The 113303-nt window shown below is 70.1% G+C and carries 111 protein-coding genes, 1 tRNA gene and 1 pseudogene; 79 read left to right on the top strand and 34 right to left on the bottom strand.

Annotation, left to right across the window (positions count from 1 at the left end):
• Positions 1-116 precede the first annotated feature (116 nt).
• Positions 117-317, top strand: a complete 201-nt coding sequence (locus tag EAH86_RS14655; protein WP_056915613.1) for a helix-turn-helix domain-containing protein — start codon at positions 117-119, stop codon at positions 315-317.
• A gap of 152 nt (positions 318-469) precedes the next feature.
• Here EAH86_RS14655 and EAH86_RS14650 read toward each other — a convergent pair whose 3' ends face one another.
• Complete coding sequence (locus EAH86_RS14650) at positions 470-3706, bottom strand: M36 family metallopeptidase (RefSeq protein WP_140742062.1); 3237 nt, start codon at positions 3704-3706, stop codon at positions 470-472.
• Positions 3707-3949: 243 nt separating this feature from the next.
• Here EAH86_RS14650 and EAH86_RS14645 point away from each other — a divergent pair, with 243 nt between their 5' ends.
• From EAH86_RS14645 to EAH86_RS14635, 3 genes are all read left to right on the top strand, one after another.
• Positions 3950-4048 (top strand): 30S ribosomal protein bS22, encoded by a 99-nt coding sequence (locus tag EAH86_RS14645; RefSeq protein WP_003792170.1) that lies wholly within the window; start codon positions 3950-3952, stop codon positions 4046-4048.
• A 202-nt stretch (positions 4049-4250) separates the two neighbouring features.
• Positions 4251-5300, top strand: a complete 1050-nt coding sequence (locus EAH86_RS14640) for an SDR family oxidoreductase (protein ID WP_140742060.1) — start codon at positions 4251-4253, stop codon at positions 5298-5300.
• Positions 5300-6784 (top strand): lysophospholipid acyltransferase family protein, encoded by a 1485-nt coding sequence (locus EAH86_RS14635; RefSeq protein WP_140742058.1) that lies wholly within the window; start codon positions 5300-5302, stop codon positions 6782-6784. Before EAH86_RS14640 ends, EAH86_RS14635 begins: the two co-directional genes overlap by 1 nt.
• Before the next feature lie 50 nt (positions 6785-6834).
• Here the strand turns inward: EAH86_RS14635 and EAH86_RS14630 are convergent, their stop codons facing one another.
• The 3 genes from EAH86_RS14630 to EAH86_RS14620 form a co-directional block, all read right to left on the bottom strand.
• A complete protein-coding gene (locus EAH86_RS14630; RefSeq protein WP_140742056.1) occupies positions 6835-8004 on the bottom strand; it encodes a hypothetical protein in 1170 nt (389 codons plus the stop codon).
• Between the two features lie 147 nt (positions 8005-8151).
• Positions 8152-8892 carry a sigma-70 family RNA polymerase sigma factor gene (locus EAH86_RS14625; RefSeq protein WP_241668385.1) on the bottom strand — a complete coding sequence of 247 codons (741 nt, stop codon included), beginning with the start codon at positions 8890-8892 and terminating at the stop codon, positions 8152-8154.
• Between the two features lie 287 nt (positions 8893-9179).
• Positions 9180-9989, bottom strand: coding sequence for an HAD family hydrolase (locus tag EAH86_RS14620; protein ID WP_140742054.1), 810 nt, complete (start codon positions 9987-9989; stop codon positions 9180-9182).
• Positions 9990-10117: 128 nt separating this feature from the next.
• Between EAH86_RS14620 and EAH86_RS14615 the strand changes: the two genes are divergently transcribed.
• The 6 genes from EAH86_RS14615 to hemB all read left to right on the top strand — a co-directional run bounded on the left by EAH86_RS14615 (position 10118) and on the right by hemB (position 16338).
• Positions 10118-10375 (top strand): glutaredoxin family protein, encoded by a 258-nt coding sequence (locus EAH86_RS14615; protein ID WP_140742052.1) that lies wholly within the window; start codon positions 10118-10120, stop codon positions 10373-10375.
• Positions 10376-10548: 173 nt separating this feature from the next.
• Positions 10549-11253, top strand: coding sequence for a redox-sensing transcriptional repressor Rex (locus EAH86_RS14610; protein ID WP_140742050.1), 705 nt, complete (start codon positions 10549-10551; stop codon positions 11251-11253).
• Positions 11250-12560 (top strand): glutamyl-tRNA reductase, encoded by a 1311-nt coding sequence (locus tag EAH86_RS14605; protein WP_140742048.1) that lies wholly within the window; start codon positions 11250-11252, stop codon positions 12558-12560. Before EAH86_RS14610 ends, EAH86_RS14605 begins: the two co-directional genes overlap by 4 nt.
• A complete protein-coding gene (hemC, locus tag EAH86_RS14600; RefSeq protein ID WP_140742046.1) occupies positions 12557-13663 on the top strand; it encodes a hydroxymethylbilane synthase in 1107 nt (368 codons plus the stop codon). The genes EAH86_RS14605 and hemC overlap by 4 nt, the downstream gene beginning before the upstream one ends.
• Entirely contained in the window at positions 13660-15312 is a 1653-nt protein-coding gene (locus tag EAH86_RS14595; protein ID WP_140742044.1) for a uroporphyrinogen-III synthase, read from the top strand. Before hemC ends, EAH86_RS14595 begins: the two co-directional genes overlap by 4 nt.
• Before the next feature lie 9 nt (positions 15313-15321).
• Positions 15322-16338, top strand: coding sequence for a porphobilinogen synthase (gene hemB / locus EAH86_RS14590; RefSeq protein WP_140742042.1), 1017 nt, complete (start codon positions 15322-15324; stop codon positions 16336-16338).
• 176 nt (positions 16339-16514) lie between these two features.
• On the opposite strand, the gene EAH86_RS14585 is transcribed toward hemB, so the two are convergent.
• Positions 16515-17051, bottom strand: a complete 537-nt coding sequence (locus EAH86_RS14585; protein WP_140742040.1) for a YceI family protein — start codon at positions 17049-17051, stop codon at positions 16515-16517.
• A 116-nt stretch (positions 17052-17167) separates the two neighbouring features.
• On the opposite strand from EAH86_RS14585, the gene EAH86_RS14580 reads away from it, so the two are divergent.
• From EAH86_RS14580 to EAH86_RS14545, 8 genes are all read left to right on the top strand, one after another.
• On the top strand, positions 17168-17722 hold the full coding sequence (locus EAH86_RS14580) for a MarR family winged helix-turn-helix transcriptional regulator (protein ID WP_140742038.1): 555 nt from the start codon (positions 17168-17170) through the stop codon (positions 17720-17722).
• A 114-nt stretch (positions 17723-17836) separates the two neighbouring features.
• Positions 17837-19180, top strand: coding sequence for a glutamate-1-semialdehyde 2,1-aminomutase (gene hemL, locus EAH86_RS14575; RefSeq protein WP_140742036.1), 1344 nt, complete (start codon positions 17837-17839; stop codon positions 19178-19180).
• A 32-nt stretch (positions 19181-19212) separates the two neighbouring features.
• Positions 19213-19827: a histidine phosphatase family protein gene (locus EAH86_RS14570; RefSeq protein ID WP_140742674.1), complete on the top strand. Its 615-nt coding sequence runs from the start codon at positions 19213-19215 to the stop codon at positions 19825-19827.
• The gene (locus tag EAH86_RS14565) at positions 19824-20426 is read left to right on the top strand and encodes a TlpA family protein disulfide reductase (protein ID WP_140742034.1); all 603 of its coding nucleotides are present in this window, start codon (positions 19824-19826) and stop codon (positions 20424-20426) included. The genes EAH86_RS14570 and EAH86_RS14565 overlap by 4 nt, the downstream gene beginning before the upstream one ends.
• A 12-nt stretch (positions 20427-20438) precedes the next feature.
• Entirely contained in the window at positions 20439-21191 is a 753-nt protein-coding gene (locus EAH86_RS14560) for a cytochrome c biogenesis CcdA family protein (protein WP_140742032.1), read from the top strand.
• A gap of 1 nt (position 21192) precedes the next feature.
• Entirely contained in the window at positions 21193-22848 is a 1656-nt protein-coding gene (gene resB, locus EAH86_RS14555) for a cytochrome c biogenesis protein ResB (protein WP_338325252.1), read from the top strand.
• Entirely contained in the window at positions 22845-23828 is a 984-nt protein-coding gene (ccsB, locus tag EAH86_RS14550) for a c-type cytochrome biogenesis protein CcsB (RefSeq protein ID WP_140742030.1), read from the top strand. The genes resB and ccsB overlap by 4 nt, the downstream gene beginning before the upstream one ends.
• A 14-nt stretch (positions 23829-23842) precedes the next feature.
• Complete coding sequence (locus tag EAH86_RS14545) at positions 23843-24139, top strand: DUF4229 domain-containing protein (RefSeq protein WP_140742028.1); 297 nt, start codon at positions 23843-23845, stop codon at positions 24137-24139.
• A 9-nt stretch (positions 24140-24148) separates the two neighbouring features.
• Here EAH86_RS14545 and EAH86_RS14540 read toward each other — a convergent pair whose 3' ends face one another.
• The 3 genes from EAH86_RS14540 to menE are packed head-to-tail and all read right to left on the bottom strand — an operon-like array spanning position 24149 to position 26647.
• Entirely contained in the window at positions 24149-25036 is an 888-nt protein-coding gene (locus EAH86_RS14540) for a 1,4-dihydroxy-2-naphthoate polyprenyltransferase (protein ID WP_140742026.1), read from the bottom strand.
• A gap of 60 nt (positions 25037-25096) precedes the next feature.
• The gene (locus EAH86_RS14535) at positions 25097-25375 is read right to left on the bottom strand and encodes a PLDc N-terminal domain-containing protein (protein WP_140742024.1); all 279 of its coding nucleotides are present in this window, start codon (positions 25373-25375) and stop codon (positions 25097-25099) included.
• Positions 25376-25387: 12 nt separating this feature from the next.
• Positions 25388-26647: an o-succinylbenzoate--CoA ligase gene (gene menE / locus EAH86_RS14530; protein WP_140742022.1), complete on the bottom strand. Its 1260-nt coding sequence runs from the start codon at positions 26645-26647 to the stop codon at positions 25388-25390.
• A 68-nt stretch (positions 26648-26715) separates the two neighbouring features.
• Here menE and EAH86_RS14525 point away from each other — a divergent pair, with 68 nt between their 5' ends.
• Both EAH86_RS14525 and EAH86_RS14520 read left to right on the top strand, forming a co-directional pair.
• A complete protein-coding gene (locus EAH86_RS14525) occupies positions 26716-27168 on the top strand; it encodes a hemerythrin domain-containing protein (protein ID WP_140742020.1) in 453 nt (150 codons plus the stop codon).
• Positions 27169-27207: 39 nt separating this feature from the next.
• Positions 27208-28140: an aminoglycoside phosphotransferase family protein gene (locus tag EAH86_RS14520; RefSeq protein WP_140742018.1), complete on the top strand. Its 933-nt coding sequence runs from the start codon at positions 27208-27210 to the stop codon at positions 28138-28140.
• 22 nt (positions 28141-28162) lie between these two features.
• Here EAH86_RS14520 and EAH86_RS14515 read toward each other — a convergent pair whose 3' ends face one another.
• Complete coding sequence (locus tag EAH86_RS14515) at positions 28163-29101, bottom strand: 1,4-dihydroxy-2-naphthoyl-CoA synthase (protein ID WP_140742671.1); 939 nt, start codon at positions 29099-29101, stop codon at positions 28163-28165.
• A 127-nt stretch (positions 29102-29228) separates the two neighbouring features.
• Between EAH86_RS14515 and EAH86_RS14510 the strand changes: the two genes are divergently transcribed.
• Entirely contained in the window at positions 29229-29633 is a 405-nt protein-coding gene (locus tag EAH86_RS14510; RefSeq protein ID WP_140742016.1) for a VOC family protein, read from the top strand.
• Here the strand turns inward: EAH86_RS14510 and EAH86_RS14505 are convergent.
• Positions 29630-30112: a glutathione peroxidase gene (locus EAH86_RS14505; RefSeq protein WP_241668384.1), complete on the bottom strand. Its 483-nt coding sequence runs from the start codon at positions 30110-30112 to the stop codon at positions 29630-29632. The genes EAH86_RS14510 and EAH86_RS14505 overlap by 4 nt on opposite strands.
• Positions 30113-30350: 238 nt before the next feature.
• Between EAH86_RS14505 and EAH86_RS14500 the strand changes: the two genes are divergently transcribed.
• The 18 genes from EAH86_RS14500 to mmsB all read left to right on the top strand — a co-directional run bounded on the left by EAH86_RS14500 (position 30351) and on the right by mmsB (position 51309).
• On the top strand, positions 30351-30911 hold the full coding sequence (locus EAH86_RS14500) for a CHRD domain-containing protein (RefSeq protein WP_161988664.1): 561 nt from the start codon (positions 30351-30353) through the stop codon (positions 30909-30911).
• Between the two features lie 62 nt (positions 30912-30973).
• Positions 30974-32014, top strand: a complete 1041-nt coding sequence (locus tag EAH86_RS14495) for an o-succinylbenzoate synthase (protein ID WP_140742010.1) — start codon at positions 30974-30976, stop codon at positions 32012-32014.
• Between the two features lie 10 nt (positions 32015-32024).
• Positions 32025-33248: an ATP-grasp domain-containing protein gene (locus tag EAH86_RS14490; RefSeq protein WP_140742008.1), complete on the top strand. Its 1224-nt coding sequence runs from the start codon at positions 32025-32027 to the stop codon at positions 33246-33248.
• 12 nt (positions 33249-33260) lie between these two features.
• Complete coding sequence (locus tag EAH86_RS14485; protein ID WP_140742006.1) at positions 33261-34271, top strand: Type 1 glutamine amidotransferase-like domain-containing protein; 1011 nt, start codon at positions 33261-33263, stop codon at positions 34269-34271.
• Positions 34268-35416 carry an alpha/beta hydrolase-fold protein gene (locus tag EAH86_RS14480; protein WP_140742004.1) on the top strand — a complete coding sequence of 383 codons (1149 nt, stop codon included), beginning with the start codon at positions 34268-34270 and terminating at the stop codon, positions 35414-35416. The genes EAH86_RS14485 and EAH86_RS14480 overlap by 4 nt, the downstream gene beginning before the upstream one ends.
• A 51-nt stretch (positions 35417-35467) precedes the next feature.
• Positions 35468-36190, top strand: a complete 723-nt coding sequence (locus EAH86_RS14475) for an esterase family protein (protein ID WP_140742002.1) — start codon at positions 35468-35470, stop codon at positions 36188-36190.
• Positions 36187-37602 (top strand): M20/M25/M40 family metallo-hydrolase, encoded by a 1416-nt coding sequence (locus tag EAH86_RS14470; protein WP_241668383.1) that lies wholly within the window; start codon positions 36187-36189, stop codon positions 37600-37602. The genes EAH86_RS14475 and EAH86_RS14470 overlap by 4 nt, the downstream gene beginning before the upstream one ends.
• Complete coding sequence (locus EAH86_RS14465; RefSeq protein ID WP_140742000.1) at positions 37599-38360, top strand: VOC family protein; 762 nt, start codon at positions 37599-37601, stop codon at positions 38358-38360. Before EAH86_RS14470 ends, EAH86_RS14465 begins: the two co-directional genes overlap by 4 nt.
• Before the next feature lie 91 nt (positions 38361-38451).
• A complete protein-coding gene (locus EAH86_RS14460; protein WP_140741998.1) occupies positions 38452-38781 on the top strand; it encodes a hypothetical protein in 330 nt (109 codons plus the stop codon).
• Positions 38778-40283, top strand: coding sequence for a hypothetical protein (locus EAH86_RS14455; protein WP_140741996.1), 1506 nt, complete (start codon positions 38778-38780; stop codon positions 40281-40283). The genes EAH86_RS14460 and EAH86_RS14455 overlap by 4 nt, the downstream gene beginning before the upstream one ends.
• A 42-nt stretch (positions 40284-40325) precedes the next feature.
• The gene (menD, locus tag EAH86_RS14450) at positions 40326-42023 is read left to right on the top strand and encodes a 2-succinyl-5-enolpyruvyl-6-hydroxy-3-cyclohexene-1-carboxylic-acid synthase (RefSeq protein WP_140741994.1); all 1698 of its coding nucleotides are present in this window, start codon (positions 40326-40328) and stop codon (positions 42021-42023) included.
• Positions 42020-43033, top strand: coding sequence for a LacI family DNA-binding transcriptional regulator (locus EAH86_RS14445; protein WP_206665842.1), 1014 nt, complete (start codon positions 42020-42022; stop codon positions 43031-43033). Before menD ends, EAH86_RS14445 begins: the two co-directional genes overlap by 4 nt.
• A 144-nt stretch (positions 43034-43177) precedes the next feature.
• On the top strand, positions 43178-44848 hold the full coding sequence (araB, locus tag EAH86_RS14440) for a ribulokinase (RefSeq protein WP_140741992.1): 1671 nt from the start codon (positions 43178-43180) through the stop codon (positions 44846-44848).
• On the top strand, positions 44845-45543 hold the full coding sequence (locus EAH86_RS14435) for an L-ribulose-5-phosphate 4-epimerase (RefSeq protein ID WP_140741990.1): 699 nt from the start codon (positions 44845-44847) through the stop codon (positions 45541-45543). The genes araB and EAH86_RS14435 overlap by 4 nt, the downstream gene beginning before the upstream one ends.
• Positions 45540-47039, top strand: a complete 1500-nt coding sequence (gene araA / locus EAH86_RS14430; RefSeq protein ID WP_140741988.1) for an L-arabinose isomerase — start codon at positions 45540-45542, stop codon at positions 47037-47039. The genes EAH86_RS14435 and araA overlap by 4 nt, the downstream gene beginning before the upstream one ends.
• Positions 47040-47136: 97 nt before the next feature.
• A complete protein-coding gene (chvE, locus tag EAH86_RS14425; RefSeq protein WP_241668382.1) occupies positions 47137-48231 on the top strand; it encodes a multiple monosaccharide ABC transporter substrate-binding protein in 1095 nt (364 codons plus the stop codon).
• 125 nt (positions 48232-48356) lie between these two features.
• Positions 48357-49889: a multiple monosaccharide ABC transporter ATP-binding protein gene (gene mmsA, locus EAH86_RS14420; RefSeq protein ID WP_140741984.1), complete on the top strand. Its 1533-nt coding sequence runs from the start codon at positions 48357-48359 to the stop codon at positions 49887-49889.
• A 1-nt stretch (position 49890) separates the two neighbouring features.
• Positions 49891-51309, top strand: a complete 1419-nt coding sequence (gene mmsB / locus EAH86_RS14415; protein WP_170212811.1) for a multiple monosaccharide ABC transporter permease — start codon at positions 49891-49893, stop codon at positions 51307-51309.
• Between the two features lie 21 nt (positions 51310-51330).
• Here the strand turns inward: mmsB and EAH86_RS14410 are convergent, their stop codons facing one another.
• Together EAH86_RS14410 and EAH86_RS14405 are read right to left on the bottom strand one after the other, a co-directional pair.
• The gene (locus tag EAH86_RS14410) at positions 51331-52011 is read right to left on the bottom strand and encodes an HAD family hydrolase (RefSeq protein ID WP_140741982.1); all 681 of its coding nucleotides are present in this window, start codon (positions 52009-52011) and stop codon (positions 51331-51333) included.
• Between the two features lie 5 nt (positions 52012-52016).
• Positions 52017-53324 (bottom strand): isochorismate synthase, encoded by a 1308-nt coding sequence (locus EAH86_RS14405; protein ID WP_140741980.1) that lies wholly within the window; start codon positions 53322-53324, stop codon positions 52017-52019.
• Positions 53325-53460: 136 nt separating this feature from the next.
• Here EAH86_RS14405 and EAH86_RS14400 point away from each other — a divergent pair, with 136 nt between their 5' ends.
• The 20 genes from EAH86_RS14400 (at position 53461) to EAH86_RS14305 (ending at position 76020) form a co-directional block, all read left to right on the top strand.
• Positions 53461-54159: a demethylmenaquinone methyltransferase gene (locus EAH86_RS14400; RefSeq protein ID WP_140741978.1), complete on the top strand. Its 699-nt coding sequence runs from the start codon at positions 53461-53463 to the stop codon at positions 54157-54159.
• A 106-nt stretch (positions 54160-54265) separates the two neighbouring features.
• On the top strand, positions 54266-55597 hold the full coding sequence (locus tag EAH86_RS14395) for a geranylgeranyl reductase family protein (RefSeq protein WP_241668381.1): 1332 nt from the start codon (positions 54266-54268) through the stop codon (positions 55595-55597).
• 130 nt (positions 55598-55727) lie between these two features.
• Complete coding sequence (locus EAH86_RS14390) at positions 55728-56090, top strand: NADH-quinone oxidoreductase subunit A (protein WP_140741976.1); 363 nt, start codon at positions 55728-55730, stop codon at positions 56088-56090.
• 19 nt (positions 56091-56109) lie between these two features.
• The gene (locus EAH86_RS14385) at positions 56110-56739 is read left to right on the top strand and encodes a NuoB/complex I 20 kDa subunit family protein (RefSeq protein ID WP_241668380.1); all 630 of its coding nucleotides are present in this window, start codon (positions 56110-56112) and stop codon (positions 56737-56739) included.
• Positions 56736-57623, top strand: a complete 888-nt coding sequence (locus EAH86_RS14380; RefSeq protein WP_140741974.1) for an NADH-quinone oxidoreductase subunit C — start codon at positions 56736-56738, stop codon at positions 57621-57623. The genes EAH86_RS14385 and EAH86_RS14380 overlap by 4 nt, the downstream gene beginning before the upstream one ends.
• Entirely contained in the window at positions 57623-58978 is a 1356-nt protein-coding gene (locus EAH86_RS14375; protein WP_140741972.1) for an NADH-quinone oxidoreductase subunit D, read from the top strand. Before EAH86_RS14380 ends, EAH86_RS14375 begins: the two co-directional genes overlap by 1 nt.
• Entirely contained in the window at positions 58978-59874 is an 897-nt protein-coding gene (nuoE, locus tag EAH86_RS14370; RefSeq protein ID WP_140741970.1) for an NADH-quinone oxidoreductase subunit NuoE, read from the top strand. Before EAH86_RS14375 ends, nuoE begins: the two co-directional genes overlap by 1 nt.
• Positions 59871-61184: an NADH-quinone oxidoreductase subunit NuoF gene (nuoF, locus tag EAH86_RS14365; protein ID WP_140741968.1), complete on the top strand. Its 1314-nt coding sequence runs from the start codon at positions 59871-59873 to the stop codon at positions 61182-61184. Before nuoE ends, nuoF begins: the two co-directional genes overlap by 4 nt.
• Before the next feature lie 61 nt (positions 61185-61245).
• On the top strand, positions 61246-63741 hold the full coding sequence (locus tag EAH86_RS14360; RefSeq protein ID WP_140741966.1) for an NADH-quinone oxidoreductase subunit G: 2496 nt from the start codon (positions 61246-61248) through the stop codon (positions 63739-63741).
• Positions 63738-65153: an NADH-quinone oxidoreductase subunit NuoH gene (gene nuoH, locus EAH86_RS14355; RefSeq protein WP_140741964.1), complete on the top strand. Its 1416-nt coding sequence runs from the start codon at positions 63738-63740 to the stop codon at positions 65151-65153. Before EAH86_RS14360 ends, nuoH (EAH86_RS14355) begins: the two co-directional genes overlap by 4 nt.
• Complete coding sequence (nuoI, locus tag EAH86_RS14350) at positions 65146-65838, top strand: NADH-quinone oxidoreductase subunit NuoI (protein ID WP_140741961.1); 693 nt, start codon at positions 65146-65148, stop codon at positions 65836-65838. The genes nuoH (EAH86_RS14355) and nuoI overlap by 8 nt, the downstream gene beginning before the upstream one ends.
• A complete protein-coding gene (locus tag EAH86_RS14345; RefSeq protein ID WP_140741959.1) occupies positions 65835-66605 on the top strand; it encodes an NADH-quinone oxidoreductase subunit J in 771 nt (256 codons plus the stop codon). The genes nuoI and EAH86_RS14345 overlap by 4 nt, the downstream gene beginning before the upstream one ends.
• A complete protein-coding gene (nuoK, locus tag EAH86_RS14340; RefSeq protein WP_140741957.1) occupies positions 66602-66901 on the top strand; it encodes an NADH-quinone oxidoreductase subunit NuoK in 300 nt (99 codons plus the stop codon). The genes EAH86_RS14345 and nuoK (EAH86_RS14340) overlap by 4 nt, the downstream gene beginning before the upstream one ends.
• Before the next feature lie 13 nt (positions 66902-66914).
• Positions 66915-68855 (top strand): NADH-quinone oxidoreductase subunit L, encoded by a 1941-nt coding sequence (gene nuoL / locus EAH86_RS14335; protein WP_140741955.1) that lies wholly within the window; start codon positions 66915-66917, stop codon positions 68853-68855.
• The gene (locus EAH86_RS14330) at positions 68855-70384 is read left to right on the top strand and encodes an NADH-quinone oxidoreductase subunit M (RefSeq protein WP_140741953.1); all 1530 of its coding nucleotides are present in this window, start codon (positions 68855-68857) and stop codon (positions 70382-70384) included. The genes nuoL and EAH86_RS14330 overlap by 1 nt, the downstream gene beginning before the upstream one ends.
• An 8-nt stretch (positions 70385-70392) precedes the next feature.
• On the top strand, positions 70393-71982 hold the full coding sequence (gene nuoN, locus EAH86_RS14325) for an NADH-quinone oxidoreductase subunit NuoN (protein WP_140741951.1): 1590 nt from the start codon (positions 70393-70395) through the stop codon (positions 71980-71982).
• Between the two features lie 10 nt (positions 71983-71992).
• A complete protein-coding gene (locus EAH86_RS14320; RefSeq protein ID WP_140741949.1) occupies positions 71993-72994 on the top strand; it encodes a polyprenyl synthetase family protein in 1002 nt (333 codons plus the stop codon).
• Positions 72995-73056: 62 nt separating this feature from the next.
• Positions 73057-74202, top strand: a complete 1146-nt coding sequence (locus EAH86_RS14315) for an amino acid deaminase/aldolase (protein ID WP_140741947.1) — start codon at positions 73057-73059, stop codon at positions 74200-74202.
• The gene (locus tag EAH86_RS14310; RefSeq protein ID WP_140741945.1) at positions 74199-75497 is read left to right on the top strand and encodes a D-arabinono-1,4-lactone oxidase; all 1299 of its coding nucleotides are present in this window, start codon (positions 74199-74201) and stop codon (positions 75495-75497) included. Before EAH86_RS14315 ends, EAH86_RS14310 begins: the two co-directional genes overlap by 4 nt.
• 25 nt (positions 75498-75522) lie before the next feature.
• On the top strand, positions 75523-76020 hold the full coding sequence (locus EAH86_RS14305; protein WP_140741943.1) for a DinB family protein: 498 nt from the start codon (positions 75523-75525) through the stop codon (positions 76018-76020).
• Positions 76021-76048: 28 nt separating this feature from the next.
• On the opposite strand, the gene rarD is transcribed toward EAH86_RS14305, so the two are convergent.
• The 10 genes from rarD to EAH86_RS14255 all read right to left on the bottom strand — a co-directional run bounded on the left by rarD (position 76049) and on the right by EAH86_RS14255 (position 85185).
• Positions 76049-76969, bottom strand: a complete 921-nt coding sequence (rarD, locus tag EAH86_RS14300) for an EamA family transporter RarD (RefSeq protein ID WP_140741941.1) — start codon at positions 76967-76969, stop codon at positions 76049-76051.
• A gap of 98 nt (positions 76970-77067) precedes the next feature.
• Positions 77068-78165 (bottom strand): 2-oxoacid:ferredoxin oxidoreductase subunit beta, encoded by a 1098-nt coding sequence (locus EAH86_RS14295; protein WP_140741939.1) that lies wholly within the window; start codon positions 78163-78165, stop codon positions 77068-77070.
• Positions 78162-80093: a 2-oxoacid:acceptor oxidoreductase subunit alpha gene (locus tag EAH86_RS14290; protein WP_140741937.1), complete on the bottom strand. Its 1932-nt coding sequence runs from the start codon at positions 80091-80093 to the stop codon at positions 78162-78164. Before EAH86_RS14290 ends, EAH86_RS14295 begins: the two co-directional genes overlap by 4 nt.
• Positions 80094-80358: 265 nt before the next feature.
• Positions 80359-80607 (bottom strand): SCO4226 family nickel-binding protein, encoded by a 249-nt coding sequence (locus tag EAH86_RS14285; RefSeq protein ID WP_140741935.1) that lies wholly within the window; start codon positions 80605-80607, stop codon positions 80359-80361.
• A gap of 65 nt (positions 80608-80672) precedes the next feature.
• Positions 80673-81392: an urease accessory protein UreD gene (locus EAH86_RS14280; protein WP_161988663.1), complete on the bottom strand. Its 720-nt coding sequence runs from the start codon at positions 81390-81392 to the stop codon at positions 80673-80675.
• Positions 81376-82119 carry an urease accessory protein UreG gene (ureG, locus tag EAH86_RS14275; protein WP_140741931.1) on the bottom strand — a complete coding sequence of 248 codons (744 nt, stop codon included), beginning with the start codon at positions 82117-82119 and terminating at the stop codon, positions 81376-81378. The genes EAH86_RS14280 and ureG overlap by 17 nt, the downstream gene beginning before the upstream one ends.
• Positions 82112-82780 (bottom strand): urease accessory protein UreF, encoded by a 669-nt coding sequence (locus EAH86_RS14270; RefSeq protein ID WP_206665841.1) that lies wholly within the window; start codon positions 82778-82780, stop codon positions 82112-82114. The genes ureG and EAH86_RS14270 overlap by 8 nt, the downstream gene beginning before the upstream one ends.
• A gap of 15 nt (positions 82781-82795) precedes the next feature.
• Positions 82796-84505 carry an urease subunit alpha gene (locus tag EAH86_RS14265; RefSeq protein WP_140741929.1) on the bottom strand — a complete coding sequence of 570 codons (1710 nt, stop codon included), beginning with the start codon at positions 84503-84505 and terminating at the stop codon, positions 82796-82798.
• On the bottom strand, positions 84498-84869 hold the full coding sequence (gene ureB / locus EAH86_RS14260; RefSeq protein ID WP_140741927.1) for an urease subunit beta: 372 nt from the start codon (positions 84867-84869) through the stop codon (positions 84498-84500). Before ureB ends, EAH86_RS14265 begins: the two co-directional genes overlap by 8 nt.
• A 13-nt stretch (positions 84870-84882) precedes the next feature.
• Positions 84883-85185, bottom strand: coding sequence for an urease subunit gamma (locus tag EAH86_RS14255; protein ID WP_140741925.1), 303 nt, complete (start codon positions 85183-85185; stop codon positions 84883-84885).
• Positions 85186-85327: 142 nt separating this feature from the next.
• Between EAH86_RS14255 and EAH86_RS14250 the strand changes: the two genes are divergently transcribed.
• The gene (locus EAH86_RS14250) at positions 85328-86011 is read left to right on the top strand and encodes an alpha/beta hydrolase (RefSeq protein WP_161988662.1); all 684 of its coding nucleotides are present in this window, start codon (positions 85328-85330) and stop codon (positions 86009-86011) included.
• A gap of 318 nt (positions 86012-86329) precedes the next feature.
• On the opposite strand, the gene EAH86_RS14245 is transcribed toward EAH86_RS14250, so the two are convergent.
• Both EAH86_RS14245 and EAH86_RS14240 read right to left on the bottom strand, forming a co-directional pair.
• A complete protein-coding gene (locus EAH86_RS14245; RefSeq protein WP_140741921.1) occupies positions 86330-86851 on the bottom strand; it encodes an HNH endonuclease signature motif containing protein in 522 nt (173 codons plus the stop codon).
• A 69-nt stretch (positions 86852-86920) separates the two neighbouring features.
• Positions 86921-87172 (bottom strand): hypothetical protein, encoded by a 252-nt coding sequence (locus EAH86_RS14240; RefSeq protein WP_140741919.1) that lies wholly within the window; start codon positions 87170-87172, stop codon positions 86921-86923.
• A 132-nt stretch (positions 87173-87304) separates the two neighbouring features.
• On the opposite strand from EAH86_RS14240, the gene EAH86_RS14235 reads away from it, so the two are divergent.
• Positions 87305-87613 (top strand): DUF2087 domain-containing protein, encoded by a 309-nt coding sequence (locus EAH86_RS14235; protein ID WP_140741917.1) that lies wholly within the window; start codon positions 87305-87307, stop codon positions 87611-87613.
• On the opposite strand, the gene EAH86_RS14230 is transcribed toward EAH86_RS14235, so the two are convergent.
• Positions 87610-88026: a cupin domain-containing protein gene (locus EAH86_RS14230; protein WP_140741915.1), complete on the bottom strand. Its 417-nt coding sequence runs from the start codon at positions 88024-88026 to the stop codon at positions 87610-87612. The genes EAH86_RS14235 and EAH86_RS14230 overlap by 4 nt on opposite strands.
• 106 nt (positions 88027-88132) lie before the next feature.
• Between EAH86_RS14230 and EAH86_RS14225 the strand changes: the two genes are divergently transcribed.
• Together EAH86_RS14225 and EAH86_RS14220 are read left to right on the top strand one after the other, a co-directional pair.
• Positions 88133-89116, top strand: coding sequence for a glycoside hydrolase family 68 protein (locus tag EAH86_RS14225; RefSeq protein WP_140741913.1), 984 nt, complete (start codon positions 88133-88135; stop codon positions 89114-89116).
• Between the two features lie 120 nt (positions 89117-89236).
• Positions 89237-89776, top strand: coding sequence for a GNAT family N-acetyltransferase (locus EAH86_RS14220; protein ID WP_140741911.1), 540 nt, complete (start codon positions 89237-89239; stop codon positions 89774-89776).
• On the opposite strand, the gene EAH86_RS14215 is transcribed toward EAH86_RS14220, so the two are convergent.
• The 3 genes from EAH86_RS14215 to EAH86_RS14205 all read right to left on the bottom strand — a co-directional run bounded on the left by EAH86_RS14215 (position 89743) and on the right by EAH86_RS14205 (position 91972).
• Positions 89743-90648, bottom strand: a complete 906-nt coding sequence (locus tag EAH86_RS14215) for an NAD(P)-dependent oxidoreductase (RefSeq protein ID WP_206665840.1) — start codon at positions 90646-90648, stop codon at positions 89743-89745. The two genes, EAH86_RS14220 and EAH86_RS14215, sit on opposite strands and share 34 nt — an antisense overlap.
• A 95-nt stretch (positions 90649-90743) precedes the next feature.
• Positions 90744-91247, bottom strand: a complete 504-nt coding sequence (locus EAH86_RS14210; RefSeq protein WP_140741909.1) for a DinB family protein — start codon at positions 91245-91247, stop codon at positions 90744-90746.
• 77 nt (positions 91248-91324) lie between these two features.
• Complete coding sequence (locus tag EAH86_RS14205) at positions 91325-91972, bottom strand: LON peptidase substrate-binding domain-containing protein (protein ID WP_140741907.1); 648 nt, start codon at positions 91970-91972, stop codon at positions 91325-91327.
• Between the two features lie 70 nt (positions 91973-92042).
• On the opposite strand from EAH86_RS14205, the gene EAH86_RS14200 reads away from it, so the two are divergent.
• The 14 genes from EAH86_RS14200 to EAH86_RS14135 all read left to right on the top strand — a co-directional run bounded on the left by EAH86_RS14200 (position 92043) and on the right by EAH86_RS14135 (position 106176).
• Positions 92043-92399 carry an NADH-quinone oxidoreductase subunit A gene (locus EAH86_RS14200; protein WP_140741905.1) on the top strand — a complete coding sequence of 119 codons (357 nt, stop codon included), beginning with the start codon at positions 92043-92045 and terminating at the stop codon, positions 92397-92399.
• Complete coding sequence (locus tag EAH86_RS14195; protein WP_140741903.1) at positions 92399-92986, top strand: NADH-quinone oxidoreductase subunit B; 588 nt, start codon at positions 92399-92401, stop codon at positions 92984-92986. The genes EAH86_RS14200 and EAH86_RS14195 overlap by 1 nt, the downstream gene beginning before the upstream one ends.
• A complete protein-coding gene (locus tag EAH86_RS14190; RefSeq protein WP_140741901.1) occupies positions 92983-93516 on the top strand; it encodes an NADH-quinone oxidoreductase subunit C in 534 nt (177 codons plus the stop codon). The genes EAH86_RS14195 and EAH86_RS14190 overlap by 4 nt, the downstream gene beginning before the upstream one ends.
• Positions 93513-94472, top strand: a complete 960-nt coding sequence (gene nuoH, locus EAH86_RS14185) for an NADH-quinone oxidoreductase subunit NuoH (protein WP_170212809.1) — start codon at positions 93513-93515, stop codon at positions 94470-94472. The genes EAH86_RS14190 and nuoH (EAH86_RS14185) overlap by 4 nt, the downstream gene beginning before the upstream one ends.
• Complete coding sequence (locus EAH86_RS14180; protein ID WP_140741897.1) at positions 94469-95167, top strand: NuoI/complex I 23 kDa subunit family protein; 699 nt, start codon at positions 94469-94471, stop codon at positions 95165-95167. Before nuoH (EAH86_RS14185) ends, EAH86_RS14180 begins: the two co-directional genes overlap by 4 nt.
• Positions 95168-95243: 76 nt before the next feature.
• Positions 95244-95807, top strand: coding sequence for an NADH-quinone oxidoreductase subunit J family protein (locus EAH86_RS14175; protein WP_140741895.1), 564 nt, complete (start codon positions 95244-95246; stop codon positions 95805-95807).
• A complete protein-coding gene (gene nuoK, locus EAH86_RS14170) occupies positions 95804-96133 on the top strand; it encodes an NADH-quinone oxidoreductase subunit NuoK (protein WP_194150783.1) in 330 nt (109 codons plus the stop codon). Before EAH86_RS14175 ends, nuoK (EAH86_RS14170) begins: the two co-directional genes overlap by 4 nt.
• Positions 96130-98004 (top strand): NADH-quinone oxidoreductase subunit L, encoded by a 1875-nt coding sequence (locus EAH86_RS14165; RefSeq protein WP_140741893.1) that lies wholly within the window; start codon positions 96130-96132, stop codon positions 98002-98004. The genes nuoK (EAH86_RS14170) and EAH86_RS14165 overlap by 4 nt, the downstream gene beginning before the upstream one ends.
• 28 nt (positions 98005-98032) lie before the next feature.
• Positions 98033-99508 (top strand): complex I subunit 4 family protein, encoded by a 1476-nt coding sequence (locus EAH86_RS14160; protein ID WP_140741891.1) that lies wholly within the window; start codon positions 98033-98035, stop codon positions 99506-99508.
• Complete coding sequence (locus EAH86_RS14155) at positions 99505-101034, top strand: NADH-quinone oxidoreductase subunit N (protein ID WP_140741889.1); 1530 nt, start codon at positions 99505-99507, stop codon at positions 101032-101034. The genes EAH86_RS14160 and EAH86_RS14155 overlap by 4 nt, the downstream gene beginning before the upstream one ends.
• A 95-nt stretch (positions 101035-101129) precedes the next feature.
• On the top strand, positions 101130-102020 hold the full coding sequence (gene htpX / locus EAH86_RS14150; RefSeq protein WP_140741887.1) for a zinc metalloprotease HtpX: 891 nt from the start codon (positions 101130-101132) through the stop codon (positions 102018-102020).
• Positions 102021-102276: 256 nt separating this feature from the next.
• Entirely contained in the window at positions 102277-102480 is a 204-nt protein-coding gene (locus EAH86_RS14145; RefSeq protein ID WP_056924211.1) for a cold-shock protein, read from the top strand.
• Between the two features lie 91 nt (positions 102481-102571).
• Positions 102572-105043 carry an aminopeptidase N gene (gene pepN / locus EAH86_RS14140; protein ID WP_140741885.1) on the top strand — a complete coding sequence of 824 codons (2472 nt, stop codon included), beginning with the start codon at positions 102572-102574 and terminating at the stop codon, positions 105041-105043.
• A gap of 170 nt (positions 105044-105213) precedes the next feature.
• Positions 105214-106176, top strand: coding sequence for a serine/threonine-protein kinase (locus EAH86_RS14135; protein WP_140741883.1), 963 nt, complete (start codon positions 105214-105216; stop codon positions 106174-106176).
• Between the two features lie 91 nt (positions 106177-106267).
• Here EAH86_RS14135 and EAH86_RS14130 read toward each other — a convergent pair whose 3' ends face one another.
• Complete coding sequence (locus EAH86_RS14130; protein WP_140741881.1) at positions 106268-106768, bottom strand: YajQ family cyclic di-GMP-binding protein; 501 nt, start codon at positions 106766-106768, stop codon at positions 106268-106270.
• A gap of 102 nt (positions 106769-106870) precedes the next feature.
• Here EAH86_RS14130 and EAH86_RS14125 point away from each other — a divergent pair.
• Positions 106871-106951 (top strand) — tRNA-Tyr (locus EAH86_RS14125).
• A gap of 764 nt (positions 106952-107715) precedes the next feature.
• Here EAH86_RS14125 and EAH86_RS14120 read toward each other — a convergent pair.
• Together EAH86_RS14120 and EAH86_RS14115 are read right to left on the bottom strand one after the other, a co-directional pair.
• The gene (locus EAH86_RS14120; protein ID WP_140741879.1) at positions 107716-109437 is read right to left on the bottom strand and encodes a thiamine pyrophosphate-dependent enzyme; all 1722 of its coding nucleotides are present in this window, start codon (positions 109435-109437) and stop codon (positions 107716-107718) included.
• Between the two features lie 8 nt (positions 109438-109445).
• Positions 109446-111050, bottom strand: a complete 1605-nt coding sequence (locus tag EAH86_RS14115; protein ID WP_140741877.1) for an FMN-binding glutamate synthase family protein — start codon at positions 111048-111050, stop codon at positions 109446-109448.
• A gap of 191 nt (positions 111051-111241) precedes the next feature.
• Between EAH86_RS14115 and EAH86_RS21045 the strand changes: the two genes are divergently transcribed.
• Positions 111242-111529 carry a VOC family protein gene (locus EAH86_RS21045; RefSeq protein ID WP_206665857.1) on the top strand — a complete coding sequence of 96 codons (288 nt, stop codon included), beginning with the start codon at positions 111242-111244 and terminating at the stop codon, positions 111527-111529.
• A gap of 229 nt (positions 111530-111758) precedes the next feature.
• On the opposite strand, the gene EAH86_RS14105 is transcribed toward EAH86_RS21045, so the two are convergent.
• From EAH86_RS14105 to EAH86_RS20290, 3 genes and pseudogenes are all read right to left on the bottom strand, one after another.
• Positions 111759-112337, bottom strand: a complete 579-nt coding sequence (locus tag EAH86_RS14105) for a DUF3618 domain-containing protein (RefSeq protein WP_140741875.1) — start codon at positions 112335-112337, stop codon at positions 111759-111761.
• Entirely contained in the window at positions 112334-112756 is a 423-nt protein-coding gene (locus EAH86_RS14100; RefSeq protein WP_140741873.1) for a phage holin family protein, read from the bottom strand. The genes EAH86_RS14105 and EAH86_RS14100 overlap by 4 nt, the downstream gene beginning before the upstream one ends.
• Positions 112753-113303: pseudogene (locus tag EAH86_RS20290) on the bottom strand (hypothetical protein); the annotation flags it as partial. The gene EAH86_RS14100 and the pseudogene EAH86_RS20290, both read right to left, overlap by 4 nt.

The raw sequence follows: 113303 nt of genomic DNA, 5'->3' as shown, positions 1-113303 counted from the left end.
TTTCCCCGTTGGCTTCCCCACGAGTCACATCAGCCCCTACAGTTCCTTCCACACGAGCGTAGAGGTCCGCCGGACGGGAAGCCGGCGATGCGCGCGTGTAGAAGATCGAGGTAAACATGTCCAACGAGCGACAGCTCGCCGAGGTGCGGTTCCTGACCGTTGCCGAGGTGGCCTCGATCATGCGCGTGTCGAAGATGACGGTGTACCGCATGGTGCACGCAGGAGAGCTTCCCGCCATTCGCGTGGGACGGTCCTTCCGGGTTCCGGAGGACGCCGTGCACAAGTACCTGCGCACGTCCTACGTCGACACCGCCTGATTGGTGCTGACCGCACGACGACAGGGTGGGCCGGGACGACAGTCCCGGCCCACCCTGTCCGTTGTCGGGGCGGTGTTCGAGGTGGCGGAGGTATGCCGGCGGGCTGGGCTGGGCTGGGCCCTGCGTGTGCACCCGACCCACCGGCATGCCGGTCAGCGGTTGTCGACCGCCGTCACGGCGACGGCGACGTTCGCGCCCGTGTAGAGGTGCGTCAGCAGGTAGACCGAGCCGGGCGGGATGACCGCTGACTCGTCGGCGGCCGCGGTGGCCACCGAACCCGTGAGCTGACAGGTGCTGTCGAGGAAGTACAGGTCCAGGTCGTGACCGACCGTGGCGTCGGCGTCGCTGGTGCCCTTGACGCTGACCGAGTGCAGCCCGTCAGAGAAGCCGAGCGGGAACTTGGTCACCCAGCCGTCGGCACCCTGGCTGGCCGGCGGGAACGTGCACGCGGTGTTCATCTCGGTGCCGGTGACACCGAAGACGTTCTGCAAACCGGTCGGGTCACCCGCAGCAGGGTTGGGAGCGGTGATCGTGCCCGAGTCGGTGAACGCCGGGTCCGGCGTGACCGTGCCGTTGGCGACGGTCGCCCCGGCGCCGAAGACCTCGATGTCCGCGACCTGGGCGGAGGTCGTCGTGTCGCCCTGCACCGAGTCGATGAAGAACCGGACGTAGCCCGCCTTGACCGGCTTGGCGAGCGAGAACGTCGCGAAGTTGAGGTCCGGTGCGGTGGGCCGCGGTGCGGCGTAGGCGAACCCGCCCGTCCGAGCAGTCGTCCAGCTGACCCCGTCGGTCGACGTCTGGACCGTGAAGTCCTTGAGCGCGACGAACCGTGAGGCGTTGGTGGCCTTGAACGCGCTGACGCGCAGGCTGCTCACCGTGGCGGCAGCCGCCAGCTTGACGGTGACGCGCTGGTCCGGACCGGCGTTGTATGCCGTGGTGCCGGGCTTCGTCGACCACACCGACGCTGCGGTGTCGTCGAAGGCGAACTTCGCGGGCGCACCGTCGTCCTCGCTGGACACGTCGACCACCTTGGCGCCGTCGGCCGTGGAGGCCAGGTTGGGCGCGAGCGTGATCGTCTTGGCCGTGTTGCGACCGGCAGTGACGGCGAAGGCGTCGATCGTCTGCACGCCGAACCCGGGCGCCTGGATGGTCAGCGAGTAAGTCCCGGCAACCGCCTTGACGCTGGCGCCACCGGCGGAGCCGGTGCGAGCCAGGGGAGTGACCCGAGCCTCGAACCGTCCGAGGATGACCTTGGCGTTGTTGATCGGCTGGCCGGTGGTCGCGTTGACCAGGGTGAGCGAGACGGTGCCGTTCTTCGCCGCCACGGGATGGTCGAAGCCGGGTGTGGGGTCGGTGTCGTCGCCCGTGTCGGAGTGGGCACTGGCGCCCGCGCCGCGCTTGGCGAAGACCGACCAGATGAGGTCGGTATTGTCGCCGTGGTAGCGGTCGAGGTCGGCCGACAGGATGCCGTCTCGCGCGTCGAGGAAGCTCGGGTCTGGCGCCGTCAGCGGCATGCCGTCGGTGATGAGGCGGGCGGCGACCTCGGCACCCTGGGTGGCGCCGTAGCGGGCCACCAGGGCCTTGCGCAGGTCCCACAGGGTGGCGGTCCAGATCTCGCCGTCGGCGTGCACCTCGGGACCGGTCAGGTCGTAGCCGATGTCGCCGAAGGTGGTCGGGTTCTGGTCGTAGTTCCAGTTGCGGATGCCGCGGGTCGGGTTGCCGGTGACGTAGTCGCCGACGATCGGCTTGGTGAGCAGCCCGGCGTTGAAGCCGTGGTTGAGGGCGTACCAGTCGGACCACCCCTCGCCCATCGAGCCCGCCTGCTGCGAGCCGAGGGCGCTGCCGCCCGCGACGTAGCGCGTCGAGAGGCCGTGGGTGTACTCGTGCTGGATGACGCTCATGTCGAACGAGCCGTCGCGGTAGGGGCCCTCGAAGGCGTCGTTGATCGGCTCCCAGAGGAACATGCCGCTCCACGGCGGGATGCCGTCGTCGAGGGTGAGCATGTAGGCGTTGTCGCGACCCGTGTAGGTCGGGTCGCCACCGGATGCGGCGCCGGCCTGGACCAGACCCCGGATCGGGTCACCGCCCATGCCACCGTTGCTGCCGTTGTCCAGCTGGAAGTTGCCGGCCGTCTCGGTGAACCCGAGCGCGTAGTACTCGTCGTGGATCCTGTTGTGCTGGAAGAACAAGTTGGTCGCCGCGGGGTTGAGGTCGGCGGCGTAGGACGGGGGAACGGTCTGGCCCCTGGTGGCCGCCCACTGGTTCGCGTAGGCATAGCTGAAGTTGCCGGTCGGGGCGACCGGGCGCGGGGCGTTGTCGACCGGCCCGATGTAGTTGGACCAGTTGGCGTAGGTGTCCGCGTTGTTGCCGTAGGTCGTGACGCCGGTGCCGACCAGGCCGGTGGGGTCGACCCAGCCCTTGGGCGACTGGGCGGTGACGCCGAACGACTGCTGACGAGGCTGGCCGCCCTTGGCTGCGCCCGGGTAGTTGTCGTAGACGGTGCCCTGCGGGTCACCCTCGAAGTCGACGACGGAGGTCCGGTAGAGGGTGCGCCCGGTGCTGCCGTCGACGACGATCTCCCAGGCCTCCTGCGGGCTCCTGATGAAGTAGACCTTGTAGGCCGCGACGGGTCCGGCCTTGGTCCCGAAGGTCACCTTCTTGACGTACGACGGGCCGCCGAAGGGGCCGTTCGCGTAGGTGGTGTAGCCGGCCTGGGTGCCGGTTGCCTTCGGCAGGTACGTCACGCCGGGCGCGAGCCCGCCGGCGACCTTGGTCAGTGCGGCTGCCGGGGCCAGTGCCCAGCCGCCAGTGAGGGTGCTCCCGGGAGTCGGGTCACCGGCATACGACAGGACCTTGCCGTCCTTGGCGACGGCCACGTTGAGGCGTCCGCCCCTGGCGGCGGGAACGCCGGCAGCGGTCTGGACGAAGCTCACGGTGTGTGTCCCGGTGCCGGGCAGGGCGTGGTCGCGGGTCACGGCGAGGGAGTCCACCTGGGCAGTGGTCAGGCCGAAAGCCGCTGCGTGGGAACGCAACCAGCCGCGAGCCACGTCGACACTCGACCCGCTGGCCGCTGCGCTGAGGTAGCCCGCACCGTGCACGGAGCGCAGCGTGCCGAAGCGCTCGTCCCAGGTGGCTCGGGCGCCGGCCCCGGATGCGGCGAGCAGGTCCTTGGCCGCCTCGCGAGCAGCTGCCGTCGGGACGACCGACTGCGTCACCGAGCGGGTGTCCAGGGTGGCCGCCAGGGAGTTCACTGCGTCACCCAGTGCGGGGAGGACGGGGGAGACGGGGTCGGCGGCGAAGGCGGTGGACAGGGGAAGGGCGGTCGCGGCGGCGGTGAGCAGGCACAGGCCGGCTCCCGCTCGTCTGCTCACAGAGGGCGTTCGGGACATGGGCGTGTGTCTCCCTGCGTCTGGCGGGCCTTGGAGGCCCGGACTGGCGTGACAACGAGGCAACGGCCGCGGGGGTTATCGGTGGCGGGTGGCGGACTGCCGTCCGGGGGTTGGCGGATCACCGTCATCGCGACCGGGTTTGGGTTGCGGGGCAGCGGGCCGCTAGAGTGACGCTCACAGTTCGGCGTGGTGCGTTGGTTCGTTGCCCCGTCCGGCAACACCGACCACGACCAAGAGGACACCATGGGCTCTGTCATCAAGAAGCGCCGCAAGCGCATGGCGAAGAAGAAGCACCGCAAGCTCCTTCGCAAGACGCGCCACCAGCGTCGCAACAAGAAGTGATCGAGGGCCCCCGCTGAGCGGGGGCCTTTTGTCTTGGGTGTCACCGTGTCTGTCGGGACTGCGGGTCCTCGTATGCCGGGTGGCCGGAAGTGTGACGAGGCACGCGTCCACGAGGTGGCGTCTCGGGCTCGACGGGACAGGGCTCTCGGTAGGGTTGGCACGGGTCGCGAGCCTCGCGACCACCGACCCACCGGGAGTGATCGTGGCTGATGTCGTCCTCGTGACGGGCGTCTCGCGCTATCTCGGCGGGCAGTTCGTCCGGGCCCTGACCCAGGACCCCACGATCAAGCGCGTGATCGGCGTCGACGTCATCCCGCCGCCGGGGGACATCGGCCGGGCCGAGTTCGTGCGAGCGGACATCCGCAACCCGATGATCGGCAAGATCATCGCGCAGTCCGAGGTCGACACCGTCGTGCACATGAACGTGATCGCGACGCCGACCCACGCCGGCGGCCGCACGTCGCAGAAGGAGATCAACGTCATCGGCACGATGCAGCTCCTCGCTGCGTGCCAGAAGGCGACCAGCATCAGGCGACTCGTCGTGAAGTCCTCTGCGGCCATCTACGGCTCCAGCCCGCGGGACCCTGCCATGTTCACCGAGGACATGGGTCCGAAATCGTTGCCCAGAGCCGGATTCGGCAAGGACTCGGTCGAGGTCGAGGGGTACGTCCGCGGGTTCTCGCGCCGCCGCCCCGACGTCGAGATCTCGATGCTGCGCTTTGCCAACATCATCGGTCGCGGCATCCGCACATCCCTCACCGACTACTTCGCCCTGCCCGTCGTGCCGGTGCCGCTCGGCTACGACGCGAGGCTGCAGTTCGTGCACGAGAGCGACGCCATCGGCTCGCTCCTGCTCGCCACGACCGGCCCGAGCACCGGCATCACCAACATCGCCGGCGATGGCGTCATCACGGTGGCGCAGGCAGCCGGCATGGCTGGTCGGCCGCTCATCCCGGTGCCGATGCCCGCCGCCGGGATCTTCGGCAACCTCGTCAAGCGTTCCGGCCTCGCCGACTTCAGCAGCGACCAGATCCAGTTCCTGGCCTACGGCCGAGGCCTGGACACCCGACGAATGCGTGAGGTGCTGGGCTTCGAGCCGGCCTACACGACCCGAACCGCCTTCGAGGACTACGCACAGGGGGTCGGCTCCGCGATCCCGGGGGCCGGGATCTTCGGGTCGGCCGTCACCGGCGCGGCGGGCAGTGCCGCCAGCGCGATCAGCCACGTGTGGGCTGCAGGGAGGAACGACTGATGCCTTCGACTTCTGGTGTGTCCACTTCTCGTGCGTCGACTTCCGGTGCATCACGTTCTGGTGCGTCGCGCGCCGGGGCAAAACCCGCAGGTGCCGCTCGCTCTGCGGCGAAGACCGCCAAGACCGCCAAGCCGGCGAAGCCCGTCAAGCCCGTCAAGAAGGGCGCGCTCGCGGCAGGAGCCGCGCGCGCCTCGGGTGAGCGCGCGAAGCGGCGCAGCACCCCGCTGATCGCCTCCGCAGCGGCTGCGGCACCTGTTGCGCCCGTCGTGCAGGCGGTCCCGGCAGCCGTGGCCGCTGCCCCCGATGCGTCGACCACGCCGTCCAGCGGCAAGCACCGTCCGCAGCCGGTGGCCAAGGTGGTCCCGACCCGCAAGGCCGTGGCCCGTTCCGGCTCCCGCACCACCAAGCCGGCGAAGCCGGCGCGCCCCGCGCGTGAGGGGACCGCTGTTGCCACGGCGAGCACCCGGCATACCGAGGCGGAGCCCAAGGTGCGCACCCTCAAGGCCGTCACCGACGAGACCGTCGTGCCGCTGGACGTAGCCGACCCGACCACCTCCCGCAGCATCGCCCCGGGCGTCGAGGAGCTGCTGACCGCGGGCATCGCCGCTGTGCGAGTCGCCTCCGAAGCCGCAGGGATCTCCTCGGACGACGTGGAACGCCACATCGCGTCGCTGCTGTCGTTCGTCCGACGGCGGGTGACCGGCGACTACACCGTCGACGAGTTCGGCTTCGACGAGGACTTCACCCGGCACTTCTACCTGCCCGTGCTGCGTCCGCTCTACAAGTCCTGGTTCCGGGTCGAGGTGCGCGGGATCGAGAACATCCCCGCCGAGGGTGGCGGCCTGGTCGTCGCCAACCACTCCGGCACGGTCGCGATGGACTCGCTGATGACCCAGGTGGCGGTCCACGACGAGCACCCGGCACACCGGCACCTGCGGATGCTCGGGGCCGACCTGGTCTTCCAGACGCCCGTCATCGGACAGGTCGCGCGCAAGTCCGGCTCGACGCTGGCCGCCAACCCCGATGCCGAGCGGCTGCTGTCCAGCGGCGAGCTCGCAGGAGTGTGGCCGGAAGGCTTCAAGGGAGTCGGCAAGCCGTTCAGCGAGCGCTACAAGCTGCAGCGGTTCGGGCGGGGCGGCTTCGTCTCCGCCGCGCTCAAGACGGGTGCGCCGATCATCCCGTGCTCCATCGTGGGAGCCGAGGAGATCTACCCGATCATCGGCAACATGAAGACGGTGGCCCGACTGCTCGGCGCTCCCTACGCCCCGATCACCCCAACCTGGCCGCTGCTCGGTCCGCTGGGCCTGATCCCGTTGCCCAGCAAGTGGATCATCGAGTTCGGCTCACCCGTGGAGACCGCGGACCTCGGCCCCAACGCGGCCGACGACCCGATGCTCGTCTTCGACCTCACCGACCAGGTGCGCGAGACGATCCAGCAGACCCTCTACTCGCTGCTCATGCAGCGACGCTCCGTCTTCTTCTGACCCGCTGCTCGCGACGGCTGACCCGCTGCTCGCGACGGCCGGACAGCGGCTCAGGGCAGATGGACGGTGGCACCCGGCAGGGTGACCGGGCCGAGCGTGCTGCTGGGAAGCGTGGCGCCCGCTCCACCGGTGCCGAGGGTGACCGTGGGCAATGGCACGGTGGCCGTGGCCGACGGGACGACCGGCACCGAAACGCTCAGGGTCGGCAGGCCGACCGATGCGCCGGACGTCGACAGGCTGGCGCCGCCACCGCTGCCTCCGACGACTGCACCGGAGCTGCCCGCACCCGGCAGCCCGACGCCGCCACCGGGTGCGGTGACGGCGGTGCTGGGCACGGTGACCCCACCTGCGCCCGTGGTGGCTGACCCGGACGGACCGGTCGTGGTTCCGGACGCGGGTAGCGACGCCGGGCCGAGCGTCGAGGAGAGGTTGCCTGTGCACGCGCTGCCGCAGGCGGCAATCCGTCGCGAGGTGCTCACCTGCGTGTCACGCAGCAGGGCCTCGAGCTCGCCGAGCTTCGGCAGGGAGGCGGGCGGCACGTCGGCGCGCAGTGCGTCGATCTGCGGCAGGGCGCGTGCGGTGAAGTCGCGCATGGCGAGCAGCGCCTGGGGGTTGCCCGTCGCGGCATACGAGGTGTCGAGGGCCTGGCGCCCCTTGCGGACCGAGTCGATGGCTCCGTCCAGGGCGACGTTGATGTCGCCGGCGTCCTCGCGGTCCTGGCCGGAGAGCTCGCGCGCGTCGGAGATGTGGCCCTGGGCCTGGTCCAGGTAGGTCCGGCCGCGGTCGAGGTCGTTGTCGGCAAGCCGGACGGCCACGCCGTCGAGCCAGCCCTTCACGGGGTAGAGGGCGTCCCCGGGGACGGCGCTGCGCGAGACGGCGCCGACGATGCCGCCCACGAGGAGCACCGAGGCGGTTGCACCGGCGAGCAGGCGGGGGAGCCCGCGGCCCACGACGACAACCACGGGAGTGGTCCTCGAGGCGGCGCGGCGGGCGGCTGCCGCCTTGGCTGCGACCGGGCTGGGTGCGGGCATCCGCGCGGCCTCGGCCATCAGTCGCTCGCGGAGGGTCGCGACGAAGGCGGCGTCCGGCGCGGGCATGGCCGGGACGAGCTCCACCAGGTGGCGGCTCGTCTCGACGAGCTCGACGAGGTGCTCGTCGGTGATGCGCTCGCCGCCGAGAGCGCGCTGGAAACGGTCCGCCGAACGGTTCAGTACTGGCATGCCGGCTTCTCCCTCCCCAGCCCTGCGTTGATCCCTGGGTAGAACCCTGCGTTGAACCCAGTCACGGTGTGTCGTGCTGAGAACGAGCCGCGATCCCGGAAGTTACGCGTCGGCACGTAGCGATACCCACAGATTTCGGACCGGACGTCAGAGGTCGACATCGGCGAGCTCCCGGTGCAGGGCACGGACGGCGCGGAGCTGGAGCTGCTTGACGGCGCCCTCGGACTTGCCGAGGACCTTGGCCGTCTCGGCGAGGGTGAGTCCCTGGAGGAACCGCAGCACGACGCACTCGGCCTGTTCCGGCTTGAGCCCCTTGACCGCTTCGAGCAGTCGCTGGTTGCGCAGGCGGGCGAGCACCTCGTTGTCGGGAGCGGCCTCGACGCGGGGGTCGGCGTCGAGCATGTCGGCGGTGGTGACCTCCATGCGGAACCGCGCCGACTTCGCGTTGTCGGTGATCAGGTTGCGGGCGATGGTGATGAACCAGGCCGCGATGTCGCGTCCCTGCCAGGAGAACGAGTCCATCCGGCGCAGCGCGCGCAGGAACGTCTCCGACGTGATGTCCTCGGCGAGCTGCTTGCCCCCCACCCGCACGTAGACGTAGCGGTAGACGACGTCGACGTAGCGCTCGTAGATCATCCCGAACGCCTCGGCGTCGCCACGCTGGGCGAGCTCGACCAGCGCCAAGATCCGCTCGAAGTCCTGGGGTGCCCCGCCCGGCTCGAAGCCCGCCCGTGCGGCTGAACCGCCACTGGCATCTCCGTGGCCGCCCGACAGCGTTCCCGCGTCGCCGGCGAGGCTCAGCACCACCCGCAGCCTGTCCAGGAAGTCGGCAGTCGCCGCGCCCATGCCGTGGTCGCCGGCGGTGGTGTACCCCGTCGCGTAACCCACTGCCGGTCGGCTCGTTGCCCAGACAGGAGCCCCGTGGGCAGCCTGAGGGACCGCGAGTCGTCTCGCGGCGCTGCGTAGTGCACGAATCCGGATAGGAGCCTCCTGACCGGACAGTTTCCCCGATATCGGGCTGTTTGTCAGGGACACGTGTCAGGAGACCTACGGCACACCGAGGGGTATGCCGCCGTCCCCGGCGCGTCCCCGGCGCGTTCCCGCGCGTTCCCGCGCGTTACCGCCTGTTTGCGGCCAGTTGCGGGTCCGCGCGACCCAAGGCGGTGCCGAGCCGCCTAGCGCGAGCGGCGTCGCGAAGCCGCCGCCGCGAGGGCGCCGGCGAGCGCGGTGGCCCCGACCGCCTGGACGCCGAGCTTGGCCGCCCGACGGCCGGTCCGGTAGTCCCGGATGGTCCAGCCGTGCGCCTTCGCGTGGTCACGCAGGGCGCTGTCCGGGTTGATCGCGCACGGGTGGCCCACGAGCGACAGCATGGGGATGTCGTTGGCCGAGTCGGAGTACGCCGAGCAACTGCTGAGGTCGAACCCACGCTCGGCAGCCAGCGCCTCGATCGCGGTGGCCTTGGCGGCGCCGTGCAGCGGTTCGCCCGAGAGCCGACCCGTGTAGATCCCGTCGACCGACTCCGCGACGGTGCCGAGCGCCCCAGTGAGGCCGAGCCGGTCGGCGATCACCTGCGCGACCTCAACTGGCGTCGCGGTGACGAGCCAGACCTCCTGACCCTCGTCGAGGTGCATCCGGGTCAGCGCCTGGGTGCCCGGCCAGATCTTGTCGTGCATCGCCTCGTCGAAGATCTCCTCGCCGATGACGCCGATCTCGGCCACCGAGTGGCCGGCGATGAAGCCGAGCGCCTGCTCGCGGATCTTCTCGACGTGGTCGAGGCTCTCGCCGAGGGCGGCGAACCGGACCTGCTTCCAGGCCATCGAGCTCACGTCGCGCACCGTGAAGAAGTCGCGCCGCCACAGGCCGAGCGCCAGGTGCCAGATGCTCGCCCCCCGCATCACGGTGTTGTCGACATCGAAGAAGGCGGCAGCGGCCGGGTCCCGCGGGACGGCGAGCGCCTGGTCCAGCTCGCTCGCCCGGTCGGTCATGTCGGCCAGCCTAGGGCGGCGCCGGGGACGCTATGCACTGCCCCTGAGGGTGGGGCAGCGCATAGCGTGGCCTGCTCCTGCCCGTCCCGGCTGCCCTCGAAGGTGACCACCCGGCATACCCTGCTGGTGTGTCTGGACTCGCCACGCCCGCCCCGCGCATCACCCTGGTGAGCAAACCGGGCTGCCATCTGTGCGAGGAGGCGCGAGCCGTCATCGAGCGGGTCGCCGCCGACCTCGGGGTGGGCTGGGTCGAGCGGTCGATCGAGGACGACCCGACCCTCAAGGAGCAGTACTGGGAGCAGATCCCGGTGACCTTCGTCGACGGGCGCCAGCACGACTACTGGCGGGTCGACGAACACCGGCTGAGGGCCGCACTGGGCGGCTGACCCGGGGCCCTTCGGGAGCCGCCACAGGAGCACGAGGTGACGTGGCTCACGTGCTTCGTGAGACGGCCGCTTGTGACTTTGTGCATCCGTTCACAAAAGCGTAATCTGCAAAGGCTCCCGTCCGCCCCAGCCAGGCGTGGACTGCCAGTGATGAGAAGGAGCCGGAGAAGACTGTGTCTGCCGACCCGAGCGCCCGTCGGGGTATTCCCGACGCCACGGTCGCACGGCTACCCGAATACCTCCGTGCCCTGACCGGCTTCGCGGAGCGCGGGATCACCTCGGTGTCCTCCGAGGAGCTGGCCGCCGCTGCGGGGGTTCGCAGCGCCAAGCTCCGCAAGGACCTGTCCCACCTCGGCTCCTATGGCGTACGTGGTGTCGGCTACGAGGTGGACCATCTCGCCTACCAGATCTCCCGCGAGCTCGGCCTCACCCAGGACTGGCCCGTCGCCATCATCGGGATGGGCAACCTCGGCCACGCGCTCGCGGCCTACAGCGGTTTCGCCACGCGTGGCTTCCGGGTCGTCGCTCTGCTCGACCAGGACTCGCACCTGCTCGGGCAGGAGATCGCGGGCATCACCGTGCAGCCCATGGACGCCCTCACGTCGCTGGCCGAGCAGGGCCTGGCCATCGGTGTCATCGCCACGCCCGCCGCCTCCGCCCAGGACGTCTGCGACCAGCTCGTGGCCGTCGGGGTGCGCTCCATCCTCAACTTCGCTCCGTGCGTGCTCGTCGTCCCCGAGGACGTCGACGTCCGCAAGGTCGACCTCTCCACCGAGCTGCAGATCCTCGCCTTCCACGAGCAGCGCAGGGCGCTCGCGGCCGAGGGGGCGCTCGAGCACGTCACGCTCGAGCCGATCAACAGTGCGGTCGGCCGATGAGCCTGGTCATCCTGGGGCTGTCCCACCACACCGCGCCCCTGCCGCTGCTGGAGGCGATGTCGCTCGACGCCGACGGTCGGCGTGCGCTCGCCGCCAGCCTCACCGGGCGTGACAACCTCTCCGAGGCGCTGGTGGTCTCCACCTGCAACCGCACCGAGGTCTACGCCGAGTCGATGACCTTCCACGGCGCGGTCACCGACATCGCCGACGCCCTCACCGAGGTCACCGGCGTGAGTCGCGAGGAGCTGCGCGCGCACCTCTACGTGCACTACGAGGACCGGGCCATCGCGCACGCGTTCACGGTCGCCTGCGGGCTGGACTCGATGGCGGTCGGCGAGGCCCAGATCCTCGGCCAGATGCGCACCGCCCTGCGCGAGTCGCAGAAGTCCGGCCACGCCGGTCCTGCCCTCAACACGCTGTTCCAGCAGGCCCTGCGGGTCGGCAAGCGGGCCCACACCGAGACCGGGATCGACGCGGTCAGCGTCTCCCTCGTCGAGGCCGGCCTGGCCCGTGCCGAGCGGGAGCTCGGATCGCTGCGCGACCTCAAGGTTCTCGTCGTGGGTGCGGGCGGCATGAGCTCGCTGGCCGCCACGACCGTCGCGCGTCGCGGCGCGGCCAACCTCACCATCGTCAACCGGACGGTGGCCAAGGCGCTGCGCCTCGCCGAGCGCACCGGTGGCACCGCCCGCCCGCTCGATGAGCTGTCCACCGCGCTCGCAGGCGCCGACGTCGTCATCTCGTGCACCGGGTCGACGGGTGTCGTCGTCGACCTCACCACCGCCGGCGACGCGCAGGTCGCCCGAGCAGGTCGCCCGCAGGTCTACATCGACCTCGCGCTGCCCCACGACGTCACCCCCGAGGTTGCCTCCCTGAGCGGGGTCACCCTCGCGGGTCTCGGCGCGCTCGGCGAGGAGCTCTCGGGTGGCCAGACCCCGCCGCAGGTGCGGGAGGTGGCGGACCTCGTCATCGGTGAGGTGGCGGCATACCTCACCTCGCGCGCGGCGGAGTCCGTCGCCCCGACGGTCGCCGCGCTGCGTTCGCACGCGGCCGACGTCGTCGCCGGTGAGCTCAACCGGCTCGACCAGCGGCTCCCCGACCTCGACGAGGTGGCGCGGGCCGAGGTCCAGCTCGCCGTGCACCGCATCGTCGAGAAGCTGCTGCACACCCCGACCATCCGGGTGAAGGAACGCGCCGTGGGCGGCCAGGGCGCTGACTACGCGCAGGCCCTGCGTGAGCTGTTCGACCTGCGTCCCGGCGAAGCCGCCACCGCGTCCGTGCCACCACCAGAGCGTGGAGGTATGCCGTGACCGCACCTGCCGCTGCGCCCCTCACCCTGCGTCTGGGCACCCGCCGCAGCGCCCTGGCCACCACCCAGTCGACCTGGGTGGCGGACCTGCTGCGCGCCCGTGGCCACGTCGTCGAGCTCGTCGAGATCGTCACCGAGGGCGACACCTCGACCGCCTCGCTCTCCTCGATCGGCGGGACCGGCGTGTTCGCCGCCGCGCTGCGACGGGCCCTGCTCGCGGGTGAGGTCGACCTGGCCGTGCACTCGCTCAAGGACCTGCCGACCACGCCCGAACCCGGCCTGGTCATCGCAGCCGTCCCGGTCCGTGAGGACCCGCGCGACGTGCTCGTGTCCTCCGGCCACCGCACCCTGGGTGAGCTCGGTGACGGCGCTGTGGTCGGCACCGGTTCGCCGCGCCGCGTCGCACAGCTCGCCGCGCTAGGACTCGGCCTGTCGTTCAAGGACATCCGCGGCAACGTCGACACCAGGATCGGCCTGGTCAGGGACGGCGCGCTCGACGGCGTGGTGCTGGCCCGTGCCGGCCTCGCCCGGCTCGGGCGGCTGGCCGACGTCGCCGAGGCGATCGACCCGCTCCAGATGCTGCCGGCCCCCGGCCAGGGCGCCCTGGCCGTCGAGTGCCGCTCCGACGACGAGACCACCCGCGCTGCGCTGGCGGTCCTCGACGACCCTGACACCCGCGCCTGCGTCACCGCCGAGCGTGCGGTCCTCGCCGCCCTCGAAGCCGGTTGCTCCGCGCCGGTCGGAGCCCTGGCCGAGATCGTCGAGGGCGAGGACGGCATCGAGCTGTCTCTGCGCGCCTTCGTCGGTGCCGTCGACGGCTCGTTCGACCTGCGCCGCTCCCTCGTGGGCGGTGTCGACGACGCCGAGGCCCTCGGCCGCCGGCTCGCGGCAGTCCTCCTCGAGGACGGCGGCGACCTGTTGCGCGGTCCTGAGGAGCGCCCACCAGCCGCACCACCGATGCCGTCCGGCGACGGTCCGGCGAGCCGCGTCCCCGAGGCGCCGCCGCCAGAGCCAGCCGAGGCGACCGGAGCCGATCCGCTCGCCGCCCTCGACCGCAGCACCGACCGCATACCCGAACACGACAGCACGGAGCGTGCACTGTGAGCCCCACGCGCTCGACCACCGCCACCACCTCAACCACCACCTCCTCGACCGCTCGTCAGAGCCGGGTCCCCGGACGCGTCGCCTTCGTCGGCGCGGGTCCCGGCGACTCCGGTCTCATGACGGTGCGCTCCCTGGAGTTCCTCGCTGCAGCCGACGTGGTCGTCATCGACCAGGTGGCCCGCGAGGACGTCGTCGCCCGCTACTGCCGCGCGGACGTCGAGATCGTCGACGCCGGTCACGGCGAGCACGGCCAGCCGCTGACCCACGCGATGCGGGCCAAGCTCGTCGTCAAGGCGGCCAAGTCCGCGCCCGGCGGCCTAGTCGTCCGGCTCATGGACGGCGACCCGGCCACCTTCAACGGCCTCGCCGAGGAAGCCCTCGCGTGCCAGAAGGCCGGCATCGGGTTCGACATCGTCCCCGGTGTCAGCGCCGTCTCGGCCGTCCCGGCCTACGCGGGCATCCCGCTGACGTCGAGCAGCTCGCCGGCCGTGCACGTGATCTCGGCCAACGACCGGCACGTCGACTGGTCGGCCTCGGTGGCCGACTCGGTCACGGTCGTCCTGCTGGGCCAGCCCGATGACCTCGGTCCCGCGCTCGCCAAGCTGTTGGCAGCAGGTCGGTCCGCCGACAGCCCGGTGGCGCTCACCGAGCGTGGTACGACCATCCGCCAGGCCACCCGCGTCACGACGCTCGGCGAGGTCGCCAAGGTCATGAAGACCCTGGAGTTCCCGGCCCTGGCCGTCGTGGGCACCACCGTGGCGCTGCGCGAGAGCCTGTCCTGGTTCGAGACCAAGCCGCTGTTCGGCTGGAACGTCCTGGTGCCCCGCACCAAGGAGCAGTCCGGGTCGACCATCGCCCGCCTCGAGTCCTTTGGCGCGACCGCTGAGGTCGTCCCGACGATCTCGGTCGAGCCGCCCCGGACGCCGCAGCAGATGGAGCGCGCGGTCAAGGGCCTGGTCACCGGTCGCTACGAGTGGATCGGGTTCACCTCGGTCAACGCCGTGAAGGCCGTCCGCGAGAAGTTCGAGGAGTTCGGGCTCGACGCCCGGGCCTTCGCCGGGCTCAAGATCGCCGCCGTCGGTGGCGTCACCGCCGCGGCACTGCGCGAGTGGGGCATCGTGCCCGACCTGGTGCCGTCCGGTGAGATGTCCGCCAAGGGGCTGCTCGAGGACTGGCCGCCGTTCGACGAGGTGCTCGACCCGATCAACCGGGTCTTCCTGCCTCGTGCCGACATCGCGACCGACACCCTCGTCGCCGGCCTGCAGAAGATGGGCTGGGAGGTGGACGACGTCACGGCATACCGCACCGTGCGTGCCGCTCCGCCGGCCGCCCACATCCGCGAGGCCATCAAGGGTGGCCAGTTCGACGCGGCGGTCTTCACGTCGTCCTCGACGGTGCGCAACCTGGTCGGCATCGCCGGCAAGCCGCACCCGTCCACCGTGATCGCCTGCATCGGGCCGGCGACCGCCAAGACGGCTGAGGAGCACGGCCTGCGGGTCGACGTGCTGGCTCCCGAGGCGTCGTCCGACTCGCTGATCGACGCGCTGGCCGACTACGGCCTGGGGCTGGCCGCTGCTGCGGCCGAGGCCGGCGAGCCGGTGGTTCGTCCCAGCGCCAAGAAGTCCGCGTCGCGCCGTCGGGCCAAGTAGTGGGTTCGCGTGGCTGACCTCTCGCGGCCGACGGGACCGGTGATCCGGCCCCGTCGGCTGCGGCAGTCCGTGGCCATGCGCCGGCTCGTCGCCGAGACCCGGCTGGATCCGGCCGAGCTGGTGCTGCCCGTCTTCGTCCGTGAGGGCATCGACGAGCCGGTGGCCATCTCGGCGATGCCCGGCGTCGTGCAGCACACGCTGGATTCCCTGGTGGCTGCCGCCGTCGAGGCCGCTGAGGTCGGCATCGGTGGGATCATGCTGTTCGGGGTGCCGGCGACCAAGGACGCGATGGGTTCGGGCGCGGACGACCCCGAAGGCATCCTCAACGTCGCCCTCCGCGCCGTCGCCGATGCCGTCGGTGACCGGCTCGTGGTGATGGCCGACCTGTGCCTCGACGAGTTCACCGACCACGGCCACTGCGGGGTCCTCGACGCCGCCGGCCGGGTGGACAACGACGCCACGCTCGAACGGTATGCCGCGATGGGCCTCGCGCAGGCCCGCGCCGGCGCCCACGTGCTCGGGCTCTCGGGGATGATGGACGGCCAGGTCGCGTTCGTGCGCGCCGCGCTGGATGCCGAGGGCCTCATCGACACGGTGATCCTCGCGTATGCCGCGAAGTACACCTCCGGTCTCTACGGACCGTTCCGCGAGGCGGTCCAGTCCTCGCTGGTCGGTGACCGGGCGACCTACCAGCAGGACCCGGGCAACGCGACCGAGGCGCTGCGCGAGCTCGAGCTCGACATCGCGGAGGGCGCCGACATCGTCATGGTCAAGCCGGCGATGCCGCACCTCGACATCGTGGCGGCCGCGGCGGCCGTGTCGACGGTGCCGGTGGCGGCCTACCAGATCTCGGGGGAGTACTTGATGATCGAGGCGGCCTCGGCCAACGGCTGGATCGACCGGGACCGGGCGATGATGGAGTCGCTGCTGGGCATCCGGCGCGCCGGTGCCCAGATCATCCTGACCTACTACGCGATCGACGCCGCCCGCCTCCTGCGCCCTGACGCCGCGAACCCACGCGCCTGACCCAACCACGCGGCATACCCCCGCACGTGTTGCGCTGAGGTCGTCACTGACGGCGCGTTTGGGCGTCTCGTGACGATCTGTCGGCACCAAGTCGGGGCGGGGGCATGACAAAGGGGGCCGGTTCCCCCCGGAACCGGCCCCCTTGTCAGCTGTGGGAGATCAGCGCGTGCTCAGGTTCAGGCAGCAGCCTTGGTGAGCTGGATGTCCAGGTTGAGCTTGACCTTCTCGGAGACGAGCACGCCGCCACCCTCGAGGGCGACGTTCCAGCCCAGGTCCCAGTCCTTGCGGTTGATCTCGGTGGTGGCCTCGAAGCCGGCCTTCTCGTTGCCCCACGGGTCGGTGGCCAGACCGGTGAAGTCCAGGTCGAAGGTGACCGGCTTGGTGACACCCTTGATGGTCAGGTCGCCGACGAGCTCGTCAGCCGTGACCTTGGTCGAGGTGAAGCTCATGGTCGGGTTGGCCTCGGCGTCGAAGAAGTCGCCGGACTTGAGGTGGGTGTCGCGGTCGGCAGAGCCGGTGTCGACGGAGGCGATCTGGGCCACGGCGGTCACCTGCGAGTCGGTGATGTCGTCGCCGACCTTGACGGTGCCCTCGAACTCCTTGAACTGGCCGCGAACCTTCGTGACCATGAGGTGACGGGCGACGAAGCCGATCTCGCTGTGAGAGGCGTCGACGGTCCAGGTGCCGGCGGGGATGTCGTTGATGCTTGCCATGAGAATCTCCTGTAGGGGGGTCTGCGGCCGGGACGGTCCCATCCGCTTCATCTCTTCGAACGTAGCAGACTTCATTTATATTTCAACTAACCGTCCACCTGTCATACTTCCTGCTCATGAGCACCCCATCGGGTGAGCCGCAGTGGCTCAGCGACGACGAACAGCGGGCTTGGCGTGCCTACCTGCGGGGGAGTCGCCTCATCGAGGAGGCCCTCGACCGGGACCTGCAGTCGCACGGCGTCCAGCTCACCGAGTACGAGATCATCTCGATGCTGTCCGAGAGTCCGCGCCGCCGGCTGCGCATGTCGAGCCTCGCCGACCTTGTCGTGCAGTCCCGCAGCCGGCTCACCCACACGGCCAGCCGCCTCGAGAAGCGCGGCTGGGTCGTCCGTGAGTCCTGCCTGGACGACAAGCGGGGCGTGGAGCTGGTGCTGACCGACGCCGGGTGGCAGGCGGTCCAGGACATGGCCCGTGTGCACGTGGCGAGCGTCCGTCGCTCGGTGATCGACCCGGTGCCGGCCCCGCTGTTCAAGGCGCTGGGCGAGGCGATGGACGTGATCCGCGCCACCCTCGCGCCCGGCCAGGAGGGTGGCCACCCGGCCGTGGCCCGCGAGGCCCAGGAGCTCGAGTCCGACGCCCAGGCCGATGTCCGTCGGTCCCGCGTGTTCTGATCCACCCGAGATCAGCCGGGCATCGGCCCGGCATCCAAGCAGCATCCACCTGATATCCGGTCAGCCCGGACGCCCCGGCCGGGAGCACTCAGGTGCGGCTGGGACAATGACGCCATGACGGCATACCCCTTCGACGCACCGGCCTCGCAGGCACTCCTCGAGCGCGCCCTCGCGGTGACGCCCGGTGGCGTGAACTCGCCAGTCCGCGCGTTCCGTGCCGTGGGTGGGACGCCGCGCTTCATGGTCTCGGGGCACGGTCCCTACCTCACCGACGCCGACGGTCGCGAGTACGTCGACCTGGTCTGCTCGTGGGGGCCGATGATCCTCGGCCACGGGCACCCGGCGGTGCAGCAGGCGGTCGCCGCCGCAGCCGCCAAGGGCTTCTCGTTCGGCACGCCGTCGGAGAACGAGGTGGCCCTCGGCGAGGAGATCGTCCGCCGGGTCGCCCCGGTCGAGCAGGTGCGCCTCGTCTCCAGCGGCACCGAGGCGACGATGAGCGCCATCCGCCTGGCTCGCGGTTACACCGGTCGGTCGATCGTCGTGAAGTTCGCCGGCTGCTACCACGGTCACGTCGACTCCCTCCTGGCGCAGGCCGGCTCGGGTGTCGCCACCTTCGCGCTCCCTGACTCGGCCGGTGTCCCCAAGGAGATGGCGGCCGAGACGATCGTGCTGCCGTTCAACGACCTCGACGCGGTGGAGGCAGCCTTCGCCGAGCGTGGCAGCGAGATCGCCGCGCTGATCACCGAGGCGTCCCCCGGCAACATGGGCGTCGTCCCGCCGGCGCCGGGGTTCACCGAGGGCCTGCGCCGGATCACCGCCGCCCACGGCGCTCTGCTCATCTCCGACGAGGTGATGACCGGCTTCCGCTGCAGCGAGGCCGGCTGGTTCGGCCTCGAGGCCGGAGAGCAGGGGTATGCCGCCGGCGCACCCGACCTGTTCACCTTCGGCAAGGTCATGGGCGGCGGTTTTCCGGCAGCCGCCTTCGGCGGACGGGCCGACGTGATGGCGCTGCTCGCACCGGTCGGGCCGGTCTACCAGGCGGGCACCCTCTCGGGGAACCCCGTCGCGACCGCCGCCGGCCTGGCCACCCTCCAGCAGTGCACCCCAGACCTCTACGCCCGGCTCGGCGAGGTCGCCGACGCCCTGACCGCAGGGCTCGACGAGCACCTCTCTGCTGCTGGGGTCCCCCACGTGGTCCAGCGCGCGGGGAGCATGTTCAGCGTCTTCTTCCGGGACGGCCAGGTGCGCGACTACGACGAGGCCAGGGCCCAGCACGTCCCCGCGTTCGCCGCGTTCTTCCACTCGATGCTGAGCCAGGGCGTCTACCTGCCGCCGAGCGCCTTCGAGTCCTGGTTCGTCAGTGGTGCACACGACGACGTCGCCGTGGACCGGGTGCTCGCGGCGATCCCTGCCGCGGCGTCGGCCGCCGCTGAGGCGTTTGCGACAATCGACTCGTGACCAGCCCATCCGACCGCACCGTGGTGCACCTCATGCGCCATGGCGAGGTGCACAACCCTGAGGGCGTCCTCTACGGCCGGCTCGACGGCTACCACCTCTCCGACCTGGGTCACGAGATGGCGCGCACCGTCGCGGCCCACCTGGCCGACCACGACATCACCCACGTGGTCGCCTCTTCCCTGCTGCGTGCGCAGGAGACGGCGACGCCCGTCGCCGAGGCGCACGGCATGCCGATCCGCACCGATGACCGGGTCATCGAGGCGGGCAACTCCTTCGAGGGACAGCGCGTCGGCGAGATGAAGCCGCTGGACTTCATCCGGCCCGCGCACTGGTCCAAGCTGGTCAACCCGCTGCGCCCGTCGTGGGGTGAGGCGTACGCCGACATCGCCGAGCGGATGACCGCCGCGATCGCCGACGCCAGGTCCGCCGCGCGCGGGCACGAAGCCGTCATCGTCTCCCACCAGCTCCCCATCTGGACCGCCCGCAACGCCCTCCTGGGCAAGCGGCTGTGGCACGACCCGCGCAAGCGGGAGTGCCGGCTCGCCTCCTTGACGACCCTCACCTACGTGGGCGACGACCTCGAGTCGCTCACCTACTCCGAGCCGGCTGCGGTGCTGCTGGCCCAGTCCCATGGCGGCACCGGATGACAGTCCTTCGTATGCCGCGTGCGGCCGTGCTGCTCGCGGCGCCCCTGCTCGTGCTGTCGCTCTCCGGGTGCAGCGATGACCCGAACTCCATTGCAGCGCAGGCGAAGTCGGGCAACCAGCAGGGCTACATCTCGGGTGACGGCAACGTCGAGACGATCCCCGCCGCCGACCGCAAGAAGCCGGTTGCCCTGACCGGCACCACGCTGGACAAAAAGCAGTGGTCGTCGCAGGACGTGGTCGGCAAGGTCGCCGTGCTGAACCTCTGGGCGTCGTGGTGTCCTCCGTGCGAGACCGAGGCACCCGACCTCAAGAAGGCCGCTGAGGCGATCGCCGCCGCCAAGAAGCCGGTGGCCTTCATGGGCATCAACTACCGCGACAACCCGGACTCGGGTCGCTCGACTGCGGCGCGGTGGGGCATCCCGTTCCCGTCGCTCGACGACCCCGCCGGCACGACCATCCTCGCCCTGCAGGGGAAGGTCACCTCGCCGCCCACCACGCTGGTGCTGGACCGCACCGGACGGATCGCCGCCCGGGTCAGCGGACCGGTCACCGCATCGACGCTCAGCGGGCTGGTCGACGACGTCCTGGCCGAGCAGTAGAACGCGCTGTCGATGACTGCTGATGCGGCGAATGCTGTGACCTCTGGCGCCCTGCCGGTGGCGATGGCCGTTGCCCTGCTGGCCGGCCTTGTCTCGTTCGCGTCGCCGTGCGTGCTGCCGCTCGTGCCCGGGTTCCTCGGCTACGTCACCGGGCTGTCCGACGAGTCCCTGGAGGAGCGCAAACGGCACCGGATGGTGTTGGGAGCGTTGCTGTTCATCCTCGGCTTCACCGTGGTGTTCATGGTCACGACCGTGATCATCGCGGGGGTCGGCGCCACCCTCATCGAGCACCGCGAGGTCCTGATGCGCGTGGGCGGGGTGCTCGTCATCTTGATGGCGCTGGTCTTCATCGGAGCGGGTTCACAGCGCGAGCTCAAGCTGCACGCGCGTCCGGCGTCGGGTCTGGCCGGCGCCCCGCTCCTCGGAGCCGTCTTCGGCCTCGGCTGGGCTCCCTGCACCGGCCCGACCCTGGGGGCGGTGCAGGTGCTGGCCACCGCCACCGGCAACCAGTCGGCCGTGACCCGCGGCGTCGTCCTGGCCCTGCTCTACTCGCTCGGACTCGGCCTGCCGTTCCTGTTGATCGCAGCGGGCTACGAGCGCTTCGGGCGGGTGTCCGCGTTCCTGCGCAAGCGGCAACGCGGCATCCAGCTGTTTGGTGGTGCGCTGTTGTTCGTCGTCGGGCTGCTCCTGGTGACCGGACTCTGGGAGACACTCACCCGCCACATCCAGACCACGCTGGTCAGCGGATTCCGGACGGTGATCTGAGGTGAGCGACCCGATCACCCAGCCCCGGCTGGGACTCGTCGGCTGGCTGCGCTGGATGTGGCGGCAGCTCACCAGCATGCGCACCGCGCTGTTCCTCCTGCTGCTGCTGGCAGTGGGTGCGGTGCCGGGGTCGATCTGGCCGCAGCGCAGCATCGACGCGGCGCGGACGGCGACGTACATCGCGGACCACCCCAAGTCTGGGCCGTGGCTCGACCGGCTCGGGTTCTTCGAGGTGTACGCCTCTCCCTGGTTCGCCGCGATCTACCTGCTGCTGTTCGTCTCGCTCGTCGGCTGCGTCCTGCCGCGCAGCAAGGTGCACTGGAAGGCAATGCGCTCGAGCCCGCCGAAGGCACCGGCCAGGCCCGCCCGGCTGCCCGCGAACGGCACTTTCGAGGTGACGGCGGCTCCGGCAGCCGTCGTCGACGCAGCACGAGAGACGTTGCGCGGCAGTCGTTTCCGCACCGTTGCGCACGACGAGACCTCGGTCAGCGCAGAGAAGGGCTACCTCAAAGAGACCGGCAACCTCGTCTTCCACCTCTCGCTGATCTTCGTCATCATCGGGGTAGCGATCGGGCACCTGTACGGCTGGAAGGGCGACGTCATCGTCCCCGTGGGAAAGTCGTTCGCCAACACGCTGGCGAACTACGACACGTTCAGCCCCGGCCCGCTCGTGGACCCGGCCAGCCTGTCGCCGTTCGAGCTCAAGGTCGACCAGTTCGACGCCACCTTCGAGGAGAACGTCACCGGGCGTGGCCAGTTCGGCTCACCCCGCGACTTCACCGCGCACGTCACGACCAAGGCGACCCCGGATGCCCCTGCTCAGAAGGCGACGGTCAAGGTCAACCACCCCCTGGAGATGAAGGGGGCGGGGGTCTTCCTCCTCGGCAACGGCTACGCCCCGGTCATCACGGTCCGTGACGCCAAGGGTGCCAAGGTCTACAGCGGTGCGACGCCCTTCCTCGCGCGGGACAACAACTACACGTCCGTGGGCGTCGTCAAGGTACCCGGCGCGCAGCCGGAGCAGCTGGGCTTCTCGGGGCTGTTCCTGCCGACGGCCACCATCGGCAAGGACACCGGCCCCATCTCGGTCTTCCCGGATCTCAAGAAGCCGGCCCTCGCGCTGACCGTCTACGAGGGTGACCTCTTCCCCGGTGGGCGTCCCCAGTCGGTCTACCTCCTCGACACCGCCAAGATGACCCAGCTCCAGAACGCCAAGGGCGACCCCCTGCGGATCTGGCTCGAGCCGGGTCAGACCTACCAGCTGCCCGGGGGCAAGGGGAGCATCAGCTTCGACAGCGTCGCGCGGTTTGCCGGTCTGTCGATCCGGCACGACCCGGGCAAGTTCGTCACCCTCGCCGCTGCGCTGCTCGCGCTCTCGGGTCTGATCGCCTCGCTGGTGATCCGGCGGCGGCGGGTGTTCGTGCGGGTTTCCCCCGGCGCCGTCCCGGGTCGTACCGTGGTAACCGTCGGCGGCCTCGCCAAGGGCGACGACGACGGGCTCCAGGACGTGGTCGACCGGGTGGTCGCGGCGCTGGAGGCCAGGTTCACCGTCGATCCCGATGCGGGGACCGACCCCGACCCCGACCACGACCCGGACCCCGACCACGACCCGGCGCCTGAACCCGAGATGGACAGCAGATTGGACGCACGAGGATGACCAACGAGAGCCTGGCGGGCTACGCCAACCTCAGCCTCTACTCGGCGATGGCTGTCTTCACGATCGCCATGGTGTGCCACGCCATCTACCTCGCGGCCCTGCTGCCCGCCCGGGACCAGCTTCGCGGCCAGGCCGTGGACCGCGACAGCGAGCTGGTGACGGCAGGAGCCGGTGCCGGCAGTGGTGTCGGCGGCCCGCCCCTGCCCACGCGACCCACCGAGGGAGAGCTGTCCTCGCGGGCACGCACGGCCGCGGGCATTGCCGCCAGCACCACCTGGCTCGGTGGCTTCCTGCTCGTCCTGTCGGTGGCCCTGCGCGGGCTCGCCGTGCACCGCTGGCCGCTGGGCAACATGTTCGAGTTCGCCGTCATGGGCTCGATGTTCACCGTGCTGGCCTACTCGATCTGGTCGACGCGGCGCGACCTGCGCTGGCTCGGACTGTTCATCACCGGTCCGGTGCTGCTCGTGCTCGGGATGGCCGTGGCGGTCTGGTACACCGAGGCCTCCGAGCTGATGCCGTCGCTGCGCAGCTACTGGCTCGTCATCCACGTCACCGTCGCGACCCTCGCCACCGCCGTCTTCACCATCGGCGCCGCGCTGACCGCCGTCTACCTGCTCAAGGACGCCTTCGAGCGGTCCGGCCGGGCCAGCGTGCTGGACCGGTTCCCCGAGACCCCGGCCATCGAGCGCACCGCCTACAGCCTGCACATCGTGGCGTTCCCCCTCTGGACCTTCACCCTCATCGCCGGTGCGATCTGGGCGCGCCAGGCGTGGGCGTCCTACTGGAACTGGGACCCCAAGGAGGTCTGGACCTTCGTGATCTGGGTCGTCTACGCGGCATACCTGCACTCGCGGGCGACCAGCGGGATCAGCCGCCAGACCGCCAGCTTCATCGCGCTGGCCGGCTACGCGTGCATCATCGTCAACTTCGCCGTCGTGAACGTCTTCTTCGTCGGCCAGCACTCCTACTCGGGCCTGTAAGGACTCATCAAGACATGCTGCGGTACTCCGTCCTGCGCCTGCTCATCTTCTTCGGCGTCCTGTCACTGCTGTGGCTGCTCGGGCTGCGCGACCAGGACCAGCAGTGGATGCTGCTCGTCCTCAGTGCCCTGATCTCGATGGTGCTGTCCTTCTTCGTCCTCGCCCGGTTCCGCGAGGAGAGCACGCAGCGGATCGCCGAGCGGCTGGAGCAGCGCGCTGCGGCCAAGCAGGCCGGCGCGCCCGCCGTCAGCGGCGCCGACGAGGCGGCCGAGGACGCGGAGGACGACCGCGGCCCGGTCGAGTACCGCTGACCGCTCCGGTCAGCCAGCGCGTGCGTGGCTGATAGCGATGCCGATGGCCATCAGCACGGCATACGCGATCTCGAAGAGGCCGGTCGCCGCGAGCACCGGCACGAGGTCGCGTCCGGTGGCACCGGAGAGCAGTGACTTCAGCGGCCTGCCGACGATGGCGAAGGCGAGCAGGCCCAGGAGCGCCCACGGGAAGTCGCGGGCGACGGACACGAGGGCGACTGCGGCGATGACGAGCAGGACGACGTAGAAGACGCGGGTCCAGCGGTCACCCAGGCGCACGGCCAGGGTCATCTTGCCGCTCTCGCGGTCGGTAGGGATGTCGCGCAGGTTGTTGGCGACCAGGATCGCCGATGCGATCGCGCCCACGCCGACAGCGCACGCCACACCGGTCCAGGTGAGCCGGTGCGCCTGGGTGTAGAGCGTGCCGAGGGTGGCCATCAGGCCGAAGAAGACGAAGACGTAGAGCTCGCCGAGGCCGCGGTAGCCGTAGGGGTTGTCGCCACCGGTGTACTTCCACGCCGCGAGGACGGCCAGGGCGCCCAGCGGGATCATGATCCACGCCTCGCTGATGGCCACGAGGGCCAGCCCCACGAGGGCCGCAGCCCCGAAGAACGAGAAGGCCATCAGCTTGACGTTGGCAGGATCCGCGAGGTGCTGGCCGACCAGCCGGACCGGGCCGACCCGTTCGCCGTCGGTGCCGCGGATGCCGTCGGAGTAGTCGTTGGCGTAGTTGACCCCGACCTGCAGCCCCAGCGACACGAGGACGGCGAGGATGGCCAGGCCGAAGCTGGCCTTGTCGAGCGGGATCGCTGCGGCGGTGCCGGCGACGACGGGGGCGATGGCAGCGGGAAGGGTGCGCGGGCGCGCGCCGGCGATCCACTGGTTCAGGGTGGCCATTCGGGTGGTGTTCTCACTCGCGGTGGTGCGGGCAGGGTGGGTGGTGCGACGTGCTGCTGCTCAGAGCCTACGGAGGAAGTCCGGGTCGTCGTCGGGGCCACGCGGGGGCGGCGGCCGGTGAGATGGCCCACGCCCGGTCGGTCCGCGACCGGCGGTTCCCCGCTGCGGCCGTCCGGCGATGAACCACGCGATCGAGCCCACGATGGGGAACAGCAGGATCAGCAGCAGCCACAGGAGCTTGGGCAGTCCTCTGACCTGGGCGTCGTCGGTCTGGATGCAGTCGACGACGGCGTAGACGGTCACCGCGATCGTCAGCAGCCACGGGAGCAGCCGGATCATCGCCCCATCGTGTCACGCGCCGTCGGCGAAGAGTGCGGCGACCGCCGAGCGGTCCGGCTTGCCCGGTCCGCGCAGGGGCAGCGCGGGCAGCACCAGCAGCCGTCGTGGCAGCGCATGCGCCGGCAGTATGCCGCGCAGCAGGTCGCGCAGCTCGCGCAGCGTGGGTGCCGCGGGGCCTGCGGCGGGGGCCGCTGGGTCGACGGCTGGGTCGACGGCTCGGTCGGTGGCCCGGTCGGCGGGGGCCAGGACGACTGCGGCGCTGACGGCCTGGCCCCAGTGCTCGTCGGGAGTAGCGACCACGACGGCCTCGGCGATACCGGGAAGGGCGGCCAGGGCGTCCTCGACGAGCCGCGGCGCGACCTTCAGGCCACCCGTCGTGATGAGGTCGTCGAGGCGCCCGTCGACGTGCCAGCGTCCGTCATCGTCGAGGTGGCCCACGTCGTCGGTGCGGAACCACCGGCGCCCGTCCTCGTCGGTGCGAAAAGCCGCGGCGGTCAGGTCGGCGCGCCCGAGGTAGCCCGTGGCGAGGGTGGCGCCGGCCAGGTGGATCCGTCCGTCACCATCGACGCGGATCTGCGTGTCGGAGAGCGGGACGCCGTCATAGACGCAGCCGCCGCACGTCTCGCTCATGCCGTAGGTGGTGACGACGCTGACCCCCGCTGCACGGGCGCGGTCCAGCAGCGCCGGCGGGCTGGCGGCGCCGCCGACGAGCACGGCGTCGAAGCCGGCGAGGGCCGTCGTGGCGCGCTCGTCGTCGAGCAGGCGGGCCAGCTGGGTGGGAACGAGGGCCGTGTAACGACGGTCCCCGTGGAAGGTCGTGGACGCCGCGACGAAGGTGTCCGCGGTGAAGCCCTCCGAGAGGTCCACGAAGCCGGGCTCGGTGCCGGCGGAGAGGCACCGCAACAACACCTGGACGCCGGCGATGTGGTGGGGAGGCATCGCGAGCAACCAGGATCCGGGTCCGCCCAGCCGATCGTGCGTGGCCGTCGCGCTCGCGGCGAGCGCTGAGGCCGAGAGCATCGCGAGCTTGGGGGTGCCGGTCGAGCCGGACGTCCCGACCACCAGGGCGGTCCCGTCCGGGACCGCAGCCTCGGGATCCGCAGCGTCGGAAACCGCAGCCTCGGGAACCGAGGCGTCGGCGACGTCCGGCGGCTGTCCGCCCGCGGCATACGGGAGGACGGCGAACTCGCCGTCGAGGGCCTGGCGGAGCGCTGGCAGCACTGCCACTGCACCGGGACCGGCGGGGATGGCCAGCGGTCGCAGCGACGTCACGCGGTCAGGTTAGCCGTCGGGTGGACGGGCCCGTCCTGCGGCGGGACCATGGACCGACAGGAGGTGCCATGGACGCCGACTTCGCGGCCTACATCGAACGCGTGCGCGCCCATCGCGGTGAGCTGCGCGACTCGGTCGCAGCCGTGGACGACGCCCTTGCCTCGCCGATCGCGCGCGGCGGCGCCTGGCGCGAGCGGGTGCGGGCCGCGCTGGCCGAGCTGTCGCACGACTTCCAGGACCACGTCACGCTGACCGAACGACCTGGCGGGATCTACGACGGGGTGCGGCACGGGGCGCCGCGGCTGATCGCGGCGGTGGACCGGTTGACCGGCGAGCACGCGAGCTATGCGGACGCCATCGGCGGCTACCTCGCCGTCCTGGAGCACGGCGGCACCATCGCCGACCTGCCTGCCTTCCGCGAGGAGGTCACCACCCTGATGGGGCAGCTGGTGCGACACCGGCAGGCGGGGGCCGACCTGGTCTACGAGGCCTACGAGGTCGATCTCGGCGGCTCCGGCTGACCGGCGCTGCGATGTCGGCATGAGGCAGGGTGGCTGCCCATGACCTGGACCGTGCCCGAGCCGTTCGTCGCGAGCCGTGGCGACGGGCAGCTGCAGTGGGCCCGATCGCTGGGCTCGGTCGCTGCAGGGCTGGCGAGGGACTGGTCCCTCGAACCAGCGGGTGAACCGATGTGGGGCTACGTCTCGGTGGTCTGGCCGGTGCGTGGGCCGGCTGGGGAGCCGTGGGTCCTCAAGCTCAGCGAGGACGACCCCCGCATGCGCGCTGAAGGACTCGTCCTGCGTGCCTGGCAGGGCCCGGGTGTCGTCGAGCTCGTGCGGCACGTCCCCGGGACGGGAGCCCCCCTTCTCGAGGCTCTGGACCCCGGTCGCGACCTCGAGGGCGAGGCTGACGTCGACGCCGCGACCGAGGTGATCGGCGGCTTCATCGGCGGCTTCGCGCAGGTGCAGGCTCCCGATGGGGTGCCGAGCATGGCCGACGAGCTCCGGCGAATCAGGAGCCACGTCCGCGCTCGGCGCGACCTGTCCGTGGAGGGGCTCACCCGCCGGGACTTCGACCTCGCGCTGGACACGTTGTCCTCGGTGGCCGCGCACATCGAGGCCAACGGGCCGTGGCCGGCCGTGCACGGTGACCTGCACTACTGCAACGTGCTGCACACCCGCCCGGAAGCGGCCGACTCAGGGGATGCCGGCTGGCGGGTGATCGACCCGCTGCCGTCGGCGGGCCCGGCCGAGCTCGACGTCATCGCGCCGCTGCGCAACCGCTGGCAGGACGCCCTCGCGACGGGCGACCCGGAGCGCGCTCTGGGTCGCCGGCTGGACCAGCTCGTCGCCGCGGCGGGGCTCGACCGCGCGCTCGCGCGCGCCCTGTGTCAGGCCGTCGCCGTCGACAACGTCTCCTGGATCCTGCTCGAGAACCCCACCAGGCAGGACCAGTTCCTCGACCCCTACCGTGTGATGGCGGCCTGGCACTGACGCCGCAACCGAAGGCGTTCGGTCAGAAGTACCAGGGGAAGGGGGACCAGTCGGGGTCGCGCTTCTCGAGGAACTGGTCGCGCCCCTCCACGGCCTCGTCGGTCATGTACGCCAGCCGGGTCGCCTCACCGGCAAAGACCTGTTGGCCCATTAGCCCGTCGTCGAGCAGGTTGAACGCGAACTTCAGCATCCGCTGCGCCTGCGGGCTCTTGCCCATGATCTCCCGGGCCACCTGGAGAGCGTCCGACTCGAGCTCGGCGTGCGCGCTGACGAGGTTGACCGCGCCCATCCGGTGCATGTCGTCCGCGGTGTAGGTGCGGCCGAGGAAGAAGATCTCGCGGGCGAACTTCTGGCCGACCATCTTGGCGAGGTAGGCCGAGCCGTAGCCGCCGTCGAACGAGCCCACGTCGGCATCGGTCTGCTTGAACCGCGCGTGCTCCCGGCTGGCCATGGTCAGGTCGCAGACGACGTGCAGCGAGTGCCCGCCGCCGGCCGCCCAGCCGTTGACCAGGGCAATGACGACCTTGGGCATGGTGCGGATGAGGCGCTGCACCTCGAGGATGTGCAGCCGCCCACCTTCGGCCTTGACCCGCCGCTCGTCGACCGTCTCGGCGGTGTCGCCTTGCGCGTACTGGTAGCCCGACCGCCCACGGATCCGCTGGTCGCCGCCGGAGCAGAACCCCCACTGCCCCTCGCTGCCCGTCCCGTCCGGCCCCGGACCGTTGCCGGTCAGGAAGACGACGCCGACGTCGGGCGTCCGACGCGCGTGGTCGAGAGCCTGGTAGAGCTCGTCGACCGTGTGCGGCCGGAACGCGTTCAGCACCTCGGGCCGGTCGAACGCGATCCGCACGGCCCCGACCTCGCGCGCCCGGTGGTAGGTGATGTCGGTGAACTCGAACCCGTCCACCGCGTCCCACGCATCCGGGTCGAACGTCTGGCTCACCACAGGCTGCTCGCTCACCTGCGCGAGCCTAGCCGCGCGCACGGCGAGGTATGCCGCGTGGTCGCCCCCGCGGCATACCCCACCGCTTGTGGATGGGACGGGCTGCGCGGTGGCCGGCGTCAGCGGGAGGTCATAGCGTCGAGCCATGGCACTTCGCTGGTACACCGTGGTCATCGACTGTCACGGCATCGCCGCCCAGGCGCGCTGGTGGGCGCAGACCCTGGACTTCCAGATCGTCTACGAGGACGAGCACGAGGTCGCGGTGATCCCGAAGCACATGAGCGAGGACGTGATCGAGGACGGCGCGACCTGGCTGCGGCAGGCCCAGGGACTGGTCTTCGTGCCGGTCCCCGAGGGCAAGACGGTCAAGAACCGGCTGCACATCGACCTCGCGCCGCACACCAGCCAGGACCGCGACGCCGAGATTGCGGCGCTCCTCGAGCGGGGCGCGACCCTGGCGGCCGTCGGGCAGGGCGACGACGTCACCTGGACGGTCCTGGCCGACCCCGAGGGCAACGAGTTCTGCGTGCTGTCCAGCCGCGACCGCTAGGCGGCGAGCGCTGCCTCGAGGTCCTTGGCGATGTCCTCGGGCTTGGTGGTCGAGCCGTAGCGCTTGATGACCTTGCCGTCGCGGCCGACGAGGAACTTGGTGAAGTTCCACTTGATCTTGCCGCCCAGCAGGCCGCTCTTCTCCGACCTTAGCCAGTCGAAGACCGGGTGGGCGTCGTCGCCGTTCACATCGACCTTGGCGAACATCGGGAAGGTCACCCCGTAGTTGCGCTGGCAGAACTCACCGATCTGGGCCTCGTCACCGGGCTCCTGGCCACCGAACTGGTTGCACGGGAAGCCGAGCACGACCAGGCCCTTGTCCTCGTACTCGTCGTAGAGCTTCTCCAGGCCCTCGAGCTGGGGCGTGAAGCCGCACTCGCTGGCGGTGTTGACGACGAGGGCGACCTTGCCGTCATACGCGGACAGCGGCTGCTCCTCACCGGTGAGGGTGGTGGCGGTGAAGTCGGAGAGAGTCGGCACTGGGGCGCCTTTCGTGGGGTGGTGGGGCCTTGGACAAGTATGCGCAGTTCGGGGGAACCGTGTGGTTCGGGGGCGACTGGCCGGGTCTGGGCCCATTTCGGGGCCTTGTTCGGGCAGGAGCGATGAACTCCTGCTGAGGGGGATTCGTAGCAACTACCGGGACGGATTCCCGTCCCGGCGCATCTTCATGGAGATCGGGCCAGGAGACGCGCTCGAGAGAACTGTCCAGGAGGTCTGCATGAACTCACTCAAGAAGTGGGGCGTCATCGCGTCAGCGGCGGGGCTGGGTGCCGTCGGTGTCCTCGGAGTCGGCGCCGCCGCCTCAGCCGGAGATGGCAACCACAAGTCCTTCACCATCACCGAGAGGCTCAGCGGCTACCACGAGACGCCGTTGGCCCTCTCCACGAGCGGGTCCGGCTCGATCCGGCTGCGCATCAACCCGGACGCCGGCACCATCGCCTACACGGTGCGGTACGCCAACCTCGAGGGCACCGTCACCCAGTCGCACATCCACTTCGGGTCGCCCTCCCAGACGGGCGGGGTCAGCGTCTTCCTCTGCAGCAACCTCGGCAACGGTCCGGCAGGCACCCCCGCCTGTCCGACGACCAACCCCGGCGAGGTCAGCGGGACGCTCAGTGCAGGTGACGTGATCGGGCCGGCCGCGCAGGGCATCACCGCCGGACAGTTCTCCGAGCTGCTCGCCGCCATCCGGGCCGACTCGACCTACGCCAACGTCCACAGCACGCTCTATCCCGCGGGTGAGATCCGCAACCAGCTCAGCAGCCACGACCACCACTGACCCGCGACCGTCGCGCCCGGCCCGCCACTCGCGGTCCGGGCGCGTCTGCTGCAATGGGGCGCATGACCGCCCCCGACCTGCCCCCGCTCGAGGAGCTGCTCGCGGGGCTGCGGGTGGTGTCCATCCCGATGCGGGTCCGGTTCCGGGGCGTAATGGTGCGTGAGGCTGCCCTGCTGCAGGGTCCTTCCGGCTGGGGCGAGTTCTCCCCGTTCCTCGAGTACCCGCCGGCCGAGTCCTCCCGGTGGCTGGCCGCCGCCATCGAGGCGGGGTGGGGCCAGTGGCCTGCCGCCATGCGCGACAGCATCCCCGTCAACGCGACGGTGCCCGCCGTGGCCCCGGACCAGGTCGCCGGAGTACTGGCCCGCTTCGACGGCGCGACGACCGCGAAGGTCAAGGTCGCCGAGCAGGGCCAGAGCATCGAGGACGACGTATGCCGCGTGGCTGCGGTCCGCGATGCGATAGGGCCGGGTGGGCGGATCCGGGTGGACGCGAACGGCGGGTGGTCCGTCGACGAGGCAACGGACGCGCTGCGGAGGCTCGCGGCATACGGGCTGGAGTATGCGGAGCAGCCGTGCGCGGAGGTGAGCGAGCTGCGCGAGCTGCGCCTGGCGCTGGCACGCAACGGCATCGCCGTGTTGGTCGCCGCCGACGAGTCGATCCGCAAGGCGGCGGACCCGATCCGGGTGGCGCGCGAGGAGGCCGCGGACCTCGTGGTCGTCAAGGTGGCACCGCTGGGAGGCGTGGCCCGTGCGCTGGAGGTGGTCGCCGACTGCGGGCTCCCGGCCGTGGTCTCCTCGGCGCTCGACACGTCGGTGGGGATGGCTGCGGGGGTTGCCCTGGCGGCAGCACTGCCCGATCTCCCGTTTGCGTGCGGGCTGGGGACCGTGGCCCTGCTGGAGGGCGACGTCTGCAAGGACTCGCTGACCCCTCGCGGGGGCGCCCTCCCGGTGGGTCGTGCCGCCCCCGACGAGGCCTTGCTGACCCGCTGGACCGCGTCGGCGGCGCGTGAGGGCTGGTGGCGCGCGCGGGTCGAGGCGGCGCATTCGCACCTGACCAGCAGCTCGGACACCCTTGACGAAGACGCAGACCGCCGACGGCAATAGAGTCGGGCCCGTGAACATCGTCTTCGTCGAGCCGGGGTTCCCCGCCAACCAGCGCCGCTTCGCCCTCGCCCTGGCCTCCGTGGGGGCCAACGTCATCGGGATCGGGGAGTCCGACGAGTACACCCTCGACGAGGAGCTCCGTGGCGCGATGAGCGGCTACTACAAGGTCGGATCGGTCACCGACCTGCGGGCCATGACCGAGGCGGTGCGGTTCATCCAGTCCAAGGTGTGGGTGGACGGTCTCGAGGCGACCGTCGAGGCGCACACGATGGTCGCGGCGCAGGTCCGCGAGGCCACCGGCATCCCCGGCACCTCGGTGCGCACCACCTGGCTGTGCCGCGACAAGCCCTCGATGAAGCAGGCCCTGCGCGAGGTCGGCGTGCCGACCGCCGCCTCGGCCGCCGTCGACCATGCCCACGAGGCGTGGGCCTTCGCCGAGACCGTCGGCTACCCGCTCATCCTCAAGCCCCGTGACGGTGCCGGGGCCAAGGACACGATGCGGGTCGACAACGACACCGAGCTCGCGCACGCGCTCACCGAGTTCGGCTCGCACGGTGCGGCGTCGATCGCCATCGAGGAGTTCGTCGAGGGCCACGAGGGCTTCTACGACACCATTGCCAAGGACGGCCGGATCGTCCACGACTGGACCACGCACTACTACCCCAACGTCCTCGAGGCGATGCGCAGCCGCTGGATCTCACCCCAGTTCGCCACCACGAACCGGATGGCCGACTCGCCCTTCTACGCCGAGGTGGCCGCGATGGGCGCGCGCGTCAGCGAGGCCCTCGGCATCGGGACGAGCGCCACGCACATGGAGTGGTTCCACGGGCCGAAGGGCCTCAAGTTCTCCGAGATCGGTTGTCGGCCGCCCGGCGTCGGGTGCTGGGACCTCTACTCCGCGAGCAACGACGTCGACGTCTACCGCGAGTGGGCGCACGTCATCACGCACGGCGTCCCCGAGCAGGCGATGCGACGGCCCTACTCCGCCGGGATCATCGCGCTGCGTCCCGACGCCGACGGGCACATCACCGGCTACTCGGGCATCGACGACATCCAGGGTCGCTACGGCGAGTGGATCATCGACGCCCACTTCCCGCCGCAGGGTCACCACACCCAGCCCGTCGAGGCCGGCTACATGGCCAACGCCTACGTGCGGATGCGTCACCCCGACTACGACACCCTGCGCGCCATGCTCGACGACGTGGGCCAGACCGTCCACGTCCACGCGGGCTAGTCGCCGCCCCTGATGCGCACCGTGCTCCTCGGGCCGCAGCGGTTCATGACCACGGCCGGCACCGCCCTGCGTTCCCTCGGTGTCGAGGGACCCGTGGCGACCATCAACGCCGGATGGGAGGAGCGGGAGGACGTCGTCGACGAGCTCGACACCGTCCTGGGCGGCGACACCAGGCACCTCCGCCTCTACCACCGCAGCCTGGACGTCATCGCCAAGGATGCCGAGTTCGGTTCTGCCGCCCTGGCTTTCAGGGACCGGCATGATGCCCTCCTCGCCATGTACCGGCTCCGCCTCCAGAACGCCATGGACGGCGTGTATGCCGTGCAGCGCCGTACCCGCGAAGGTGACGGGCGCGCGCGGGATGATCACCCGGCACACGCCGCGCTGGACGACTCGATCGCGGTGGTCCGGCACGTCGACAACTGGTACGGGACCGAGCTCAAGAACCTCTATGCGGAGATCGATGCAGCCGCGCCCATCGACGGCAGCGGCGTCATCGGTTGGCACCGCGGTGAGCTCGCCGAGCTGCTCGGCCAGTCTGCGGCGGTGGTGCTGACGGGTGGGCACGTCGGTACGTTGCTGCGGACGTTGCGGCTGTTCGCGATCCAGCTCCCCGACGAGGTGCCCGTGATCGCCTGGTCAGCCGGCGCCATGGCCCTGACCGAGCGCGTCGTGCTCTTCCACGACCACGGCCCGGAGGGAAACACCGAGGCGGAGGTGTTCGACCGCGGGCTGGGCCGCGTGACAGGCGTGGTGGCGCTGCCGCACGCTCGGCGGCGGCTGCGGCTCGACGACCGCGACCGCTGTGCCGTGATGGCACGCCGCTTCACCGACCAGCACTGCGTCCTGCTCGACGACGGCACCGCACTCGAGCTGACGGAGGACGGCAGCCTGCCGCTCGGCGCGCGGATCCTCGGCATTGATGGTGCGGTTCACGAGCTCGGGGCGGCGAACGGGTCGAAAGCCGTGAACGATGCGCCGGGCGGGCACCAGGTCATGGACGGCAGGGGGCCCGGATCATGAACCAGGGACGGCTGGCCGTCAACCGGTTGCGAGAGCGCCTGCCCCTGGACGGGGCGGCGATCGACCGGTTCGTCGCGCGGCACGGGGCCCCGATCATCGAAGGGGAGCGGGCGACGTTCCTGTTCCGTGGCGAGGCCGACGAGGTGCGGGTCCGGCACCGCGTCGTGGGGCTCCCGGACCCGCTGCCCATGAAGCGGCTGCCCGACACCGACCTGTGGGCAGCGACGACCGTCCTGCCGGCGGGCTCGCGGGTCGAGTACCAGCTCGAGACCCGCAACGGCGAGCACTACGCGACCTTCAACGACCCGCTCAACCAGCGGGTTGCGCACTCTCCGATGGGGTCGAGCTCGGTGTGCGCCGCGACCGGCTACCAGGTCCCGGACTGGGTGCACCACGACCCGGAGGCCCGGCCGGGCGAGATCGTCGAGGACGCGCTGCACTCCAAGTCGTTGCGCCGCGAGCAGCCGGTGAAGCTGTACCTGCCGGCTCGTTACAACCCGGTGCTGCGCTATCCACTGCTGGTGGTCCACGACGGCGACGACTACCTCAACTACGCGGCGATGAAGACGGTGCTGGACAACCTCATCCACCGGCTCGACGTCGCCCCGCTCGTCGTCGCGTTCGTGGCTCCTCGTGACCGGTTGCGGGAGTACCCCAACCACGCTCCGCACGCTCGGTTCATCGCCCGCGAGCTGGTGCCGGCACTGGCCGAGCGCCTGCCGCTCATCGACGACCCTCAGGCCCGAGCCCTGATGGGGTCGAGCTTCGGCGGTGTCGCTTCCCTGTCGACGGCGGTCCGGTATCCAGGTGTGTTCGGATCGCTGTTCCTGCAGTCCGCCTCGCTCGTCTTCACCGACATCGGCAACGACCACGGTGGCGGACCGGCGTTCGACCCGGTGGTGAAGTTCGTCAACCGCTACCGCGCCAAGCCGACCGCCCCGGTCGAGCGGTTGTTCATGAGCTGCGGGATCTATGAACCGCTCATCACCCCCAACCGGTCGATGGTGCCGGTCTTCCGCTCCGCAGGCATGACGGTCAAGTACGTCGAGGCGCGCGACGGACACAACTGGGAGGACTGGCGCGACCGGCTGCGCGACGGCCTGTCGTGGCTCTTCCCCGGCCCACAGAAGTTCGTCTACGAGTAGCGGATCCGAGCACCACCACCGAACGAGCACGCGAACACCAAGGAGGCAGACGTGAAGGTCACCGAACGCTGGCATTCCGAGCGGATGGGGCGCGACATCAGCCTGGTCCGCTGGGGCCACTACGGCGTGCCCGTGCTGCTGTTCCCGACCGCCGGCGGTGACGCCGAGGAGGTGGAGCGGCACCGGCTTGTCGGCACGCTCCAGCCGATGATCGAGGCGGGCCGGATCAAGGTCTACTCGTGCGACAGCGCGGCCGGCCAGGCGCTGCAGCGCAACGAGGGGTCGCCGGAGCACCGGATGTGGCTGTTCAACCAGTACCACCAGGCCATCGCCGAGGAGGTCGTCCCCGCCATCCACGCCGATAGCTCACCCCAGGCCGTGGTCGTGGCCGGCGCCTCCGTCGGCGCGTTCAACTCCTACGCCATGATCTGCCGCTACCCCCACCTGTTCGCGGCCGCGGTCTGCATGAGCGGCACCTTCCACGTGGAGAAGTTCATCGGCGGCGAAACCACCGAGGACTGGTTCTACTCCTCTCCGCTGCAGTTCCTCCCCGGGCTCGAGGGCCCCGCGCTGGAGATGCTGCGTCGACGCTACGTCGTCCTCGCCTCGGGCAGCGGCCGCTGGGAGGATGTCGGTGAGTCGTGGGCGGCCGCGGATGCGTTGGGCCGCAAGGGAGTTCCCAACCGAGTCGACGACTGGGGCGACCGCTACGACCACGACTGGCCGACCTGGTGGGAGATGCTGCCGCTCTACCTCGACGACCTGGTTCCGTGACCGACTCACCTGTCCCCGAGTCGTCGGTGGGTGGCTCGCTGGCCGCACGCCTCGCGGCGGCCGTCGATGCCGGTATGCCGCGGGCTCGCGACGACCTCGCCCGTCTCGTCGCGCTGCGGTCGGTGGCGAACCCGGCGATCGAGCCCGAGAGCGAGTGCCGCGCCGCAGCCGCGCTGGTAGGAGAGCTGTTCACCGACACCGGTGTGGACGGCATACGGGCGCATCCGACACCGGACGGCTCGCTCGCGGTGGTGGGGCGCACGGCTGGTCCCGAAGGCACGCCGAGAGTGCTGCTCTACTCGCATTACGACGTCGTACCGGTCGGTGACCCCGCAGGGTGGCAGACGCCGCCGTGGGAGCTGACCGAGCGCGACGGACGTTGGTACGGAAGGGGATCCGCGGACTGCAAGGGCAACCTCGTGGCCAGCCTGCTCGCCCTGCGGGCGCTTCGCGCGGTGCTCGGCGGGTGGCCGGTCGAGGTCGCCGTCGTCTGCGAGGGGTCGGAGGAGCAGTCGAGTGGAGGCATGGAGGCGCTGGCGCGGGCCAACCCGGAGCTGGTGCAGTGCGACGCCCTCGTGCTCGCGGACACCGGCAACGTCGAGGCGGGCCTGCCCACCCTGACCACGTCGTTGCGGGGCACCGGCAGCGTCCTGATGACGGTGCGCACGATGCAGCACCCGGCGCACTCGGGCATGTTCGGGGGCGCTGCCCCCGACGCGCTCCAGGCCCTGCTGATGGCGCTGGCCAGCCTGCGTGACGCCTCTGGTGAGACCACCATCGACGGGCTCGACCACGACGGAGTCTGGGACGGTGCGCCCTTTGACAGCAACAGGTTCCGTGATGACGCGAGTCTCGTCGACGGCGTGGACCCGCTGTCGGGCGCCGGCTCCATCGCCGACCTCCTGTGGGCCAGACCCGCGGCCACGGTGCTGGCGATCGACTGCCCGCCGATTTCCCAGGTGACGGCCGCCGCCCAGGGGGAGGCGCGTGCTGTGGTCAACCTGCGAGTGCCCGCCGACACGGACGCGGCGGCGGCCCAGCGGCTGCTCATCGAGCACCTTCGGTCACACACCCCGTTCGGCGCGCAGGTGGAGATCGAACCCGTCTCGCTGGGACACGGCTTCCGCGCGCGGACCGACGGGTCGGCCTACGCGGCGATGCGACGGGCGATGCGCACGGCGTTCGGCTGCGACGCGGTGACGACCGGTCAGGGCGGTTCGATCCCCCTGGCTACGGCGCTGGCCGAGCTGGTTCCCGGCGCCGAGATCATGCTGCTCGGGGTGGAGGAGCCCGCGTCCCGGATCCACTCGCCCGGCGAGAGCGTCGACCCGGACGAGCTGCGCCGCACGGCCCTGGCCCAGGCGTTGTTCCTGGCCGACCTCGGCGGGTTGCTGACGGAGGAGGGGTCGTGAGAGTCCGCTGGGTCTGGGCGTTCCTGGATCTTCCCGAGCAGGGATTCGACGACGCTGTCGAGTACTGGCGCTCCGCGACCGCCACGGTCGTCTCGCCGCTGCGCGGTGACCGCGAGGAGTTCGCCACCCTGCTCCCCGCCGACGGCTCGGCGTGGGTCAAGGTGCAGCGGGTCGGAGGCCGCGGCGGGGTGCACCTCGACCTCGACGTGCAGGAGCCCCTCGAGACGGCCCGCGAAGAGGCCCTTGGGCTCGGCGCTGAGGTGCTCGCCGAGGTGCCCGACGACGACGGGGTTCTGGGCGTGGTCGTGTGTCGCTCGCCAGGGGGCTTCCTCTTCTGCCTGACGCGGTGGCAGCCGCACGAGTCGGCCGCCGGCCAGGTCCGATCGGGTGTCCAGACCCTGCTCGACCAGGTCTGCCTCGACGTCCCCCGGTCCGCGTATGCCGCGGAGCTCGGCTTCTGGTCTGCCCTCACCGGGTGGGAGGTCCGGCAGGGGAGCGTCCCGGGATTCACGAGCCTTCTCCGCCCTGACGGCATACCGGTGCGGCTGCTGCTGCAGCAGCTGGTGGAAGACGAAGGCGACGTGCGGGCGCACGTGGACTTCGCGTGCCTCGACCGAGATGCCGAGACGGCGCGGCACGTCGCCCTCGGTGCCACTGTCGAGCGTGTCGAGGCTGTCTGGACGGTCCTGGTCGACCCGGCGGGGCGCCGCTACTGCCTGACCGAGCGGGACCCGCTCACCGGACTGTTATCGCGCTAGGTCGTCCACAGCCGGCGTGGGCCCGCGCTTCGCTCCACAGCCCCAGCTCAGGGGGCTGGGTGACGGGGACTGACCGCGACAGGGTTGCCGCATGGTGGGGGACCCGCAACAGATCAGGGCACTCGCGGCGCGGCTGCGCGCCGACGCCGACCGACTTCGTCTGCTCGCGGGGAGGGTCGGCAGGACGCGCGACGTCGCGTGGCGCTCGCGGGCGGCAACCCTGTTCCGCGAACGGGTTGGCGAGCGAGCTCACGCGTTGCAGCGCTCTGCCAGGACCCTCGATGAGGCGGCGCAACGGGTCGACGCCCATGCCGACGGGGTCGAGGTGGCGAGGGCCCAGGTGGTCAGGGTGGCCGGCCTCGGCGCGGACCTGGCGAGGGCGGCCGGCGACGCCGTGTCGCGAACGGTCGATCGCCGATGAGCCAGGTGGGAGGGGGCGCGGACGGGCCAGGCGACCGGCTGTGGGTGCGGGGCGGATCAGGCGGGACCGCCGTCGGCCTGGAGGCCCTCGACGCCGCAGCCGGCGTGCTGGCCGACGTCGCGCAGGAGGTGGCGCTGGTCGTCTGGCGAGTGGGCGCCGTGGCGACCGATGCAGACCTCGTGGCCGGGTCGGTGCTCAGCCCGGTCACCGGCGCCGGGGCCGATGCGGCGCTCGCCGCGGCGGCGGGGCCTGCCGCTCTGTCCGGCGACGCCACGGGCCTGGTTGCGTTGTCGACCGCGGTGCGGGCGGCCGCGGCGGCGTACCGACGCGGCGAGGCAGCGGCGACCCGCGCCGTCGAGCGGGCCCAGGACACGGTGATGTTCGTCGTCGGCGGTCTGGCGCCCGAGATCCTCGTGGGGGTGCTGGCCCTCGACGCGCTCGGCGTCGACGTGGCCGGCTTGCTCGACCAGCTGGCGTTCGACGAGCCGGGCATCGCAGACCTGGCCGGGGGAACCGAGGGTCTGGTCGTGGGTCTGCGGTCCAACCCGCTCACCTCGCCGTTCCTGCCCGCGCCACCACGGACCGACGGACTCACCGACGACCAGGACTACGAGGCGGCAGTGCGGATGCTGGCCGATTCGGCCGCCCCCTGGGGTCTGTTGTCCGACCGAGGTCGAGCCCGGGTGACCGCGGAGCCATCCCCGCGTGCCGGAGCCGGGGTTCCGCTCAGTCTGGAGGACCTGGCGGCCGACCAGCGCAACCTGGGCGACGGCGAGGACTACGCCGGACACGTCCGGGTCATCGAGGTGCCGCAGGCGAAGGGCTCGGCGTGGATCGTCGAGATCAGCGGCACCCAGGTGTGGGACCCCAGAGCCGGGCAGAACCCGTTCGACGTCACCACTGACGTCCGTTCGATGGCCCAGGACGCGACGCTGCTGGCTGATGGCGTCCAGCAGGCGCTGGAGCAGGCCCAAGCGGCGTCGGCAGCAGCGGGAGGTGCCCGCGACGGGGACTCGAACCCGGGACGAGAGTTGGGGCTGGGGCTGGGTCCGGAGGCAGCCACGGATCCGGTGATGCTCGTGGGCCACAGCCTCGGCGGGATCGCCGCGGCCGGGCTGGCCTCGTCACCGCGCTTCACCCAAGCCCACCAGGTGACCCACGTCGTGACGATGGGCTCACCCGTGGGGCGGATGCCGGTGCCGGCCGGCATCGAGGTCCTCTCCCTCGAACACACCCAGGACGCCGTGCCTCGTCTCGATGGCCAGGCCAACCCCGATCGGGCGACCTGGGTCACCGTGTCGCGAGACCTGGGCGACGGCGGTGTGGACCGAGCCAGCGAGGCCCACGACACCAGGCACTACATCGACACCGCGGCCCTCGTGGACGATTCGGCCGAGCCCTCGGTGGCGACCTGGAGGACCACCAGCACTGCCTTCTTCGCGGGGGACGACCACGGGGAGCCGGTCGTCCGAGACTTCGCGATCGAGCGAGTCGCGCCATGAGCCGCGGTCCGCCCCCATGGGGTGGGTGGCACAATCCGAGGCGTGAACCCGTCGACTGCTCTCGCCACTGTGCTCGTCGACGAGCTCATCAGGCAAGGCGTGCGGCATGCTGTGCTGTGCCCCGGCTCGCGCTCGGCGCCGCTGGCCTACGCGCTGCAGGACGCCGACCGCGAAGGACGGCTGACGCTGCACGTCCGTGTCGACGAGCGATCCGCAGGCTTCCTCGCGCTCGGCCTCGCCAAGCTCACCCGGGTGCCGGCCGTCCTCGTGACGACCTCCGGCACCGCGGTTGCCAACCTGCACCCAGCGGTGCTCGAGGCGCACCATGCGACCGTGCCGCTCCTCGTCCTCAGCGCCGACCGGCCACCGGAGCTCCGGGGGACCGGCGCTAACCAGACGACCGTGCAGCCAGGAATGTTCGGCGGCGCGGTGCGCTGGTCCCACGAGATCGGCACCCCGGAGCGCCGGGCGGGACAACAGGCTCACTGGCGCAGCACCATCTCCCGGGCAGTGGCCGCCGCTCGAGGGCTGGGGGGTGACCCGGGTCCGGTCCACCTGAACGTTCCGTTCCGCGAACCGCTCGTCCCGACCCCGGACGAGGGTGACTGGCCTGAGCCCTTGGAGGGTCGAGGCGACGCTGCGCCCTGGACGAGCGTGACCTCTGCGGAGCCGGCCGGCGCCGACCCACTCCTGCCCGTCGCGCGCACCCTGGTGGTCATCGGAGACCTGCCCGACCCCGAGCAACGTGACCGAGCCCTGGACTGGGCTGCTGCGCACGGCTGGCCAGTGGTGTCTGAACCCTTCGGGAGCCATCCGCGGGTCGTCGTCCCCCACGGCCCGCTGCTGCTCACGGCAGCAGCCTGGCTCGACGACCACGCGCCGGACCGCGTGGTCACGGTCGGCCGCGTCACCCTCTCGCGCGCCGTGGCAGCCCTGCTCAGACGCCAGGGGCTGCGGGTCGAGACCGTCCCCGCCACGAGCCCCTGGACCGACACGTCGGCGGTGGTCGCCGCGGTCCACCCGCTCGGCGTGCTCGCGACCAGGCCCACGGCCGCACCTGACCTCGACTGGGCGACCAGCTGGCAGCAGGCCGGCCAGGCAGTCGCCAAGGCGCTCGCCGACCAGCCTCCCCACTGGCCGTCAGCCCACGCGGTGGCTCGGGCCGTGCTGGGTGCCCTGCCGGCCGGGTCGACGCTGTTCCTCGGCTCGTCAAACGCGGTGCGTGACGTCGACCTCGCGCTGAACTCATCCGGGGACGACCTGACCATCGTCGCCAGCCGTGGGCTCGCAGGGATCGACGGCTGTGTCTCCACCGCGGTGGGGGTGGCGCTGGGTGGCGCGCAGCCGGCATACGCACTCGTCGGGGACCTGACCTTCCTGCACGACGCGAACGCACTGCTGGTGGGTCCCGACGAGCCGGTGCCGGACCTCACGGTGGTCGTCACCAACGATGACGGCGGTGGCATCTTCACCCTGCTCGAGCCGGGCGAGCCGCGGCGCGCCGCCGACTTTGAGCGCGTCTTCGGGACTCCCACCGGCACGAACCTGAACGCGTTGTGCGCGGCCCACGGCGTCGCCCACACGCTGGCCGCCAGCGCCGACGACCTCGCCAGGGCGGTGGCCGCCCGTAGGCGTGGCCTGCACGTGGTCGAGGTGCGCACCGCACGCGGTGGCCACCGGGAGGCCAACGAGCGGCTGCGCGAGCTGGCGGCAGCGGCTCTGGCCGGGGAGGGGGCGTGACCACGGCCCCTCGCACGGCCCCGCGTCTGGAGGACGTGGCCCGGGTTGCGGGAGTTTCGCACCAGACGGTGTCGCGTGTCGTGAACGGCTCGGCCCGGGTGGCTCCCGACACTCGTGCCCGGGTGCTCGAGGCGGTTGCCGAGCTCGGGTACCGGGGCAACAGTGCAGCCAAGGCGCTGGCCACGCAGAAGAGCGGCGTCGTCGGTGTGGTCGTTGCAGGACTTGGCTTCTTCGGACCGTCGAGCACCGTGGTGGGCCTCGAGGTGGCTGCCCGCGCCGAGGGCTACGGCATGGTGCTCGCCTCCCTGCCCGAGGTGACCCCGAAGGCGACCCAGGATGCCCTCGAGCACCTGGTGGGGGAGTCGGTCGAGGCCATCGTCCTGATCGCCCCGGTCGACACAGGCCTGGACCTGGGAGTGGGGTCACGGCTGCCGGTCCCCGTGGTGGTGCTCGACGCCAACCCGGTGCGTGCCCGCCTGTCGGTCGGCGTGGACCACGAGGCCGGCGCGCGGTTGGCCACCCAGCACCTCATCGACCTCGGGCACCGCAACATCGCCCACCTCAGCGGTCCGTCGGACTGGTACCAGGCCGAGGCCCGCATGCACGGCTGGCGCGCGGCGATGGACGAGGCGGGGCTGCCGGTGTCCGAGCCCCTGATGGGGGACTGGACCGCCTCCAGCGGCTACCGCCTCGGCCGTCGACTCGCCGCAGCCTCAGAGGTGACGGCGATCTTCGTGGCCAACGACCAGATGTCGATCGGTGTGCTGCGGGCTCTCGCGGAGGCCGGCCGCACGGTGCCCGGCGACGTGAGCATCGTCGGTTTCGACGACCTTCCCGAGTCCGAGTTCTTCACGCCGCCGCTCACCACCATCCGGCAGAACTTCGTGGCCCTGGGTCGCGGGGCCATGGGTCTGCTCACCTCCGCGCTCCGTGGCGAGCTCGACGAGGGGACCGTCACGGTGCCACCCAAGCTCGTGGTGCGGGCGTCGACCGGGCGTCGTCGCGGCTGACCGCGTCGCCCTGGCGCGTTGCTCCGGGTCGAACCGGGCCAATTTCCGGCTGTCCCTTGACAGGGCTGATGTTAGCGCTAACATCACTGGTTAGCGCTAACACGCGACGGCTCACTGACGAACCACCAGCACGAGGAGCGTTCGATGACGAACGAGGACCACGACGACAGCTATGTCGTCGGCGTCGACTTCGGGACGCTGTCCGGCCGTGCCGTGGTGGTCCGGGTCAGCGACGGTGCCGAGCTGGGCAGCGCGGTCAGCGTCTACCCCCACGCGGTCATCGACGAGGTGCTCCCGGGCACCGGCGAGCGGCTCCCTCCCGAGTGGGCCCTGCAGGTCCCCACCGACTACGTCCACGTCCTCCGGACCGCGGTTCCCGAGGCCCTGCGTGAGTCGGGTGTCGCCCCGGGGCAGGTCGTCGGCATCGCCACGGACTTCACGGCCTGCACGATGGTTCCCACCTTGGCGGACGGCACCCCGCTCTGCGAGACGGCCGACTTCGCGTCCGAGCCGCACGCCTACGTCAAGCTGTGGCGCCACCACGCCGCCCAGGGCCAGGCCGACCGCATCAACGCCCTCGCCGACGAGCGCGGTGAGCAGTGGTTGGGTCGCTACGGCGGCCTCATCTCCTCGGAGTGGGAGTTCGCCAAGGGCCTGCAGATCCTCGAGGAGGCCCCGGCGGTGTATGCCGCGATGGCCCACTTCGTGGAGCTCGCGGACTGGATCGTGTGGCAGCTGTGTGGGGAGTACGTCCGCAACGCCTGCTCCGCCGGATACAAGGGGATCTACCAGGACGGCGAGTACCCGAGCCGGGACTTCCTCACAGCGCTCGACCCCCGCTTCGCCGGCTTCGTCGAGGACAAGCTCGAGCACCGGATCGGCCAGCTCGGCGAGCCCGCGGGACACCTGACCGCGGAAGCCGCCTCGTGGACCGGGCTGCCCGAGGGCATCGTCGTCGCGGTCGGCAACGTCGACGCCCACGTGTCGGCACCCGCAGCCCAGGCCGTCGAACCCGGACAGCTCGTCGCGATCATGGGCACCTCGACCTGTCACGTCCTCAGCAGCGCCGTGCTGCGCGACGTCCCGGGCATGTGCGGCGTCGTCGACGGCGGCATCATCCCCGGTCTCTGGGGCTACGAGGCCGGGCAGTCGGGGGTGGGAGACATCTTCGGCTGGTTCGTCCAGACCTGCGTCCCGCCGCAGTACCACGCGGCAGCGGAGCAGGCCGGGGTGTCCGTCCACGAGCACCTCACCGAGCTGGCCGCGGCGCAGCCCATCGGCGCCCACGGGCTCCTGGCGCTCGACTGGCACAGCGGCAACCGCTCGACCCTCGTGGACCACGAGCTGTCCGGGCTCGTGGTCGGCCAGACGCTGGCGACGCTCCCCGAGGACACCTACCGCGCGCTGCTCGAGTCCACCGCGTTCGGCGCCAGGGTCATCGTCGAGGCGTTCAGGGGTGCCGGCGTGCCCGTCACCGAGTTCATCGTCGCGGGCGGGTTGCTGCGCAACCCGTTGCTGATGCAGATCTACGCCGACGTCCTCAACCTGCCCTTGTCGGCCGTGAAGTCCGGGCAGGGTCCAGCGCTCGGGGCGGCAATCCACGCCGCGGTGGCCGCCGGGGCCTACCCCGACATCCGCAAGGCCGCGCAGGCCATGGGCGGTCGCACCGTCGGGGCCTTCACGCCGGTCCCGGAGAACGTCGCCGCCTACGACGAGCTGTATGCCGAGTACCTCGCGCTGCACGACCACTTCGGTCGCGGCGGCAACGACGTCATGCGCCGCCTCAAGACGATTCGCCGGAAGGCCCTCTCATGAGCATCCTGACCATGCCCGCGGTGCGCGAGGCCGTCGACGCGCTGCGAGTCTCGGTCGCGGACCTACACGCCGAGCTCACCCGCAACTCCCTGGTGGTCTGGACTGCCGGCAACGTCTCGGCGAGGGTTCCGGGCGAGGAGCTGCTGGTGATCAAGCCGTCCGGCGTCACCTACGACCAGCTCACCGCGGACGTGATGGTCGTGACCGACTTCGAGGGCCGACTGGTCGAAGGATCGCACGCGCCCTCCTCCGACACCGCCGCCGCTGGCTATGTCTACGCCCACCTGCCCGAGGTCGGGGGAGTCGTCCACACGCACTCGACCTATGCCACGGCCTGGTGCGCCCGGCGCGAGCCGATCCCCTGCGTCCTCACGATGATGGCGGACGAGTTCGGCGGAGACATCCCCATCGGCCCGTTCGCCATGATCGGCGACGACTCCATCGGCCGCGGTCTGGTCCAGACCCTGGCCGGCACCCGGTCCAAGGCAGTCCTGATGGGTGGGCACGGCCCCTTCACGGTGGGTCCCGACGCCCGTGCAGCCGTCAAGACGGCCGTGATGCTCGAGGACGTCGCGCGCACCGTGCACGTCGCCAGCCAGCTGGGCAACCCATGGCGCCTCGACCAGGCCGACATAGACCGGCTCTACGACCGCTACCAGAACGTATACGGGCAGAAGGGAACTCCCACCTCATGAGCAGTCAGCCGACGATCTGGTTCCTCACGGGCAGCCAGAGCCTGTACGGCGAGGACGTGCTGCGCCAGGTCGCCACACAGTCCGCCGTCATCTCGGACGCCCTCCGCGACGCCGGGACTCTGCCTGCCGAGGTGGTGGCCAAGCCGATCCTGACCGACGCCGCGTCGATCCGCCGGGTCATGCTCGACGCCAACAGCGACGACGACGTCGTCGGGGTGATCGCGTGGATGCACACGTTCTCCCCGGCGAAGATGTGGATCTCCGGTCTCGACGCCCTGGCCAAGCCGCTGCTGCACCTGCACACGCAGGCCGGACGCGACCTCCCGTGGGCGACCATCGACATGGACTTCATGAACCTCAACCAGGCCGCCCACGGCGACCGCGAGTTCGGATACATCCAGACCAGGGTCGGGGTCACCCGCAAGACCGTGACAGGGCACGTCAGCGACCCCACGACGGTCGAACGCGTGGCGACCTGGGCCCGCGCCGCTGTCGCCCGGGCGTCCCTGCGCACGCTGCGGGTGGTGCGCTTCGGCGACAACATGCGCGACGTCGCCGTCACCGACGGAGACAAGGTCGAGGCCGAGCTGCGTCTCGGGGTCTCGGTCAACACCTACGGCGTGAACGACCTCGTGACCGTCGTCGACCAGGTGGCCGACGCCGACGTCGACACGCTCGTGAAGGAGTACGAGGACCTGTATGCCGTGGCGCCGGAGCTGCGCGCGGACGGTGCACGGCACGCGTCCCTGCGCTACGGGGCACGGATCGAGCTCGGCCTCCGGACCTTCCTCGAGGAAGGCGGCTACCACGCCTTCACCACCAACTTCGAAGACCTCGGCGGCCTGCGCCAACTGCCCGGCCTGGCGGTGCAGCGCCTCATGGCCGACGGCTACGGTTTCGGCGGGGAGGGCGACTGGAAGACCTCGGTCATGCTCCGCACGCTGAAGGTGATGGCGCAGGGGCTGCCGGGCGGCACCTCGTTCATGGAGGACTACACCTACCACCTGGAGCCTGGTCGCGAGCTGATCCTCGGCGCCCACATGCTCGAGGTCTGTCCGTCGATCGCGGCCGAGCGGCCGACCCTCGAGATCCACCCCCTCGGCATCGGGGGGCGCGAGGACCCGGTGCGGCTCGTGTTCACCGCCGCACCCGGCGAGGGCATCGTGGTGGGGATCTCCGACCTGGGTGACCGGTTTCGGCTCACGGCGAACGAGATCGACGTCGTGCCACCACTGGCGGACCTGCCCAACCTCCCGGTCGCCCGGGCCGTGTGGAGCCCGCGTCCCGACCTGCGCACTGCAACCGAGTCCTGGTTGGTCTCAGGAGGTCCGCACCACACGGTGCTGTCCACCGCCCTGACGGCTGAGCACCTCCACGACTTCGCCGAGATGACGGGCCTCGAGCTGGCCCTCATCGACGCCGACACGACCACCCGCGGCTTCGTTCGCGAGCTGCGGTGGAACGCCGCTTACCACCGGCTGGCGCAAGGCCTGTGAGGCACCGTGCCCGTTGGCGCACAACTGAATAACCGAACACCCATCAATACCTCAGCCGGCGTCTCCGCAGGTTGACATCCATGGAATGGAGCACACAGTGCGCAGAATCATCGCGGTAGCGGCCGTCGGCCTCCTCGCAGTCGGCCTCAGCGCCTGCGGTCGCCAGACGGACGACGCCTCGTCCGGCAGCAAGGCTGCCAACGTCAAGGGCACCATCGGCGTGGCGATGCCCACCAAGACGTCCGAGCGGTGGATCAAGGACGGCGACTACATCAAGCAGCAGCTCGAGGCCGCCGGCTACAAGGTCAACCTCCAGTACGCCAACGACGACATCCCCACGCAGGTCACCCAGGTCAACGACATGGTGACCAAGCAGAACCAGGTCCTCGTCGTCGCCTCCATCGACGGCACTGCCCTCAAGGGTGCCCTCAAGGAGGCCAAGGACGCCGGCATCCCGGTGATCGCCTACGACCGGCTGCTGCGCGACACCGACGCCGTCGACTACTACACCACCTTTGACAACCTCAAGGTCGGCAAGCTGCAGGCCGAGTCCCTGCTCGCCGGCCTCGAGGCGAGTGGCGCTCCCAAGCCGTGGAACGTCGAGCTCTTCGCCGGCTCCCCGGACGACAACAACGCCACGTTCTTCTTCAACGGCGCCATGCAGGTCCTCCAGCCGAAGATCGACGCGGGCGACATCAAGATCGCGTCCGGCGAGACGAACTTCAAGACCGTGGCGACCCTTCGCTGGGACGCGGCGGTGGCCAAGAAGCGCATGGAGAACGTGCTGACGAAGTCCTACTCCAAGGCTGACGTGAACGGCGTGCTGTCGCCCTACGACGGTCTGTCCCGTGGCATCATCGCCGCCCTCAAGGGCAGCGGTTACGGCAGCGGCGGCAAGAAGCTCCCGGTCGTCACCGGTCAGGACGCCGAGCTCGAGTCGGTCAAGTCGATCCTCGCGGGCGAGCAGTACTCGACGGTCTTCAAGAACACCCGGGACCTGGCCCAGGCCACGGTCACGATGATCACCGAGATCGCGGGCAAGAAGACCGTCACGGTCAACGACACCGAGTCCTATGACAACGGCGTCAAGAAGGTCCCGACCCAGCTGCTCGACCCGGTGGCTGCCGACAAGTCCAACGTCAAGGACATCCTGCTCAAGGCGAAGTACTACACCGAGGCCGACCTCAAGTAGGACGCCCCACCAGCTCCGTGGCGGCGGACGGATGACCGTCCGCCGCCACGGACACCAGGCAGGTGGCAGTGCCACCCGCATCCCGATAGACACAACCACGACCACCACCCACGGAGGCTGCGCGGATGTCCACCCCGATCCTCACGATGCGCGACATCACCAAGGAGTTCCCGGGAGTCCGGGCGCTGTCGGACGTGAACCTGTCCGTGCAGCGAGGCGAGATCCACAGCATCTGTGGTGAGAACGGTGCCGGGAAGTCGACCCTGATGAAGGTGCTTTCCGGCGTCTACCCGCACGGGTCCTACCTCGGCGACATCGTCTTCGAGGGCCAGGAGATGGAGTTCAAGGGCATCCGCGACAGCGAGGCCGCTGGAATCGTCATCATCCACCAGGAGCTGGCGCTCATCCCCGAGCTCTCGATCGTCGAGAACCTCTTCCTCGGAAACGAGCAGGGAAAGGCCGGAGTCATCAACTGGCCGGTCGCGCGCCAGCGTGCCCTCGACCTGCTCGCGCGGGTCGGGCTCGACGAGGACCCGAACAGCCAGGTCAAGAACATCGGCATCGGCAAGCAGCAGCTCGTCGAGATCGCCAAGGCGCTGGCCAAGGACGTCAAGCTGCTCATCCTCGACGAGCCCACCGCCGCCCTGAACGACACCGACAGCCGGCACCTCCTGGACCTGTTGCTCGGCCTCAAGGCCAAGGGCATCACGTCGATCATGATCAGCCACAAGCTGGGCGAGATCGAGGAGGTGTCCGACTCGATCACCATCATCCGCGACGGCCGCACCATCGAGACGCTGGACGTCACCATGGGCGAGGTCAACGAGAACCGGATCATCCGCGGGATGGTCGGCCGCGACCTGGACCACCGGTTCCCGCCACACGAACCCTCGGTCGGCGACCTCCTGCTCGAGATCCGTGACTGGTCGGTCGGACACCCACACGACTCGTCGCGTCTCGTCGTCAAGAACGCGAACCTCAGCATCCGCCGCGGCGAGATCGTCGGCCTGGCCGGACTGATGGGTGCCGGGCGCACCGAGCTGGCCCGCAGCGTCTTCGGTGAGTCCTACGGCCACAAGCTCGGCGGCGAGCTGGTCAAGGACGGCCGGACCCTGCGCGCGAACACCGTCCAGAAGGCCATCGACGCCGGGCTCGCCTACGTCACCGAGGACCGCAAGAGCCTGGGGTTGAACCTGCTCGACACGATCAAGGTGTCCATCACCGCAGCGGGCCTCAGGAAGATCCGGCGTCGGGGCGTCGTCGACGAGCGCGAAGAGGTCCTTGCGGCCGAGCGCTACCGCAAGAGCATGAACATCAAGACCCCGAGCATCGAGGAGGGTGTCGCCAAGCTGTCCGGCGGCAACCAGCAGAAGGTGGTCCTCGGCAAGTGGATGTTCACCGAGCCCGACGTGCTGATCCTCGACGAGCCCACGCGGGGCATCGACGTCGGCGCCAAGTACGAGATCTACGAGATCATCAACCGCCTCGCCGACAGCGGACGCGGCGTGCTCGTGATCTCCTCCGAGCTGCCCGAGCTGCTCGGGCTGTGCGACCGCATCTACACGCTCAGCGCCGGCGTCATCACTGCCGACGTCCCCCGTGCCCAGGCCGACCAGGAAATCCTCATGCGTTACATGACCCAGCGAAAGGCAGACTGACATGGCGACTGACATCGCCCCTGCGCCCCCGGCTCCCGCGCCGCCCACCCAGTCACTGGTCAGCGAGATGCGCAAGGCGCTCAGTGGCAACATCCGCCAGTACGGGATGATGATCGCGCTGCTGCTGCTCGTGCTCATGTTCCAGGTGCTGACGGACGGCCTGTTCCTCCAGCCACGCAACGTCACGTCGCTGCTCGTCCAGAACGGCTACATCCTCATCCTGGCCATCGGGATGGTGATGGTCATCATCGCCGGCCACATCGACCTGTCGGTGGGCTCGGCGAGTGCATTCGTCGGGGCCACGGTGGCGCTCTCGATGGCCAAGCTCGACCTGCCGTGGCCGGCAGCGATCCTGCTCGGCCTTGCCCTCGGCATCCTCGTGGGCATCTGGCAGGGCTTCTGGGTCGCCTACGTCGGGATCCCTGCCTTCATCGTCACCCTCGCGGGCATGCTGCTCTTCCGCGGTCTGGACCTGATGATCCTCAACGCCGAGTCCATCCCTGTGCCGGAGAGCTTCCAGAAGATCGCCAACGGCTACCTGCCCGAGGTGGGACCGGTCACCGGGTACCACAACCCCACGCTCGTCCTGACGCTCCTGGCCATCGCGGTGATCGTCTACCTCGAGCTGCGGCGCCGGTCCGACCTGCGCCGCTACGGCATGGAGGTGCCGCGCCTCACCCTCAGCGTGATCAAGCTGGTCGTCATCTGCGGCCTCCTGCTGGGCTTCGGCCTCCTGCTGGCGTCCTACAAGGGCGTGCCGGTCGTCGGCCTGATCCTCGGCGGCCTCGTCGTGCTCTACACCTTCATCACCCAGCGGACCGTGCTGGGTCGGCACATCTACGCCGTCGGGGGCAACTCCAACGCGGCCCGCCTCTCGGGTGTCGACACCAAGCGGATCGACTTGTTCGTCATGGTCAACATGGGCTTCCTGGCCGCCATCGCCGGGATGGTCTTCACGGCATACCTCAATGCCGCGAACCCCAAGGACGGCGTCGGCTTCGAGCTCGATGCGATCGCGGCCGTCTTCGTGGGTGGTGCGGCGGTGGCCGGCGGTGTCGGCACCGTGACGGGTTCGATGATCGGCGGCCTCGTGATGGGCGTGCTCAACCTCGGCCTGGCCAACATGAGCGTGGACAGCAACTTCGTCCAGATCATCAAGGGCCTGGTGCTCCTCGGGGCGGTGGCGTTCGACGTCTACTCCAAGAGCCAGGGCAAGCCGAGCTTCATCGGGATGATCCTCAGAGGTATGCAGCGTGGTGGCGGCGGAGGGGACGGCTCCGGTGACGCCGGTGGCGGCGGCGGGCCGTCGACGCCCGTGGCCGAGGGCGAGGAAGGGTCCGGTTTCCGCAACGCCAGCCGGTCGCACACAGGCGTCGTCGAGATGGGTTCACCAGCGAACCCACAACCCTCGGCCGGGTAGCCCCGCTGCGCCCGACCCGGGTCAGCGGGTCGGGCGCAGCGGCAAGCCGCGGACGATCAGGTCCTCGCGCAGGTGGTCCGCACCGGTGAAGTGCAGCGCATCGAGCCCGGTCTCGGACGCCGCCAGGACGTTGGCGGGGCTGTCGTCGATGAAGATGCAGTCATCCAGGCCGGCCCGGTGCCGGATGCGTTCCTCCAGGACCTCGAAGATCTCCGGGTCGGGCTTGGCCACGCCTTCCTCGCCGGACACGATGATGTCCTCGAACAGCTCGAGGAACTCGAACTGCTCCAGTGCCACGGGGAACAGGTCGGCCGACCAGTTGGTCAGCGCGAAGAGGGGCACCTCCGCCTCGTGCAGCTCGCGCAGGATGGCCACGCTGCCAGGGACCTCTCCCACGAGGGAGGCGCCGAAGTGCTCCCGGTACGCGAGGATCTCCTCGGCGTAGTGCGGATGCGAGTCCAGGGCCGCCTGCTCTGCCTCCGCGAGGGTGCGACCCGCGTCGTTGGCGTGGTTCCAGGACGCGAAGTCGAAGTCCGGGTTGGCCACGAAGGCGACGGCCCGCTCGGTGCCCACCGCGGCGGCGATGGCGGCGACCGGGTCCCAGCGGATCAGGACGTTCCCGAGGTCGAAGACGACGGCATCGGCCGGTCGAGGCCCCAGGTCTGCGGCGTTCGAGGGCTCGGTGCCGTCCGCGTCGACCACGGCAGTCAGTCTGCCGTGAGGGAGTCGGTCGTGAGGGCATCCCGCATCGGGACGAGCTTGGCGTCGGACTCGGCGACCTCGGAGTCGGGGTCCGACCCGGCGACGATCCCGCAGCCGGCGAACAGCCGCATCGCCGAGGCGTCGTCGGGCTCGAAAGCCCCGCAGCGCAGGGCAATTCCCCACTCGCCGTCACCGGTCGAGTCCATCCAGCCGACAGGCCCGGCATAGCGCCCGCGGTCCATTCCTTCGAGCTCGGTGATGAGGTCGTCCGCCACGGCAGAGGGGGTGCCGCACACCGCGGCACTGGGGTGCAGTGACGCCGCGAGGGTCAGCGAGGTCGCCCGGTCCGCCAGCACCCCTGCGACATCGGTGGCGAGGTGCATGACGTTCGACAGGTGCAGGACGAACGGCGCCTCGGGCACGTTCATCGACGAGCAGTGCGGGCGCAGGGCGTCGGCCACCGACCGGACGGCGTACTCGTGCTCCTCGAGGTCCTTGCTGGACCTGGCCAGTGAGGCCGCCAGGGCCAGGTCGTGCTCGTCGTCACCCGTGCGGCGGATCGTCCCGGCCAGGACCCGAGAGGTGACCAGGCCCTTCTCGAGACGGACCAGCATCTCAGGGGTCGCGCCCACGAGCCCGTCGACCGCGAAGACCCAGGTCGTGTCGTAGCGCTCCGCCAGTCGCGTGAGCAGCCAGCGCGGGTCGATCGGAGCCTCGGCACTGACCCGCAGGTCGCGGGCCAGGACCACCTTGTCGAGGGTGCCGCCGGTGATCCGCTCCACCGCGCGTTCCACCGCACCGGCCCAGGCGGCGGGAGCCAGCGCGCCGTCGGCGAACGCGACACCCTCCGGCTCGCGCGGCTGCGACTGGCGCGGCACGACGGGCGTGGGCAGCTCGTCACCGGTACCGATGGTGGTCACCCACCACTGACCGTCCCGTGCGCCCACGACCACCTCGGGCACGACCAGGGTCGCCCCGGCCGGTGAGCCCGCGGCATACGAGATCGAACCGAAGGCAACCGGACCGGTGCCGGGCAGGGACACCTCGTTGCGCACGACGGCGCCGTCGACGACGTCACGCCACCATGCCTCGGCACGCTCGAACCGGTCGGGGCCGTGGGCGGTGAACTCCAGGGCGCGGCCCCAGCCGACGAGTCCCTCTCCGCGACGGACCCAGCTGAACAGCTCGGTCGGGTCGGTGCGGTCCGGGAGGAGGCTGAGCAGCAGGCCCGGGTCGTGCAGTGCCACGGTGCGGGCGACCACGGGTGAGCCGTGTGGTCGCGGCGCGTGCTGGGGCGTGGGAAGGCTGGTCATGTCGGGGAAAGCCTACGGCGCGCTCGTCGGTACGCAGCGGGAGGTGCGCGGTGAGTCACACGTCGGGGCACCTGACCGTGCGAGGCGCGTCGAGCCGCGCGAGATCGGTCTCGCGCCGGATGGGAGGATGACCGGCATGACCCGTGCCAGCCTCGACAAGGATCCCCGCGACGTCGCCGCGATGTTCGACGACGTGGCCGGCAAGTACGACCTGACCAACGACGTCCTCTCCCTCGGGCAGGACCGGCTGTGGCGGCGGGCGGTGCTCAAGGCGGTGGCGGCGCAGCCCGGTGAGACGGTGCTCGACATCGCGGCGGGGACCGGCACCAGCAGTGAGCCGTTCGCCGCCCACGGGGTCAACGTGGTGCCGGCGGACTTCTCGTTGGGGATGCTGCGCGTGGGCAACCGACGTCGCCCCGACCTGGGTTTCACGGCGGCCGACGCGATGCGACTGCCGTTCGCGGACAACAGCTTTGACGCCGTGACGATGTCATTCGGGCTGCGCAACGTGTCGGGCGTCGAAGGTGCCCTGGGGGAGTTCCTCCGGGTGACCAGGCCCGGCGGCCGGCTGGTGGTGTGCGAGTTCAGCCAGCCGGTCAACGGCGCCTTCCGCAAGGTCTACTCCGAGTACCTCATGCGGTCGCTGCCCCCCATCGCCCGCAAGGTCAGCAGCAACCCCGAGTCCTACGTCTACCTCGCGGAGTCGATCCAGGCGTGGCCGGCGCAGCGAGCGCTCGCCGAGCGCGTCTCGTCGGTCGGCTGGAGCGAGGTCGGCTGGCGCAACCTGACCGGCGGCATCGTGGCGCTGCACCGGGCGGTGAAACCGGCTGCTTGACCTTGACCACTGGGTTAGGTTCGCCTAACTGGTGACCGGACGGCGGGTCGGGAATAGACTCCGCATTTGAAGTTCGTGAAGACGTTCACAAGCGTGTGAGGCAGGCGTGACAGACACCATCAGCGAGGCCGCCGGAGGCATCTCCGCAGGCCCACCCACCGAGACCGCCGACGTCATCGTCGTCGGTGCCGGTCCCGCGGGATCGGCCACCGCGGCATACCTCGCCATGGCTGGCCTGGACGTGCTCGTCCTGGAGAAGACGAACTTCCCGCGCGAGAAGGTCTGCGGCGACGGGCTCACCCCCCGGGCCGTCAAGGAGCTCATCACCCTCGGCATCCCCACGCCCGAGGACGACGGCTGGATCAAGAACCACGGCCTGCGGATCATCGGCGGCGGCATGCGCCTGTCCCTGCCCTGGCCCGACCTCGCGAGCTTCCCGCCCTACGGCCTGGTCCGGACGCGGCAGGACTTCGACGACATCCTCGCCAAGCACGCGGTGAAGCACGGTGCCCGCCTGCGCGAGGCCACCAACGTGACCGGTCCCATCCTCGACAGCAGGGGCGCCATCGTGGGCGTCACCGCCAGGGCGGTGGACGAGAAGGGCCGCGCCACCGGCCCAGAGCTCCGGTATGCCGCGCCGCTGGTCGTCGCCGCGGACGGCAACTCCTCGAGGCTGTCCCTGTCGATGGGCCGCGAGAAGCGTGAGGACCGCCCGATGGGTGTGGCCGTGCGCACCTACTACACGAGCCCCCGCCACGACGACGACTACCTCGAGTCCTGGCTCGAGCTGTGGTCCACCGACGACCACGGCAAGAAGGTGCTGCTGCCCGGCTACGGCTGGATCTTCGGCGTCGGCGACGGCACCTCGAACGTCGGCCTCGGGATCCTCAACACCTCCAGCGCGTTCGGCAAGACCGACTACAAGGACGTCATGCGTCGCTGGGTCGCGACGATGCCCGAGGACTGGACCTACAGCGACGAGACGATGGTCGGCCCGATCCGCGGCGCAGCACTGCCGATGGGCTTCAACCGACAGCCGCACTACGACAACGGCCTCCTGCTCGTCGGCGACGCCGGTGGCATGGTCAACCCGTTCAACGGTGAGGGCATCGCCTACGCAATGGAGTCCGGGCGACTGGCGGCCGAGGTGATCGCGCAGGCGTTCGCCCGCGGCACCGACGCCCAGCGCGAGCGCGTGCTGCAGTCCTACCCCAAGGTGATGGCCGACTCCTTGGGCGGTTACTACACGCTCGGGCGCTACTTCGCGAAGATGATCGGCAACCCCGAGATCATGCGGCTGGCCACCAAGTACGGCCTGCCCCGCACCACCTTGATGAAGTTCCTCCTGAAGGTGATGGCCAACCTCGCCGAGCCGCACGGCGGCGACGCGAGCGACCGCCTGATCGTGGCCATGTCGAAGATGGCGCCGGACGCATGACCCGGCGTGCATTCTCTGGCGGCCCCCCTAGGATTGGGCCGCACCGCAAGGACGCGAGCGGGGCCGCAGACGGCAGGGACGTCGGCAGCACCCACGGCAGTAGCGAGCACAGAAAGGGAGTGGCACGGCGATGAGCAATCCCTACGTCCCGTTGCTTTTCCTGTTGGCCATCGGTGGCGGCTTCGCCGTCTTCTCGGTCTTCGCCGCGGCGATCTCGGGACCCAAGCGCTACAACCGCGCCAAGCTGGACGCCTACGAGTGCGGCATCGAGCCGACGCCCCAGGCCATCGGCGGTGGGCGGGTGCCGATCAAGTACTACCTGACCGCAATGCTCTTCATCATCTTCGACATCGAGTCGGTGTTCCTCTACCCGTTCGCGGTGGCCTTCAACCAGCTCGGCCTCTTCGCACTCGTGGAGATGGTGCTGTTCATCCTGACCGTGTTCGTGGCCTACGCGTACGTGTGGCGCCGCGGCGGCCTCGAGTGGGACTGACGAGGACTAGGACCAAGTAATGGGAATCGAAGAGAAGCTGCCCGCTGGCTTCCTGCTGACCACGGTCGAGCAGGTCGCCGGCTACATGCGCAAGAGCTCGGTCTGGCCGGCCACGTTCGGCCTGGCGTGCTGCGCCATCGAGATGATGGCCGTCGGCACGCCCGACTACGACATCGCCCGGTTCGGGATGGAGCGGTTCTCCGCCACGCCGCGCCAGGCCGACCTGATGATCGTGGCCGGCCGGGTGAGCCAGAAGATGGCCCCGGTCGTCCGCCAGGTCTACGACCAGATGCCCGAGCCCAAGTGGGTCATCTCGATGGGTGTCTGCGCCAGCTCCGGCGGCATGTTCAACAACTACGCCATCGTGCAGGGGGTCGACCACATCATCCCGGTGGACGTCTACCTGCCCGGCTGTCCGCCCCGCCCCGAGATGCTGCTCAACGCGATCATCACGCTGCACGAGCAGATCCAGAACTCCAAGCTGGGCGTCAACCGCGTCGCAGCCGCCCGCGCGGCCGAGGCAGCTGCGCTGTCCGCCACGCCGACCCACCAGATGAAGGGCCTGCTCGCACAGGGGGCCGGCAGCGGTCACACGCACGCCCACGCCCACCTGCACGGCACCGACGTGGCACCCGGTGGTGCTGCATGAGCGACGAGACCAAGGACGCGCCGGCCGAGGACCCCAAGCAGGCCACCGCCAACAGCAGCATCGACGGCACGAAGGCCGACGACGCGGCTGCCGACAAGGGCGACGGCCCCGACCAGCCCGCTCCCGAGGCGGAGGCTGCGACGGTTGGCGTGCAGCCTGGCGAGGTCGTCGACCGCGAGACGGGGGACAACCTCCCCGCAGCGCCCGGCACCACGCCTGATCCCGTCGTGATCGGCGAGCGTCGCGGCATGTTCGGTGCTGCCGACACCGGTGACACCACGGGCTACGGCGGCATGGTCAGCCCGATCATGTTCCCCGGTGCGGCCGTCCGTCCCTACGGCAGCTACTTCGACGAGATCGCCGACCACCTCGAGCGCGGCCTCGTCGGTGGTGCCGCCTCCTACGGCGAGGCCATCGAGCGGGTCGTCGTCGACCGCGGTGAGATGACCCTCTTCGTCCGGCGTGAGGCCCTGCCGGCCGTCGCCCGCGCGCTGCGCGACGACCCGGCCCTGCGCTTCGAGATGTGCACCGGCGTCTCCGGGGTGCACTACCCGCACGAGGCCGACCGCGAGCTGCACGCCGTCTACCACTTCCTGTCCATCACCCACGGCGGTCGCCGGGTCCGCGTCGAGGTCACCGCACCCGACGCCGACCCGCACATCCCGTCGATCGTCGAGATCTACCCGGCGAACGACTGGCACGAGCGCGAGACGTGGGACATGTTCGGCATCGAGTTCGACGGGCACCCGTCGCTCACCCGCATCCTCATGCCCGACGACTGGCCGGGCCACCCGCAGCGGAAGGACTACCCTCTCGGCGGCATCCCCGTCGAGTACAAGGGCGCCACCGTCCCGCCGCCGGACCAGCGGAGGTCTTACAGCTGATGACGACTCACTCGACCAAGGACATCTACGCCACCTCGGGCGCCGACACGGCGGCCGCAGAAGGCGCCCACGTCTTCAACGCCACCGGCGGCGACTGGGACCAGCTCGTCGACGAAGCCGCTGCCCTTCACGAGGAGCGGATCGTCGTCAACATGGGTCCGCAGCACCCGTCGACGCACGGCGTGCTACGCCTCATCCTCGAGCTCGACGGCGAGACGGTGACCGAGACCCGCGCGGGGATCGGCTACCTGCACACCGGCATCGAGAAGAACATGGAGTTCCGCACCTGGACGCAGGGCGTGACGTTCTGCACCCGGATGGACTACCTCGCACCGCTGTTCAACGAGGCGGTCTTCTGCCTGGCCGTCGAGAAGCTGCTCGGCATCACCGACCAGATCCCCGAGCGGGCCAGCGTCATCCGCGTCCTGCTCATGGAGCTGAACCGCATCGGCTCGCACCTCGTCGCCCTGGCCACCGGTGGCATGGAGATGGGTGCGACCACGGTCATGACGGTGGGCTTCCGCGAACGTGAACGCATCCTCGCGATCCTGGAGATGGTCACGGGTCTGCGGATGAACCACGCGTTCATCCGCCCCGGCGGCGTGGCCCAGGACCTGCCGCCCGGCGCCATCGACAAGGTGCGTGACACGATTCCCTTGGTGCGCAAGGGACTTGGCGAGCTCGAGCTGTTGCTCAACGAGAACCCCATCCTCAAGGGTCGCACCGTAGACGTCGGCTACCTCGACCTCAGCGGCTGCATGGCGCTGGGCATCACGGGCCCGATCCTGCGATCCACAGGGCTGCCACACGACCTGCGCAAGCTGGACCCCTACTGCGGCTACGAGACCTACGACTTCGAGGTCATCACCCGCACCGAGTCCGACGCCTATTCCCGACTGCGGATCCGCATCGACGAGATGTACGAGTCGCTCAAGATCGCCGAACAGTGCATCGACCGGCTCCAGGCCAACTCCGGCCCGGTCATGGTCGAGGACAAGAAGATCGCCTGGCCGGCGCAGCTGGCCATCGGCGGCGACGGCATGGGCAACAGCCTCGACCACATCCGCGAGATCATGGGCACCTCGATGGAGTCCCTCATCCACCACTTCAAGCTGGTGACGGAGGGCTTCCGGGTCCCTCCGGGCCAGGTGTATGCCGCGGTGGAGAGCCCCAAGGGTGAGCTCGGCTGCCACGCGGTGTCCGACGGCGGGACGCGCCCCTACCGCGCGCACTTCCGGGACCCGTCGTTCAACAACCTGCAGGCCACGGCCGTGATGTGCGAAGGCAGCCAGATCGCCGACGTCATCGTCGCCGTCGCCTCGATCGACCCCGTCATGGGAGGCGTGGACCGCTGATGGCTGAGCACTATGGGATTCAGACCGCAGCGGGTCACCTCACGGTGGCGCCGGAGTCCAAGGAGCCGTATGCCGCGGACGTGCTGGCTGCGCTCCACGAGGACGCCGCGCTGGTCGTCGCGAAGTACCCGCAGAAGCGCTCGGCGCTGCTGCCGCTGCTGCACTTGGTGCAGTCGGTCGACGGCTACGTCACCGGGCGCGGGATCGACTTCTGCGCAGAGGTCCTCGAGCTGAGCACCGCCGAGGTGTCGGGCGTCGCGACGTTCTACACGCAGTACAAGCGGCACCCCAACGGCGAGTACACCGTCGGCATCTGCACCAACACGCTCTGCGCGATCATGGGCGGCGACCAGATCTGGGACGAGGTCTCCGAGCACCTCGGCATCGGCCACGACGAGACCACCCCGGACGGCAAGGTCACCCTCGAGCGGGTCGAGTGCAACGCCGCGTGCGACTTCGCCCCCGTGGTGATGGCCAACTGGGAGTTCTTCGACAACCAGACGCCCGAGTCGACCAAGACCCTCGTCGACGACCTGCGCGCAGGCAAGGACGTCAAGCCCAGCCGCGGCCCCAACAAGGTGTGCACCTTCAAGCAGGTCTCGCGCGTCCTCGCCGGGTTCCACGACGGCCTCGCCGATGAGGGCGTCGGCGCCGGACCGGCATCGCTCGAGGGCCTGAAGATCGCCAACGACCGCGGTTGGACCGCGCCCGACGGCAAGGCCGGGGAGTCGGCCAAGGCCGAGCAGCAGCCCGCGGCGACCTCCGACAAGACCGCAGCCGGACGGCATACCTCGACCGACAGTGCGGCCAACGCGCCCGACGAGCAGGCCGGCGACAAGCCGGCCACGTTGTTCGACGGCGACGACGCCAAGACCGACGGGAAGGCTGACTCATGAGCACCACGCTGACCCCGATCCTCACGAAGTTCTGGGACGACCCCCAGTCCTGGACGCTCGAGACCTACGAGCGCAACGAGGGCTACCAGGCGCTGAAGAAGGCGCTGGCCATGAAGCCCGCCGACCTCGTCCAGATGACCAAGGACTCGGGCCTGCGCGGCCGTGGCGGCGCAGGCTTCCCGACCGGCATGAAGTGGGGCTTCCTGCCCCCGCCGGACGGCGGCCCCCGCTACCTCGTGGTCAACGCCGACGAGTCCGAGCCGGGCACCTGCAAGGACATCCCGCTGATGATGGCGGCGCCGCAGTTCCTCATCGAGGGCTGCGTCATCACCTCGTTCGCGATCGGCTGCAACCACGCGTTCATCTACCTGCGTGGCGAGGTCGTGCACGTCTACCGGCGCCTGCTGCGCGCGGTGGAGGAGGCGTATGCCGCGGGTCACCTCGGCAAGAACATCCACGGCTCCGGCTTCGACCTCGACATCACCGTGCACGCGGGCGCCGGCGCCTACATCTGTGGCGAGGAGACCGCGCTGCTCGACAGCCTCGAGGGCCGTCGCGGACAACCGCGCCTCAAGCCGCCGTTCCCGGCCGTCGCGGGGCTCTACGCCCGCCCGACCGTGGTCAACAACGTCGAGTCGATCGCCTCGGTCCCGCCGATCCTGCTGCACGGCTCCGACTGGTTCTCCGGCATGGGCACCGAGAAGTCGCAGGGCTTCGGCATCTTCAGCCTCTCCGGTCACGTCAAGCGTCCGGGCCAGTACGAAGCGCCGCTCGGCATCACCCTGCGCGAGCTGCTCGACATGGCCGGCGGCATGCGCGACCCCAACAAGAAGCTCAAGTTCTGGACGCCCGGTGGCTCGTCCACCCCGCTGTTCACCGACGAGCACCTCGACACCCCGCTCGACTTCGAGTCGGTGGCCGCGGCCGGCTCGATGCTCGGCACCCGCGCGCTGCAGATCTTCGACGAGACCACCTGTGTGGTGCGCGCCGTCGACCGCTGGACCGACTTCTACAAGCACGAGTCCTGTGGCAAGTGCACCCCGTGCCGTGAGGGCACCTGGTGGCTCAAGCAGATCCTCGGCAGGCTCGAGCACGGACAGGGGTCCGAGGAGGACCTCGAGAAGCTGCTCGACATCTGCGACAACATCCTCGGCCGCAGCTTCTGCGCGCTCGGTGACGGTGCGACCAGCCCGATCACCAGCAGCATCCAGTACTTCCGCGAGGAGTACCTCGCCCACCTGACGCACGGCGGCTGCCCGTTCGACCGACGAGACTCCACCCTGTTCGCAAAGGATGCGGTGTCCGCATGAGCACCCCACGACGTTCTGTTCCCCCGCTTCGCTCCTCCACACAACGCCATGGGGACCCCGCATGACCGTGACCACGAGCCCCAGCGCGGGCGGCAACGCCGTCAGCTCCGGAGGCAACGCCTCGACCCCTGCGTCCGTCGACCTGGTGAACCTCACCATCGACGGGGTCGCGGTGTCGGTCCCCAAGAACACCCTGGTGATCCGTGCCGCCGAAGAGGTCGGCGTCCAGATCCCGCGGTTCTGCGATCACCCGCTCCTCGAGCCGGTCGGCGCCTGCCGCCAGTGCCTCGTCGACATCGCCACCCCCGGCCCCGACGGCACCCTGCGCCCGATGCCCAAGCCGCAGGCCTCGTGCACCATCACGGTGACCGAGGGCATGCAGGTCAAGACGCAGGAGACGTCCAAGGTCGCCGACAAGGCGCAGCAGGGCGTGATGGAGCTGCTGCTCATCAACCACCCGCTCGACTGCCCGGTTTGCGACAAGGGTGGCGAGTGCCCGCTGCAGAACCAGGCGATGAGCAACGGCCGCGCCAAGTCCCGCTTCGAGGACGTCAAGCGCACCTACCCCAAGCCGATCAACATCTCCTCGCAGGTGCTGCTCGACCGTGAGCGCTGCGTCCTGTGCGCCCGCTGCACCCGGTTCTCCGACCAGATCGCCGGTGACCCGTTCATCGCCCTCGTCGAGCGCGGTGCCCTGCAGCAGGTCGGCATCTACGAGGACCAGCCGTTCGAGTCCTACTTCTCGGGCAACACCGTCCAGATCTGCCCGGTGGGCGCCCTGACCGGTGCCGCCTACCGCTTCCGCAGCCGCCCGTTCGACCTGATGTCGACCAAGAGCGTCTGCGAGCACTGCGCCTCCGGCTGCTCCATCCGCACCGACCACCGCCGCGGCGCCGTGCTGCGCCGGATGGCGGTCAACGACGTGGCCGTCAACGAGGAGTGGAACTGCGACAAGGGTCGCTGGGCCTTCCAGTACGCCAGCACCGGTGACCGCTTCGAGTACCCGATGGTGCGTGACGAGGACGGCAACCTCCAGGTCGCCTCCTGGCCCGAGGCCCTGAGTGCCGCCGCGGCCGGACTTGCCGCCGCCAAGGGTGTCGGTGTGCTCACCGGCGGCCGGGTGTCCACCGAGGACGCCTACGCCTACGGCAAGTTCGCCCGCGCCGTGCTCGCCACCAACGACATCGACTTCCGCGCGCGCCCGCACTCCGCCGAGGAGGCCGACTTCCTGGCCTCCACGGTCGTGGCCACTGGGCCCCACGGGGCCGCCGTCACCTACGCCGAGCTCGAGACGGCCAAGACCGTGGTCCTCGTGGGCTTCGAGCCCGAGGAGGAGAGCCCGATCATCTTCCTGCGGCTGCGCAAGGCAGTGCGCCGCACCAAGACCGCCGTGTATGCCGTGGCGCCCTTCGAGACGCGCGGCCTCACCAAGCTGGACGGCACGCTCATCCCGTCCGCCCCCGGCACGGAGGCCGAGGTGCTGCGCGCCCTGGTCGACGGCGTCACCGGCGACGGGGCAGCGGCCAAGGCCGCCAAGGCACTCGAGGAGCCGGGGGCCATCGTGCTCGTCGGCGAGCGCCTCGCCACCGTGCCCGGTGCCCTGTCTGCAGCCGCGGCCCTGGCCACGTCCACCAGCACGCGCCTCGCCTGGGTGCCCCGTCGCGCCGGCGAGCGCGGCGCGCTCGAGGCCGGCGCGCTGCCGACGATGCTGCCCGGTGGCCGCCTGGTCGCCGACGCCACGGCGCGTGAGCAGGTCGCCGAGGTCTGGGACGTCGTCGGACTGCCGGATGCGCCCGGCCGCGACGGTGCCGGCATCCTCGAGGCAGCGACGACCGGTGGCATCAACGCCCTGGTCATCGGTGGCGTCGACGCTGCCGACCTTGCCGACGCCCACGCCGAGGAAGCCCTCGCCAAGACCTTCGTGGTCTCGCTCGACTTCCGCCCCTCGTCGGTGACCGCTGTCGCCGACGTGGTGCTGCCCGTCGCTCCGCACGCGGAGAAGGGCGGCACCTTCGTCGACTGGGAGGGACGCCCGCGCACCTTCGAGGCGGCGCTGGACACGGCTGCCCAGTCCGACTACCGCGTCCTGGACATGCTCGCCAGCGAGATGGGCGCCTTCCTCGGCACCCGCACGCTCGCCGAGGTCCGTCGTGAGATGACCGCGCTCGGTCCCTGGACTGGCGAACGCCCGGCCGCCCCGACCGTCCCGACGGGCGACCTGCCCAGTGCCGGGACCGGCGAGCTCGTCCTGGCGACCTGGCACCACCTGCTCGACCGGGGTTCGCTGCAGGACGGCGAGCCGTTCCTCGCCGGCACCGCGCACAAGGCCTACGCCCGTGTCTCCGCCGCGACCGCCGAGACCTTCGGGCTCGTCGACGGCGACAAGGTCACCGTGTCCACCTCCGCCGGTTCGGTCTCCGCACCGGTTGCGGTCACCGACGGCATGGTCGACCACGTCGTGTGGCTGCCGACCAACTCCGACGGCTCCACCGTCCGCGCTGCCCTGGCTGCGGTCGCCGGTGACGTCGTGACCGTCACGAAGGGAGGCGCCCTGTGAGCACCCTGACGTATGCCGCGGACGCCGTCGCCGGCATACCCCACCTCGCGGTCGGGCTCGGCGCCCAGGCGCCGTTCGCCGACAACCCGAGCACCGACTTCAGCGACACCCCGTGGTGGCTGCACCTGGTCAAGGCGCTGCTGGTCTTCGTCTTCCTCCTCGTCAACACCCTGGTCGTCATCTGGTTCGAGCGGCGGGTGATCGGCCGGATGCAGCAGCGTCCCGGCCCCAACCGCACCGGTCCGTTCGGCCTGCTGCAGACCCTCGCCGACGGCGTGAAGCTGGCCCTCAAGGAGGACCTCACGCCCAAGAACGCCGACAAGGTGGTCTTCGCGCTGGCTCCGGCCCTCGCGGGCGCCATGGCGTTCGTGTCGTTCGCGATCATCCCGATGGGGCCGACGGTGTCGATGTTCGGCCACCGGACTCCGTTGCAGCTGACTGACATCCCGGTCGCCGTGCTGCTGGTGCTTGCCGTCGCCGGTGTCGGCGTCTACGGCATCGTGCTGGCCGGCTGGTCCTCGGGCTCGACCTACCCGCTGCTGGGTGGGCTGCGCTCCACCGCCCAGGTGATCTCCTACGAGATCGCCATGGGGCTGTCGCTCGTCGCGGTGTTCCTCTACTCCGGCTCGATGTCGACCTCGCAGATTGTCGGCGCCCAGAAGGACCTCTGGTACATCCTGCCGCTGGTCCCGAGCTTCCTCGTCTACGTCGTGACGATGGTCGGCGAGACCAACCGCCTGCCGTTCGACCTCGCCGAGGGTGAGGGCGAGCTGACCGGTGGCTTCCACACCGAGTACTCGTCACTGAAGTTCGCGATGTTCTTCCTCGGTGAGTACGTCAACATGTTCACCGTCTCGGCCCTGGCCACGACGATGTTCCTCGGTGGCTGGATGGCCCCTCCCGGAATCGCCGCCATCAACGACGGCATGTTCAACCACGGCTGGTGGGGACTGCTCTGGTTCGTCATCAAGCTCTGGGTCTTCATGTTCTTCTTCGTCTGGCTGCGCGGCTCGCTGCCCCGTGTCCGCTACGACCAGTTCATGCGGTTCGGCTGGAAGTTCCTCATCCCGGTCACCCTGACCTGGGTCGTCGTAGCCTCGTTCATGAAGGCGAGCCAGCTCGGCTTCATCGACGGACCGAAGGTCACCTTCAACGGGCGTGAGTTCCCGGTCGTCAGCATCGCTTTCGTCGTGGTCCTCGCTGGTGCCGTCCTGGTCATCGCCTGGCTGCGCGACAACCGCAAGATCGAGCAGGACGCCGTCCGCAACGCCCCGCCGCCCGAGGAGATCGACCCCTTCGCCGGTGGCTACCCGGTGCCACCGCTGCCGGGACAGCGGCTCAAGGAGCCGTCCCTCGCCATCGGCGACCGCGCCACCGACGCTTCGACGCAGAAGGAGGCCACTCGTGGCTGACGACAAGAAGAAGCCCGGGTTCCTCGCCGACCTCTTCGCCCCGGTGGGCGGTTTCGGCGTCACCTTCGCGACGATGTTCCGCAAGCTGGAGACCGAGGAGTACCCCGAGGAGAAGCGGCCGACCCAGCCGCGCTACCACGGACGTCACCAGCTCAACCGGCACGCCGACGGGCTCGAGAAGTGCGTCGGGTGCGAGCTGTGCGCGTGGGCCTGCCCCGCGGACGCGATCCTCGTCGAGGGTGCTTCCAACGACGACTCCGAGGGCGGCTCCGGCCGGTTCTCTCCCGGCGAGCGTTACGGACGCGTCTACCAGATCAACTACCTGCGCTGCATCTTCTGCGGGCTGTGCATCGAGGCCTGCCCGACGCGCGCCCTCACGATGACCAACTTCTACGAGCTGGCCGACAACAACCGCGCCGACCTCATCTTCACCAAGGAGCAGCTGCTCGCACCGCTCCAGGAGGGCATGCTCCCGGCGCCGCACCCGATGGTCGACGGTCTCGAGGAGCGCGACTACTACCAGGGCAAGGTGGCCCGGGCGACGCCCGAACAGGAGGCCTGGGTGAAGGAGCACGACGCCCAGCCCGAGGACGGACTGGCCCCGAGTGGCGACCCTGTCGAAGGAGTGGACACCGTGACGACCCGACAGGTCGGCCGCGACACCACCGAGGCGGTGCGCCGATGACAGGCCTGGGTGAGCAGATCATGTTCTGGATCCTCGCGCCGATCAGCGTCCTCGGGGCGCTCGGCCTGATCTTCGCCAAGAAGGCCGTCCACGCCGCGCTCGGCATGGCCCTGGTGATGATCAACCTCGGCATCTTCTACATCGCGCAGGAGGCGGACTTCCTCGGCATCATCCAGATCTTCGTCTACACCGGCGCGGTGATGATGCTGTTCCTCTTCGTGCTGATGCTCGTCGGCGTGGACTCCTCGGACTCGCTGGTCGAGACGCTCAAGGGCCAGAAGTGGGCGAGCCTGCTGCTCGCCTTCGGCCTGGCAGCCCTGCTCTTCACCGCCATCGGGCGGGCCACGTTCGCACCGATGAAGGGTCTGGCCAGCATCAACGAGAGCACCGGCAACGTGTCCGGGGTCGCGGAGCTGATCTTCGGCAAGTACGTCTGGACCTTCGAGATCACCTCGGCCCTGCTGATCACCGCCGCCCTCGGCGCCATGGTGCTCGCACACCGCGAGCGGATCGGCGCCAAGCCGAGCCAGCGCGCGTGGTCCGAGCGCCGCGTGCTGGAGAACCGCAACGTCGCAGGCCTCCCGGCTCCCGGTGTCTACGCCCGCAGCAACGCGGTCGACACCCCGGCCCTGCTGCCCGACGGCAGCCCGAGCGAGCTGTCCGTCTCCCGGGTGCTCACCGCGCGTGAGCAGAACGTCGCCCCGGAGCGACACATCGAGTCCGAGCACGACATCGAGCACGAGATCGAGGAGGGCTCGCAGCGATGAACCTCGTCAACTACATCTACCTCGCGACCCTGTTGTTCGCGATCGGCGGCGCCGCCGTGCTGATGCGGCGCAACGCCATCATCGTGTTCATGGGTGTCGAGCTGATGCTCAACTCGACCAACCTGATGTTCGTCACGTTCTCCCGGATGCGCGGCAACCTCGACGGCCAGGTGATCGCCCTGTTCGTCATGGTGGTCGCCGCTGCCGAGGTCGTCGTGGGACTGGCCATCATCATGGCCATCTTCCGTGCCCGCCGGTCGGCCTCGGTCGACGACGCCAACCTGCTGAAGCTGTAGAAGGAGCCACCAGGTGACCTCCCTCGCCCACCTCGCCACCGCCGACGGTGCCGCTCACGCGGCCACCGGCGTCACGGCATACGCCTGGCTCTTGGTAGCCCTCCCGCTGCTCGGCGCTGCCGTGCTGCTTGTCGGTGGCCGCGCCACCGACAAGTGGGGGCCGCTGTTCGCCGTCGCGATGTCGTGGGCGGCCTTCGTCGTCGGCCTCGTCGTCTGGATCTCGATGGTCGGTCGCGGAGGTGAGGACCGGGCCGCCCACATCCACCTGTTCAACTGGGTGCCGGCCGGGTCGTTCAACCTCGACGCTGGGATGCTCGTCGACCAGCTGTCGGTGACGTTCGTGCTGCTGGTGACCTTCGTCGGGTCGCTCATCCACGTCTACTCGCTCGGCTACATGGAGCACGACCCGGACAAGCGCCGGTTCTTCGCCTACCTCAACCTGTTCGTGGCCGCGATGCTGCTGCTGGTGCTGGCCGACTCCTACCTGCTGCTCTACGTCGGTTGGGAAGGCGTGGGCCTGGCGTCCTACCTGCTCATCGGGTTCTGGAACCACAACCCGGCCTATGCCACCGCCGCCAACAAGGCGTTCGTCGTCAACCGCGTCGGTGACTTCGGCCTGTCCGTCGGCATCATGATCATGTTCGCGGCGTTCGGCACGGTCACCTTCGCGGGCGTCCAGCAGGCTGCGGAGGGCGGCGCGGGTGAAGGGGTGCTCACGGCGATCGGCCTGATGCTGCTCCTCGGTGCCTGCGGCAAGTCGGCGCAGTTCCCGCTTCAGAGCTGGCTCGGCGACGCCATGGCTGGTCCCACGCCGGTGTCGGCCCTGATCCACGCCGCGACGATGGTCACCGCCGGTGTCTACCTCGTCGTGCGCAGCAGCTTCGTCTTCGACCACGCGCCCAACGCCCAGCTGTGCGTCGTCATCGTCGGTGCGATCACGCTCGTCTTCGGAGCTGTCGTCGGTTGCGCCAAGGACGACATCAAGAAGGCCCTGGCGGCCTCGACGATGTCGCAGATCGGCTACATGATGCTGGCGGCCGGGCTCGGTCCGGTCGGTTACGCCTTCGCGATCTTCCACCTGCTGACCCACGGCTTCTTCAAGGCCGGCATGTTCCTCGGCGCGGGATCGGTCATGCACGGCATGGACGACCAGGTCGACATGCGCCGCTTCGGCGGGCTGTCCGGCGCCATGAAGATCACCTGGCTGACCTTCGGGCTCGGCTGGCTGGCGATCCTCGGTGTCCCGCCGTTCTCGGGCTTCTGGTCCAAGGACAAGATCATCGAGGCCGCGTTCATCGGCGAGGGCTGGCGGCCGTGGGTCTTCGGCGGCGCCGCGCTCATCGGTGCCGGCATCACCGCCTTCTACATGTCCCGCCTGTTCTTCATGACCTTCCACGGCAAGAAGCGCTGGACCGAGGAGGTGCACCCGCACGAGTCACCCCGCACCATGACCATCCCGATGATGGTGCTGGCCGTCGGCTCCGCCCTGCTCGGACTGGTCCTGTCGATCGGCGGCACGTTCACCACCTGGCTCGAGCCGGTGGTCGGAGCCCACGAGGAGGGCGAGCACCCGGTCCTGCCGGTGTGGTCGCTGATGACGCTGACCCTGCTGCTGGTCGCCGGCGGCATCGCCCTGGCGTGGATGCGCTACTGGCGCGACGAGGTGCCGCAGGCTCAGCCCGCGGGCTCGCTGGTCACCAAGGCAGCGCGCCGTGACCTCTACCAGGACGACGTCAACGAGGGAGTCTTCATGCGGCCCGGTGTCCACCTCACCCGCGCGCTGGTCTTCGCCGACAACCGCGGCATGGACGGCGCGGTCGGTGGTCTGGCCGCGTTGGTCGGTGGCACGTCCAGCCGGCTGCGTCGCCTCCAGAACGGCTTCGCACGCTCGTACGCCCTGACGATGCTCTTCGGCGTCGTCGCGATCCTCGGTGCCATGTGGGTGATCCAGTGATGACGAACTTCCCCTGGCTGACCGTGATCGGGCTGATCCCGCTCATCGGTGCTGCCGTCGTGGCCGGGCTACCTGTTGGGCTGACCGACCGCGCCAAGCACGTCGCCCTCGGCTTCTCGCTGGTCACGCTGGTGTTCGGCATCGCCGCGGCCCTGCAGTTCGAGAACGGCTCGACCGCGCAGTTCCAGCTCACCGAGCAGCACGAGTGGATCCCGCAGTTCGGGGTGTCCTACGCGCTCGGCGTCGACGGCATCGCGCTCGTCATGATCCTGATGGCCCTGGTCCTGACGCCCATCTGCATCCTGGCCGCGTGGCACGACGTGCCCGAGGGTGGCAAGCGCGAGAAGAACTACTTCGCGCTGATGCTCGTGCTGGTCACCTTCATGGTCGGCGTCTTCGCGGCCACCGACGTGTTCCTGTTCTACGTCTTCTTCGAGGCGATGCTCATCCCGGTCTACTTCCTCATCGGCTCCTTCGGGGGTTCGCGCAGGCAGTATGCCGCGGTGAAGTTCCTGCTCTTCTCGCTCGCGGGTGGACTGGTCATGCTGGTGGGCGTCATCGCGCTCTACCACTACGGTCCGGGTGGGTCCGATGGCTTCCTCGTGTCCAAGCTGACCGGGCTGCACCTCGGAGCGACGCCCGAGCGGCTCATGTTCGTGGCCTTCTTCATCGCCTTCGCCGTCAAGGCGCCGATGTGGCCGGTCCACACCTGGCTCCCGGACGCCGCCACCGAGGCCCGGCCCGCGACCGCGGTGCTGCTCGTCGGCGTGCTGGACAAGGTCGGCACCTACGGGATGATCCGGTTCTGCCTCCAGCTGTTCCCGGAGGCGTCCAAGTGGGCGACGCCGGTGGTGCTGGTCCTCGCGGTCATCTCGATCCTCTACGGCGCGCTGCTCGCGATCGGCCAGACCGACATCATGCGCCTGATCGCCTACACCTCGGTCAGCCACTTCGGCTTCATCGTGCTCGGCATCTTCGCGCTGACGACGACCGGTGGTGCGGGCTCGACGCTCTACATGCTCAACCACGGGTTCTCGACCGCCGCCCTGTTCCTCATCGGGGCCATGCTGGTCGCCCGTCGAGGCAGCAAGCGGATCCCCGACTTCGGTGGCTGGCAGCGGGTGACGCCCGGCCTCGCCGGTGTCTTCCTGGTGGCCGGTCTGTCGGGTCTGGCGCTGCCCGGGTTGAGCTCGTTCATCTCCGAGATCATGGTGCTCGTCGGGACGTTCCAGCGTTACCCGGCGGCCGCGGTCATCGCGACGGCGGGCATCGTGCTGGCCGCTCTCTACATCCTGCTGATGTTCAAGCGGATGATGACCGGGCCGAAGCCGGAGCTCGACGCCCCGGTGCGCGACATCACGCTGCGCGAGAAGCTCGTCGTGGCCCCCCTGATCGCGGCGTTCCTCGTGCTCGGGTTCTACCCCAAGCCGGCTCTCGACATGCTCAACCCGGCGGTGTCCAAGACGCTGCACTTCGTCGGCGTCACCGACCCGGCCCCTACCTCCGCTGCTGACGGGAGCACGAAGTAATGCCCGCCATGACGGTCCTGTCCACGCCGATGCTTGCCACCGCCTTCAAGGCCGCCGACGTCGACTACGGCGCCATCGCCCCGATGCTCATCGTCATCGCCGGGGCCATGCTCGGCGTGCTGGTCGAGGCCTTCGCCCCGCGTCGGCTGCGCCACACGATCCAGGTCAGCCTGGCACTGGTGTCGCTCGTCGCTGCCTTCGTCGTCCTCGTGACGGTGTCGACCCAGCAGGCGCACCGCGGCGGGACGCTGGCCCAGGCGGTCATCATCGATGGCCCCGCGCTGTTCCTGCAGGGCGCCATCCTGGCGATGGCGGCGCTCGGCATCCTCACCATGGCCGAGAAGTTCGGCGGCCAGGGCGCTGACGCGTTCACCCCCATGGGTGCGGCCGTCCCCGGGTCACCGCACGAGGCGGCCGCGCTGCGCGCCGGGATGGCGACCAGCGAGGTCTTCCCGCTGACCCTGTTCTCGGTCGTCGGCATGCTGCTGTTCCCTGCCGCGGGCGACCTGCTGACCATGTTCGTCGCGCTCGAGGTCCTGTCGCTGCCGCTCTACCTGCTGTGCGGGCTGGCGCGTCGTCGCAGGCTGCTGTCGCAGGAGGCGTCGCTCAAGTACTTCCTGCTCGGTGCCTTCAGCTCGGCCTTCTTCCTCTTCGGTGCCGCCCTGCTGTACGGCTACGCCGGCTCGCTCTACCTCGCCGACATCGCCACCGCGGTCACCGCCGCCAACGGCGCACTCGAGGGTCTCCTGCTGCCGGGTGTGCTCCTGGTGCTCATCGGCCTGCTGTTCAAGGTCGGCGCGGTGCCGTTCCACTCGTGGACCCCCGACGTCTACCAGGGTGCTCCGACCCCGGTGACCGGCTTCATGGCCGCGTGCACCAAGGTCGCCGCCTTCGGCGCGATCCTGCGCGTGGTCTACGTCGGCGTCGAGGCCAACCGGTGGGACTGGCGCGGTGGCGTGATCGCCGTCGCCGCCCTGACCATGGTCGTGGGTGCGGTCCTGTCCGTCACCCAGACCGACGTCAAGCGGCTGCTGGCCTACTCCTCGATCGCGCACGCCGGGTTCATCCTGGTCGCCGTGCTGTCCTTCGACAAGACCGGCGTCTCGGGCACGATGTTCTACCTCGTGGCCTACGGCTTCATGACGATCGCGGGCTTCGCCGTGGTGTCCCTCGTGCGCCAGGGTGGGTCCGAGGCGTCACATCTGTCGCAGTGGGCAGGCCTCGGGCGCAACCACCCCGTGGTCGCCGGAGTCTTCGCGTTCCTGCTGCTGGCCTTCGCGGGCATCCCGCTGACGTCCGGCTTCGCCGCGAAGTATGCCGCGTTCTCGCCGGCCATCTCGTTCGGCGGCCGCTCAGGGGTGGCCCTGGTCATCATCGGTGTCATCTGCAGCGTGATCACGGCGTTCGTCTACGTCCGGCTGATCGTGCTCATGTACTTCACCGACCCGCCGGCCGGTGAGGCAGTGGTGGCCGAGACGGCGTCGCCGTTCACGACGATCGCGATCACGATCGGCACGCTGGTGACGCTGGTGCTCGGTGTCCTGCCGTCGCAGACCCTCGACCTCGCCGAGCGGTCGTCGCAGTTCCTCGTCAGATGATGCGCGTCAGATGAGCCCGACCCCTCCGGTCATCGTCCTGCCAGGCACGTCGGAAGCGCTCTCCGCGCGCCTGCAGGACGGGCTGGCCGAAGTCGACGCGCTGCTGCGGCGGGAGGTCGACCACGACGACGTGTTCATCGCCGAGGCCAACACCCACCTCATCGAGGCCGGCGGCAAACGGTTCCGGCCGATGCTGACGCTGCTGGCCTCCGAGCTGGGGACCGGCATCAACGCGGAGGTCATCGCCTCCGCAGCCGGGGTCGAGCTGACCCACGTCGCGTCGCTGTGCCACGACGACGTCATGGACGAGGCCGATGTCCGCCGTGGTGCCCCCAGCGCCAACGCGAAGTACGGCAACTCCACGGCCATCCTCGTGGGCGACATGCTCTTCGGCACCGCGTCGTCGATCATTGCCGACCTGGGCGCCGACGCCGTGAGGATCCAGGCGCAGACCTTCGTGCGACTGTGCGCCGGGCAGATCCGCGACGACCGGCCGAGCCCGCGCGGGCAGGACCCGGTCGACTACTACCTCGGGGTGCTCGCCGACAAGACCGGGGTGCTGATCGCGACGGCCGCCCGCTACGGCGCGATGTTCTCCGGGTGCGACGCGCAGACCGTCGAGATCATGCGTGAGTACGGCGAACGCCTCGGCATGGCCTTCCAGCTCGCCGACGACCTCATCGACGTCTCGTCCGAGGCCGAGGACCTGGGCAAGACCCCGGGCACGGACCTGCGCGAGGGCAAGCGGACGCTCCCCGTGCTCTATGCCCTTGCCTCGACCGATCCGGCCGATGCGCGGCTCCGCGAGCTGCTGCAGTCCGAGCTGCGTGACCAGGCGCTGCTCGACGAAGCCCTGGCCCTGTTGCGGGCCCACCCGGCGATGGAACAGGCCCGCGAGCACACCGCGGCCGTGGCCAAGGCCGCGCAGGACGTCCTCGACCCGCTGCCCGACAGCGAGGCCAAGGCGGCCCTGCGAGCGCTGGCCACCAGCGTCGTCACCCGCGTCGGCTGACCGGGCACAGAAGTCCGGGGCTTTGGCGCCGATGGAGGTGACCCGTCGGTAGGGTCGGGCGTGTGACCCTCCCTTGGGATCGTGCGACCGCCACCGTTCAACCACCGTTCGCGGTCGTCGACCTCGACGCCTTCGATGCCAACGCCACAGATCTCGAGCGCCGCGCTGCGGGGTTGCCGATCCGGGTGGCGTCCAAGTCGGTCCGGTGCCGCAGCCTCCTGTCGCGTGCGCTGGCCCGACCCGGCTTCGCCGGGGTGATGTCGTATGCCGTGCCGGAGGCCCGCTGGCTGGTCGAGGAGGGCTTCGAGGACATCTACGTGGCGTACCCCAGCGTGGATCGGGCCGCGCTGGCCGGTGTCGCCGCGGATGCGCGGACGGCAGCCGAGGTGACCCTCACCGTCGACTCCGTCGAGCACGTGGAGTTCCTCGCCGGCCTGGACCGACCGCACGGGTTGCGGGTGGCCCTCGACATCGACGCGTCGCTGCGGATCGGCCGCGTCCACCTCGGCGTCCGTCGCTCACCGCTGCGCGAGCCCGCTGATGCGGTGGCCCTGGCGCAGGCCGCCGCCGCCGCAGGGCTGTCGGTCGTCGGGCTGATGTTCTACGACGCCCAGATAGCCGGGCTGCCTGACTCCTCACCAGCGGTGCGGCTGGTCAAGAAGCAGTCGGCCGAGTCGCTGCTCCAGCGCCGCGGCGAGGTCGTCGCTGCCGTACGCGAGGTGGCGGACCTGGACTTCGTGAACGGCGGGGGGACGGGTTCGCTGCACGTCACGGGTCAGGATCCGGCCGTGACCGAGCTGGCGGCCGGGTCCGGGTTGTACGGCCCGACCCTGTTCGACGGCTACGACGACTTCAGCCCGCAGCCTGCAGCGGCCTTCGCCCTACCGGTGGTCCGCCGGCCGGGCCCCGGCTTCGTCACCGCCTTTGGTGGAGGCTACGTGGCATCCGGGCCGCCGGGGTGGTCGCGCGTGCCCGCCCCTTTCGGTCGCGCTGGCGTCAAGCTGGTCAAGTCGGAAGGGGTTGGCGAGGTGCAGACTCCCTTGCAGGGCAAAGGTGTTCGCGACCTCAAACTGGGCGACAGGGTCTGGTTCCGCTATGCCAAGGCAGGGGAGATGTGCGAGCGGTTCGACGCGCTTCACCTCGTCCGTGGTGACCAGCTGGTCGAGACGGTCCCGACCTACCGGGGTGAGGGGAAGAACTTCGGATGACGTGGACCAACTGGGCCGGCAACCAGACCAGCCACCCGGTCGAGGTCGCCTCGCCCCGTCGCCCTGACGAGGTGTCGGCGGCGATCCTGCGTGCGCAGGCACGCGGCATACCCGTTAAGGCGGTGGGTGCCGGGCACTCGTTCACGGCGGTGGCCGCCACGGACGGCCTCCAGCTGCGCCTCGACCAGCTGAGCGGCATCACCCACGTCGACCGTGAGCTCGGCCGCGTCCGGGTGCTGGGTGGCACCCCCCTGCACGTCCTCAACCCCGCGTTGCACGCCCTCGGGCTGGCGCTGCCGAACCTCGGTGACATCGACCGGCAGTCCGTCGCCGGCGCGATCTCGACCGGCACGCACGGCACCGGGATCCGGCTGCAGGGCATCGCTGCTGCCGTCTCGGGGCTCACCCTGGCGCTGGCAGACGGTTCGCTGCTGGAGTGCTCGGCCTCGGTCGAGCCCGACACCTTCCAGGCGGCCCGGGTGGGGTTGGGTGCGCTCGGGGTCATCACCGAGGTCGAGCTCCAGTGCGTGCCGGCTTTTCGGTTGCACGCCAACGAGTTCGGCGCCGACCTGTTCGAGGTGCTCGAACGCATTGAGGAGGACGTGGACACCCACGACCACGTCGACATGCACTGGTTCCCGCTGACCGACCGGGTCCTCGTCAAGCACAACGACCGTGTCGACGCCGGCCATCCCGGTACGCCGCTGCCGCGCTGGCGCGCCGCCCTCGACGACGACCTGCTCTCCAACCGGCTCTTCGAGGCGACCAACCGTGGTGCGACTCGCTGGCCCGGGGTGGTCCCGCGGCTCAACGCGGTGAGTGCGCGACTGCTCGGCGCACGGGAGTACACCGACGACTCGTGGCGCGTCTTCGTCGCCGAGCGCAAGGTGCGCTTCAGGGAGAGCGAGTATGCCGTGCCGCGGGCTGCGGTCGCGGATGTCATTGTGGCCGTGCGGAACTGGCTGGAGCAGCATCGCGCGCCGCTGACCTTCCCGCTGGAGATCCGCTTTGTCGGGGCAGACGACATCTGGCTGTCGACCGCGTACGAGCGGGAGAACGCCTATATCGCGATCCACCAGTACCACCGGATGGACGACTATGGAGCGTTCGCCGCCTTCGAGGCGATCGTGGCCGAACATGCCGGGCGGCCGCACTGGGGCAAGCTGCACACCCTCGATGCCGATCGGCTGCGGGAGCTCTATCCGCGCTTCGGCGACTTCCTTGCGGTGCGCGACCGCCTCGACCCCGAGCGCCGGTTCGCCAACGCCCACCTGGACCACGTCCTCGGCCGGTGACACCGCTCGTGGCTAGCCTCGCAGCATGACGACCAACCCCTACGCTGCCGACGAGAAGACCACGCTCCTGGCAGCCCTGCAGAGCCATCGTGACGTGATGTTGTGGAAGCTGGATGGGTTGCCGGACCACAAGATCCGTCGGGCGATGGTGCCTAGCGGCACCAACTTGGTCGGCCTGGTCAAGCACCTGGCCAATGCGGAGTACGGCTGGTTCTGCGAGACCTTCGGCCGTCCTACGGAGCCGCTGACCGACATCTCACAGGACCCTGAGGCGGACATGCGTGCGGCCGACGGTGAGACCACCGAGGAGATCGTGGCCTTCTACCGACGTGCTTGGGCGGCGGCTGATGCGGCGATCCTCGAGCTGCCGCTCGACGAGACCGGCACCTCGTACTCCGGCAAGACGGTGAGCCTGCGCTGGGTTCTGGTCCACATGATCGAGGACACGGTGCGCCACGCCGGTCACGCCGACATCCTCCGCGAGCTGATCGACGGAGGCACCGGCCACCACGTCCCGGGCTAGCACCAGGGCCGGGACCTCGAGGCAACTCTCAGGGCAATGCTGCGGCGGTGTCCGGTCGACCGCGTCGAGGCAGGTTGCGGAGTGAGTCAAAGCTCAACACTGCCAACGCGATCCACACGATGCCGAAGCCGATCCACCGGGTCCCGGACATGTGCTCGTCGAGGAGCAGGACGCCGCAGAGCAGCTGGAGCACCGGCGTGATGAACTGCAGCAACCCGATCGTGACGAGCGGGACACGACGCGCGGCTGCCGCGAAGAGCAGCAGCGGGGTGGCCGTCGCGACCCCGGCCGCCACCAGCAGCGCGGTGTGCCAGCCGCCGTCGGTGGTGAACGTGGTGTCCCCACGGCCGGTCAGCACGACGAGCATGACCACTGCGACCGGCGCGAGCACCGCAGTCTCGGCTGTGAGGGAGTGCATGGCCTCCAGTGACGCCCCGACCTTCTTCTTCACCAGGCCGTAGAGCCCGAACGACATCGCCAGGCTGATCGCGATGACCGGCACCGAGCCAGCCGCGATGCTGAGGTAGATACCGGCGACGGCACCGATCGCGACGGCCACCCACTGCAGTGGCCGGAGCCGCTCGCGCAGGACGACGACACCCAGGGCGACGGTGACGATCGGGTTGAGGAAGTAGCCAAGGGCAGCCTCGGTGGTCTTCCCGTTGAGCACCGACGCCACGTAGATCACCCAGTTCACCGCGATGAGCAGCGCTGCCGCGGTGACGGCGAGTCCCAGGCGTGGGCGCTGCCACAGCTGGCGGGCCCACGCCAGGTCTCGGCGCACGAGCAGCACGAGCGCGCAGAGCAGCAGGGTCCAGAGGATGCGGTGCGACAGGATCTCCCACGCGCCCGCGGGTTTCAGCGCAGCGAAGTAGAGGGGGAAGATCCCCCAGATCGCATAGGCGAGCAGCCCGTATGCCGCGCCGCGCCGTTCGTCGTCGTGACCCACCTAAGTGCGTGGCAGGGGTGCGAGCCGGGTCGAGTGGCCACGACACGCTGGTGGGTCCCACTCGAGCTCAGCGTGTCGTGGCCACTCGACCGGCATCGTCACGCGACGGTCCAGGTGTCGCGCCCGTGGATCAGCTCGTCCAGGTCGGCGTCGGTCGGGCGACCACCCGCGGTGTCGATGGCCGCATCGACCTGGGCGCGGACGAGGTCGTCGTAGGTCGGCCGCGTCACGCTGCGGAAGATGCCCATCGGTACGTGCGTCATCTGTGGGGAGTCGAGCCGGGACAGGGCGAAAGCCTGGGTCGGGTCGGTCGCGCCCGCGTCGTGGACCACCACGTCGCGCCCCTGCGCCGCTGCCTGGGGGACGAACTCCATCGAGCCACCCGCACCCCGGACGAGGAGCTGGCGGTCACCCTCGGGGCCGACACCGACGGGCTGGCCGTCGGCGAGGTGGACGATCCGGGCCTCCTGCTCGGAGCGGTCCTTGATGAGGTCGAACGCGCCGTCATTGAAGATCGGGCAGTTCTGGTAGATCTCGACCAGGGACGTGCCTCGGTGCTCGGCCGCGGCGCGCAGGATCTCGGTGAGATGCTTGCGGTCCGTGTCGGTCGTCCGCGCGACGAACGAGGCTTCGGCGCCCAGCGCCAGGGACACCGGGTTGAACGGGTGGTCGACCGACCCCATCGGGGTGGACTTGGTGACCTTGCCGACCTCGGAGGTCGGTGAGTACTGGCCCTTGGTCAGGCCGTAGATCTGGTTGTTGAACAACAGGATCGTGAGGTTGACGTTGCGGCGCAGCGCGTGGATGAGGTGGTTGCCACCGATGGACAGGGCGTCCCCGTCGCCGGTGACGACCCACACCGACAGGTCGGGTCGGCTGGTCGCGAGCCCGGTGGCGATGGCGGGTGCCCGGCCGTGGATCGAGTGCATGCCGTAGGTGTCGAGGTAGTAGGGGAACCGCGACGAGCAGCCGATCCCGGAGACGAAGACGGTGTTCTCGCGCTTGAGGCCGAGCTCGGGCAGGAACCCCTGCACAGCGGCGAGGATCGCGTAGTCGCCGCAGCCGGGGCACCAGCGCACCTCCTGGTCGGAGGTGAACTCCTTCTTGGTCTGCTTCGCGGCGTCGTCGGCGAGGCGGGGCACACCGGCGGTGCCGCTGCGAACGCCGATGGACGGCATACCAAGCTCGGTGGTCATGCGGTTCCTCGATCGGTGGGTACGGGTTCGGCCGGGATCTCGTCTCCCGCGGCGGCCGTGAGCGACACGATCGCGTCGGCGAGCTCGACGGTGGTGAACGGGAGCCCGCGCACCTGGGTGAAGGAGTGCACGTCGACGAGGAACTTGGCGCGCAGCAGCATGGCGAGCTGGCCCATGTTCATCTCGGGGACGAGCACAGTGTCGTAGCGACGCAGCACCTCACCGGTGTTGGCCGGGAACGGGTTGAGGTGGCGCAGGTGGGCGGTCGCGACGGTGGCGCCGGTGTTGCGCACGCTGCGCGCGGCGGCTGCGATCGGGCCGTAGGTCGACCCCCAGCCGAGGACGAGCACGCTGGCCTCGCCACTCGGGTCGTCGACCTCGAGGTCACCGATGGTGTCGGCGATCCGCTCGACCTTGGCGGCCCGCAGGCGGGTCATCAGGTCATGGTTGTCGGGGTCGTAGGAGATGTTGCCGGTGATGTTGGCCTTCTCGATGCCGCCGATGCGGTGCTCGAGACCGGGGGTGCCGGGCACCGCCCACGGGCGGGCCAGCGTCTTCTCGTCGCGGAGATAGGGGTGGAAGACCGGCTCACCCTTGTCGTCGGTGTCGTTGGGCTCGGTCGCGAACTCGACCGTCAGGTCGGGCAGCTCGGCGACCGCCGGGATCGACCAGGGCTCCGAACCGTTGGCGAGGTAGCCGTCGGACAGCAGGAAGACAGGTGTGCGGTAGGTCGTCGCGATCCGCACCGCCTCGATCGCGGCATCGAAGCAGTCGGCAGGTGACTTCGGGGCGATGATCGGCACCGGTGACTCGCCGTTGCGGCCGAACATCGCCTGCAGCAGGTCGGACTGCTCGGTCTTGGTCGGCAGGCCGGTCGAGGGTCCGCCACGCTGGACGTCCACGATGACGAGGGGCAGCTCGAGCGAGACGCCCAGGCCGATCGTCTCCGACTTGAGGGCGACGCCCGGGCCCGACGTGGTGGTCACGCCGATGGCACCGCCGAACGAGGCTCCGAGGGCCGCGCCGATCCCGGCGATCTCGTCCTCGGCCTGCAGCGTGGTCACGCCGTAGCGCTTGAGCCCGGACAGGGTGTGCAGGATGTCGGACGCGGGAGTGATCGGGTATGAGCCGAGCACGAGGGGGATGCCGGCGCGGTGCGAGGCGGTGACCAGGCCGAGCGCGAGAGCGGCGTTGCCGGTGATGTTGCGGTAGGTGCCGGGCGCCATCTTGGCCGGGGCGATCTCGTAGGAGACGACGAAGTCCTCGGTCGTCTCGCCGTAGTTCAGACCGGCTCGCAGCGCCGTGAGGTTGGCGGCGAGGATGTCGGGCTTGGAGCCGAACTTCTTCTCCAGGAACGACTCCGTGCCCGTTGTCGGCCGGTGGTACATCCACGACAGGAGCCCGAGCGCGAACATGTTCTTGGCGCGCTCCTTGTCCTTGCGGGACAGGGTGTCGAACGCGGCCAGCGCCTCGACGGTGATCGACGTCAGGGCGACCGGGTGGACGTGCCATGACTCGAGGCTGCCGTCGTCGAGGGGGTTGGCGTCGTAGCCCACCTTGGCGAGGTTGCGCTTGGAGAACTCGTCGGTGTTGGCGATGATCGTCGCGCCCCGGGGGAGGTCACGAAGGTTGGCCTTCAGGGCGGCGGGGTTCATCGCGACGAGCACGTCGGGGGCGTCACCGGGGGTGAGCACGTCGTGGTCGGCGAAGTGCAGCTGGAAGCTGGAGACGCCGGGCAGGGTGCCCTGGGGCGCGCGGATCTCAGCCGGGAAGTTGGGCAGCGTCGACAGGTCGTTGCCCAGTGCTGCGGTCTCCGAGGTGAAGCGGTCCCCCGTGAGCTGCATGCCGTCGCCCGAGTCACCCGCAAACCGGATCACGACTCGATCGAGGCGCTTGACGGACTTGCTGCTCGACTGTGTCTGCGTCACTACGTGTTTCCGCCACCTTGTTCATCTGCTGTTTGTTGCGCGTCGCGCTCCTCCTGCCGACGTTCTTCCATGGTAGGACTGCTGCCGCCACCGCATGCGGGCAACCCGCATTTCGGACAGCCGGGCATGTCGTTATTGGGTCGGGCGACGATCCTGGGGCAGGGCGCGCAACACCCTCCGGAGCGGGTGCAGCCGGCGGAGGGCAGCCGTCCGCTCCGGTCCTGCGAGGGCAGCGAAGTCAGCGAAGTCAGGCGGTGACGGTGCGTCAGGCCGTGACGGTGATCTCGTGGATCTGGTCGTACGGGTGTCCGGCACGCTCGTGGATGCGCTGGATCGCTTCCTTGCTCGGCCCCTCGGAGAGACAGAAGACGTGACCGGACTCAGGGTCGGCCCAGGCCTTCTGGAAGTCCACCGACTCCTCCTCCTGGATGGCGAGGTCGGCCCGATGGGCCTCGAGGAGTGCCTCCGCGGTGACTCCCGGCATGTTGGTGTGGACGTCCATGAATTGCCCCATGGTTGCTTCCTTCCGGAGTTGGTGGTCTCGCCACGCTACGCCGGGAGCGTGCCGCCCGGGCTCCGTCAAATTGGTGGGAGCTGGGACGTCCAGTCGTCCCAGAGGTCCGGCAGGGTGGAGGCGTGCGACTGCGTCAGTAGCTGCCTGCTCAGCGCCCCCGGTTCGTGCAGCCGGTATGCCGTGTGGCCGGCAGGCGTCTCGGGTCGCCACCCGAGGCTGGTGACCGAGTCGACCACCCGGGCGTCGCCCAGGGCGCCCGGAGCCAGCCCCGAGCGCACCTCGAGGTGCTCCACGAGCGCCGGGCGACCGGCATACGTCATGGTCGTGTGGCAGTCGAGGCGACCGCCGTCCTGGCCGCTGCGGCCCAGCGCCACCTGGTCCCGGAGCAGCAGCCGGCCACCCTCGGCGACGTCGACGCGCAGCTGGCGGGTGACCTCGGCTCCGTCGGCGACCACGAGGGGTTCGGCAGCCCAGGTGAGGGTGGCGCCCTCGTGCACGCGCAACGACACGTCGACCACGCAGCCGAGCCCACGCCCGTGGTAGGCCACGGTGCCGGCGACGTCCCGCAGGTCGAGGCGCAGGCCGGGGCCCACCTCGACGGCCAGCCGCAGGACGTCGCCGCCAAGGAGGGTGGCCGTCGTCGCGACCAGGGAGACCTCTGCCGTGGTGGCGTCATGGCGGATCACGCGTGGCGCGACCAGGCCGTTGGCGAGCTCCAGCCGGCAGCGACCGTCCTGCGGCCACAGGCCGACCCGGGCAGTGCGGACCTCAGTGTGCGTGGACACCGTCACCGCCGTCGTGGACATGGCTGTGCGCCCGGGCGCCGTCGCCCGCGTGTGAGTGGGGGGCCATCGGACCGGGGTCGACCGGGACGTGGTGGCCATCACGGTGTGACGCCACCATGGCGAGCACCCAGGCCCGCAGCTCGGCCACCGAGTCGGGGTCGGTGCGGGACAGGCCGATGACGGGCCGGCCGTCGCGGGCGTCCTGGCCCTCGCGCAGCATCAGATCCGCGTCGACGCCGACGTAGGGCGCGAGGTCGGTCTTGTTGACGACCAGCAGGTCGGCGCGGGAGATGCCGGGGCCGCCCTTGCGCACCACGTCACCACCGCCGGCGACGTCGAGCACGAAGACCTGGGCGTCGACGAGGGCAGGGGAGAAGGTCGCCGTGAGGTTGTCGCCGCCGGACTCGACCATCACGAGGTCGAGGGGAGCGAAGTCGGCTTCGAGGTCCTCGACGGCCAGCAGGTTGGCGGAGACGTCGTCGCGGATCGCGGTGTGCGGGCAGGCGCCGGTCTCGACGGCGCGGATCCGGTCGGGGTCGAGCACCCCGGCGGCGCGGAGCATCCGGGCGTCCTCGTCGGTGTAGATGTCGTTGGTGATGACGCCGAGCTGCAGCTCGTCGCCGAGCTCGCGGCAGACCATGGCGATGAGGGAGGACTTGCCGGTGCCGACCGGACCTGCGACGCCCAGTCGGAAGGCGCGGCTTGTCTCGCGGGTGGTGTCAGGCACTGAACAGCCTCCGTGGGTGGGTGGGGTGGGCGTGCTGCCACTGCTCCAGCAGCGGGGCCGACAGCGCGGGTATGCCGTCCGGCTCGGTCAGGTGGGCGACCGCAACGACGACCGCTTCGACGCCGGGGCCGGCGTGGAGCAACCACTCGGTCGTCTCCGCGGGGTCGAGCGGACACAGCTTGAGGGCGGCCGCACACAGCGACTGGACGTCGTCGTAGGCCACCAGCCGCGCCGTCCGGGCGCCGTCCAGTCCGGCGGCTGCGGCCATCGAGCCGACCGCCACCGGACGCGCGGGCGCACGCAGTGGCGCCAGCGCCGAGGCGGCCGCACTGCCGGGCCACAGCCGCTGCGCCAGCCGGCGCTGTCCACGCCCGACGGCGATGGACGCGGCCCGCACCACCTCGCTGGGCGTGCGCGCGGCCCAGGCGAGCTGCACGTCATCGAGGGGGAGCCCCGCCATCGTGCGGTGCCGCGCCACCACAGCTGTCCCGGCGTCCACGAGGACCACGGTGCGCAGCCGGGTCGTGATCAGGTCGGGGATGTCGCGTGGTTCGAGGCCGCCGAGGAGCGCGGGCTCGAGCCCGGCGGACTGGGTGTGGCCTCCGACCGGCAGGCGCCCGTCGGCCAGCAGCATGGCGGCGAACTCGGGGTGGGGGAGCATGGGTGGGCTGCCGTCTCAGAACAACGAATAGCGTTGGGCGAGTGGGAGTTCCGTCGCCGGCGCCGGCACCACGAGCTCACCGTCGATGCGGATCGCGAACGACTCGGGGTCGACCTCGATCACGGGCAGGGTGTCGTTGTTGATCATGTCGGCCTTGCTGACCTCCCGGGTGGGTCGCACCGGGGTGAGCGTGCGGCGCAGGCCGAGCCTGTGGTCCAGCCCGCCCTGCATCGCGGCCGGCGCCACGAAGGCCAGGGAGTGGTCGGCGCCGGCGCCGCCCTCGCCCACCAGGGCGGGGCGCATGAGGACCGGCTGCGGCGTGGGGATGGACGCGTTCGGGTCGCCGAGAGCGGCATACACGATGGCTCCGCCCTTGAGCACGACGTCGGGGCGCCAGCCGAAGAACTTCGGGTTCCAGAGGACGAGGTCGGCGAGCTTGCCCGCCTCGATCGAGCCGACCTCGTGGTCGATGCCGTGGGCGATGGCGGGGTTGATCGTGTACTTGGCGATGTAGCGACGGGCGCGCTCGTTGTCGGCGGGATAGGTGCCACTGAGCGGGCCGAGGCGTGCCTTCATCACGTGGGCCACCTGCCAGGTGCGGGTGATGACCTCGCCGATCCGTCCCATCGCCTGGGCGTCCGAGCTCGTCATGGACAGTGCGCCCATGTCGTGCAGGATGTCTTCTGCCGCAATGGTGCTCGCCCGGATCCGGCTCTCGGCAAAGGCGAGGTCCTCCGGCACGGACGGGTTGAGGTGGTGGCAGACCATCAGCATGTCGAGGTGCTCGGCGACCGTGTTGACGGTGTGCGGGAGGGTCGGGTTGGTCGAGCCGGGCAGCACGTTGGGGTGGCCGGCGATGGTGATGATGTCGGGGGCGTGGCCGCCGCCGGCGCCTTCGGTGTGGAAGGCGTGGATGCTGCGGCAGGCGATCGCCCGCAGCGTGGAGTCGACGAAGCCCGCCTCGTTGAGGCTGTCGCTGTGCAGCGTCACCTGGAGACCGAACTCGTCGGCTGCGCGCAGGGCCGCGTCGATGGCGGCCGGTGTGCTGCCCCAGTCCTCGTGCACCTTGTAGGCCGCGGCGCCACCCAACGCCTGCTCGCGCAGGCTCTCGGCGCTGACGGTGTTGCCCTTGCCCATGAGGAGCAGGTTGACCGGCAGGTGGTCGAGGCCGCGCAGGACCGACTGGAGGTGCCACAGGCCGGGGGTGACGGTGGTGGCCTTGGACCCCTCGGACGGCCCCGTGCCACCACCGCCGAGCGTGGTGACGCCCGACGCGAGGGCCTCGTGCACCTGGCTGGTCGACAGGAAGTGGACGTGCAGGTCGACCCCGCCGGCGGTGAGGATCCGACCCTCGCCGGAGATGACGTCGGTTCCGGGGCCGATCTCGAGCTCGGGGTGCACGCCGTCGGCGATGTCGGGGTTGCCGCTGCGGCCGAGCGCCACGATGCGCCCATGACGGATGCCGACGTCGGCGCGGATGACGCCCCAGTGGTCGAGCACGACCACGTTGGTGATGACCGTGTCGAGCGCACCGCCAGCGCTGGTGCGGGTGCCCTGGGCCATCGACTCCCGGATCGACTTGCCGCCGCCGAAGACGGCTTCCTCACCGCCGAAGGTGAGGTCGTCCTCGACCTCGATCCACAGGTCGGTGTCGCCGAGGCGAAGCTGGTCGCCGGTGGTGGGGCCATAGATGGCGGCGTAGCGCTCGCGGTCGAGGTCAGCCATCGAGCTGGCCCTCCGGCCCGCGCTGGGTGAGCTCGAGGTCGGCCTGGTGTCCGGCTAGCTGGACACCGGGGACGCAGCGTCGCCCACGGAGGGCCACCGCGGCGACCTGGCGGCTGACCCCGGGCTCGAACCGGACCGACGTCCCGCTGGGGATGTCGAGCCGGAAACCGTGTGCGGCGGCGCGGTCGAAGTCCAGCGCCGTGTTGCTGTCGGGCAGGTGCAGGTGCGAGCCGATCTGCACCGGACGGTCGCCGGTGTTGACGATGACAAGGGTCAGCCGTTCGGCGTCGGTGCGGTCGGCGTTGATGGTGACGGTGCCGGGCCTGACCCTGATCGCACCTGGACCAGAACTGTTGCTGCTCAACGGGTTCCCCTGCTCAGGCGATCGGGTGGTGGAGGGTGACGAGCTTGCGGCCGTCGGGGAAGGTGGCCTCGACCTGGACGTCGGTGACCATCTCCGCGACGCCCTCCATGACCTGGTCGCGACGCAGGACCGTGCGGCCCTGCTCCATCAGGTCTGCGACGAGGGATCCCTCGCGAGCGCGCTCGATGACCCAGGTCGACAGGAGCGCGACGGCTTCGGGGTAGTTCAGCAGCACGCCACGAGCCAGTCGGTCGCGGGCGACCATGCCGGCGACCGACAGGAGAAGCTTCTCTGTGTCCGCGGGGGACAGGTGCATGCGGCCTCCTTGACGAGTGCAGGCCCAGTAGACCAAGGCAGTGTTTCGCGGGCGTTTCGTCGCCGCCACCCCTGGCGGCGGACTCGCTGCCGGGAGGTGTGGGGCATCGACCGGCGGGAAGGGTCGGGCTAGCGTGCCGGAGGTGTCCCGACGCTTCGTGATCCTGCCCAGCCCGCTGCTTGGGACAGCGACCTACGCACCGCTCGCCGCGTCCCTGACCGAGCGGGAAGCCCCGACGGCGGTGGCGTCGGTCCCCGACGGCGACGTGACTCCCGAACGAGTACTGGCCGGGTTCCGGGCTGCGGTCGCGGAGCACGGCCCAACGGTGCTGGTCGCGCACAGCAACGCCGGCTACTACGCGCCCGCCGTCGCCGCCGATCTCGACCTGCCGGTGATCTTCATGGACGCTGCCCTCCCCGCCGAGGGCGAGTCCGAGACGCTGCTGGCCCCGGCAGCGTTCGCCGAGTTCATCCAGACGCTCCCCATCCGCGACGGGCTGCTCCCGCTGTGGCCCTTGTGGTGGGACCGCGCCGACATCGCCACCCTCTTCCCGGACGAGGACTGGCTGGACCTGGTCACCAGCGAGGGACCGCGGCTGGCGCCCGCCTACTTCACGACGCCCATCGCCGTGCCGCGCGGCTGGGAGGCGCGGCCGGCGGCATACCTCGCCTTTGGCGACACGTATGCCGCGGAGCTGGCCTTCGCCGAACGCGTCGGCTGGGAGGTGCGTCGCGAGAGTGGCCACCACTTGGGCCACCTCGCCGAGCCCGGCCGCGTAGCGGAACTCGTCCTCGAGCTCAGCTCAGGTCTGTCCCGGGAGACCTGAGTCATCCGGCGACGCGGTCGGGTCGCTGGCGTACTCACCGATCGGTAGCGCAGGCGCTTGTTGATGTCGGTCAGGACGTCTGCCACCGTCGCCCGCGTGAATGGCGCCTCGGGGGCGATCAGGTTGGCCCGGACACAGGTGCGGCCGAGGGTGGCGATGGAGTGCTCGTCGAGGCCACCGCCGCGCACGAGTCCCTCGTAGCGGCCCAGCAGCGCCAACAGCACGGGGACGTCGGAGGCGAGCACGGGGTTTGGCGTCGGTTCCACCATGCGCCACCTTCCCCTTCGAGGAGGGGTGCGTGTCAACCGTTCCAGACCTCTAGGCCGCGCGGTGGCCGTGACGGTCGAGCGGCCAGGTCGTGTGGGTGCGGCCGTCGGGCGCGGTCCAGGTGCAGACGCCGAGAGGGTCCATCGCGACGTGCCAACCCGCATGGTGCTTGAACGCGTGGTGGGTGGCACAGAGCGACTGCAGGTTGGGCGCCTCGGTCGGACCCTCTGGGTGACGGACCACGTGGTCGAGCTGACATCGCATGGCTGCCGTCGCACAGCCGGGGAAGCGACACGTCCCGTCGCGCGACCTGACCGCCCGCGCCGTGGCTGCACCCGGTCGGTAGGTGGTCGGGTCTTGCCACCGAACGGCACCGGTGACTGAGTCGCTGCGGGCCAGGCGCAGAACGAGATCCGGGTCGCACAGGAGGGCGACGACATCGGACGGCAGCAGCGAACCGAGCAAAGGCACCTCGGTGTGGGACGAGACGAACCAGACGTGTCCGTCGTGGTCGTGCAGGACGCCGTCGTCGAGTTGCTCGCATCCGCCGAGGTCGTGGTACCAACCCGCCACCCGGCGGAGGTAGTCGTCGTCCGCGGCAGAAGGTACCGGGTCGGATTCGGCGGAGAGCGTGCCGACTGGCTACTCGAGGGAAGGGTCGGTGTCACCGGCGCCGAGGCAGGCCGTGGAGACCGACGAGGCCCTCGGGCCGAACGGGCCTGGCCACTCGCAGTCGATGGGCGCGACCAGCTCGATCGTGGTGCTGATCGTCGCGTTGGCTGCGACGAGGTCGGCCAGGGCGTCGGCCCGAGCCGCGCCAATGCGCAGACTCGGCTGGGCGCGGGCGTACTCGGCAGCCAGCCCATCCACAGCGCTCCACAACTGGAGAGCCATAGGTGTCGGCAGATCGGCGACGAGTCGGGTCATCCCTGCGCAGTCGCCCGGGCCGACGCGGACGTCAGCGACAAGGCATCCATCTCCCGTAATCCATTGGTAGGACAAAGGATTCCGGGCTACGGTCCACCCATGTCCCGTCCCGGCCTCGACGATGACCTCACCGACCGCGAGGCCGTCCTGCGTGCCTTCGTGCAGCCCGACGGGAGCCTCTCGGCCATACCGACCAGGATCCGCAAGCGGCTCGTGGTCCTCAACGAGATGGCCCAACAGTTCGACATCGGGCAGACCTACGACGAGACCGCCGTCAACAACACGCTCCGGCCGTGGCACGACGACGTCGCGGCGTTGCGCCGATACCTCGTCGAGGAAGGCTTCCTCGAGCGCCGCGACGGGCTGTACTGGCGCGTCGGCGGCACGCTGGACACGCCCGGCGCCTAGGTCGCCAGCTCGAAGTCCTCGAAGTCGAAACCCGGCGACACGAGGCAGCTCACGAGCGCGTCCTCGTCTGAGACCACGGTGCGCTGCCAGTGTCCGGCGGGCACGAGGACCTGCGCCTCTCCGGTGGCGCAGACCGAGCGGCGTTCACAGTCCCCAGCCACAGCGGGTCCAGCGCCCGAGCCGCCCAGCTCCAGGGTGACGAGGCCCAGGTGGGCCAGCCAGATCTCGTCCGAGGCGACCCGGTGCCAGGCGGACGCCTCACCGGCTGGCAGCAGGAAGTAGATCAACGTCGCCGCCGATCGGGTGCGCCCATCGGCGAGCGAGACGGTGGCGGGTGACTCCCACGTCTGGCGGAACCACCCACCCTCCGGGTGTGGTTCCAGGTCGAGTGCTTCGGCGAGCGCAGGCTTCATGGTTGGAGTGTCTCCGACGAGGAGGCGAGGGCGGCGCCAGGGCAGCTGCCCGTTCCACGATGCGGTTCGGCGGGTGGGCCGCCCCGCCTGCTGCCAGACTCTCCGCATGCTGAGGCTGGATGACCTCTGGGTCTGGGACTCCTGGGTCGCCGATGACGGCGACCTCTACCACCTGTTCTTCCTCCAGGCGCCGCGCGCCCTCGTGGACCCGGGCACGCGGCATACCGCGGCTCGGGTGGGGCATGCCACCTCACCGGACCTCGTGAGCTGGACCTATCTCGGGGAGTCGTTCGGGCCCGCCGACAGCGGCGCCGACCGCTTCGACAACCTCGCGATCTGGACCGGCTCGGTGCTGCACGACGGCGCGCAGTGGCGGATGTTCTACACCGCGGTGTCGACCACCGGTCACCACGTCTACGACCAGCGGATCGGGTCGGCGTTGTCGGACGACCTGCAGCACTGGCGGCGCGGCGGTCCGGATCCGGCCGTGCGCGTTGACGGCCGTTGGTACAAGACGCTCGCCAACACCCCCGCGCCGACCGAAGGCCCCGACCTGGAGGGCTCCAGCGAGACCTGGCGTGATCCCCTCGTCTTCGCCGACGCGGCAGGGGACGGCTGGCACATGCTCATCTCGGCACGCGCGAAGGATGCCGCCCGCAACGACGACGGCGTGGTCGCGCACGCCACCAGCTCCGACCTCGAGCACTGGATTCTCGGCGAGCCATTGTGCGCGCCGGGTGCAGGCTTCGGGCAGCTGGAAGTGTTGCAGGACAGGCAGATCGACGGCAGATGGGTGCTGGTCTTCACCTGCCACCCGCAGGAGATGACGGCTGAGCGGATCGCGCGGACCGGCAACTACTGCACGTGGTCGGTACCGGGTCCGGGGCCGCTCGGACCGTGGGACATCGACGCGGCCCGGCCGTTCACCCCAGAGCCGGACCTCTTTGCGGCGCCCCTGGTCCAGCAGCGCGACGGGTCCTGGGTGCTGATCGGGTTCCGCAACCTCGAACCACAAGGACTCGACGGGTTCGAGATCACCGATCCCATCCCCGTCACCCTCGACGCCGACGGCTACCTCGTCGCCCGCTGACGTCCGTCGCCCAGAGCACGGGTATGCCGCGCGGCCGGGCTGGCGACGTGGCCCACCGCTGCTTGCTGTCCGGCGATAACCAGAGGCGCGCACCACGTCGTCGTGTCTAGGGTCGCGAGCATGTTCATCCGCCAGGAACAGCCGTCCGACGCCATCGCCATCCGCGAGGTACACCGACTCGCCTTCGCAAAGGCTGCTACCGACGAGGCGCCGGCCCGCGACGGGTCGGTGGAGGCGAACCTCGTCGACGAGCTGCGCGCCGGGGGCGACCTCGTCGAGCCCCTGTGCCTGGTCGCCGAGCGCGAGGGTGTTGTGATCGGCCACGTCGCCGTGAGTCGGGCCAGCCTCGACGACGCGCCAGCCCTGGTTGCGATCGGGCCCCTTGGGGTCCGGCCGGACCTGCAGAACGCCGGCGTGGGGTCGGCCCTGATGCACGCGACGATCGCGGCAGCCGACGCCCTCGGCGAGCGTGGCATCGTGCTGCTCGGTCACCCGACGTACTACCCGCGCTTCGGGTTCGGCCCTGCCATCGACCACGGGATCACCCCGCCCCAGGCCTGGGGCCCGGCCTACTTCATGCTGCGGCGACTGGGCGCATGGACCGACGGCCTCTCGGGAGCGTTCCGCTACGCCCCGGCCTTCGAGCGGCTGGACGACTGACCCGGATCGGGTGCGAGGCGCGTCAGCACCTCCGTCAGGTCGGTCAGGTCGCGGGCCTCCTCGGGAGACAGCTCGGCCAGCCGGGTCCGCGACAGTCGAGAGTAGACGGCTGCCATGCCCTCGAACAGCTCAGGACTGGCGTCCGCCGCGCCCTGGGTCGCGGCGATCTGCTCCATCTCGGCGACGAACCGCTCGCTCTTGCTCGTCGCCACGGCGATCAGCCGACCGGCCCTGGCGGCCGTTCCCGGGAACGCATCAGCCAGGTCGGCCAGCACGACGTCGAGGACGCCGTGGGCATGAGCGGTCTGGAGCGCCTGTGCCCACAGGGCGGTCGTGCCCTTGTAGACCGACGCCGTGCACATCTTCACCGCCGACGCAGACCCCGGCTCGCTACCCACGACCAGTGTTCGCAGCCCATCGGTCGTGACGGCGGCCAGGACAGCCGCCTGGGAACCGGACAGGTAGAGCATCGTGTCGCTGCCGGCCTCCGGCGGTCCGCCGCTGATGGCACCATCGACGAACTCGTGACCGGCCGCCGCGGCCATGTCCGCCAGCTCGCCCACGGTCGCGGGGGAGACCGCGTTGAGGTCAGCCACGAGCGGGGTCACGCCTCCGCGGCGGGCCGCGTCCAGGATCGGCGTCATCGTGGCCAGGGCGGCACCGGGTGGCACGACGCTGACCACGACGTCGCTGCCCGCCACCACCGCATCGAGGTCGGCGACGAGCTGCAGCCCGTGCGCGAGCGACCGGGTGCGCTCGCTACGCCCGTCCACCGTCGTCAGCACGCCGGCGCCAGCCGCCTGCCACGCACGGCCCAGCGCGGAGCCCATGGCCCCGGGCGACACGATCCCGATGGTCAACGACTGCTCCATGGCCCCACCCTAGGTCGGCCGCAGCGGGCGCAGCGGCCGCAGCGGCCACCGCGGCCACCGTGGCGGCCGCGGCTGCCATAGCCACCGTGGCCGCCTCAGTCGCCGGTGCGGCCGTCCGCGAGCTCGCGCAGGATGTCGAGGTGGCCGTTGTGCCGGGCGTTCTCCTCGACGAGGTGCATCAGGACCCACCGCAGCGTGGGCTTCTCGCCGGTCCGGAACGGCGTCGCCGACAGGTCGTCGAGGTCGAGGTCCGCCACGATCGCGTCGGTGCGCTGCGCCTGCGCGGCATACTCCGCCAGCGTCTGGGCCAGCGGCGTCGTGGCGCCGAGGCTGAACTCCCGGTCCGGCTCCTCATCGGTCCACGGCCCGAGGTCGGGCCCGCCGACGAAACGGTTCTCGACCCACGAGTGCTCGACCCACCGCATGTGGTTGACGACCCCGCCGAGCGTCATCAGCGGCGACCCCGGCAGCGGCGCGGCCCCCACGTGCTCCTCGGCGAGGTCGTGGCACTTCTCGGCCGCGGTGTCGCGGGTGTACTGCAGCATCGTGAGCAGCGTGGTGCGCTCGTCCCATGCCTCGGGGCTGTCGGTTCGCGTCATGCGTCGACCCTGTCGCACCGGGCGTCGAGGCGCCAGCGGTTTGCCGGGTGGCGTCGACCAGGACGCCGCCGGGTGGCTCAGTTGGGGTTGTACGCGTGCTCGGGACTCGGCGGAACCACGCCGAGGGTGGCGGCCAGCTGCCGTTCGCGCTGCACCAGCCGCAGACCGAGGCGCAGCCGGGTCTCGGTGTCCGCGGCGGCGAGCAGCCGCTGCCGGTCACCCAGGTCCAGGCCGAGGGCCGCGCCGACCGCGTGCGAGAGGTCCACGGCGTCGGTGGGCCAGTCCGGTGCCTCGGCGCCCACGGTCCGCGCGTAGGCACCCAAGGCGCTTCGCAGCCGCTGCGCCAGCCCGGCCACCTCCTCGACGTCGCCGGCGCGCTCCTCCAGCACGGTCACCTCACCGGTCAGGTATGCCGTGCCGGCACCATGCACCAGTGCGTCCAGGTGGAAGCGGTGCAGGCCCGTGCTGAGGACGAAGTAGCAACCGTCGCCCACCGGTGCCGCGTGGATGACCCGGGCCAGGCAGCCGACCTCGTGCAGGTCGCGCACCGAGTCGGCCCCCACCTCGTGACCCAGGCGGATCGCCACGACCCCGAACTCCGGGACGTCCATGGCGTTGACCAGGTCGCTGAGCATCTCGATGTAGCGCGGCTCGAAGACCTGCAGGGGCAGCGTGGCGCCCGGCACCAGGACCGTGCCGAGCGGAAAGAGAGGGACCCGCGCCATGTGGCCACGCTAGGTGCCCACGACCCGGCGCAACACCCCCTCGCGGAGGTGGGCCACTAGGCTGCCAACCGTGTCGCCCTACGTCGTCATCGCCGCAGTGGTCGCCGTCGGCCTGCTGCTCTTCGTGGCCGCGATGGGTGCCCGGGCGCTGCTCGCTCCGAAGGCACCCACCCGCGCGAAGCTGACGACCTACGAGTCCGGTGTCGACCCGGTCGGCCGGGACTGGGCCCAGACCCAGGTCCGCTACTTCGTCTACGCGTTCCTCTACGTCATCTTCGCGGTGGACGCGGTCTACCTCTTCCCGTGGGCCCTCGTCGTCCGCAGCAACCTCGGTGCCGCGTCGCTCCTCGAGATCGCGGTCTTCATCGGGGTGCTGCTCGTGGGCCTGGTCCACGCAGCTCGTCGTGGCCTGCTGAGGTGGTTGTGATGGCGACGACGCCGCTGCCGATGCCCCGAGTGGGCCTTGCCACCGACATCGCGCCGCAACCGATCCGGGTGGTCCTCAACTGGGGTCGCCGCTACTCCCTGTGGGTCTTCAACTTCGGCCTGGCCTGCTGCGCGATCGAGTTCATCGCCGCCTCGATGGCCAGGCACGACTTCATCCGGCTCGGCGTGATCCCGTTCGCGCCCGGACCCCGTCAGGCGGACCTGATGGTCGTCTCCGGCACCGTGACCGACAAGATGGCGCCCGCCGTCCGCCGGCTCTACGACCAGATGCCCGAACCCAAGTACGTCATCTCGTTCGGTGCCTGCTCCAACTCCGGCGGCCCCTACTGGGACTCCTACTCCGTCACCAAGGGTGTCGACACGATCATCCCGGTCGACGTCTACGTCCCCGGTTGTCCTCCCCGGCCGGAGGCGCTGCTCCAGGGCATCCTCAAGCTCCAGGAGAAGATCGCAGCGGAGACCCTGTCCACCAAGGGAATTCGCGCCAAGTACGCCGGTCACCGTCTCGCGTCCGCGGCCGAGGTCAACCGGCCCTTGGTGAAGCCTCCGACCAAGGACGTCAGATGAGCGACCCGAGCGCCCTCGAGCGCGCCGAGGTCGACCCAGCCGACTGGGTGGCGACGATCACGGCGGCCCGCGACGACGCGGCCTACACCTTCTTCGACTGGCTCACGGCGGTCGACCAGAGCGATGACGAGCAGGCACCTGGGCTCGACGTCGTGTGTCACCTCATGGACGGGACCACCCCGAGAGCGTTGCGACGCAAGCTGTTCCGCACCCGCGTTCCGGACGGGTCGAGTCTGGCGAGCCTGACAGGGGTCTTCCGCGGGGCCGCGTGGCACGAGCGGGAGACGCACGAGATGTTCGGGCTCGACTTCGAGGGTTTCGACGACGGGACTGGCCTGGGGCTGCGGCCGCTCCTCCTCCCGGACGGCTTCGAGGGCACGCCGCTGCGCAAGTCGTTCGTGCTCGCCGCCCGAGCCTCGAAACCGTGGCCCGGTGCGAAGGAGCCTGGTGAGTCCGAGCACGCCAAGCCCACCGGCCGCCGCCGCGTCTCGGCGCCCGGAGTGCCCGACCCCGAGTGGGGGCCACGGTGAGTGACACCGTCGAGGTGACCCTGCGTGCCGTGGGTGTGCTGGCCGCCTTCCTCGTGCTGCCGCTCCTGGTGGGTCAGACCGAGCACAAGGTGATGGCCCACATGCAGGGGCGTCTGGGCCCGATGTATGCCGGTGGGTTCCACGGGTGGGCCCAGCTGGTGGCCGACGGGGTCAAGTTCGTGCAGAAGGAGGACATCACTCCCGCAGCTGCCGACAAGCGCGTCTTCCGGTTTGCGCCTGCCGTTGCGCTCGTCCCGTACCTCGTTGCCCTTGCTGCGATTCCGCTCAGCCCGGACGTGGTGGCGGCGGACCTGCCCGCCTCTGCCGTCTTCGTGCTCGCGGTGACGGCCGTGGGCATCCTCGGCACCTTGATGGCTGGCTGGGCCAGTGCCAACAAGTACTCGCTGCTCGGCGCCATGCGCGCTGCCGCACAGCTGCTGTCCTACGAGCTGCCGATGGTGCTGGCCGTCGCCAGTGTCTGCCTCGCTGCCGGTTCCCTGTCGCTCTCTGGCATCGCCGCCGCGTGGTCGCCGTGGTGGCTGATCTTCCAGCTGCCGGGTGCCATCGTCTTCCTCGTCGCCGCCGTGGCCGAGCTCCAGCGGCCGCCGTTCGACATGCCGGTGGCCGACTCCGAGATCGTGTTCGGTGCGTACACCGAGTACACAGGGCTGCGGTTCGCGTTCTTCCTGCTCAGCGAGTACGCCGGGATCGTCGTCATGTCGCTGTTGTTCGCCGTGCTCTACCTCGGCGGCTGGCACGGGCTGCTCAGCGACCAGCTCGGCTGGCTGTGGACGCTGCTCAAGGGGTTCTGCATCGCCGTCGTCGTCATCTGGCTGCGCGTCGCATGGCCCCGGCTGCGTGAGGACCAGCTGCAGCGGCTGGCCTGGCTCGTCCTCGTCCCGCTCGCGCTGGCCCAGCTGGCCCTCACCGGTGTCTGGGTGGTGACCACCGCATGAGCGAGCAGGCAAAGAAGCCGGGCGGCATCGGCATACCGGGCATCCTCAAGGGGCTCGCCACCACGGCGCGCACCATGGCCAAGCCGACCCACACCGCGGAGTACCCCGACGCTCAGCCGCACCTGCCGCCCCGCAGCCGCGGTGTCATCGCGCTGCTCGAGGAGAACTGCACGTCCTGCATGCTCTGTGCCCGTGAGTGCCCGGACTGGTGCATCTACATCGACTCGCACAAGGAGACGATCCCGGCCACGACCGAGGGTGGCCGCGAGCGGCAGCGCAACGTGCTCGACCGGTTCGCCATCGACTTCAGCCTCTGCATGTACTGCGGCATCTGCATCGAGGTGTGCCCGTTCGACGCCCTGCACTGGAGCCCAGAGTTCGAGTACGCCGAGATGGACATCCGCGACCTGCTGCACGAGAAGGACCGGCTCGGGCAGTGGATGCCCACCGTGCCGCCGCCATCGGCGCTGGACGAGCACTCGGCCGAGGCCGCCGAGATCGGCGCCACGACCCGCCCTGGCCGGCTGACGCGCGCGACCCCGGAACGGCCGACCCCGACTCGGGCCACGCCCACGCGAGCCACGCCGACCCAACCGACGCCAACGCCAGCGACGCCGACGCGAGCCATCCCCACCGGGCAGGAGTCGCCGGCCGCCGAGGCAGTACCCGAGCCAGCACCGGAGTCCGAGGAATGACGGCCCTGAAGGGGCCATGCTCCTCGCCTTTGCGGGCCTCGCTCCTTCGTCGCTCGTGTCCTCAAGGTGTCGTCGCATGACCGCACTGGACGTGGCCTTCGCCGCGGTCGGCCTGATCACCGCCGCCAGCGGCCTGCTCGCCGTGACCACCCGCCACGTCGTCCACGCCGCGCTGTGGCTGGTGGTCTGCCTCGGAGCCGTGGCCGGTTGCTACCTCGTCCTCGGCGCGGAGTTCGTGGCGCTCGTGCAGCTGCTCGTCTACGTCGGCGCGATCGTGGTTCTCGTCCTCTTCGCGCTGATGCTGACGCGCGCGCCGATCGGGCCGAACAGCGAGATCAGCACCAGCCGGCTGCACCGCGTCCTCGCCGGCGTGCTTGGTGCCGGCGTGACCGCGCTGTTGGCCGCGGCTCTCGTGCCGATCGCCGGCCCGGCGGTCGAACGCCACGACACCTCGACCACCCAGGTCGCGGAGCAGCTCTTCGGCACCTGGGTGTGGCCCTTCGAAATCCTGTCGCTACTCCTGCTGGTCGCGCTGATCGCCGCCATGGCGGTGTCGCGGATGACCCGGCCGGAGCAGGCAGCCGACGAGGTCCAGGCCGCCCAGGTCCAGGCCGCCCAGACACCGAGCGAGTCGGCATGATCCACCTCGCCGGGCCTTACCTGCTTGCCGCCGTCCTCGCGGGACTGGGGGCCTACGGCGTGCTGGCGCGGCGCAACGCGGTGCTGGTCCTGATCGGTGTCGAGCTCATCCTCAACGCGGCCAACCTGCTGCTCGTCTCGGTGGCCGCCGCGGGTGGGGACCGCTGGGCCGCGGGGAACGTGCTGACCCTGTTCGTCATCACCATCGCCGCGGCTGAGGTCGTGGTGGCGCTCGCCGTCGTCCTGGCGGTCTACCGGCTGCGCGGGGATGTCGACCTCGACGACGTCGACCTTGACGACGCGACCGTCGGCGAAGGTCAGCGATGAGCGCCGCCGCGGTCCGTCTCGTCGTCCTCGTCCCCACCGTGGCAGCCCTGATCGGGCTGCTGCTGGCTCGTCGCATTGACCCTCGCGCGGCACGATTCGTCGCGGTGGGTGCCTCCCTCCTCGCGGTCGTCATGGCTCTGCTCCAGGTGATCGCCGTGGGCGGCTCGTCGAGGGTCACCATCGTCCACACGATCCCCGCCCTCGAGGCCGGGGAGCTGCGAATCCCGTTGGAGCTGCAGGCAACCGTGGGGACCGCCACGATCGCCCTCGTCGTCGCGATCGTCGGCTGGGCCGTGCAGGCATTCGCCGGCTGGTACCTGCGCGAGGACGACCGCTACGGCATCTTCGCCGCGACGGTCTCGCTGTTCACGGCGGCCATGCTGCTCGTCGTCCAGTCCGCCGATCTCGTCCTCACCCTGGTCGGCTGGGAGGTGATGGGCTGGTGCTCCTACCTGCTCATCGGCCACTGGAGCCGCAACGAGTCCGCCCGCCGCGCCGCGCTCAAGGCGTTCCTGGTCACCCGGCTCGCGGACGTCGGGTTCGTCCTCGGGGTGGTGATCCTCGCCGCGGGAGCCGGCTCGACGGCCTACCCGCAGGTGCTCCAGGCCTGGGCCGCCACAGACTGCCCGGACGCCGGCGCCTGCGCAGCCCCGAACGCCACCCTGCGCACTGCCGCCATGGTGCTGCTCGTCATCGGCATCCTCGGCAAGTCCGGCATGGTCCCGTTCCACGACTGGCTGCCCGACGCGATGGAGGGCCCAACGCCCGCGTCCGCCCTCATCCACGCGGCGACGATGGTCGCGGCTGGCACGTTCGTCATCGCCCAGCTGTTCGACGTCTTCGCGGCGAGTGAGGGCGCCCGCTGGCTGCTGGCCCTGAGCACCGCCGTGACGATGGTGTATGCCGCGGTGCTGGCGTTCGGGCAGAGCGACCTCAAGCGGCTGCTCGCGTACTCAACGCTCAGCCAGGTCGCCCTGATGCTCTCGGCCCTCGCCGTCGCACCCGCCGACGAGGGCCCCGGCGCCGGGGTCCTGCACCTCTACTCGCACGCGTTCTTCAAGGCCCTGCTCTTCCTCGCGATCGGCTGGCTGAGCGTGACCGTCGGTGGCACGGCTGCAACGGCGATGCGCGGGGGACTGCGTGGGCACCTGTTCATCCGGCCCGCGATGTTCGTCGGGCTGTTGTCGCTGGCGGGAGTGCCTCCGCTCGTCGGGTTCGTCTCGAAGGAGCACGTCCTCGCTGCTGCCGAGGCCGGTGCCGCCGACGGCCAGGCGCGTGCGTGGATCGTGCTGCTGGCCGGGTTGCTGACGGTCGTCCTGACCGCGGCCTACTGCATGCGGGCGTGGCTGGTCCTCGACGACCTGACCGCCGCGGACATCGAGCGGCACGACGCCGACACCGCCACCTTCCCGGTGCGCGCCTTAGTCACGGTGCTGACCATCCTGACCCTCGTCGGCGGCCTCGTCGTCTTCACGCCGCTGCTCGACCTCGGGGGTCACATCGGCTGGCTCGTGGCGCTGCTCAGCGTCCTGCTGATCGTCGGGGCCGGGCTGGCCGTACGTTCGCTGGCCAATGGCGAGGATCCTGCGGTGCAGATCGTCGGTGCCCGGATGCCGTTGTTCGACAACGGTTTCGGTGTCGACCGACTGTATGTCGACTACGTCGCCCGGCCGGTCGTCGCCCTCGCCCACCTCGTCGTCTTCCTCGACCGTGAGGTGGTCGACGCCTACGTTCGAGGCGCAGCAGCGGCAGCCAGCCTCGGCGGCTCCGGCGGGCAGCGGGCGCACCGCGCCGAGCGGGCATCCTCCGGGCTGGCCTGGGTCGTCGCCGGAGTCGTCGCGGTCGCGCTCGCGGGGGTGGCGCTGTGGTGAGTTCAAAGACTGTGGTGAAGGCAAGACCGTGGTGATCCTGACCAGCCTGGTGGTCCCGGCGGCCGTGGCCGTCTGGCTGCTCACCGGTGGGCGCACGGTCTCGCACCGCACCGCGAACCTGCTCGCCAGCGTCGCCAGCGTCATCGCCCTGGCCGCGGTCGTCGTCGCCGTGATCGTCCGCCCGACCGTCGACCGTGCCTGGGTGCCGTCGCTCGGCCTGCGCTGGCAGCTGGCCGTCGACGGCATCAGCGCGCCCTTGCTCCTGCTGACGGCGATCCTCGGGGTCGGTGTCGTGCTGCACACCCTGGACCGGCCCCCGAAGGGCGGCACCACCGCGGCCTTCCACGCCTGCCTGCTGCTAGTCGAGTTCGGCGCCCTGGCCACCTTCTACGCCCGCGACGCCGTCCTCTTCTTCGTCGCCTTCGAGCTCGTCCTCGTCCCGATGTGGGTGCTCATCACCAGGTTCGGCGACGCCCACGACGCCGCAGCGCGCGCGGACGCCGGGGGGCGGTTCGTCCTCTACACCGCCTTCGGCTCGACGCTGATGCTCGTCGGCATCCTCGCCCTCGTCGCGAAGTCGGGCACCTCCGACCTGGACGTCCTCGCCCAAGGCGGTGGACACGGCATACCTGTCGGCACCCAGACGCTCGTCGCGGCACTCCTCGTCGCAGGGCTGGCGGTCAAGGTGCCGGTCTTCCCGCTGCACACCTGGCTGCCGCCAGCGCACACGACGGCACCCACCGCCGGCTCGGTCCTGCTGGCAGCGGTGCTGCTCAAGATGGGCACCTACGGCCTGGTCCGGCTACCGCTCGCCTCGGTGCCCGACGGGTTCGCGAAGGTCGCGCCGGTCCTGGCCGTCCTCGGCGCGATCGGGATCATCTGGGGAGGACTGGCCTGCCTCGTCGAACGCGACCTCAAGCGGCTCATCGCCTACTCCTCGGTCGCGCACATGGGCTTCGTCATCCTCGGCCTGTCCAGCGGCACCCGCACCGGACTCCAGGCAGCGCTGTTCGCGAACGTCGCCCACGGCGTGATCTCCGCCCTGCTCTTCGTCGTCGTCGGTGGGCTCAAGGAGCGCTGGGGGAGCGCCGACCTCGAGACGGCCCGCGCGGCCCTGCGCGAGGTCACCCCGCGGCTCGGGTTCGCGCTCATCGTCGGCCTTGCCGCATCCCTCGGGCTGCCCGGTCTCGCCGGCTTCTGGGGCGAGTTCCTCAGCGTGTATGCCGCGTGGTCACCCGCCGCCGACCGTCCCGAAGGGCTGTTCCGCACCTTGGCCGTGGTGGCTGCCATGGGCACCGTGCTCGCCGCTGCCTATGCGCTCCGCGTCGCCCGGACCGTGTGGGCGGGGGAGCGCACTGCCCCGCCCATCGAGGACAGCCGCGACAGCGAGTGGGACGTCATCGCCGTGCTGGTGGTGGCGGTCCTGCTGCTCGGCATCGCCCCCGGACCCCTGCTGGCCATGACCGGCGACGCCGTGACCACGATCGTCGGAGCGGCCCCATGATCGCTACGACCGTGGCCTCCGCGTCGGTGGCTCCCGCCGCGACCAGCCTGGTCACCTTCGACTGGTCGGTCCTCGCGCCGGTGCTCGTCCCGGCACTGGCTGCGGTCGCCGTCCTGGTCCTGGACGTCCTCGCCCCGCGACTGGTCCGGCTGCACGCGACCGTCGGGGTCCTGGCGCTCGTCGCCGGGATTGCGCTCACGGTGCCCGGGGTGCTCCGCACGGCTGACGACCCCCTGCGCACGCTCTGCCTCCCGGCACCTGACGGGTGTCTCTTCGAAGCCGGCCCGCTCGCCAGTGCCCTGCAGCTCGGCGCCCTCGGGTCCGCCCTCGTCGTACTCCTCCTGAGCTGGCCGGGCACCGATCCACGCGACCACCTGCGCGGCGGCCCGGCCGTCCTCGTGTCACTGGTCCTGGCAGCCACTGCGGGTGCGGCAGGCGTCGCCGCGGCGCACGACCTGGGATCCTGGCTGGTCTGCCTCGAGCTGGCCACCCTCCCCGCCATCGCCCTGGTCGCGCTGCGTGGCGACGCCCCGGCAGGGCGTGGGGCGCTGGCCCTGCTGACCACCTCACTGGTCTCCTTCGCAATGGTCGCCCTCGGTGCCGCGCTGTGGCTGGTGTCCACCGGCGAGGCGGTCTTCTCCGCCGCCGCTGCCACCGAGGCGCTCGCTGACCCGCAGCGGCGGGTCGTGCTGCTCCTCGCCGCCCTGCTCCTGCTCGCAGGTCTGGGCTTCAAGCTCAGCCTCGTCCCGTTCCACGTCTGGACGCCACAGGCCTACGCCGGAGCCACCGAACCGGTCGCCGCCTTCCTTGCCGCCACCTCGAAGGTCGCGGCCCTGGCCGCGCTGCTCGTCGTCGTCCGACCCCTCGTCGGCGCCGGAGCCCCGGTCCTCTTCGGGATCGGCATGCTTGCCGCTGTGTCGATGACGCTCGGCAACGTGCTGGCCCTCGTCCAGGACGACCCGGTCCGGCTGCTCGCCTGGTCGACCGTCGCGCAGGCCGGGTGGGTCGTATTGCCGTTGTCTGCCCTGAACGAGCAGTCCGCGGCCGCCTCCGGCGGCTACCTGCTGGCCTACGTCATCGCCACGCTGGTCGCGTTCGTCGTGGTGCACGTAGTCACCTCGACACCACGCCTCCGTGGCGCCACCGACCTCGGCCGCACGCTCACGGCATACACCGGCTTGTTGCGGGCCCACCCCCTGCTGGGAGGCGCGCTGGGACTGGCCCTGTTGTCGCTCGCCGGGCTCCCGCCGGGTGTCGTGGGGCTGATCGCCAAGGTGGTGGCGCTGCGCCCGGTCGTCGGTGCGGGGCAGTGGGCGCTGGCGCTGGTCGCGGTGCTCAACGCGGTGATCGGTGTCGCGGTCTACCTGCGCTGGTTCGCGGTGCTGCTCCGCGACCCCGACGAGGGTCCTGCCCGGCCCGTCATCCGGAGCATCCCGCGCCCCGCGCTGGCAGCCCTGGTGCTCAGCGGTGCTGCCCTGGTCGCCACCAGCGTGATGCCCCAGCTGCTGCTCGGGCTGCTCGACTGAGGCCTTCGACCGGGCCTTCGACCGGGCGTCCGACAGCGCCATCGGTCAGGCCATCGGTCGGGAACGCCAGCACGGAAGGGAGCGTTGAGGCTGACATGCACAACCATTTCAACGGGCTCAAGACGGCAGCCCTCTTCGGCGGCATCTTCGCCCTCCTGCTCGGCATCGGCGGCTACATCTCGGCGTCCACCGGCAGCGCCGCATTCATCTGGCTGTTCGCCCTGTTGGGTGTCGGCATGACGGCCTACGGCTACTGGAACTCGGACAAGCTGGCCATCAAGGCGATGCACGCGTATCCCGTCAGCGAGGCCCAGGCGCCCGCGATGTACCGCATCGTCCGCGAGCTCTCCACCGCCGCGGGCAAGCCGATGCCCAAGATCTACGTCAGCCCCACCCCCGCACCCAACGCGTTCGCGACCGGTCGCAACCCCGAGAACGCTGCCGTCTGCTGCACCGAGGGCATCCTCGGCCTGCTCGACGAGCGTGAGCTGCGCGGTGTCCTCGGGCACGAGCTGATGCACGTCTACAACCGGGACATCCTCACCGGCTCGGTGGCCGCCGCGGTGGCCGGCGTGATCACCTCGGTGGCCCAGATGCTCATGTTCGCAAGCATGTTCGGCGCTGGCGGCAGCAGTGACGACGACCGCCCCAACCCCATCGCGATGCTGGCCATGGCACTGCTCGCACCGTTCGCCGCGATGATGATCCAGATGGCCATCAGCCGCACCCGCGAGTACGACGCGGACGAGGACGGCGCCAAGCTGACCGGTGACCCACTGGCCCTCGCCTCGGCCCTGCGCAAGCTCGAGGTCGGCGTCGCCCGGGCGCCCCTACAGCCGACGCCAGCCCTGCAGAACTCCAGCCACATGATGATCGCCAACCCGTTCCGCTCGCAGGACGTGTCGCGGTTCTTCTCGACCCACCCCCCGATGACCGAGCGGATCGCCCGGCTCGAGGCGCAGGCCTACGGGTTCCGCCAGCGCTGAGTCTTTCGTGGGCGACGAACCGGCACTGCGCGTGCTCGGTGGGGGCGGAAATCGCCCGCCGGCAAGACTCGCGGGGGGCTGGGAATGAAAGTCTGGCCGATACGCGTTACGATGGCTGGCAGTTGCAGTTCCTCGTGTGAGTGGGCCCGCCAAGCGCGGGCCTTTTCTTTAAGCGGTGTATTCCGTGTCGTGGTGATGTCGCAGCTGGTGGTCCGCATCCGCGGCCACATCGGCCAATTAGGAAAAGAGTTATCCCATGGCACAGGGAACAGTGAAGTGGTTCAACGCTGAGAAGGGCTTCGGCTTCATCGAGCAGGACGGCGGCGGCGCCGACGTCTTCGTGCACTACAGCGCGATCGAGTCCGGCGGCTACCGCTCGCTCGACGAGGCACAGCGCGTGGAGTTCGACATCACGCAGGGCCCGAAGGGTCCCCAGGCGGAGAAGGTCACGGTCATCTGACCTGCCCCACCCTCTGAACTAGATCGAAGCCCCCGGCCATTGCGGCCGGGGGCTTCGGCGTTCCCCGCCGGTGACTGGTTGAATCGGTCCCATGCCTTCCCTCACCCGCGCCGAAGCCCACGAGCGTTCCGCTCTGATCACCGTGACGCGGATGGAGGTCGACCTCGACCTCGACCAGGGGGCGGAGACGTTCACCTCGAGGACTCGGATCTCGTTCTCCTGCAGCGTCCCGGGGGGCTCGACGTTCCTGGACGTGAAGTCCACCGAGCTGCGTGCGCTGTCGCTCAACGGGACACCCGTCGACGTGGCCGGGCTGGCCGACGGGCGCATCGAGCTCGCGGACCTGGCGGGCCCGAACGTCGTGGAGGCGGAGGCAGTGATGGCCTACAGCCGCGACGGGCAGGGTCTGCACCGTGCCGTCGACCCCGCCGACGATGAGCACTACGTCTACGGCCACCTGTTCCTCGATGCCGGGCCACGGGTGTTCGCCTGCTTCGACCAGCCTGACCTCAAGGCGCCCTATGCGGTGACGGTCACCGCACCCGAGGCGTGGGTGGTGCTCGGCAACGGGGCGGCGACGCAGGTGGGTCCGGGCCGCTGGGAGCTGGCCGAGACACAGCCGCTGGCCACGTACTTCGTCACGGTCTGCGCTGGGCCGTACGCCTCCGTGCGCGACGAGCACGACGGCATACCCCTGGGTATCCATGCGCGGGCCTCGCTCAAGGAGCACCTGGAGCGGGAGGCGCCGCAGATGCTCGAGGTGACCAAGGCGAGCTTCGACTACTACCACTCGCTGTTCGGGATCCGCTATCCGTTCGGGGAGTACCACCAGGTGTTCGTGCCGGAGTTCAACGCCGGTGCCATGGAGAACCCTGGCTGCGTGACGTTCCGCGACACCATGATCTTCCGGGGGGCGGCCGCGCGGGACGAGGTGCTGTCCCGCACCAACACCATCACCCACGAGATGGCGCACATGTGGTTCGGCGACCTCGTCACCATGCAGTGGTGGGACGACCTGTGGCTCAACGAGTCCTTCGCCGAGTACATGTCGCACCGCACCTGTGTCGAGGCCACCGAGTTCACCGACGCGTGGATCGACTCGACCATGGCCCGCAAGGGCTGGGGGTATGCCGCGGAGCGCACCCCCTCGACGCACCCGGTGGCCGGTGGTGCGGCCGTCGACGCGCAGGCGGCGCTGCAGGACTTCGACGGGATCTCGTACGCCAAGGGAGCGGCCACCCTCCGCCAGCTCATCGCCCACATCGGTGACGACGCCTTCATCGCCGGGGTCGCGGCATACCTGCGCGCTCATTCCTTCGGCAACGGGACCCTGGCGGACTTCATGGGCTTCATGGAACAGGCCTCTGGCCAGCCCTTGGGGGAGTGGAGCAAGGCCTGGCTGCTCACGGCGGGGGTCGACGTGATCTCCGTCGACCCCGGCACGGGCGTCGTCGAGCGCAAGGTCCCGTCGCAGTTTCCGGCGAACCGCCCGCACACCACGGACGTCGCGGGCTTCACCGGCGGCGTCGAGGTGTTCCGTGTGCCGGTCACCGTCACGCAGGACTGCACCACGGTCGACGCCTTGCGTGCGGCGCCGGGCGCCGACCTCGTCGTGCCGAACGCCTCCGACCTCACCTGGGCCACGGTGACCCTCGACCCCGGTTCGGTGGCAGCCGTGCCCACGGCCCTGGCCGCGGTGCCGAACACGCAGGCGCGGGCAGTGGTGTGGATCGGCCTCATCGACGGGGTCTGCCTCGGCACCGTCGACCCACGCGTGCTGGTCCGGACCTTCGGCAACGCCTGGCCGGCCGAGGACAACGACTCGATACTCAGCCGCACGGCACTGGCCCTGATGGGGCGGATCATCCCGACCTTCCTGCCACCGGAAGAGCACGAGTGGGCTCAGCAGGTGGTGGCCGACTCCGCCGCTCAGGTGCTCCAGTCGGCGGGCGTGGGGTCGACCCGTGCCCTGGTCGCCGCCCGGACGGTGGCGCGGGCCTCTGCGGACGAGTCCCTGCTGCGGGCCTGGGCCGCGGGCAAGGACCGGCCGGCGGGGCTGGAGGAGGACTCGGACTTCGGTTGGCTCGCGGTGCGCAACCTGGCGTCCCGGGGTCTGGTCGACCACGAGTTCGTCGCGGGCCGTCGCGCCGAGGACGACACGCTCCAGGGCCGTCTGAATGCCTTGTTCGCAGGTGCGGCGATGCCGTCGGCCGACGCGAAGGCGTGGGCGTGGGACGAGCTCACCGCCAACCGGTCCCGTTCCAACTACGAGCTCAACGCCCTGGCGCAGGGCTTCTGGCTCACCGACGACCTCGAGGTCGTGCGGCCCTACGCGGAGCGCTACTTCACCGAGGTCCCTGCCATGGCGGCGTGGGTGGGGGAGGACGCGATCGCCCGGGTCGCGACGTTGGCCTACCCGGCCCGAGTCGTCGAGGACGCGACGGCCGAGCTCAGCGCAGCGGCGGTGGCGGGCAACGGGCTCGGCGTCGCCGTACGCCGGTCCGTGGTCGACTCCGAGTCCGAGCTCCGGGAAGCGCTGCGCTCACGGGCCACCTTCGGCTGAGCGCCTCGAAAAGGGACGGTCGGGCGCGTCTGTGCAGGTCAGGGGCAGATCTGCGCGAGGTTCATGGACGCGCGACGGCCATTTCGGGGCTACCATCACAGGTGGCGAGGCCGTTGGGATGTCAGTTGACGTTCACCTCCGTCTACGGAGGTCTGGGTGGATATCCCTCGATGAATCGTCTCGATGAGGGCATGACCCTCGGTGGTCGCTACGTGCTCGGTGCGCGGATTGCCTCTGGTGGGATGGCCGACGTCTGGGCCGGGACCGACGAGGTCCTGCAGCGCACCGTGGCGGTGAAGGTGATGCGCCCCGACACCGGCCACGAGGAGCTGTTCGCCCTGCGGTTCCGTGACGAGGCGGTGCACTCGGCAGCGCTGCTGCACACCAACATCGCCACGTTGTTCGACTACGGCGAGGACGACGGACTGGCGTTCCTCGTGATGGAGCTCGTCAAGGGTGAACCGTTGTCGATGCTGCTCAAACGCCGTGCGCCCCTGGACCCCGCGGAGGTGCGCTCCCTCGTCGGGCAGGCCGCGCTCGCGCTGGGCGTCGCCCACGAGGCTCGCGTGATCCACCGTGACGTGAAGCCGGCCAACATCCTGGTGCGGCCGGACGGACTGGTGAAGCTCACCGACTTCGGAATCGCCCGCGCGCTCGACGCCGCAGGTCACACCAGGGCGGGCGAGATGCTCGGGACCCCCCACTACCTCAGCCCCGAGCAGGCGCTCGGTGAAGCCGCGACGGGTGCCAGTGACCTGTACGCCCTCGGCGTGGTCGCGCACGAGATGCTCACCGGTCGGAGGCCGTTCGACAGGGGGACGCCGATTGCGACGGCCCTCAGCCACGTCAACGAGCCCCCGCCCCCGTTGCCCGACGGCATCCCCGAGGACCTGGCGTCGCTGGTGCGCGACTGCCTGGCGAAGCGGCCTGAGGACCGCCCGGCCAACGCTCGTGAGGTCGCGTCCCGGGTCGGCCTGGGCGACAACGAGATGGCAGGGCTCTCGTTGGGCCTCGCCAGCGCGCTCGACAGCTGGGCCGAGGACGACTCACCCAACACCGACGGCTCGGTCATCCGGTTCCCCGACCTGGGTGGCCCGACGGTGGCCATGCAGGTCAACCCCGGCACCGCCTAGCGCCGACCCACACCACGCAGAGGTATGCCGCCGTGCCCGGCTCGGGCACGGCGGCATACCTGCGTCTGGCGGCAGGTGCGCCGCCGCCGACTCAGCGGTAGTTGGTGAACTGGATCGCGAAGTCGAAGTCGTCTTTACCCTTGAGCAGTGCCTGCACGGCCTGCAGGTCGTCGCGTGACTTGCTGGTGACGCGCAGCTCGTCGCCCTGGATCTGGGACTTGACCGACTTGGGGCCCTCGTCGCGGATGATCTTGCCGACCTTCTTGGCGTTCTCCTGCGAGATGCCTTCCTGCAGGCCGAGCTCGAGGCGGTACTCCTTGCCGGACAGCTGTGGTCCGCGCTCGGGGACGTCGAGGTGCTTGAGCGAGACCTTGCGCTTGACCAGCCAGGTCTGGAAGACGTCGAGGACGGCGTTGGCCCGCTCCTCGGTGTTGGCCTTGATGATCACCTTGTCCTCGCCGCTGGCCTCGATGGAGGCGCCGACGTTCTTGAAGTCGTAGCGCGTCGCCACCTCGCGCGAGGCGCTGTTGAGGGCGTTGGCGACCTCCTGGTGGTCGATCTTGCTGACGATGTCGAACGAGCTGTCGGCCATGGTGGCGTGTCCTTCCTGGGGCGTCACGCGGTGGTCGCCGGGTGGGGCGGCTACCGGTTTCAGCATTCGTGGGTGTCCTTGCTATCCTTCCACGCGCACCAAGGCAGGTTGCCCGAGCGGCCAATGGGAGTGGACTGTAAATCCATCGCGAAAGCTTCGAAGGTTCGAATCCTTCACCTGCCACCCTCCGGTGAAACCCGGTCCGGCCCACAAGTTCTTCGACAGAAGAGCTTGTGGGTCGCCGGTTTTGTGGGAGCGCTGATCCCAACCGTCGGCGAGTGCGTGCGATCGGCGTCTCATCGTTGTCCGGGTGGTGGCGGTTCACATCGGCCGTGTCCGTGACGTTGCGGGTGTCTGTGTCAAATACGCGACAAAGTTCGCCACCCCCGGTCGTGACAGCCGGACTCGCGAGCCGCTGAACAGCGGTGATGGTGGGTGTGGGGCGATGCAATCGCGATGAAGTTTCGCACCGCCCCATTCCCGACGCTGCCCAGAGCCTGTTGCAGGGCGGGGAATTGGACATGGATGCGGTCGCGCTCGCGACCGTTGTGGTGGCCGTTCTTGAAGGGCCGTCGTCCAGGACCACGCGCGATGCAGATGGGTCGGGCGACCTTGGTTGCCCGCCGCCCGGCTGCGTGGGGCGATTGGCACGGTCGGGGGCTGTGAATCGCTAACCAGGTGTGCGACCTCGTCCAGGTGCGCTCCGGTGAGGCTGGCACATCGGTGCGCATTCACACCTGGCTGTAACCCAATCAGTCAAGAGAACCATCCGTCACACGTAGTTCTATGGGGAGGTGCAACGCGCCCACACGCGTCGACCGCTGACGAAGTCCTCGGGGTCTTCAGAACCGTAGCCGACGAGCGAATCGCGGGATAGGAGCGGGATAGTTGCAGCTCGGCCCTCGCGAGTTGTCTGCGGCGGTCGGACGGTCCCCGCACGTATGGGGCTAGGCGCTGACGATGTGTTCCTTGGCCTTGGCGATGGCGAAACCCCATGCCTGGGAGGGTTTTGTGCGACCAGGCACCGCGATCTCGTCCGGGTTGGTGACGACGTCGAGCAAGTAAGGCCCCCGCGAGGCCAATGCCTCGGAGACTGCACCGTCGAGATCTTGCGGATCGGTGACGCGGCGAGCGGACAGACCCATGGCAGTGGCAACGGCCGCAAGGTCCGGGTTGTCCAGCACCGTGCCGAACTCCTGGAGCCCACCTTGCTCCTGCTCCAGCTTGACCATTCCGAGTCGGCCGTTGTTGAAGACGACGAACGTCGCCGGCAGGTTGTAGGAGACGGAGGTCCGCAGGTCACCGAGCAGCATCATCAGCCCACCATCTCCGCAGAACGCGACGACCTGACGGTTGCGGTCGAGGGCTTGCGCCCCAAGTGCCATCGGCATGGCGTTGGCCATCGACCCCAGGTTGAACGAGCCGAGCAGCCGACGGTTGTTGCTCATCGGCACCAGTCGCGCCAGCCACACCGTCGACATTCCGGTGTCGCTGGTGAAGATCGTGTCGGGCCCCGCGTGCCGGTCGACGGCCATCGCCACGGCCTCGGGGCGGATCAGCTCGTCGGGGTTGTCGGCCTTGCTGCGCAGGCGCCCGAGCAGGGTCTCGTCGTGGCCGGGTTCGGCCAGGCGGCGCTGGGCCTTCATCCACTCGTCATAGTGCGACTGTGCCTTCTCCAGGTGCCGGCCGGACTCCCGGGACGAGAGCAAGGGGAGCAGCGCTTGAAGAGTGGCCTGCGAATCACCGACCAACGGGTGCGTCACCGCCGTGCGGCGACCGATGTGCGCAGCCCGTGAGTCGAGCTGGATCACGGTCTTGCCGCCGGGAATCCAGTCCCTGTACGGAAAGTCGGTCCCCACGAGCACCAAGATGTCCGCGTCATCCATGGCGTCGGTCGCGGCCGGGTTGCCGATCAGGCCGGTCTGCCCCACGGCGTACGGGTTGTCGTGTTCGAGCCCCTCCTTGGCCTTGATCGTCAGCACCATCGGCGCTCCCAGCTTTTCCGCTAGGGCGATCACCTCCTCCCGGGCAGTGCGTGCACCGCACCCGACGAGCATGGTGACCTTGGCATCGGCGCCGATCGCGTCCGCTGCAGCCTGGATGGCCGCCGATGACGCTGCCGCCGGATGCGCCGGGGGAACGAACCGTGGCGGCAGGATTCCCTTGGCGACGTCGAGGCCGCCGATGTCGCCAGGAAGGGTCAACACCGCGACACCTCGGCCGCCGATCGCCGCGTTGACCGCCCGCTCCAGGAGCTGCGGCATCTGCTCGGCGCTAGTGACAGTCTCGGCGAACACGGCAACGTCACTGAAGAGTCGGTTGTTGTCGACCTCTTGGAAGAAGTCCGTGCCGACCTCGGGCAGCGGCACCTGCCCACAGATCGCCAACACCGGGGCGTGCGACTTCTTGGCGTCGTAGAGGCCGTTGAGCAGGTGGATCGAGCCGGGCCCAACCGTGCCCATGCACACTGCCAGATCCCCGGTGAGCTGCGCTTGCGCGGACGCCGCGAACGCCGCGACCTCCTCGTGACGCACCCCGATCCACTCCAGCCGGTCCTCGCGACGAATGGCGTCCGTGACGGGGTTGAGCGCATCACCGACCACGCCCCAGATCGAGCGCACCCCGTGGTCGGCCAGGGCTTCGACGATCAACTCGGCGACAGTGGTCATGCTGCGACTCAGCTCCTGGAGGTCGAAAGGCTGGGACGGAAGGCGGAAGGGTCGGCAGCTGCCCAGTCGGCCGCCCAGGTTGCCGGGGGTTCGTCAATCAGTTGCCCGGGGGAGAGCCATTCAAACAACTCGGTGTACGAGCGGGTCTCCCAGGCGTTGATGACCTTGCGCAGCTGGCTGGGCGAGAGCTCACGCGGGTGGCGCGCGCCCATGGAGGCCATCATCTTCACGGCTTCTTCCACGGTGCCCTGCTGGTAGTGCAGCACTCGTTGGCTCTTGTCATCGACGTTGACCGCTTGCCCGCGCCTTGGGTCCTGGGTCGCGACCCCGACCGGGCACTTGTCGGTGTGGCACAGCTGGGCCTGGATGCAACCGACCGCCATCATCATGGCGCGCGCGGAGTTGGTGTAGTCGGCGCCCTGAATGAGCCGCTTGACGATGTCGTTGCCCGCAGCCACCTTGCCGCTGGCCCCGATGCGCACTCGGTCGCGGAGTCCGACACCGACAAGGGCGTTGTGCACCAGCATCAGTCCATCGGTGAGCGGCATACCCATGTGGTCCTCGTACTCCAGCGGGGCGGCCGCGGTGCCGCCCTCGGAGCCGTCGACGATGATGAAGTCCGGTGCCGTGCCCACCTCGAGCATCGCCTTGCACATGGCCAGGACGTCGACTCGTGAGCCCACGCAGAGCTTGAACCCCGCAGGCTTGCCACCGGACAGATCTCGCATCTCGGCGATGAACTCGATGAGCTCAATCGGGGTGTGGAACACCGAGTGTGCCGACGGGCTGACGCACTTCTCGCCCTGGGGCACCTCACGGATCCGAGCGATCTCGGCGCTGACCTTGGCCGCCGGCAGGACCCCGCCGATGCCAGGCTTGGCACCCTGGCTGAGCTTGAGCGAGACCATCTTGACCTGCTCGCTGGAGGCCTTGTTCGCGAACTCGCCGCGGTCGAAATGGCCGTCCTTGGTGCGCGTGGAGAAGTAGCCCGAGCCGATCTCCCAGACGAGGTCGCCGCCATGCTCCTGGTGGTAGGGCGACAGTCCGCCCTCACCAGTGTCGTGGGCGAAGCCGCCGAGCTGCGCGCCTTTGTTGAGCGCGCGAATTGCGTTGGCAGACAATGCACCGAAGCTCATGGCCGACACGTTCAGCAGGGCCATCGGATAGGGCCTCGTGCAGTCCGGGCCCCCAATCACGACGCGCGGCATCTCCTCAGGGGGGTCCAAGGGGGTGGTCGAATGGACCAGGTATTCGTACCCCGGCTCGTAGACGTCGCGTTCGGTGCCGAACGCCTGCTCGCCAGCGATGTTCTTGGCGCGCTCGTAGATGAGCGATCGGGTGTCACGGTCGTACGGCCGGCCGTCGTAGTTGCGCTCTATGAAGTACTGCTGGAGCTCCGGTCGGATGTCCTCCATGAGGAACCGGATGTGCCCGAGGATCGGGTAGTTGCGCAAAATTGAGTGCTTGCGCTGCAGGACATCCCAGATCCCGAGCGCCAGGAGGGCCCCCACCAGGAACAGCAGCACCCACCAGGCCCACCCTCCGAGAGACGCGGCCACGGCCACGATGACCGCCACCACGGCCAAGGCCCCGATAATGAAGAACTTGAGCATCACTACCTCCTTGACCTGCGATGATGCCATTCCTTTCCTGAGAGGACGCGGCCATGCGCTCCTTCACGCGGAGACTGGAGTGGAGGAAATTCTCCGTTGCGATGACGAGGCGGTCTGCGAAGTCACCGTCATGACCCGGAGGTGATGAAAGATGAGTCTCACGATCCGCAGTCTGGTGATCCCGGTGCCCGATCTGGACGCCAGTAGGCCGTGTACAGGGCCCTGCTCGGCTCACCGCATACCGACGAGCCGTACTGCGTCGGCTATCACGTCGACGGCTTCGAGGTGGCTCTCATCCCGGCCGGCGCAGGTGGCGGGCCGGTGGCCTTGCCGATGTTGAGGATCTCGACGCGACGCGCGCGATCCTGCTGGCGGCCGGAGCCACCGAGCGCGACGAGCCGCGTCAAATCGCACCCGGTGCGCGGGTGTGCGTGCTCGCAGACGCCGACGGCAACCCGATCGGCCTGCGTGGGAAGTAGCCGCCCATGTCGACCGGGCACGACTCGGGCACGACTCGAGCGCACGTCGGCCAGGGCACCTTGAGGCGAGGCGCGCGCGAATCCGATGCCCGGTCGTCGAGCGTGAGGTGGCGGGGTAAGCGAGGGCCAAGGTGAGGGTGCCGGCGAAGACCCCGCGCGCAGGCAAACCACATACGAACGAGGGGTGGGAGCTTGGCTCCCACCCCTCGTCGCCCCTGCGATCGTGCGGCTACTGCGTCGCGCGGACGTTCTCCACGGACGACTGTGCCTGGGACGAGACATCCTCGGCCGTGGACTTCCCCTCCTGGGCCACGTTTTCCTTGGCCTCCGTCGCCGTGTCCTTGATGTTCTGGGCCGCTTCCTTGGCCGGTTCCTTGAGCTCCTGGGCCGTGTCCTGCGCAACGCTCTTGGCCTCCTCGACGAGGGGCTGAGCCTTCTCCTTGAGTGAGCTGGCCGCCCGCTTCTCCCTCTCTGAAGCGGGCAGCATCGAGCCCAACAGCCACCCCGCGCCGAGTGCGATCAACCCGGCTGCGAGGGGGTTGCCCTGGGTCTTGCTGCGGGCCTTGTCGGCTGCGGCACCCGGGGCCTGGCCAACGGTGGACGCGGCGTCGGAGCCGCTGCTGCGCACGTCATCGGCCGTGCCCATCACGCGATCCTTGACCGACGTGGCTACTCCAGCCACCTTGTCGGCTTGGCGGCGCGCGACGTTGGACGGGCTGACCGTCTCGGTGAGCGCGTTGACGTCGCTGCTCAGCCGGCCGCGGGTGTTTTCGATCTCTCGGCGGATCTCATCTGGGTTGTTCGTCATCGCTTGTCCTCGTTCCCTTTGAGTGCGTCGGGGATATCCCGCGCCGTCTGTGTCGTCTGTGGAATTCCCTTGACCTGCTTGATCTCGCGTCGACCGACGGATGCCAGCAGCACGGCGATGACTGCCCAGACGGCGGCCACCACGAGGGCCGACCAGCCTCGGCCGGTCTCGTTGCCGAGCCCCCACCAGAGGGCGATCGACAGGAACAGCAGCACGAAGTGGCCGGCGACGCCCGCTCCGCCGAGCATTCCCGCACCCTTGCCGGCCTTGGTTGCCGACTGACGCATCTCCGCCTTGGCCAGCTCGGTCTCCTGACGAATCAGGGTCGACAGGTCGCGGCTGATGTCGGCGAACAGCTCGCCGACATTGCTCAGGGACCGGGCCTGTGGGTCGTCGAGACGGGGCTCCTGGAAGCTCATCGTGGGTACTCGCCCGCGTCGGTCCCGTTCCCGCTGTTGGGTCCGGTACCGCCGTAGACGCCTCCCGCGTTGCCGAGGGGGTCGCTGACGGAGTCGCTGCCGGTCGCCGTGCTCGTGCCGCTTGTGCTGCCGTATGCCGGGTAGCCGGCGGTGCTGTGGTCGACCGGAGTTGCGGCGTTGCTGCTCGGTCCCGTGGGGCCTGCCGTGTGGGCCTGGTCCTGGTGGTCGGCGACGAGGCCACGGCTCAGTCGTCCGCCGACCAGGCCGATGACTGCGGCGGCGGCGAGGAACGTTCCCGGACGCTGTCGGGCGAACTGCTTCACCTCGGAGACGAGCGATCCGGGGTCGCGCTGGTCGAGCCAGCTCGCGACATCGCCCATCCGCTGCGAGGCCTGGTGGGCCAGGTCGCTGGCAACGCCCTGCTGCTCGGAGCCGCGCGCCATGCCCGACAGCTCCTGGCTGAGTGACCGCAACCCCTCGGCGACCTTCGTCTGCTGCTGGGCGCTCTGGTCCAGCAGCTGGCTGCGCGTCTGCTGCCACAGCTCCT

It is taken from the genome of Pedococcus bigeumensis (assembly GCF_006438965.1).
Taxonomy (GTDB): domain Bacteria; phylum Actinomycetota; class Actinomycetes; order Actinomycetales; family Dermatophilaceae; genus Pedococcus; species Pedococcus bigeumensis_A.
The sequence above is the reverse complement of the archived record's forward strand: the minus strand, read 5'-3'. Positions and strand labels throughout refer to the sequence as shown.

Bases quoted from the DNA above. Each gene is read 5' to 3' on its own strand.
- EAH86_RS14495 (WP_140742010.1), top strand. From the start codon at position 30,974: ATGACCGCCCCCGACCTGCCCCCGCTCGAGGAGCTGCTCGCGGGGCTG.
- EAH86_RS14180 (WP_140741897.1), top strand. From the start codon at position 94,469: ATGAGCGAGCAGGCAAAGAAGCCGGGCGGCATCGGCATACCGGGCATC.
- EAH86_RS14455 (WP_140741996.1), top strand. From the start codon at position 38,778: ATGAGCCAGGTGGGAGGGGGCGCGGACGGGCCAGGCGACCGGCTGTGG.
- EAH86_RS14305 (WP_140741943.1), top strand. From the start codon at position 75,523: ATGACGACCAACCCCTACGCTGCCGACGAGAAGACCACGCTCCTGGCA.
- EAH86_RS14155 (WP_140741889.1), top strand. From the start codon at position 99,505: ATGATCGCTACGACCGTGGCCTCCGCGTCGGTGGCTCCCGCCGCGACC.
- nuoK (WP_140741957.1), top strand. From the start codon at position 66,602: ATGAACCTCGTCAACTACATCTACCTCGCGACCCTGTTGTTCGCGATC.
- ccsB (WP_140742030.1), top strand. From the start codon at position 22,845: ATGACCAACGAGAGCCTGGCGGGCTACGCCAACCTCAGCCTCTACTCG.
- EAH86_RS14620 (WP_140742054.1), bottom strand. From the start codon at position 9,989: ATGACCGACCGGGCGAGCGAGCTGGACCAGGCGCTCGCCGTCCCGCGG.
- EAH86_RS14100 (WP_140741873.1), bottom strand. From the start codon at position 112,756: ATGAGCTTCCAGGAGCCCCGTCTCGACGACCCACAGGCCCGGTCCCTG.
- htpX (WP_140741887.1), top strand. From the start codon at position 101,130: ATGCACAACCATTTCAACGGGCTCAAGACGGCAGCCCTCTTCGGCGGC.
- araA (WP_140741988.1), top strand. From the start codon at position 45,540: ATGAGCAGTCAGCCGACGATCTGGTTCCTCACGGGCAGCCAGAGCCTG.
- EAH86_RS14135 (WP_140741883.1), top strand. From the start codon at position 105,214: ATGAATCGTCTCGATGAGGGCATGACCCTCGGTGGTCGCTACGTGCTC.
- EAH86_RS14225 (WP_140741913.1), top strand. From the start codon at position 88,133: ATGCTGAGGCTGGATGACCTCTGGGTCTGGGACTCCTGGGTCGCCGAT.
- mmsA (WP_140741984.1), top strand. From the start codon at position 48,357: ATGTCCACCCCGATCCTCACGATGCGCGACATCACCAAGGAGTTCCCG.
- EAH86_RS14535 (WP_140742024.1), bottom strand. From the start codon at position 25,375: ATGATCCGGCTGCTCCCGTGGCTGCTGACGATCGCGGTGACCGTCTAC.
- EAH86_RS14120 (WP_140741879.1), bottom strand. From the start codon at position 109,437: ATGACCACTGTCGCCGAGTTGATCGTCGAAGCCCTGGCCGACCACGGG.
- EAH86_RS14460 (WP_140741998.1), top strand. From the start codon at position 38,452: ATGGTGGGGGACCCGCAACAGATCAGGGCACTCGCGGCGCGGCTGCGC.
- EAH86_RS14295 (WP_140741939.1), bottom strand. From the start codon at position 78,165: ATGACCACCGAGCTTGGTATGCCGTCCATCGGCGTTCGCAGCGGCACC.
- EAH86_RS14635 (WP_140742058.1), top strand. From the start codon at position 5,300: ATGCCTTCGACTTCTGGTGTGTCCACTTCTCGTGCGTCGACTTCCGGT.
- EAH86_RS14500 (WP_161988664.1), top strand. From the start codon at position 30,351: ATGAACTCACTCAAGAAGTGGGGCGTCATCGCGTCAGCGGCGGGGCTG.
- EAH86_RS14650 (WP_140742062.1), bottom strand. From the start codon at position 3,706: ATGTCCCGAACGCCCTCTGTGAGCAGACGAGCGGGAGCCGGCCTGTGC.
- EAH86_RS14165 (WP_140741893.1), top strand. From the start codon at position 96,130: ATGAGCGCCGCCGCGGTCCGTCTCGTCGTCCTCGTCCCCACCGTGGCA.
- EAH86_RS14580 (WP_140742038.1), top strand. From the start codon at position 17,168: ATGAGCACCCCATCGGGTGAGCCGCAGTGGCTCAGCGACGACGAACAG.
- EAH86_RS14105 (WP_140741875.1), bottom strand. From the start codon at position 112,337: ATGACGAACAACCCAGATGAGATCCGCCGAGAGATCGAAAACACCCGC.
- araB (WP_140741992.1), top strand. From the start codon at position 43,178: ATGACGAACGAGGACCACGACGACAGCTATGTCGTCGGCGTCGACTTC.
- EAH86_RS14235 (WP_140741917.1), top strand. From the start codon at position 87,305: ATGTCCCGTCCCGGCCTCGACGATGACCTCACCGACCGCGAGGCCGTC.
- EAH86_RS14145 (WP_056924211.1), top strand. From the start codon at position 102,277: ATGGCACAGGGAACAGTGAAGTGGTTCAACGCTGAGAAGGGCTTCGGC.
- EAH86_RS14405 (WP_140741980.1), bottom strand. From the start codon at position 53,324: ATGACCAGCCTTCCCACGCCCCAGCACGCGCCGCGACCACACGGCTCA.
- EAH86_RS14565 (WP_140742034.1), top strand. From the start codon at position 19,824: ATGACAGTCCTTCGTATGCCGCGTGCGGCCGTGCTGCTCGCGGCGCCC.
- EAH86_RS14320 (WP_140741949.1), top strand. From the start codon at position 71,993: ATGAGCCCGACCCCTCCGGTCATCGTCCTGCCAGGCACGTCGGAAGCG.
- EAH86_RS14540 (WP_140742026.1), bottom strand. From the start codon at position 25,036: ATGGCCACCCTGAACCAGTGGATCGCCGGCGCGCGCCCGCGCACCCTT.
- EAH86_RS14220 (WP_140741911.1), top strand. From the start codon at position 89,237: ATGTTCATCCGCCAGGAACAGCCGTCCGACGCCATCGCCATCCGCGAG.
- EAH86_RS14345 (WP_140741959.1), top strand. From the start codon at position 65,835: ATGACAGGCCTGGGTGAGCAGATCATGTTCTGGATCCTCGCGCCGATC.
- EAH86_RS14205 (WP_140741907.1), bottom strand. From the start codon at position 91,972: ATGGCGCGGGTCCCTCTCTTTCCGCTCGGCACGGTCCTGGTGCCGGGC.
- EAH86_RS14645 (WP_003792170.1), top strand. From the start codon at position 3,950: ATGGGCTCTGTCATCAAGAAGCGCCGCAAGCGCATGGCGAAGAAGAAG.
- EAH86_RS14435 (WP_140741990.1), top strand. From the start codon at position 44,845: ATGAGCATCCTGACCATGCCCGCGGTGCGCGAGGCCGTCGACGCGCTG.
- EAH86_RS14605 (WP_140742048.1), top strand. From the start codon at position 11,250: ATGAGCCTGGTCATCCTGGGGCTGTCCCACCACACCGCGCCCCTGCCG.
- EAH86_RS14230 (WP_140741915.1), bottom strand. From the start codon at position 88,026: ATGAAGCCTGCGCTCGCCGAAGCACTCGACCTGGAACCACACCCGGAG.
- EAH86_RS14390 (WP_140741976.1), top strand. From the start codon at position 55,728: ATGAGCAATCCCTACGTCCCGTTGCTTTTCCTGTTGGCCATCGGTGGC.
- EAH86_RS14240 (WP_140741919.1), bottom strand. From the start codon at position 87,172: ATGGCTCTCCAGTTGTGGAGCGCTGTGGATGGGCTGGCTGCCGAGTAC.
- EAH86_RS14115 (WP_140741877.1), bottom strand. From the start codon at position 111,050: ATGCTCAAGTTCTTCATTATCGGGGCCTTGGCCGTGGTGGCGGTCATC.
- EAH86_RS14485 (WP_140742006.1), top strand. From the start codon at position 33,261: ATGCGCACCGTGCTCCTCGGGCCGCAGCGGTTCATGACCACGGCCGGC.
- EAH86_RS14570 (WP_140742674.1), top strand. From the start codon at position 19,213: ATGCGCCATGGCGAGGTGCACAACCCTGAGGGCGTCCTCTACGGCCGG.
- EAH86_RS14255 (WP_140741925.1), bottom strand. From the start codon at position 85,185: ATGCACCTGTCCCCCGCGGACACAGAGAAGCTTCTCCTGTCGGTCGCC.
- EAH86_RS14585 (WP_140742040.1), bottom strand. From the start codon at position 17,051: ATGGCAAGCATCAACGACATCCCCGCCGGCACCTGGACCGTCGACGCC.
- EAH86_RS14560 (WP_140742032.1), top strand. From the start codon at position 20,439: ATGACTGCTGATGCGGCGAATGCTGTGACCTCTGGCGCCCTGCCGGTG.
- nuoE (WP_140741970.1), top strand. From the start codon at position 58,978: ATGGCTGAGCACTATGGGATTCAGACCGCAGCGGGTCACCTCACGGTG.
- EAH86_RS14215 (WP_206665840.1), bottom strand. From the start codon at position 90,648: ATGGAGCAGTCGTTGACCATCGGGATCGTGTCGCCCGGGGCCATGGGC.
- EAH86_RS14380 (WP_140741974.1), top strand. From the start codon at position 56,736: ATGAGCGACGAGACCAAGGACGCGCCGGCCGAGGACCCCAAGCAGGCC.
- EAH86_RS14545 (WP_140742028.1), top strand. From the start codon at position 23,843: ATGCTGCGGTACTCCGTCCTGCGCCTGCTCATCTTCTTCGGCGTCCTG.
- EAH86_RS14285 (WP_140741935.1), bottom strand. From the start codon at position 80,607: ATGGGGCAATTCATGGACGTCCACACCAACATGCCGGGAGTCACCGCG.
- pepN (WP_140741885.1), top strand. From the start codon at position 102,572: ATGCCTTCCCTCACCCGCGCCGAAGCCCACGAGCGTTCCGCTCTGATC.
- EAH86_RS14330 (WP_140741953.1), top strand. From the start codon at position 68,855: ATGACGAACTTCCCCTGGCTGACCGTGATCGGGCTGATCCCGCTCATC.
- EAH86_RS14190 (WP_140741901.1), top strand. From the start codon at position 92,983: ATGAGCGACCCGAGCGCCCTCGAGCGCGCCGAGGTCGACCCAGCCGAC.
- EAH86_RS14210 (WP_140741909.1), bottom strand. From the start codon at position 91,247: ATGACGCGAACCGACAGCCCCGAGGCATGGGACGAGCGCACCACGCTG.
- EAH86_RS14195 (WP_140741903.1), top strand. From the start codon at position 92,399: ATGGCGACGACGCCGCTGCCGATGCCCCGAGTGGGCCTTGCCACCGAC.
- hemL (WP_140742036.1), top strand. From the start codon at position 17,837: ATGACGGCATACCCCTTCGACGCACCGGCCTCGCAGGCACTCCTCGAG.
- nuoN (WP_140741951.1), top strand. From the start codon at position 70,393: ATGACGGTCCTGTCCACGCCGATGCTTGCCACCGCCTTCAAGGCCGCC.
- EAH86_RS14520 (WP_140742018.1), top strand. From the start codon at position 27,208: ATGACCTGGACCGTGCCCGAGCCGTTCGTCGCGAGCCGTGGCGACGGG.
- EAH86_RS14630 (WP_140742056.1), bottom strand. From the start codon at position 8,004: ATGCCAGTACTGAACCGTTCGGCGGACCGTTTCCAGCGCGCTCTCGGC.
- EAH86_RS14480 (WP_140742004.1), top strand. From the start codon at position 34,268: ATGAACCAGGGACGGCTGGCCGTCAACCGGTTGCGAGAGCGCCTGCCC.
- EAH86_RS14360 (WP_140741966.1), top strand. From the start codon at position 61,246: ATGACCGTGACCACGAGCCCCAGCGCGGGCGGCAACGCCGTCAGCTCC.
- mmsB (WP_170212811.1), top strand. From the start codon at position 49,891: ATGGCGACTGACATCGCCCCTGCGCCCCCGGCTCCCGCGCCGCCCACC.
- EAH86_RS14130 (WP_140741881.1), bottom strand. From the start codon at position 106,768: ATGGCCGACAGCTCGTTCGACATCGTCAGCAAGATCGACCACCAGGAG.
- EAH86_RS14375 (WP_140741972.1), top strand. From the start codon at position 57,623: ATGACGACTCACTCGACCAAGGACATCTACGCCACCTCGGGCGCCGAC.
- EAH86_RS14400 (WP_140741978.1), top strand. From the start codon at position 53,461: ATGACCCGTGCCAGCCTCGACAAGGATCCCCGCGACGTCGCCGCGATG.
- EAH86_RS14175 (WP_140741895.1), top strand. From the start codon at position 95,244: ATGACCGCACTGGACGTGGCCTTCGCCGCGGTCGGCCTGATCACCGCC.
- EAH86_RS14310 (WP_140741945.1), top strand. From the start codon at position 74,199: ATGACGTGGACCAACTGGGCCGGCAACCAGACCAGCCACCCGGTCGAG.
- EAH86_RS14655 (WP_056915613.1), top strand. From the start codon at position 117: ATGTCCAACGAGCGACAGCTCGCCGAGGTGCGGTTCCTGACCGTTGCC.
- EAH86_RS14270 (WP_206665841.1), bottom strand. From the start codon at position 82,780: ATGCTCCCCCACCCCGAGTTCGCCGCCATGCTGCTGGCCGACGGGCGC.
- nuoK (WP_194150783.1), top strand. From the start codon at position 95,804: ATGATCCACCTCGCCGGGCCTTACCTGCTTGCCGCCGTCCTCGCGGGA.
- EAH86_RS14385 (WP_241668380.1), top strand. From the start codon at position 56,110: ATGGGAATCGAAGAGAAGCTGCCCGCTGGCTTCCTGCTGACCACGGTC.
- EAH86_RS14510 (WP_140742016.1), top strand. From the start codon at position 29,229: ATGGCACTTCGCTGGTACACCGTGGTCATCGACTGTCACGGCATCGCC.
- EAH86_RS14265 (WP_140741929.1), bottom strand. From the start codon at position 84,505: ATGGCTGACCTCGACCGCGAGCGCTACGCCGCCATCTATGGCCCCACC.
- EAH86_RS14525 (WP_140742020.1), top strand. From the start codon at position 26,716: ATGGACGCCGACTTCGCGGCCTACATCGAACGCGTGCGCGCCCATCGC.
- nuoF (WP_140741968.1), top strand. From the start codon at position 59,871: ATGAGCACCACGCTGACCCCGATCCTCACGAAGTTCTGGGACGACCCC.